This window comes from Winogradskya consettensis, assembly GCF_018332715.1.
GTDB classification, from domain to species: domain Bacteria; phylum Actinomycetota; class Actinomycetes; order Mycobacteriales; family Micromonosporaceae; genus Actinoplanes; species Actinoplanes consettensis.
Genome location: NZ_BOQP01000005.1, coordinates 1 through 101,518, shown reverse-complemented (window position 1 = coordinate 101,518; position 101,518 = coordinate 1). Strand labels below are relative to the sequence as shown.

At 71.0% G+C, this 101,518-nt stretch carries 92 protein-coding genes and 1 tRNA gene; 44 read left to right on the top strand and 49 right to left on the bottom strand.

Annotated elements, in window-relative coordinates:
• Positions 1 to 209: 209 nt before the first annotated feature.
• Complete coding sequence (locus Aco04nite_RS05675) at positions 210 to 545, bottom strand: PadR family transcriptional regulator (RefSeq protein ID WP_212996122.1); 336 nt, start codon at positions 543 to 545, stop codon at positions 210 to 212.
• A gap of 166 nt (positions 546 to 711) precedes the next feature.
• On the opposite strand from Aco04nite_RS05675, the gene Aco04nite_RS05670 reads away from it, so the two are divergent.
• Complete coding sequence (locus tag Aco04nite_RS05670; RefSeq protein ID WP_212996121.1) at positions 712 to 1,794, top strand: YihY/virulence factor BrkB family protein; 1,083 nt, start codon at positions 712 to 714, stop codon at positions 1,792 to 1,794.
• A 51-nt stretch (positions 1,795 to 1,845) separates the two neighbouring features.
• On the opposite strand, the gene Aco04nite_RS05665 is transcribed toward Aco04nite_RS05670, so the two are convergent.
• Positions 1,846 to 3,285, bottom strand: coding sequence for an MFS transporter (locus Aco04nite_RS05665; RefSeq protein WP_212996120.1), 1,440 nt, complete (start codon positions 3,283 to 3,285; stop codon positions 1,846 to 1,848).
• A gap of 63 nt (positions 3,286 to 3,348) precedes the next feature.
• On the opposite strand from Aco04nite_RS05665, the gene Aco04nite_RS05660 reads away from it, so the two are divergent.
• The 8 genes from Aco04nite_RS05660 to Aco04nite_RS05625 all read left to right on the top strand — a co-directional run bounded on the left by Aco04nite_RS05660 (position 3,349) and on the right by Aco04nite_RS05625 (position 13,174).
• Entirely contained in the window at positions 3,349 to 3,909 is a 561-nt protein-coding gene (locus Aco04nite_RS05660; protein ID WP_212996119.1) for a TetR/AcrR family transcriptional regulator, read from the top strand.
• A 131-nt stretch (positions 3,910 to 4,040) separates the two neighbouring features.
• Positions 4,041 to 5,219: an ROK family transcriptional regulator gene (locus Aco04nite_RS05655; RefSeq protein WP_212996118.1), complete on the top strand. Its 1,179-nt coding sequence runs from the start codon at positions 4,041 to 4,043 to the stop codon at positions 5,217 to 5,219.
• On the top strand, positions 5,216 to 6,739 hold the full coding sequence (locus tag Aco04nite_RS05650) for a sugar ABC transporter ATP-binding protein (RefSeq protein ID WP_212996117.1): 1,524 nt from the start codon (positions 5,216 to 5,218) through the stop codon (positions 6,737 to 6,739). The genes Aco04nite_RS05655 and Aco04nite_RS05650 overlap by 4 nt, the downstream gene beginning before the upstream one ends.
• Positions 6,740 to 6,875: 136 nt before the next feature.
• Positions 6,876 to 7,877 (top strand): ABC transporter permease, encoded by a 1,002-nt coding sequence (locus Aco04nite_RS05645; RefSeq protein WP_244875770.1) that lies wholly within the window; start codon positions 6,876 to 6,878, stop codon positions 7,875 to 7,877.
• Between the two features lie 78 nt (positions 7,878 to 7,955).
• A complete protein-coding gene (locus Aco04nite_RS05640) occupies positions 7,956 to 9,002 on the top strand; it encodes a substrate-binding domain-containing protein (protein WP_212996115.1) in 1,047 nt (348 codons plus the stop codon).
• Positions 9,003 to 9,037: 35 nt separating this feature from the next.
• Positions 9,038 to 10,195 (top strand): Gfo/Idh/MocA family protein, encoded by a 1,158-nt coding sequence (locus Aco04nite_RS05635; RefSeq protein ID WP_212996114.1) that lies wholly within the window; start codon positions 9,038 to 9,040, stop codon positions 10,193 to 10,195.
• Positions 10,196 to 10,930: 735 nt separating this feature from the next.
• Positions 10,931 to 12,001, top strand: coding sequence for a xylose isomerase (locus tag Aco04nite_RS05630; RefSeq protein WP_212996113.1), 1,071 nt, complete (start codon positions 10,931 to 10,933; stop codon positions 11,999 to 12,001).
• 165 nt (positions 12,002 to 12,166) lie between these two features.
• On the top strand, positions 12,167 to 13,174 hold the full coding sequence (locus tag Aco04nite_RS05625) for a sugar phosphate isomerase/epimerase family protein (RefSeq protein WP_212996112.1): 1,008 nt from the start codon (positions 12,167 to 12,169) through the stop codon (positions 13,172 to 13,174).
• Between the two features lie 61 nt (positions 13,175 to 13,235).
• Here the strand turns inward: Aco04nite_RS05625 and Aco04nite_RS05620 are convergent, their stop codons facing one another.
• A complete protein-coding gene (locus tag Aco04nite_RS05620) occupies positions 13,236 to 13,544 on the bottom strand; it encodes a hypothetical protein (RefSeq protein ID WP_203841324.1) in 309 nt (102 codons plus the stop codon).
• A gap of 209 nt (positions 13,545 to 13,753) precedes the next feature.
• Between Aco04nite_RS05620 and Aco04nite_RS05615 the strand changes: the two genes are divergently transcribed.
• A tRNA-Asn gene (locus Aco04nite_RS05615) sits at positions 13,754 to 13,826 on the top strand.
• Positions 13,827 to 14,077: 251 nt separating this feature from the next.
• Here the strand turns inward: Aco04nite_RS05615 and Aco04nite_RS05610 are convergent.
• The 3 genes from Aco04nite_RS05610 to Aco04nite_RS05600 all read right to left on the bottom strand — a co-directional run bounded on the left by Aco04nite_RS05610 (position 14,078) and on the right by Aco04nite_RS05600 (position 17,299).
• Positions 14,078 to 15,133 (bottom strand): lysylphosphatidylglycerol synthase transmembrane domain-containing protein, encoded by a 1,056-nt coding sequence (locus Aco04nite_RS05610; RefSeq protein ID WP_212996111.1) that lies wholly within the window; start codon positions 15,131 to 15,133, stop codon positions 14,078 to 14,080.
• A gap of 118 nt (positions 15,134 to 15,251) precedes the next feature.
• Positions 15,252 to 16,235: a dTDP-glucose 4,6-dehydratase gene (gene rfbB / locus Aco04nite_RS05605; protein ID WP_212996110.1), complete on the bottom strand. Its 984-nt coding sequence runs from the start codon at positions 16,233 to 16,235 to the stop codon at positions 15,252 to 15,254.
• On the bottom strand, positions 16,232 to 17,299 hold the full coding sequence (locus tag Aco04nite_RS05600; RefSeq protein WP_212996109.1) for a glucose-1-phosphate thymidylyltransferase: 1,068 nt from the start codon (positions 17,297 to 17,299) through the stop codon (positions 16,232 to 16,234). Before Aco04nite_RS05600 ends, rfbB begins: the two co-directional genes overlap by 4 nt.
• A gap of 181 nt (positions 17,300 to 17,480) precedes the next feature.
• On the opposite strand from Aco04nite_RS05600, the gene rfbH reads away from it, so the two are divergent.
• Complete coding sequence (gene rfbH / locus Aco04nite_RS05595) at positions 17,481 to 18,785, top strand: lipopolysaccharide biosynthesis protein RfbH (RefSeq protein WP_212996108.1); 1,305 nt, start codon at positions 17,481 to 17,483, stop codon at positions 18,783 to 18,785.
• A gap of 193 nt (positions 18,786 to 18,978) precedes the next feature.
• On the opposite strand, the gene Aco04nite_RS05590 is transcribed toward rfbH, so the two are convergent.
• The 3 genes from Aco04nite_RS05590 to Aco04nite_RS05580 form a co-directional block, all read right to left on the bottom strand.
• The gene (locus Aco04nite_RS05590) at positions 18,979 to 19,386 is read right to left on the bottom strand and encodes a hypothetical protein (RefSeq protein WP_212996107.1); all 408 of its coding nucleotides are present in this window, start codon (positions 19,384 to 19,386) and stop codon (positions 18,979 to 18,981) included.
• On the bottom strand, positions 19,383 to 20,216 hold the full coding sequence (locus Aco04nite_RS05585; RefSeq protein ID WP_212996106.1) for an IS5 family transposase: 834 nt from the start codon (positions 20,214 to 20,216) through the stop codon (positions 19,383 to 19,385). Before Aco04nite_RS05585 ends, Aco04nite_RS05590 begins: the two co-directional genes overlap by 4 nt.
• A gap of 435 nt (positions 20,217 to 20,651) precedes the next feature.
• The gene (locus tag Aco04nite_RS05580; protein ID WP_212996105.1) at positions 20,652 to 21,500 is read right to left on the bottom strand and encodes an NAD-dependent epimerase/dehydratase family protein; all 849 of its coding nucleotides are present in this window, start codon (positions 21,498 to 21,500) and stop codon (positions 20,652 to 20,654) included.
• Between the two features lie 120 nt (positions 21,501 to 21,620).
• Here Aco04nite_RS05580 and Aco04nite_RS05575 point away from each other — a divergent pair, with 120 nt between their 5' ends.
• The 10 genes from Aco04nite_RS05575 (at position 21,621) to Aco04nite_RS05530 (ending at position 27,531) form a co-directional block, all read left to right on the top strand.
• The gene (locus Aco04nite_RS05575; protein WP_203841317.1) at positions 21,621 to 21,941 is read left to right on the top strand and encodes a TcmI family type II polyketide cyclase; all 321 of its coding nucleotides are present in this window, start codon (positions 21,621 to 21,623) and stop codon (positions 21,939 to 21,941) included.
• 26 nt (positions 21,942 to 21,967) lie between these two features.
• Positions 21,968 to 22,387, top strand: a complete 420-nt coding sequence (locus Aco04nite_RS05570) for a cupin domain-containing protein (protein ID WP_212996104.1) — start codon at positions 21,968 to 21,970, stop codon at positions 22,385 to 22,387.
• A complete protein-coding gene (locus Aco04nite_RS05565) occupies positions 22,384 to 23,643 on the top strand; it encodes a beta-ketoacyl-[acyl-carrier-protein] synthase family protein (RefSeq protein ID WP_203841315.1) in 1,260 nt (419 codons plus the stop codon). The genes Aco04nite_RS05570 and Aco04nite_RS05565 overlap by 4 nt, the downstream gene beginning before the upstream one ends.
• Positions 23,640 to 24,839: a ketosynthase chain-length factor gene (locus Aco04nite_RS05560; protein ID WP_212996103.1), complete on the top strand. Its 1,200-nt coding sequence runs from the start codon at positions 23,640 to 23,642 to the stop codon at positions 24,837 to 24,839. The genes Aco04nite_RS05565 and Aco04nite_RS05560 overlap by 4 nt, the downstream gene beginning before the upstream one ends.
• 97 nt (positions 24,840 to 24,936) lie before the next feature.
• A complete protein-coding gene (locus Aco04nite_RS05555; RefSeq protein ID WP_212996102.1) occupies positions 24,937 to 25,194 on the top strand; it encodes a phosphopantetheine-binding protein in 258 nt (85 codons plus the stop codon).
• Complete coding sequence (locus tag Aco04nite_RS05550) at positions 25,194 to 25,682, top strand: SRPBCC family protein (RefSeq protein WP_203841312.1); 489 nt, start codon at positions 25,194 to 25,196, stop codon at positions 25,680 to 25,682. The genes Aco04nite_RS05555 and Aco04nite_RS05550 overlap by 1 nt, the downstream gene beginning before the upstream one ends.
• Positions 25,679 to 26,146 carry an anthrone oxygenase family protein gene (locus Aco04nite_RS05545; protein WP_212996101.1) on the top strand — a complete coding sequence of 156 codons (468 nt, stop codon included), beginning with the start codon at positions 25,679 to 25,681 and terminating at the stop codon, positions 26,144 to 26,146. Before Aco04nite_RS05550 ends, Aco04nite_RS05545 begins: the two co-directional genes overlap by 4 nt.
• 25 nt (positions 26,147 to 26,171) lie before the next feature.
• Positions 26,172 to 26,903, top strand: a complete 732-nt coding sequence (locus tag Aco04nite_RS05540; RefSeq protein WP_212996100.1) for an SDR family NAD(P)-dependent oxidoreductase — start codon at positions 26,172 to 26,174, stop codon at positions 26,901 to 26,903.
• Complete coding sequence (locus Aco04nite_RS05535; protein ID WP_212996099.1) at positions 26,903 to 27,214, top strand: antibiotic biosynthesis monooxygenase family protein; 312 nt, start codon at positions 26,903 to 26,905, stop codon at positions 27,212 to 27,214. The genes Aco04nite_RS05540 and Aco04nite_RS05535 overlap by 1 nt, the downstream gene beginning before the upstream one ends.
• Entirely contained in the window at positions 27,211 to 27,531 is a 321-nt protein-coding gene (locus Aco04nite_RS05530) for an antibiotic biosynthesis monooxygenase family protein (RefSeq protein ID WP_203841308.1), read from the top strand. The genes Aco04nite_RS05535 and Aco04nite_RS05530 overlap by 4 nt, the downstream gene beginning before the upstream one ends.
• A 67-nt stretch (positions 27,532 to 27,598) precedes the next feature.
• Here Aco04nite_RS05530 and Aco04nite_RS05525 read toward each other — a convergent pair whose 3' ends face one another.
• Genes Aco04nite_RS05525 through Aco04nite_RS05510 form a run of 4 tightly spaced genes read right to left on the bottom strand, consistent with a single transcriptional unit; the run spans position 27,599 to position 35,842 of the window.
• Positions 27,599 to 28,450 (bottom strand): alpha/beta fold hydrolase, encoded by an 852-nt coding sequence (locus tag Aco04nite_RS05525; protein WP_212996098.1) that lies wholly within the window; start codon positions 28,448 to 28,450, stop codon positions 27,599 to 27,601.
• Positions 28,450 to 29,628: an NAD(P)/FAD-dependent oxidoreductase gene (locus Aco04nite_RS05520; protein ID WP_212996097.1), complete on the bottom strand. Its 1,179-nt coding sequence runs from the start codon at positions 29,626 to 29,628 to the stop codon at positions 28,450 to 28,452. Before Aco04nite_RS05520 ends, Aco04nite_RS05525 begins: the two co-directional genes overlap by 1 nt.
• A gap of 20 nt (positions 29,629 to 29,648) precedes the next feature.
• A complete protein-coding gene (locus tag Aco04nite_RS05515; RefSeq protein ID WP_212996096.1) occupies positions 29,649 to 32,675 on the bottom strand; it encodes an AMP-binding protein in 3,027 nt (1,008 codons plus the stop codon).
• Positions 32,675 to 35,842, bottom strand: coding sequence for a non-ribosomal peptide synthetase (locus Aco04nite_RS05510; protein WP_212996095.1), 3,168 nt, complete (start codon positions 35,840 to 35,842; stop codon positions 32,675 to 32,677). Before Aco04nite_RS05510 ends, Aco04nite_RS05515 begins: the two co-directional genes overlap by 1 nt.
• 167 nt (positions 35,843 to 36,009) lie before the next feature.
• Between Aco04nite_RS05510 and Aco04nite_RS05505 the strand changes: the two genes are divergently transcribed.
• Together Aco04nite_RS05505 and Aco04nite_RS49515 are read left to right on the top strand one after the other, a co-directional pair.
• A complete protein-coding gene (locus tag Aco04nite_RS05505; RefSeq protein WP_239159433.1) occupies positions 36,010 to 37,161 on the top strand; it encodes a nucleotide disphospho-sugar-binding domain-containing protein in 1,152 nt (383 codons plus the stop codon).
• Between the two features lie 4 nt (positions 37,162 to 37,165).
• A complete protein-coding gene (locus Aco04nite_RS49515; protein WP_212996094.1) occupies positions 37,166 to 38,338 on the top strand; it encodes a glycosyltransferase in 1,173 nt (390 codons plus the stop codon).
• A 15-nt stretch (positions 38,339 to 38,353) separates the two neighbouring features.
• Here Aco04nite_RS49515 and Aco04nite_RS05495 read toward each other — a convergent pair whose 3' ends face one another.
• Positions 38,354 to 39,142, bottom strand: coding sequence for an alpha/beta fold hydrolase (locus Aco04nite_RS05495; RefSeq protein WP_212996093.1), 789 nt, complete (start codon positions 39,140 to 39,142; stop codon positions 38,354 to 38,356).
• A gap of 263 nt (positions 39,143 to 39,405) precedes the next feature.
• Between Aco04nite_RS05495 and Aco04nite_RS05490 the strand changes: the two genes are divergently transcribed.
• Complete coding sequence (locus Aco04nite_RS05490; protein WP_212996092.1) at positions 39,406 to 40,131, top strand: helix-turn-helix domain-containing protein; 726 nt, start codon at positions 39,406 to 39,408, stop codon at positions 40,129 to 40,131.
• Between the two features lie 763 nt (positions 40,132 to 40,894).
• Here the strand turns inward: Aco04nite_RS05490 and Aco04nite_RS05485 are convergent.
• From Aco04nite_RS05485 to Aco04nite_RS05460, 6 genes are read right to left on the bottom strand one after another with little or no spacing between them, the layout of a single operon-like run.
• Positions 40,895 to 41,701 (bottom strand): tyrosine-protein phosphatase, encoded by an 807-nt coding sequence (locus tag Aco04nite_RS05485; RefSeq protein WP_212996091.1) that lies wholly within the window; start codon positions 41,699 to 41,701, stop codon positions 40,895 to 40,897.
• A 20-nt stretch (positions 41,702 to 41,721) separates the two neighbouring features.
• On the bottom strand, positions 41,722 to 42,768 hold the full coding sequence (locus Aco04nite_RS05480) for a methyltransferase (RefSeq protein ID WP_212996090.1): 1,047 nt from the start codon (positions 42,766 to 42,768) through the stop codon (positions 41,722 to 41,724).
• On the bottom strand, positions 42,765 to 43,241 hold the full coding sequence (locus Aco04nite_RS05475; RefSeq protein ID WP_212996089.1) for an anthrone oxygenase family protein: 477 nt from the start codon (positions 43,239 to 43,241) through the stop codon (positions 42,765 to 42,767). The genes Aco04nite_RS05480 and Aco04nite_RS05475 overlap by 4 nt, the downstream gene beginning before the upstream one ends.
• A gap of 2 nt (positions 43,242 to 43,243) precedes the next feature.
• On the bottom strand, positions 43,244 to 44,239 hold the full coding sequence (locus tag Aco04nite_RS05470; RefSeq protein ID WP_212996088.1) for an NAD-dependent epimerase/dehydratase family protein: 996 nt from the start codon (positions 44,237 to 44,239) through the stop codon (positions 43,244 to 43,246).
• Entirely contained in the window at positions 44,236 to 45,219 is a 984-nt protein-coding gene (locus Aco04nite_RS05465) for a Gfo/Idh/MocA family protein (protein ID WP_212996087.1), read from the bottom strand. The genes Aco04nite_RS05470 and Aco04nite_RS05465 overlap by 4 nt, the downstream gene beginning before the upstream one ends.
• Positions 45,216 to 46,571, bottom strand: coding sequence for an NDP-hexose 2,3-dehydratase family protein (locus tag Aco04nite_RS05460; protein ID WP_212996086.1), 1,356 nt, complete (start codon positions 46,569 to 46,571; stop codon positions 45,216 to 45,218). The genes Aco04nite_RS05465 and Aco04nite_RS05460 overlap by 4 nt, the downstream gene beginning before the upstream one ends.
• 118 nt (positions 46,572 to 46,689) lie before the next feature.
• Here Aco04nite_RS05460 and Aco04nite_RS05455 point away from each other — a divergent pair, with 118 nt between their 5' ends.
• Entirely contained in the window at positions 46,690 to 47,337 is a 648-nt protein-coding gene (locus Aco04nite_RS05455; RefSeq protein WP_212996085.1) for a dTDP-4-dehydrorhamnose 3,5-epimerase family protein, read from the top strand.
• On the opposite strand, the gene Aco04nite_RS05450 is transcribed toward Aco04nite_RS05455, so the two are convergent.
• The 14 genes from Aco04nite_RS05450 to Aco04nite_RS05390 form a co-directional block, all read right to left on the bottom strand.
• Positions 47,298 to 50,930, bottom strand: a complete 3,633-nt coding sequence (locus tag Aco04nite_RS05450) for an ABC transporter ATP-binding protein (protein WP_212996084.1) — start codon at positions 50,928 to 50,930, stop codon at positions 47,298 to 47,300. The genes Aco04nite_RS05455 and Aco04nite_RS05450 overlap by 40 nt on opposite strands.
• Positions 50,927 to 51,634 (bottom strand): VC0807 family protein, encoded by a 708-nt coding sequence (locus Aco04nite_RS05445; protein ID WP_212996083.1) that lies wholly within the window; start codon positions 51,632 to 51,634, stop codon positions 50,927 to 50,929. The genes Aco04nite_RS05450 and Aco04nite_RS05445 overlap by 4 nt, the downstream gene beginning before the upstream one ends.
• Positions 51,635 to 51,767: 133 nt before the next feature.
• On the bottom strand, positions 51,768 to 52,487 hold the full coding sequence (locus tag Aco04nite_RS05440) for a VC0807 family protein (RefSeq protein WP_212996082.1): 720 nt from the start codon (positions 52,485 to 52,487) through the stop codon (positions 51,768 to 51,770).
• Positions 52,484 to 53,698: an FAD-dependent oxidoreductase gene (locus Aco04nite_RS05435; RefSeq protein ID WP_212996081.1), complete on the bottom strand. Its 1,215-nt coding sequence runs from the start codon at positions 53,696 to 53,698 to the stop codon at positions 52,484 to 52,486. Before Aco04nite_RS05435 ends, Aco04nite_RS05440 begins: the two co-directional genes overlap by 4 nt.
• Positions 53,695 to 54,186 carry a MarR family winged helix-turn-helix transcriptional regulator gene (locus Aco04nite_RS05430; protein ID WP_212996080.1) on the bottom strand — a complete coding sequence of 164 codons (492 nt, stop codon included), beginning with the start codon at positions 54,184 to 54,186 and terminating at the stop codon, positions 53,695 to 53,697. The genes Aco04nite_RS05435 and Aco04nite_RS05430 overlap by 4 nt, the downstream gene beginning before the upstream one ends.
• Complete coding sequence (locus Aco04nite_RS05425) at positions 54,183 to 55,151, bottom strand: amidohydrolase family protein (protein ID WP_212996079.1); 969 nt, start codon at positions 55,149 to 55,151, stop codon at positions 54,183 to 54,185. The genes Aco04nite_RS05430 and Aco04nite_RS05425 overlap by 4 nt, the downstream gene beginning before the upstream one ends.
• Positions 55,151 to 57,658 (bottom strand): PEP/pyruvate-binding domain-containing protein, encoded by a 2,508-nt coding sequence (locus Aco04nite_RS05420; RefSeq protein ID WP_212996078.1) that lies wholly within the window; start codon positions 57,656 to 57,658, stop codon positions 55,151 to 55,153. The genes Aco04nite_RS05425 and Aco04nite_RS05420 overlap by 1 nt, the downstream gene beginning before the upstream one ends.
• A gap of 35 nt (positions 57,659 to 57,693) precedes the next feature.
• The gene (locus Aco04nite_RS05415; RefSeq protein ID WP_212996077.1) at positions 57,694 to 57,957 is read right to left on the bottom strand and encodes a ferredoxin; all 264 of its coding nucleotides are present in this window, start codon (positions 57,955 to 57,957) and stop codon (positions 57,694 to 57,696) included.
• 5 nt (positions 57,958 to 57,962) lie between these two features.
• Positions 57,963 to 59,162, bottom strand: coding sequence for a cytochrome P450 (locus tag Aco04nite_RS05410; RefSeq protein WP_244875768.1), 1,200 nt, complete (start codon positions 59,160 to 59,162; stop codon positions 57,963 to 57,965).
• A gap of 21 nt (positions 59,163 to 59,183) precedes the next feature.
• Entirely contained in the window at positions 59,184 to 60,359 is a 1,176-nt protein-coding gene (locus Aco04nite_RS05405; RefSeq protein WP_212996076.1) for an aminotransferase class I/II-fold pyridoxal phosphate-dependent enzyme, read from the bottom strand.
• Positions 60,356 to 60,487 carry a hypothetical protein gene (locus tag Aco04nite_RS49510; RefSeq protein ID WP_280519310.1) on the bottom strand — a complete coding sequence of 44 codons (132 nt, stop codon included), beginning with the start codon at positions 60,485 to 60,487 and terminating at the stop codon, positions 60,356 to 60,358. The genes Aco04nite_RS05405 and Aco04nite_RS49510 overlap by 4 nt, the downstream gene beginning before the upstream one ends.
• Positions 60,484 to 61,467: a zinc-binding dehydrogenase gene (locus tag Aco04nite_RS05400; RefSeq protein ID WP_212996075.1), complete on the bottom strand. Its 984-nt coding sequence runs from the start codon at positions 61,465 to 61,467 to the stop codon at positions 60,484 to 60,486. Before Aco04nite_RS05400 ends, Aco04nite_RS49510 begins: the two co-directional genes overlap by 4 nt.
• Before the next feature lie 25 nt (positions 61,468 to 61,492).
• Positions 61,493 to 62,089: a malonic semialdehyde reductase gene (locus Aco04nite_RS05395; protein ID WP_212996074.1), complete on the bottom strand. Its 597-nt coding sequence runs from the start codon at positions 62,087 to 62,089 to the stop codon at positions 61,493 to 61,495.
• Positions 62,086 to 63,279 carry a nucleotide disphospho-sugar-binding domain-containing protein gene (locus Aco04nite_RS05390; protein ID WP_212996073.1) on the bottom strand — a complete coding sequence of 398 codons (1,194 nt, stop codon included), beginning with the start codon at positions 63,277 to 63,279 and terminating at the stop codon, positions 62,086 to 62,088. Before Aco04nite_RS05390 ends, Aco04nite_RS05395 begins: the two co-directional genes overlap by 4 nt.
• A 157-nt stretch (positions 63,280 to 63,436) precedes the next feature.
• Here Aco04nite_RS05390 and Aco04nite_RS05385 point away from each other — a divergent pair, with 157 nt between their 5' ends.
• Complete coding sequence (locus Aco04nite_RS05385) at positions 63,437 to 64,462, top strand: LLM class flavin-dependent oxidoreductase (protein WP_212996072.1); 1,026 nt, start codon at positions 63,437 to 63,439, stop codon at positions 64,460 to 64,462.
• A gap of 62 nt (positions 64,463 to 64,524) precedes the next feature.
• Here Aco04nite_RS05385 and Aco04nite_RS05380 read toward each other — a convergent pair whose 3' ends face one another.
• The 7 genes from Aco04nite_RS05380 to Aco04nite_RS05350 all read right to left on the bottom strand — a co-directional run bounded on the left by Aco04nite_RS05380 (position 64,525) and on the right by Aco04nite_RS05350 (position 74,367).
• Positions 64,525 to 64,989 carry a pyridoxamine 5'-phosphate oxidase family protein gene (locus Aco04nite_RS05380; protein WP_212996071.1) on the bottom strand — a complete coding sequence of 155 codons (465 nt, stop codon included), beginning with the start codon at positions 64,987 to 64,989 and terminating at the stop codon, positions 64,525 to 64,527.
• Complete coding sequence (locus tag Aco04nite_RS05375) at positions 64,986 to 66,179, bottom strand: nucleotide disphospho-sugar-binding domain-containing protein (protein WP_212996070.1); 1,194 nt, start codon at positions 66,177 to 66,179, stop codon at positions 64,986 to 64,988. Before Aco04nite_RS05375 ends, Aco04nite_RS05380 begins: the two co-directional genes overlap by 4 nt.
• Position 66,180: 1 nt before the next feature.
• Positions 66,181 to 67,374, bottom strand: coding sequence for a cytochrome P450 (locus Aco04nite_RS05370; RefSeq protein ID WP_212996069.1), 1,194 nt, complete (start codon positions 67,372 to 67,374; stop codon positions 66,181 to 66,183).
• A gap of 8 nt (positions 67,375 to 67,382) precedes the next feature.
• The gene (locus Aco04nite_RS05365) at positions 67,383 to 68,516 is read right to left on the bottom strand and encodes a cytochrome P450 (RefSeq protein WP_212996068.1); all 1,134 of its coding nucleotides are present in this window, start codon (positions 68,514 to 68,516) and stop codon (positions 67,383 to 67,385) included.
• A gap of 21 nt (positions 68,517 to 68,537) precedes the next feature.
• Positions 68,538 to 69,602, bottom strand: coding sequence for a methyltransferase (locus Aco04nite_RS05360; RefSeq protein WP_212996067.1), 1,065 nt, complete (start codon positions 69,600 to 69,602; stop codon positions 68,538 to 68,540).
• Between the two features lie 101 nt (positions 69,603 to 69,703).
• The gene (locus Aco04nite_RS05355) at positions 69,704 to 73,498 is read right to left on the bottom strand and encodes an SDR family NAD(P)-dependent oxidoreductase (RefSeq protein WP_212996066.1); all 3,795 of its coding nucleotides are present in this window, start codon (positions 73,496 to 73,498) and stop codon (positions 69,704 to 69,706) included.
• Positions 73,495 to 74,367, bottom strand: coding sequence for an arylamine N-acetyltransferase family protein (locus tag Aco04nite_RS05350; protein WP_212996065.1), 873 nt, complete (start codon positions 74,365 to 74,367; stop codon positions 73,495 to 73,497). Before Aco04nite_RS05350 ends, Aco04nite_RS05355 begins: the two co-directional genes overlap by 4 nt.
• Before the next feature lie 126 nt (positions 74,368 to 74,493).
• Here Aco04nite_RS05350 and Aco04nite_RS05345 point away from each other — a divergent pair, with 126 nt between their 5' ends.
• A complete protein-coding gene (locus Aco04nite_RS05345) occupies positions 74,494 to 74,742 on the top strand; it encodes a hypothetical protein (protein WP_212996064.1) in 249 nt (82 codons plus the stop codon).
• Between the two features lie 63 nt (positions 74,743 to 74,805).
• On the opposite strand, the gene Aco04nite_RS05340 is transcribed toward Aco04nite_RS05345, so the two are convergent.
• Together Aco04nite_RS05340 and Aco04nite_RS05335 are read right to left on the bottom strand one after the other, a co-directional pair.
• A complete protein-coding gene (locus Aco04nite_RS05340; RefSeq protein WP_212996063.1) occupies positions 74,806 to 75,618 on the bottom strand; it encodes an AfsR/SARP family transcriptional regulator in 813 nt (270 codons plus the stop codon).
• Positions 75,619 to 75,650: 32 nt separating this feature from the next.
• A complete protein-coding gene (locus Aco04nite_RS05335) occupies positions 75,651 to 75,989 on the bottom strand; it encodes a hydroxyisourate hydrolase (RefSeq protein ID WP_203835102.1) in 339 nt (112 codons plus the stop codon).
• Positions 75,990 to 76,273: 284 nt separating this feature from the next.
• On the opposite strand from Aco04nite_RS05335, the gene Aco04nite_RS05330 reads away from it, so the two are divergent.
• Positions 76,274 to 76,444, top strand: coding sequence for a hypothetical protein (locus Aco04nite_RS05330; RefSeq protein WP_212996062.1), 171 nt, complete (start codon positions 76,274 to 76,276; stop codon positions 76,442 to 76,444).
• A gap of 76 nt (positions 76,445 to 76,520) precedes the next feature.
• On the opposite strand, the gene Aco04nite_RS05325 is transcribed toward Aco04nite_RS05330, so the two are convergent.
• A complete protein-coding gene (locus tag Aco04nite_RS05325) occupies positions 76,521 to 79,619 on the bottom strand; it encodes an AfsR/SARP family transcriptional regulator (RefSeq protein ID WP_212996061.1) in 3,099 nt (1,032 codons plus the stop codon).
• Positions 79,620 to 79,920: 301 nt separating this feature from the next.
• Here Aco04nite_RS05325 and Aco04nite_RS05320 point away from each other — a divergent pair, with 301 nt between their 5' ends.
• Complete coding sequence (locus Aco04nite_RS05320) at positions 79,921 to 80,394, top strand: hypothetical protein (RefSeq protein WP_212996060.1); 474 nt, start codon at positions 79,921 to 79,923, stop codon at positions 80,392 to 80,394.
• A 94-nt stretch (positions 80,395 to 80,488) separates the two neighbouring features.
• Here Aco04nite_RS05320 and Aco04nite_RS05315 read toward each other — a convergent pair whose 3' ends face one another.
• Positions 80,489 to 80,812, bottom strand: coding sequence for a cupin domain-containing protein (locus tag Aco04nite_RS05315; RefSeq protein WP_212996059.1), 324 nt, complete (start codon positions 80,810 to 80,812; stop codon positions 80,489 to 80,491).
• Between the two features lie 369 nt (positions 80,813 to 81,181).
• Here Aco04nite_RS05315 and Aco04nite_RS05310 point away from each other — a divergent pair, with 369 nt between their 5' ends.
• The gene (locus tag Aco04nite_RS05310; protein ID WP_308161617.1) at positions 81,182 to 81,913 is read left to right on the top strand and encodes a LuxR C-terminal-related transcriptional regulator; all 732 of its coding nucleotides are present in this window, start codon (positions 81,182 to 81,184) and stop codon (positions 81,911 to 81,913) included.
• 59 nt (positions 81,914 to 81,972) lie between these two features.
• On the opposite strand, the gene Aco04nite_RS05305 is transcribed toward Aco04nite_RS05310, so the two are convergent.
• A complete protein-coding gene (locus tag Aco04nite_RS05305) occupies positions 81,973 to 83,325 on the bottom strand; it encodes an APC family permease (protein WP_212996057.1) in 1,353 nt (450 codons plus the stop codon).
• Positions 83,326 to 83,395: 70 nt separating this feature from the next.
• On the opposite strand from Aco04nite_RS05305, the gene Aco04nite_RS05300 reads away from it, so the two are divergent.
• A complete protein-coding gene (locus Aco04nite_RS05300) occupies positions 83,396 to 84,418 on the top strand; it encodes a GlxA family transcriptional regulator (RefSeq protein ID WP_212996056.1) in 1,023 nt (340 codons plus the stop codon).
• 10 nt (positions 84,419 to 84,428) lie between these two features.
• On the opposite strand, the gene Aco04nite_RS05295 is transcribed toward Aco04nite_RS05300, so the two are convergent.
• The 3 genes from Aco04nite_RS05295 to Aco04nite_RS05285 all read right to left on the bottom strand — a co-directional run bounded on the left by Aco04nite_RS05295 (position 84,429) and on the right by Aco04nite_RS05285 (position 86,940).
• Complete coding sequence (locus Aco04nite_RS05295; protein ID WP_212996055.1) at positions 84,429 to 85,775, bottom strand: dipeptidase; 1,347 nt, start codon at positions 85,773 to 85,775, stop codon at positions 84,429 to 84,431.
• Positions 85,762 to 86,229 (bottom strand): VOC family protein, encoded by a 468-nt coding sequence (locus tag Aco04nite_RS05290; RefSeq protein ID WP_244875767.1) that lies wholly within the window; start codon positions 86,227 to 86,229, stop codon positions 85,762 to 85,764. The genes Aco04nite_RS05295 and Aco04nite_RS05290 overlap by 14 nt, the downstream gene beginning before the upstream one ends.
• Positions 86,230 to 86,292: 63 nt before the next feature.
• Complete coding sequence (locus Aco04nite_RS05285; RefSeq protein WP_212996054.1) at positions 86,293 to 86,940, bottom strand: hypothetical protein; 648 nt, start codon at positions 86,938 to 86,940, stop codon at positions 86,293 to 86,295.
• 227 nt (positions 86,941 to 87,167) lie between these two features.
• Between Aco04nite_RS05285 and Aco04nite_RS05280 the strand changes: the two genes are divergently transcribed.
• Genes Aco04nite_RS05280 through Aco04nite_RS05220 form a run of 13 tightly spaced genes read left to right on the top strand, consistent with a single transcriptional unit; the run spans position 87,168 to position 100,734 of the window.
• Positions 87,168 to 88,199, top strand: a complete 1,032-nt coding sequence (locus Aco04nite_RS05280; RefSeq protein ID WP_212996053.1) for a 3-oxoacyl-[acyl-carrier-protein] synthase III C-terminal domain-containing protein — start codon at positions 87,168 to 87,170, stop codon at positions 88,197 to 88,199.
• On the top strand, positions 88,199 to 89,995 hold the full coding sequence (locus Aco04nite_RS05275; protein ID WP_212996052.1) for an HAD-IIIC family phosphatase: 1,797 nt from the start codon (positions 88,199 to 88,201) through the stop codon (positions 89,993 to 89,995). The genes Aco04nite_RS05280 and Aco04nite_RS05275 overlap by 1 nt, the downstream gene beginning before the upstream one ends.
• Positions 89,992 to 90,240, top strand: a complete 249-nt coding sequence (locus Aco04nite_RS05270) for an acyl carrier protein (protein ID WP_212996051.1) — start codon at positions 89,992 to 89,994, stop codon at positions 90,238 to 90,240. The genes Aco04nite_RS05275 and Aco04nite_RS05270 overlap by 4 nt, the downstream gene beginning before the upstream one ends.
• A 35-nt stretch (positions 90,241 to 90,275) precedes the next feature.
• The gene (locus Aco04nite_RS05265) at positions 90,276 to 91,550 is read left to right on the top strand and encodes a lysine N(6)-hydroxylase/L-ornithine N(5)-oxygenase family protein (protein ID WP_244875766.1); all 1,275 of its coding nucleotides are present in this window, start codon (positions 90,276 to 90,278) and stop codon (positions 91,548 to 91,550) included.
• Positions 91,551 to 91,567: 17 nt separating this feature from the next.
• Positions 91,568 to 91,936: a cupin domain-containing protein gene (locus tag Aco04nite_RS05260; RefSeq protein WP_212996049.1), complete on the top strand. Its 369-nt coding sequence runs from the start codon at positions 91,568 to 91,570 to the stop codon at positions 91,934 to 91,936.
• Positions 91,933 to 93,537, top strand: coding sequence for a class I tRNA ligase family protein (locus Aco04nite_RS05255; protein ID WP_212996048.1), 1,605 nt, complete (start codon positions 91,933 to 91,935; stop codon positions 93,535 to 93,537). Before Aco04nite_RS05260 ends, Aco04nite_RS05255 begins: the two co-directional genes overlap by 4 nt.
• Position 93,538: 1 nt before the next feature.
• Positions 93,539 to 94,783 carry an ATP-grasp domain-containing protein gene (locus Aco04nite_RS05250; RefSeq protein WP_212996047.1) on the top strand — a complete coding sequence of 415 codons (1,245 nt, stop codon included), beginning with the start codon at positions 93,539 to 93,541 and terminating at the stop codon, positions 94,781 to 94,783.
• Entirely contained in the window at positions 94,780 to 95,583 is an 804-nt protein-coding gene (ddaH, locus tag Aco04nite_RS05245; RefSeq protein WP_212996046.1) for a dimethylargininase, read from the top strand. The genes Aco04nite_RS05250 and ddaH overlap by 4 nt, the downstream gene beginning before the upstream one ends.
• Positions 95,580 to 95,912 (top strand): avidin-fold protein, encoded by a 333-nt coding sequence (locus Aco04nite_RS05240; RefSeq protein WP_212996045.1) that lies wholly within the window; start codon positions 95,580 to 95,582, stop codon positions 95,910 to 95,912. The genes ddaH and Aco04nite_RS05240 overlap by 4 nt, the downstream gene beginning before the upstream one ends.
• Positions 95,909 to 97,726: an ABC transporter substrate-binding protein gene (locus Aco04nite_RS05235; protein WP_212996044.1), complete on the top strand. Its 1,818-nt coding sequence runs from the start codon at positions 95,909 to 95,911 to the stop codon at positions 97,724 to 97,726. The genes Aco04nite_RS05240 and Aco04nite_RS05235 overlap by 4 nt, the downstream gene beginning before the upstream one ends.
• Positions 97,723 to 99,024 (top strand): cation:proton antiporter, encoded by a 1,302-nt coding sequence (locus tag Aco04nite_RS05230; protein WP_212996043.1) that lies wholly within the window; start codon positions 97,723 to 97,725, stop codon positions 99,022 to 99,024. The genes Aco04nite_RS05235 and Aco04nite_RS05230 overlap by 4 nt, the downstream gene beginning before the upstream one ends.
• A gap of 13 nt (positions 99,025 to 99,037) precedes the next feature.
• Positions 99,038 to 100,282 (top strand): ATP-grasp domain-containing protein, encoded by a 1,245-nt coding sequence (locus Aco04nite_RS05225; protein WP_212996042.1) that lies wholly within the window; start codon positions 99,038 to 99,040, stop codon positions 100,280 to 100,282.
• Positions 100,282 to 100,734, top strand: coding sequence for a hypothetical protein (locus tag Aco04nite_RS05220; protein ID WP_212996041.1), 453 nt, complete (start codon positions 100,282 to 100,284; stop codon positions 100,732 to 100,734). Before Aco04nite_RS05225 ends, Aco04nite_RS05220 begins: the two co-directional genes overlap by 1 nt.
• The last annotated feature ends 784 nt before the right edge of the window (positions 100,735 to 101,518 follow it).

Sequence of the window (101,518 nt, the reverse complement as noted above, 5' to 3'; positions counted from 1 at the left end):
GCCTACGGCCCGCTTGCAGGGGCTGAGGCCAGGGCTTGTGCGCGGGGGCTGAGCCTACGGCCCGCTTGCAGGGGCTGAGGCCAGGGCTTGTGCGCGGGGGCTGAGCCTACGGCCCGCTTGCAGGGGCTGAGGCCAGGGCTTGTGCGCGGGGACTGAGCCTGCGCCCGCGTGCGAGGGCTGAGCTCGCGGCTTGGGCTCCGGGGCTGAGCTCAAGCGCCGGTCAGGCCGAGGGTGAAGCCGGGGCGTTTGCCGAGCTGGGACTCGGCGGCGGCGGCGTTGCGGTGCAGGCGGGTGGCCTGTTCTTGCAGGGTGGTGGCGCCGGTTTCGCTGAGGCGGTAGTAGCGGCGGAGGCGGCCTTCGATGGCTTCTTCGCGGTCGACCTCGATCATGCCCTGCTCGGCGAGGCGGTCCAGGGCGCCGTAGAGCGTGCCGGGGCGGAGTTTCACGTCGCCGGCTGACAGGTCGGTGACGGATTGGATGACGCCGTAACCGTGCAGGGGCTGGGCTGCCAGGGCGGTGAGGATGAGGAAGGTCGGTTCTTGCATGGGGCCGATATTAAGTCCGGCACCATATAACGTCAACCGTAGTATGTGAGCCAAATGGCGGACCTGGGGTTAGAGCTCCTGCATGACGGGCATCACCTGCTCAGGCCAGCTGTAAGGGCCGGTGGTGACGAATCGACGTGCAGTGCCCCTGGAGGGATCCCCGACTATGAAGCTTCGGCACAAAGACGACAAAGATGGCGCGCATGCCGCCGGAGCGCGGGATGCCGACGGCGAGGGTACGGCTACGACGCGTACCGGTGAGGACAAGGATTACAACCTTGACGCCCCGGATCCGAAGGCCGGCCCGGACAGTCCTGCACAGCTGCACGGCAAGGGCATCCTGGCAGCGCTGAAGCGGACCTTCAAGCAGTTCTCCGAGGACAACATCTCGGACTGGGCCGCGGCGCTGACCTACTACGGCGTGCTGTCGATCTTCCCCGGCGCGCTGGTGCTGGTCTCCATCCTCGGGCTGCTGAGCAAGGACGGGAAAGAGACTGTCACCGAGACCCTGAACCAGGTGGCCCCGGATCAGATCAAGGACCTGGTCAACCAGGTGCTCGGGCAGGTGTCCGACTCGGGGACGGCGGGCTTCGCCGCGATCTTCGGTCTGGTGCTGGCGTTCTGGTCGGCGTCCGGTTACATCGCCGCGTTCATGCGGGCGTCGAATGCGATCTACGACGTGCCCGAGGGCCGGCCGATCTGGAAGACGCTCCCGATCCGGGTCGGCGTCACCGCGGTTGTCGGCGTCATGTTGATTCTTTCCGCGGTGATCGTGGTCTTCACCGGCAGCCTGGCCGAGGCCGTGGGTGACACGATCGGGCTCGGGTCGGCGGCCGTGACCACCTGGAACATCGCCAAGTGGCCGGTGCTGATCATCCTGGTCAGCCTGATGTTCGCGATTCTCTACTGGGCGTCGCCGAACGCCAAGACCGGTGGCTTCCGCTGGATCAGCCCGGGCGGGATCTTCGCCGTGCTGCTCTGGGTCGTGGCGTCCGGTGGGTTCGCGCTCTACCTGGCGTACTTCGCCAACTACAACAAAACGTACGGCACGCTCGGTGGTGTCATCGCGTTCCTGGTCTGGCTCTGGATCACGAACATGGCGATCATGCTGGGCGCCGAGCTCGACGCCGAGCTGGAGCGCGGCCGGGCGATCGCCGCCGGTCACGACCCTGACGACGAGCCGTTCCTGCAGCTGCGCGACGACCGCAAGCTCAAGAAGGGCAGCGAGCAGGGGTTGAGTACGAACTAGCAGCAGAACGAAAGCGGCGGGCGACCACACAGGTCGCCCGCCGCAACCATGTCAGACCTCGACGGGAGCCAGCTCCGGAAGAACCGCAGGCGTGGTCGCGGGAGGTGCGACCCGCTTGGCGGCGGGAACCAGCAGCGCCACCAGGAAGGCCGCGGCCCCGGCAGCCGCGAGCAGCAGGAACGCCATCGTGTAGCCACTCTCGGCGGGAAGTCCGGTGGCGGCGGCCGGGTGGCTGGTGATGACGGCGCTGACGATGGCGGTGCCGATGGACGCTCCGACCGTACGGATATTGGTGTTCATGCCGCTCGCCGTGCCGGTCTGGTGGGGCGGCACCGCCTGGACGATCAGGTTGATCAGCGAGGAGTAGACCAGGCCGAGCCCGATCCCGAAGACCGCACCGCCCACCGCGACCGCCCATTTCTCGTCGTGCCGCAGCGCGAACGCCAGGCAGGCGAGAGTGCCCAGGCCGGCGCCGATGAGCAGCTGCGCCTTGCTGCCGGCCCATCGCGAGAGCGGTCCGCTGAGCGAGCCGAAGACGGCCATCGCGACCAGCATCGGCAGCATGAGCAGCCCGGCCCCGGTGATGTCCTCGCCGAACCCGTAGCCGGTGGAGGCCGGCACCTGCATCAGCTGCGGCAGGAAGGCGAAGACGCCGAACATCGCGGCGCCGAAGAGCAGGGCGACCAGGTTGGTGGTCCAGACCGCGGGCAGTCGCATCATGCGCATGTCGATCAGGGGATTGGCCGACCGCAGCTCAGCGACGAACCATCCGGCGAAGAGCACAAGAGCGACAACAAACAGTCCGACGGTACGCCCGGAGCCCCATCCCCACGCGGTCGCTTTACTGAGTGGGAGCAGAAGAGCGACGAGCCACCCCGAGAGCAGCGCCGCGGACAGCCAGTTGACCTTGCCGGGGGTGCGCACGGGTGAGGCGGGGACGACGCGCCAGGCGAGCACCCCGACGAGGACGACCACGATCATCGGGATCCAGAACAGCCAGCGCCAGTCCAGCGCGCCGACGATCGGGCCGGCGAGCACGATGCCGAGGCCGCTGCCGCTGGCGATGACGGCGGCCAGTACGCCGACCGCGGAGGCGACCCGGGCGGGCGGGAACTCGTCGCGGATGATGCCGAACGAGACGGGGAAGACGGCGCCGCCGAGGCCCTGGACGATCCGGGCGACGATGAGCACGCCGATGTTCGGGGCGACCGCGGCGAGCAGGCAGCCGACGGCGATCGCGGCGAGGGCGACCAGCAGCGTGCGGTCCTTGCCGAGCATGTCGCTGATCCGGCCCATCAGCGGGGTCGCGACGGAGGCGGAGAGCAGCCACGCGGTGAGCACCCAGGTCACGGTCCCGGCGCTCGTGTGCAGATCCTGCTGGATCGTCGGCAGCACCGGCGTCACCAGCGACTGCATCAGTGAGAAGGCGGCCGCGGCGGCCGCGAGCACCGCAAACGTGATCCGCGGCGAGCTCTGATAAAGTCGAGGCATGCCTCCACCTTAGCGGAGGTATGCCTCCGGTTCGCAATGCCGGGAGATGTGAGGAGGGTTACCATGACCGAAGTGCCGGTGACCGTACGCCGCCCGCAGCGCGCCGACGCCCGCCGTAACTTCGACGCGCTCCTCGCCGCGGCCCGTGACGCGTTCGCCGAGGGTGGCACCGAGGCCTCGCTCGAGGACATCGCCAAGCGCGCCGGGGTCGGCATCGGCACCCTCTATCGCAACTTCCCGACGCGCAAGGACCTCTTCGAGAGCGTCTACGTCGAGGAGATCAACCAGCTCAGCAAGGTCGCCGCCGAGGTGACGGATCTGCCGCCGTGGGAGGCGCTGACCACCTGGCTGAAACGCTTCGTCGACTACGTGGGGACCAAGCGCGCCATCATCGAGGCGCTCAACCGCGAGTCCGACATGTTCAGGGCCTGCCGCGCCACGATGTACGAGGCCGGCGAACCGCTGCTGCTCCGTGCCCAGCAGGCCGGTGAGGTCCGCGCCGACGCCGCCTTCGACGACGTCCTGCGACTGGTCTCCGGCCTCACCTCGGCGGCGTTCGTCGACGTCGACCAGCGCGACCGGGTGCTGATGTTCGCATTGGACGGTCTGCGCACCAAGCGATAAACCACTTTTGACTGTGGTGACAAAAGTTTCCTGGGATCAACGAGAAGCTATGGACTACAGCGGCGGAAGGGCCCTAGTGTGACGGCTGTGACACCGCCTGGTTTCGGCGGTGTGAACGGCCGGAGGTGCCCGTGCACAATGTCGACGCCCCGCATCATCGCCTGCTGCGTCTGCTTCGCGACGAAGGCCCGATCTCGCGGGCGGAGCTCGGCGACCGTCTCGATCTGACCCGGCCGCGCCTGCTCGCCGAGGTCGAAAGGCTCGTCGCCGGGGGCTACATCGCGGAGGCCGGGATGGCCGCGTCCCGGGGTGGCCGCCGGTCCACACTGGTCGAGTTGCACCCGCGGCTGCGCTTCGCCGCCGTCGACCTGGGTGCGAGCTCCATCGATATCGAGGTCACCAACGGGCGCCTCGAGCCCGTGGCGGCGTACCGCGAGAGCACTGACATCCGGTCCGGGCCGAAAGCGATCCTGCACCGCGTCAGTGAGCTGCTGGAGAAGGCGCGCACCGACGGGGCGTACGACAAATTGGACGCCGTCGGGATCGGCGTGCCCGGCCCCGTCAGTTTCCGCGACGGCGTGCCGGTCTCCCCGCCCATCATGCCCGGCTGGGACCGCTATCCCGTGCGTGAGCTGCTCACCCGCGAGTTCGGCTGCCCGGCCGTGGTCGACAACGACGTCAACATCATGGCGATCGGCGAGCGGCACGGCGGGGTCGCGCACTCGGTCGACGACTTCCTGTTCATCAAGATAGGTACGGGCATCGGCTGCGGCATCCACCTCGCCGGCGACGTGTACCGGGGCGTGGACGGCTGCGCCGGCGACATCGGGCACATCCAGGTCGACTCGCACGGCCCGATGTGCTCGTGCGGCAACGCCGGCTGCCTGGAGGCACTGTTCAGCGGCGCCGCACTGGCCCGCGACGCGCTGGCCGCCGCCCGCGCCGGCGACTCCCCGGCACTGGCCGACCGGCTCGCCACCCGCAAGATCCTCACCGCCCGGGACGTGGCCGAGGGCGCCGCGGAGGGCGACGTCACCTGCATCCGGCTGATCCGCGACGGCGGCCGCCGGGTCGGCTCGGTGCTCGCCACACTGGTCAGCTTCTCGAACCCGTCGATGATCGTCATCGGGGGCGGGCTCGCCCAGCTCGGCCACATCCTGCTCGCCGAGATCCGCTCGGTCGTCTACCGGCGATCACTGCCGCTCGCGACCGGGAACCTCCCAGTGGTGCTCAGCGAGCTGGGCGCGCGGGCGGGCGTGACGGGCGCCGCCGTTCTCGCCAGCGACACGGCCTTCGAGCAGGCGTCATGACCTCCTCCCCGGCAGAGGTCGTGCTCAAGCTCGAAGGTGTCGTCAAGACGTTCCCCGGCGTCCGCGCTCTGGACGGCGTGGAGCTGGAGGTTCGCGAGGGCGAGGTGCATTGCCTGCTCGGCCAGAACGGCGCCGGCAAGTCCACGCTGATCAAGGTGCTCGCCGGTGTGCACCACGCGGACGAGGGCAGCATCTCGTGGCGGGGGCAGCCGTTCGCGCCGGCCTCGCCTCAGGCCGCGATGCGCGCCGGGATCGCCACGATCTACCAGGAGCTCGACCTCGTCGACGATCTGTCGGTTGCCGAGAACGCGTTCCTCGGCCACGAGCAGAGTCGAGCGGGGTTCCTGCGCCGGCGGACCACTTCCGCGCGTACCCGTGAAATCCTTGCCCGTCTCGGCCATGCCCACATCCCGCCGCGCCGGTTGGTGCGCTCGCTGCCCGCGGCGGGCAAGCAGATCGTGAGCATGGCACGGGCGTTGTCACACGACGCGCGGCTGATCGTCATGGACGAGCCGAGCGCCGTGCTCGCCCACGACGAGGTGGAGAACCTGTTCCGGATCATCCGGGAGCTGACGGCGCAGGGCATCGCGGTCATCTACATCTCGCACCGCCTGGAGGAGATCCGCGACATCGGCGACCGGGTCACGGTGCTCAAGGACGGCCGCACCACCGCGGCGAACCTGCCCGCCCGCGACACCCCGACCCGTGACCTGGTCAGCCGGATGACCGGCCGCACGATCGAATACGTGTTCCCGCCCCGGACCCGCAAGGCCGAGGGTGAGCCGCTGCTCGACGTTCAGGGCCTCACCCGCGAGGGCGAGTTCGCGGACGCGTCCCTGGCCGTCCGCGCCGGGGAGATCGTCGGCATCGCGGGACTGGTCGGATCGGGGCGTTCGGAACTGCTCGAGACCATCTTCGGCGCACGCAGGGCGGATGCCGGAACGGTCAGGCTCAACGGCAAGGCGATCCACAGCATCGGCGCGGCGGTCCGGCACGGCATGGGCATGGCGCCCGAGGAGCGCAAGAGCCAGGCGTTGCTGCTCGACGAGGCCATCTACCGCAACATGACCCTCTCTTCATTCTCCGGGTACGCCCGGAGCGGCTTCACCGACACCTCCAAGGAACGCGCCGCCGCCGCGAAAACCGCCGACCAGCTCGAACTGCGTCCCCGCGACGTGACCCGGCCGGTGCGCACCCTGTCCGGTGGCAACCAGCAGAAGGTCGTCGTCGGGCGCTGGCTGCTCGGCGGCACGAAACTGCTCCTGCTCGACGAGCCGACCCGCGGTGTCGACGTCGGCGCCCGCGCGGAGCTCTACCAGGTGATCCACGACCTCGCCGCCGGCGGGGTGGGCGTCCTGCTGGTCTCCAGCGAGGTTCCCGAGGTGCTCGGCCTGGCCGACCGGGTGCTGGTCATGCGCGAGGGCCACCTGATCCACGAAGCACCCGCCGACGAGATCGACGAAGCCACGGTTCTGGACCTCGTGATGGCGGGGTCCCTCCTGGAAGGAGACCCGGCATGACCGACTGCACCGAGCTGCACTCAGCGTTGGCGGCCCGCGGCCGCGACAGTGAGGGCCACGAGGGCATGCCTGAGGGAGGCTCAGCGTGACTGACCAAAGGACGAAGACCGACGTTCCGGCTGATGCTCCAGCGCCGGTGTCCCTGACGAAGACGAGCTGGTGGAAGAGTGACGGGGCGGAGCCCGTACGGCGGAATCTGGGGTTGATCGGGGTTCTGATCGTTCTGGTGATCATCGGGGCGGTGACCCGGCCGGAGCTCTACGGCGACGCGAGCTGGGTGACCAACAACGTCTGGACGATTCTGCAGCAGGCGTCCGCGATCGGCGTGGTGACCGTCGGGATGACGTTCGTGATCATCGGCGGCGGCATCGACCTGTCCGTCGGCGCGATCATCGCGGTGGCCGGGGTGTGGTCGACGACGCTGGCGACCCAGAGCTACGGCACCGCGGGCATGATCTTCACCGCGATCGTGGTGGGGGTCGTGGTCGGGCTCGTCAACGGCGTACTGATCTCCTACGGCAGGCTGGTGCCGTTCATCGCGACGCTGGCCATGATGGTCGCGGCGCGGGGCCTGGCCGCGCAGATCTCCGGCAAGCAGACGCAGGTCTCGGCCAACTCCACGATCAACGACATCGCGAGTACGAAGATCCTCGGCGTCCCGATGCTCGTCATCATGCTCGCCGTGGTCGTCGCCGGTGGCTGGGTGCTGCTGAACCGCACGACGTTCGGCCGGCGCACCGTGGCCGTCGGCGGCAACCCCGAGGCGGCCCGGCTCGCGGGCATCAACATCCGGCTGCACACCGTGCTGCTCTACGCGTTGTCCGGGCTGTGCTGCGGCATCGCGGCGATCATGCTCACCTCCCAGGCGACCAGCGCGCAGGCCGCCATGGCCAACCTCTACGAACTTGACGCGATCGCCGCGGCCATCATCGGCGGCACCCTGCTCAGCGGTGGACGCGGCACGATCATCGGCGCCCTCTTCGGGGTGCTCGTCTTCTCCACGATCACCAACCTGTTCGCCATCAACAACCTCTCCACCGAGGTGCAGAACATGGTCAAGGGCGCCATCATCGTCGCCGCCGTGCTCGTCCAGCAGTTCCGCTACCGCTCACTGTCGCAGCTCTTCTCGCGTACCTAGATCCGCTCTCCTGCATCCTTTCCCTTCGCACCGCTGGCGACCTTCGACGGCCGCCGGGTCAAACCTGGGAGAAAACCGATGAACGATCTGTCCCGTCGTCGCATCCTCTTCGGCAGCGCCGCCATCGGCGCCGGCGCCGTCCTCACCGCCTGCACCAGCAACAGCACGGGCGAGAACACCCAGATCAACACCAACAAGGACACCGAGGCGAACCCGAACGCCGCCCCGGGCGAGAAGGTCGTCATCGCGTTCTCCGCCCCCGCCGCCGACCACGGCTGGGTCGCCGCGATCACCAACAACGCCAAGGCGCAGGCCGCCGCGTACAGCGACGTGGAGTTCAAGAGCGTCGAAGCCGGCGCCGACGCGGCCGCCCAGCGCGCCGCCCTGTCCACCCTGATCTCGCAGAAGCCCAGCGTGATCGTGCTGCTCCCGCATGACGGCAAGGAGCTGAACGCGGTCGGCCTGGAGGCGATGCGGGCCGGCATCCCGGTGGTCAACCTGGACCGGGCGTTCCCCGACCGCGGCGCGTACCGGCTGCAGATCAAGGGTGACAACTTCGGCATGGGCCTGGCCGCCGGCACGTACATCGGTGAGCAGCTGAAGGCCAAGAACATCAGCAACCCGATCATCGGCGAGATCCCGGGCATCGATTCGCTCGAACTCACCCAGCAGCGCTCGGCCGGCTTCAAAGAAGCCCTTGGCGTGTACGGGTTCCGCGTCGCCAACCGCCGCCCGGCCGAGTTCACCGCCGACACGGGGCAGCGGGCGGCCACCGAGCTGCTGCAGGCCCTGCCGAAGATCGACGCCCTCTGGAACCACGACGACGACCAGGGCATCGGCGTGCTCGCCGCGGCCAACCAGAGCAACCGCAAGGAATTCCTGATGGTCGGCGGGGCCGGTTCGAAGGCGGCGATCGACGCGATCGTGGCCGACAACACCGTGCTCAAGGCGACGGTCACCTACAGCCCCTCGATGGCGTCCTCGGCGATCTCGCTCGCCCGGCTCATCGGCCAGAAGAAAGGCATGTCGGACCTCGTGGAGCTCGAGGTTCCCAAGGAGATCACCCTCGCCTCCGAGACGATCACCAAGGAGAACGCGGCACAGTACGCGAAGCTCGGCTTCTGAAGCTCACATTCGGCTCTCTGAACGGAGTTCACAAGATGGGGCAGCTGCGGGTCGGCATGGTCGGTCACGCGTTCATGGGTGCCGCGCATTCACAGGCGTGGCGCACCGTCAACCACGCGTTCGACCTGCCGCTGTCGGCGCGGATGTCGGTGGTGTGCGGCCGTGACGACCAGCGGGCGGCGGCTGCGGCCGCCAAGCTCGGCTGGGAGTCGCACGCCACCGACTGGCGCCAGGTCATCGCCCGCGACGACCTGGACCTGGTGGACATCTGCACACCCGGTGACACCCACGCGGAGATAGCCGTGGCGGCGCTGGCGGCGGGCAAACACGTCCTCTGCGAGAAGCCGCTCGCCAACTCGGTGGCCGAGGCCCGGGAGATGGCCGCGGCCGCCGCCGTGGCACAGACCCACGGGATCCAGGCGATGTGCGGGTTCAACTACCGCCGGGTCCCCGCGGTGGCCCTGATGAGACAGCTCGTCGCCACCGGGCGCATCGGCACGGTCCGCCACGTACGCGCGGTGTACCTGCAGGACTGGATCGTCGACCCGGAATTCCCCCTGGTCTGGCGGCTCCGCAAGGACGTCGCGGGCTCCGGGGCTCTGGGCGACATCGGCGCCCACATCGTCGACCTGACCCAGTTCGTCACGGGCAACCTCATCACCTCGGTCACGGCCCTGACCGAGACGTTCGTGCGCGAACGTCCGCTCCCCGCTCCTTCCCTGTCGGGCAACGGGCAGGTCACCGTCGACGACGCCGCTCTGTTCCTGGCCCGGCTCGACGGGGGAGCGGTGGCGACGTACGAGGCCACCCGGTTCGCCACCGGCCGCAAGAACGGTCTGCGGGTCGAGCTGAACGGGTCGCTCGGCTCGGTCGCGTTCGACTTCGAGCGGATGAACGAGCTCGAGTTCTACGACGCGACCCGGCCCACCAGCGAGCAGGGCTTCAACCGGATCCTGGTCACCGAGCCCGACCATCCCTACATGGCGGCGTGGTGGCCCGCCGGCCATCTGATCGGCTACGAACACTCCTTCACCCACGAGGTCCGCGACCTGATCGCCGCGATCGCCTCGAACAATGCCCCCGCACCGTCGTTCGCCGACGCACTCCAGGTCCAACTTGTCCTCGACGCGGTGGAACGCTCGGCCGCCACGTCCGCCTGGGTTGCGGTCGAGCCTGAACTCGCCCCCGTCTGACGCCCGTCCCCACCCAGCTTCTGTCATCCGTTCACGGTTCCTACCGCCCGCCGTGAGGTGGGCCGATTGACTTCTGCCGTCCGGCGCGAGGGCGGGTCCGGTTGCGCCCCGGCCCGTCGGAGCCGGGCGGCGGAAAGGCTGCCCGGCTCCGGGCCACCCGGGTTCCGAACCGGAGCCGGTCAGCCTGCTACCCACCCGGCCCGCCGTCGGTCCACCCGGCCCTCCGCCGCCTTTCCACCCCGGCCGAGGTGCCCTCTTCCTGCCGCTGCGAGCACGTTCGGGCACCCCGTGTTACCCCAGTGAGCGTTTGCTTCGTGCAGGTGCACGGCGTTCATTCGCACGTGCACGATTCCAGTGCGTGTCCGAGTGTGCAATTGGCGCACGGAGAACGCTCTCACCGTATCTGCGAACGGGGGGTCGTCTGTCCACTCTGGGCCAGGTCAACGGGGGTGGGAGCATCTAACTACATAAATGTAGTTTGGTCCTGTCGATCATGTTCGGGGAGGTCAGGACGTCGCACGGCCAGTGTGGCCGCTGATCCGGTAGGCAGCCGAGGCTCGTATCCGAGGGCAGCCAACCCACGGATGGAGGCGTCATGGTTACCCGTCGTTCCGCCACGACGGCAGCGGTGACCCGCGGCCAACTGGTCCATACTGGACGCAGCACGAACCGATGCACGTGCATATGCCTTGGCTGCATATGCCTCGGTGACGCCCCGCTCCAGGAGGGATTCTGATGCGTTTGCGCCACCATCGCGGCCGGGTGGTCCATGTGAGTCATGGCACCGATCTCCGGCCCGCGCGCGACCTTACGGACGTCGTCGCTCAGCTCGACGCGTACGCGGATGATGTCCGGTCTCAGCTCGACGCGGACATCCTCGGGGTGAGCCTGTGGCTGCCACCCACCCTCGCCGCCGCCCTCGCCATCGACGGGCGCGCCCGCACCCGGCTGCGTGCCGAACTCGACGCCCGCGGGCTCGAGGTCGTCACGTTGAGCGGGCTGCCCTACGCCGAGGGCGGCGACGAGGGTTCCGGCATTCCCGACTGGAGCAGCCCCGCGCGGCTCGAATACACCCTCGACCTGGCCCGCATCCTCGTCGACCTGCTGCCCGACGACGCCGTCCGGGGAGCGGTGACGACGATCGGCCTCGGGCTGCGAGCGGGGTGGGACACCGCCAAGGAGAAGGCCTGCTCGCGGGTGCTCGGGCGGCTGTCCGGCGGGCTGGCCGAGGTCGCCTGGCAGACCGGGCGCGCGGTCCGGGTCGGGTTCCAGCCCGCACCCGGTTACGTGCTCGACGGGTCGGCCTCCGTCGCCGCCGCGTTCTCCCGGCTCGACAAGGACCGGCTCGGCGTCAGCCTCGACCTGGCCAACGTGGCGTGCACGTGGGAGGACCCGGTCGCGTATCTCGACCGTCTGCACGGAGCCGGCGTCCAGGTCATCCGGGCCACGGTCGCTGCCGCCCTCCAGGCCGCTCATCCCGCCGCCGCGATCGAAGCCCTCCAGGGGTACGTCGACAGCGCGCACCCGCACGCCGTCACCACTCCCGATGACGGGTACGTCGACGACCTCGCCGCCGCTCTGCGCGACATCCCGGCGGGTCCGTGGCGCGTGCAGTGTCACGTACCGTTGGACAGTCAACCGCCCGCACCGCTGACGGCGACGACGGAGATCTGGCGCACGGCCATCGCGCACCTCATGTCCGGGGCACTGCCCGGCACCGAATATCTGGACATCGAGTCGCAGGGGGCCCTGGAGCTCGCAGAGCTCGGTCTCTCGCCCCCGATCGACCTCCGCCTCCCTTGCTGACACCCTGGGGTGCACCTAGAGTTTGACGTGGCACTGCCGGGACGGCGGGCCCGCCGGGAGGCGCAGACCCGGCACGGCCGCGACGTCCGTCCCCGGCATGCCATCGCCGGCACCTCGCACCGGCCCGGAACCCCTTCGTAGCCGTTTACGAACAGGGGAGATGACATGGCGCGACCCATCACGCTCTTCACCGGCCAGTGGGCCGACCTGCCGTTCGAGGAGGTCTGCCGGCTGGCGTCGCAGTGGGGCTACGACGGCCTGGAGATCGCCTGCTGGGGTGATCATTTCGAGGTCGACCGGGCGCTCGCCGAGGACGACTACGTCGACCGCAAACGCGAGGTGCTGGAGAAGCACAACCTCAAGGTCTACGCGATCTCCAACCACCTCGTCGGCCAGGCCGTCTGCGACCACCCCATCGACGAACGCCACCAGGACATCCTGCCGCCGGCCATCTGGGGCGACGGCGACCCGTCAGGGGTACGCCTCCGCGCGGCCGAACGCATGAAGGACACCGCCCGGGCCGCGGCCCGCCTCGGCGTCAACACCGTGGTCGGCTTCACCGGCTCCTCGATCTGGCACACCGTGGCGATGTTCCCGCCGGTCCCGCCGACGATGATCGAACGAGGCTACGAGGACTTCGCCGACCGTTGGAACCCCATCCTCGACGTCTTCGACGAGGTCGGCGTCCGCTTCGCCCACGAGGTCCACCCCAGCGAGATCGCCTACGACTACTGGACGACCCGCCGCACCCTCGACGCCATCGGCCACCGCCCGGCATTCGGCCTCAACTGGGACCCGTCCCACTTCGTCTGGCAGGACCTCGACCCGGTCAACTTCATCCTCGAATTCCACGACCGGATCTACCACGTCGACTGCAAGGACGCGAAGGTCCGCACCGGCGACGGCCGCCGCGGCCGCCTCGCCTCCCACCTGCCCTGGGCCGACCTGCGCCGAGGCTGGGACTTCGTCTCCACCGGCCACGGCGACGTCCCCTGGGAGGACTGCTTCCGCGCCCTGAACGCCATCGGCTACCAGGGCCCGCTCTCCATCGAATGGGAGGACGCGGGCATGGATCGCCTGGTCGGAGCCCCGGAAGCCCTCGCCTTCGTCCGCAACCTGGCCTTCGACGCACCCACGGCAGCCTTCGACGCGGCGTTCTCCACCCGCGCCTGAAAATGCCGGTGGCCCGGTCCCTGGGAGGGGCCGGGCCACGCAAGCGGCGAATACTTCTACCTCAGTAAGCGCTGCCCGTGCTGTTGTTGGCGCTGCTCGTCGTCAGGTTGGTCGTGGTGTCACCGGACGACGACGTGGTGCTGGCGGAGTGCAGCTTCTCACCGAGCTTGGACTGGTTGAGCTTGTCCTTACCCTCGGTGTACAGCTTGTTGGCCTGCGCCTGGGCAACGCCGGCGGCCTCCTGGACCGTCGGGTGCTCCCACACCTTTTTCGCGTTGGCCGAGATCTCCTCGTACTTCTCCCGGCCGGCACGGCTGCCCAGGACGAAGCCCGCAGCGAGACCCGTGATGAACATGAGCTTTCCGCGCATGGCGGCTCCTTCCGTTCGTGACGCGCGTGCGTCTGACCCCGACATACCCACCCTGCCACCCGATCATTCGCCCGGACCCGTATTCGTCCCGGAACCGACTCTTCCGGGAGTGTCGGGGACCCTCCCCAGCGAGCACCCCAGGAGTCATGTATTCTTTTTTCCGTCACCACGACAGCCCGCTCAGGCGGGAGGTTGGGGCGGCGGCACGATCCCCTGTAGCTCAATTGGCAGAGCAGCCGGCTGTTAACCGGCAGGTTATTGGTTCGAGTCCAATCGGGGGAGCTTTTCCGCAGGTCAGGGCCCACTTAGGTGGGCCCTTTCTCGTATCGGACCCCAGTTCGCCCGGCAACTGGTACTGCCGGGCGTAAGCGGACACACCTCGCGTTGAAGCCCGGCCGGTCGGCGCTCCGAGATGCAGGTGGCCAACGTCGTTCATCGTCTGTCGCGCGGAGAGATTGTGCCTCTTCGGCGCGTTCGATCGCTCGCGCCCCGGTGGCGTTGGTCAGGTCGGGTGGGCCTGGGGTGGGTGGCGCTCAGGTGGAGCGGGCGCGCAAGGTGGCCCAGGTGGCTGTGCCGAGGGGGAGTATCAGCCAGCAGGTGAGGGCTCGGTAGGTCAGGACTGCGGCGGTTGCGGCTGGGGGTGGGGCGCCCAGGGTGGTGAGGGTTACGACCAGGCCGGCTTCGATTACGCCGATGCCGCCCGCAGTGAACGGGATTTGGCGGGCCAGCTGGGCGCCGAGGAAGGCCGCGGCGATTGCTGGGAACGGCAGGTGCAGGCCTACTGCTCGCAGGCAGACCAGCAGGCACAGGAGGTCGGCGAGCCAGTTCAGGATTGCCAGGGTCAGGACGGTTAGCCAGCGGCGTGGGGGTACGGCCGCGGCCAGGGTGGCGGTTTGCCGGATCAGGCGCCGTAGTTTTCCGGCCAGGGTGGTGGGGCCTGCGGGCGGAGGCGGTGAGCAGGCGTCGGTGATGGATGCCTCGGGGCTGGAGTTCGTCGGTGGGGCCGGCTGGGTCCTTTTCAGGCGGCGGGCCAGGATGAGCAGTGCTGTGGCCGCGACCGCTGCGCCGGCCGCGATGGCCGGGCCGGCGTGGATGAGGGCGTCGCCGGTGTAGAGGAGGGCCAGGCCTGCCACCGATGTTATGCCGCACAGGGCGGTCACGGCCGCCGCGACCGCGGGGTTGGCTCCTCGTTCGCGAAACTGGCGGAAGCCGTAGGCTGCGGCGACCGCTGAGCCGCCGGGCAGGGCCATGGTCATTGCTGAGCGGGTGATGGTCATGGCGATGGCGCGGCGGAGCGGCATGGTCACCCCGAACGCGCTGAGCAGTCGTCGTTCCTGTTCTGCGAACGCGACCAGTGAGGTGCTGTGCAGGACCACCGCGACGATCAGCCAGAGGGGATCGGCTCCGCGCAGAGCGCTCCACGTCTCGGCGGCGCTCGGTAGGTGCCCGCGCAGGCTGATCAGGGCTGCGCCGGTCGCGACGGCCAGCATCGCCAGTGAGATCCAGAGTTTGCGCCCACCCCACGGGGAGCGCGGAGGCCGGGGCGGTGCCTCGTTGCGTCCCGGCATCAGCAGCTGCCCGTTCACCATGTGAATCCTCCCCGTCGGCGTCTTCGCGGACAGCATCACCGGTGATGGTTAAAGATCTCGTAAGCAGAGGCCCGGTGGTGATTATGCGACGTTCCGCATAATCGCCACCGGGTGGGCCCTACGGCCAGGCGAGGGCCGGAACGAGGACGGGGAGGGTGGGGCGCCACCAGGGTTCGTTGTCGGTGTACCAGCGGACCGTCGCGGCCAGGCCCTCCGCGAAGGGGACCCGGCAGATGAAGCCGAGTTCGTCCTGGAGTTTGCGGCCGTTGAGGGCGTACCGCAGGTCGTGGCCCTTGCGGTCCTCGACGTACGTGATCAGGGTGGGGTCGGCCTGGCAGAGGTCCAGGAGGGCGTCGGTGATCTGGCGGTTGGTGAGTTCGGTGCCGCCGCCGACGTTGTAGATCTCGCCGGGGCGGCCGTCGGTGAGGACCAGGGCCACGGCTCGGCAGTGGTCGTCGACGTGGATCCATTCGCGGATGTTGCGGCCGTCGCCGTAGAGGGGGACGGGGAGGCCGTTCAGCAGGCGGGTGATGAAGTGGGGGATGAGTTTTTCGGGGTGCTGGTAGGGGCCGTAGTTGTTGCTGCAGCGGGTGATGGAGACCGGGAGGCCGTGGGTCCGCCAATAAGCGCGGGCGATCAGGTCGCTGGCTGCTTTGGACGCGGCGTAGGGGGAGTTGGGGAGCAGGGGCCAGGTTTCCGTCCACGCGCCTTCGTTGATGGAGCCGTACACCTCGTCGGTGGAGACGTGGACGACCCGGGAGACTCCGGCGGCTACGCAGGCGTCCAGGAGGAGCTGGGTGCCGAGGACGTTGGTGGTGACGAAGGCCGCCGGGTCGGTGAGGGAACGGTCCACGTGGGATTCGGCGGCGAAGTGGACCACGGCGTCGTGGCCGGGGACCACTCGGCGCAGCAGGGCCGGGTCGGTGATGTCGCCGACCACGAGGTTCGCGCCGGCGGGGAGGTTCTCGGGGTTGCCGGCGTAGGTGAGTTTGTCGAGGACGGTGAGGTCGGCGCCGGCCAGGGCGGGGTAGCCGCCGGCCAGGACCGTACGCACGAAGTGGGAGCCGATGAAGCCGGCGCCACCGGTGACGAGCAGTTTCATGCCGCGATCTCCACTTCCGTGTCGTCGCCGAGGACCAGGCGGCGGCGGAGGCCGTCGGCGGGGGCGTTGCGGACGCGGGCGCCGCGGCCCAGGACCGAGCCGTAGATGCCGCGGACCTGGGTGACCGCGACGGAGTCCAGGACGATGGACTGCTCGACACCGGCGCCGCGGAGCTGGCAGTTGCGGCCGACCGTCGTGTACGGGCCCAGGCGGCTGTCGTCGATCACCGAGCCGGCGGCGATCATCACCGGGCCGACGATGCGGGAGCGGGTGACGCGGGCGCCGGGCTCGATGACGACCTCACCGATGAGCTCGCTGGCGGCGTCCACGAAACCGTCGACGCGGGTGGTGATGGCGCTGAGCAGCTCGCGATTGCAGTCGAGCACGTCCTCGATGCGGCCGGTGTCCTTCCAGTAGCCCTCGAAGCGGCCCGCGTTGACCGGGCGTCCCTCGGCGACCAGCAGGGCTATCGCGTCGGTGATCTCCAGCTCGCCGCGAGGACTCGGCGCGATCCGGCGTACGGCTGAATGGATCTCCGGGGTGAAGAAGTAGACCCCGATGACCGCGAGATCGCTGCGGGGGTGCAGGGGTTTCTCGACGAGAGCGGTGACCCGGCCGTCGGCGTCGACCTCGGCCACGCCGTACTCGCGGGGGTCGGTGACCTTGGTGACGGTCACCTGCGCGGCCGGGCGGGTGCGGTGGAACTCCTCGGCGAGGGAGCCGATGCCGCCGACCAGCATGTTGTCGCCCAGGTACATGACGAAGTCGTCGTTGCCGAGGAACGGCCGCGCGATCCGCACACAGTGGGCGAGCCCGCGGGGACGGTCCTGGCGCAGGTAGGTGAGGCGCAGCCCGTACGCCGAGCCGTCGCCGGCGCTGGCCTGGATCTCGTCGCCGCGGTCGCCCACGATGACGCCCACGTCGTGGACGCCGACGGCGGCCAGCGACTCCAGGCAGTGGGCCAGCACCGGTTTGTTGGCGATCGGGATCAGCTGCTTGGGCATCGAGTGACTGAACGGGCGCAGCCGGGATCCGGTGCCGCCGGCCAGGACCAACGCTTTCATGGCAACCCTCTTCGGTAGGGGAGAGGTGATCGCGGCGCGACCAGGACACCTTGGTACGCGCCGAGCGACGACGCCGGGTCGAGCACGGCTGGAGGAAGCCGGGGCGACCACGGCTTGAGCGCAGCTCGATGCGCTGTCCCTAGCGTCTGCGCGACCAGTATTCGAGCCGCCGGGAGTTTCCATGACGCAAAGCGCGAAGGCACTCATCCTCGAGCAGGTGGCGAAGTATCACCAGGAGGTGGCGCCGCGCACCGAGTTCGTCCCCGGCGTCACGCCCGTGTGGCCTTCGGGTGCCGTGCTCGACGAGTCCGATCGGGTCGCCCTCGTGGAGGCGGCCCTCGACATGCGGATCGCCGCCGGGGTGACCTCGCGGACGTTCGAACGCAAGCTGGCCCGCGCGGCGGGGCTGCGCAAGGCCCACATGACCAACTCCGGCTCGTCGGCGAACCTGCTGGCGTTGTCGGCGCTGACGTCACCGGTGCTGGGCGACCGGCGGCTGCGGCGCGGCGACGAGGTGATCACGGTAGCGGCCGGCTTCCCGACCACCGTCAACCCGATCATCCAGAACGGGCTGGTGCCGGTCTTCGTCGACGTGGAGCTCGGGACGTACAACACCACCGCCGACCGGGTCGCCGCGGCGATCGGGCCGCGCACCCGGGCGATCATGATCGCGCACGCGCTCGGGAACCCGTTCCCGGTCGCGGAGATCGCCGAGCTCGCCGACAAGCACGGACTGTTCCTCATCGAGGACAACTGCGACGCGCTGGGCGCGACCTACCAGGGCAAGCCGACGGGTACGTTCGGCGATCTGACCACCGTCAGCTTCTATCCCGCACACCACATCACCACGGGCGAGGGCGGTTGTGTGCTGACCGACAACCTCGTGCTGGCCCGCATCGTCGAGTCGATGCGCGACTGGGGCCGCGACTGCTGGTGCGAGCCGGGCGAGGACGACACCTGCCACAAGCGCTTCGGTTACCAGCTCGGCACGCTGCCGGCCGGCTACGACCACAAGTACACGTTCTCGCACGTCGGCTACAACCTGAAATCCGGCGACCTGCAGGCGGCCCTCGGCCTCTCCCAGCTCGTACGCCTGGACGAGTTCGGCGCCGCCCGCCGGCGCAACTGGGACCGCCTGCACGACCAACTCCAGGGCGTACCCGGACTGTTGCTGCCGCGGGCGACCCCGGGCAGCGAACCGAGCTGGTTCGGCTTCGTCCTCACGATCACCGACGACGCCCCGTTCACCCGCCAGGAACTCGTCAACTTCCTGCACACCCGGCACATCGGCACCCGCCTGCTGTTCGCCGGCAACCTCACCCGCCACCCCGCCTACCTGGACCAGGAGTTCCGGGTGTCGGGCGACCTCACCAACAGCGACATCATCGCCGAGCGCACGCTCTGGCTCGGCGTCTACCCCGGGCTGACAGTGGAGATGATGGACTACGTCGCGGCCAGCATCCGCGAGTTCGTCGCCGGTCGTTAGCGCGCGTCTTCGACTCGTCTCCAGTCAGGTGGCGTAGGCGACAAGGCCAGATGTTGCGCCGGGCACCGGGATGCGACAACTTCATGCGGTGTTGTTCGTCAAGTCCGGGCAATCGTGTCTGACCGCAAAACAGATGTTTTCCGGCCAGACGTGATTGGCCCATGCTTGACATCTGAGAGGGTGGTCTGCGCGGTTATGTCGGCTTTGAGGTGAGGGTGAATAGGCCGCGTTGTGTCTCGGTCAGGATGCCCCGGTTGACCATGCGTTTCAGCTTGGCGCGGATGCTCATGGTTTCTTCGGTGGCGATGCCGATGCCGAGCGCGTGGCAGACGTCCTTGGTGCGCATGGTGCTTCCATCGGGGTCGAATACGGAAAGAATTTGCTGGTAGGGCTCGCTGGTGATCCTTGGATTGGTGGCGGTCACCTCGTCGTGGGTGAGTTTCACCAGTGTTTGCCGGGTGGTCTGCAGGTCGGCTATTTCCGATTCGGCGGCGGCGAGTTCAGCGTTGAGTTCGGCGATCTGTTCCCGCAGGTCGTCACAGGCTTCGGTCGCGGCGGCGTGGCGGGTCGCTATCAAATCCAGGATCGTGGCGGTGTTCATGCCGGGTCTCGCCAGGATGGTGTGCTGGTGCCGGTCAGCCGCCGGACCAGATTAGCGGTCGAGGCCCAGAACGTATGCGACACCGACGATGCGGGATGGGTTTCATATTCGCGAGTCAGGCGTCGGTGCAGCATCAGTGTGCCGTGGGTCTGCTCGACCACCCACCGATGCCGGACCGGCACGAATCCTGCGCTGGTGTCGTTGCGGCGGACCACTTCGATGTCGACGCCCAGGACCGCGCCATGGATCGCGAACTCGTCCTTGAATCCGGCGTCGACCCACGCGCGGGTCACTGTCGGGGTGTATTCGACAACCTTGTCGAGCAGGCGGATCCCGATCACGTTGTCAGTTACCGAGGCTGCGGTCACGACCACCGCGATAATCAACCCGAGCGTGTCCACGGCCAGCCCGCGCTTACGACCGGGCACCTTCTTGCCGGCATCTTTGCCCGTAGTCCCGGCGGGGACGTGGTTCGCTGCGCGGATCGACTGGGTGTCCAGCACGATCGCTGTCGGGTCCTCAGCCCGGCCGGCCTTCTCTCTGGCCTGACAGCGAAGCAGGTCATGGATCGCCTGGTCGGTGTGATCGTCGCGCCACAGGGCGAAGTAGTAGTACGTCGCGGACTTCGGAGGCAGGTCATGCGGCAGATACCCCCACTGACAGCCGGTCCGGTTCTGATAGAAGATCGCGTTCACGATCTCCCTCAGCTCATAGCCGCCCTGATGACCCGACACCGACGGTCGCCTGGCCTTCCACGCATCCAGAAACGGGCCTATCAACGCCCACTGCGCATCGGTCACGTCGCTGGGATACGGCTTTCGATCGCCCATGACCAGCGCAACGCGACCGATGATCCGCCGGTCGCGACCCTCTCTCATCTTTCAGCACATCGAGTGATCACTATGTATTACGAACCGAACAAAAGACCCGAAGCGCACGCAACACATAGATCAACCCTAAGACCCTCGAACCACCCTCTGACGCCGCAGGATGTTGCGGCCTTGCGGGTTTGTGCGCAACTTCGTGGCTTGAGCCTTGCCACCTACTGCAGACGAACAGGTGTGATGTTGCGAGACGTTGGTCGAGGGGGGTTGGGACCACTCGATCTGAGGATCGTGGATCGGCCTGGTGAACAGATGAAGGCCTCCAACGATGCAGTGGGGTTGTCGAGACACCACTGAGCAGGCTGGAGGCCTCCAGGTCCACGAGAATGTCGCCATCGGCGGCCTGCCATCACTCGCCCGGTTCAACTATCTCGCCGGGCGTCACACCTGGGCCGAGTGCCAGACGTCGGCGACGGCGTCGTTGAGGTTGCGGCGGGGGTGCCAGCCGAGGCCCGTTGCCGCGGCCTCGATGCGGATCAGTTGCCGGTCGGTTCCGCCGCGTGCGGTGGTTGCGGCAGGGACGGTTCTGAGGTGTACGGGCGCAGCGCTGACCCGTACCAATGATTCCACCAGGCGGCGGGGGGCGACCGGTTCTCCGGAAGCGACGTTGTAGAGCCCGGTGCCCGGTGCTCCCAGGGCGGCGAGCACGGCGGCTGCCACGTCGCCGGCGTGCAGGAAGTCCCGCTCGCCCGGTGCGACCGGCACGGTGAACTCGCCGGGTGGCGCGTTTCGGAGGCGTTGGGCGAGGCCGCCGAGGAAACTGCGTGCCGGCAGGCCCGCGCCGATCGCGGTTCCCAGCCGCAGGACGGTGCCGCCGCCGTCCAGCACCGCGCGGGTGCCGGCGAGCTTCGAGATCCCGTACGGCGTCGCCGGTTGTTCCTGCGTGGATTCGTCGAGGATGCGCTGGTCACCGTACTCATAGATCGATCCGAGCTGGACCAGGCGCCGCCCGCCGGCAACGGCAGCGAGCCGCGCCGGCAGCTTCGCATTGACCGCGGTCAAAGCGGCCGGATCCAGGACGGCGCTCCAGAGCAGCCCCGCGCAGTTGACGATCGCGTCCGGGCGTGCGGACCGCAGCAACGCCCGCAGGTCCGCGGTCGAACAGGCGGCCAGATCGAGTGGAACCTCGGCGCTGCGGGACACCGGTACGACGTACCAGCCGGCCACGCGCAACGCGGCGCTCACGTGCCGCCCCAAGAAACCGGAACCACCCACCACCAGAGCTCTCATCCGCGCAGGATCACGGCCCCGGCTCGAATGTGAGCCGCGGAGGGCGCCGCGATCGCCGTTCCAGCGCGTCTCTACCGCCGGTCAGCACGATCGGCGTCAGCACCGGTAAAGGAGGAACCAATGGCGCACCGCAGCCTGATCGTCGCCCGGCTGGATCCACGCCACCAGGACCGGGTCGCCGAGCTCTTCGCCGAGTCCGACGCGGGTGAGCTTCCGCATCTGGTGGGCGTGACCCGGCGGACCCTCTACAGCTTCCACGACCTGTACTTCCATCTCGTCGAGGCCGACAACGACGTCCCGGCCAAGGTGGACGAGGTGCGCCGCGGCGAGCTGTTCCAGCACATCGACCGCGGCCTCGCCGAGTTCGTCAGCCCGTACCACCCGTCCTGGCGCGGGCCCCGCGACGCGATGGCCACCCCGTTCTACGAGTGGCGCCCGTGAGCGCCCCGACCTCCCTGGGAACCGTCATGACCAGCAAAGCTGTCCGTGCCCGCGACGTCACCCCGAACCGCCGGCGCGGCGGCGACCTACGGGTACTGCTCGGCCCGGCCACCGCCGGGGCGACCTCCGGCTTTCTCGGGACGGTACGCCTCGAGCCCGCCGAGTTCGTCGCCGAGCACCTGCACCCGTACTCCGAAGAATTTCTCTATGTCGTCAGCGGCACGGTGACCGTCCGCATCGAGGGTGAGCCGGTCGAGCTCGCCGCCGACGAGGGGGTTCTCGTGCCGATCGGGCAGCGCCACCGCGTCGAGAACAGCGGTGACGTCCCGGCGCACCTGGTGTTCCACTGCGCTCCGCTGGCCCCCGACCCGAAGCTGGGCCACGTCGACACCGAGGAGCTGCCGAACCCGGGCCTGCCGCACACGCCGGTCGGGGGTGGACGGTGAACCGCCGGGTGGTCCTGACCGGCATCGGCGTCGTCGCGCCCGGCGGGATCGGCACCAAGGCGTTCTGGAAGATGATCACCGATGGGCGTACGGCCACCCGCGCGATCAGCCTCTTCGACGCCACCGGTTTCCGCTCCCGGATCGCCGCCGAGTGCGACTTCGACCCCGCCGAGGCCGGGATCGCCGACGCCGGACGGCTCGACCGCGTCGCCCAGTTCGCCGTGGCCGCCGCCGCGGAGGCCCTCGCGGACAGCGGTCTCGACACCACCGCGCTCGACCCCGCGCGGATCGCCAGCGTCGTCGGCAGTGCCGTGGGCTGCACGACCCGCCTCGAGGACAACTACCGGCTGGTCAGCGCGGACGGCCGGGACTGGCTCGTCGACCCGGCCCGGGCGGCGCCGTTCCTCTACGACTACCTGGTCCCCAGCAGCCTCGCCCGTGAGGTCGCGTGGCTGACGGGCGCCGAGGGTCCCGCGGCGGTCATCTCCACCGGCTGCACGTCCGGGCTCGACGCGGTCGCGCACGCGGCGCGGCTGATCGCGGAGGGCAGCGCCGACGTCGTGGTCGGGGGCGCCGCGGAGGCACCCATCTCGCCGATCAGCGTCGCCTGTTTCGACGCCATCAAGGCCACCTCGGCCAACAACGACGACCCGGAGCACGCGTCCCGGCCGTTCGACGACCGCCGCGACGGGTTCGTCCTGGGCGAGGGCTCGGCGTTCTTCGTCCTGGAGGAGGCCGGTGCCGCCGAGCGCCGCGGTGCCCACGTCTATGCGGAGTTCGGGGGGTACGCCGGGCGCGGCAACGCGTTCCACATGACCGGTCTGCGCCCCGACGGGCGGGAGATGTCCGAGGCCATCGACGTGGCACTGCGTCGCGCCGGGCTGGCCGCCGAGGATGTCGATTACGTCAACGCGCACGGCTCCGGGACGCGGCAGAACGACCGCCACGAGACGGCTGCCGTCAAGCGGAGCCTGGGCGCGCACGCGTACCGCGTACCCATGAGCTCCATCAAGTCCATGGTGGGTCATTCCCTGGGCGCCATCGGGGCGATCGAGCTCGCCGCCTGCGCCCTCGCCCTGGAGCACCAGGTGGTGCCACCCACCGCGAACCTCGACGTCGCCGATCCGCAGTGCGATCTCGACTACGTGCCGCACACCGCCCGTGACCAGCGACTCGACGCCGTGCTGAGCGTCGGGAGCGGCTTCGGCGGGTTCCAGAGCGCCGTCCTGCTCACCCGTCCGGGGGTGACCCGATGACCGCCACGATCACCGGCCTCGGCATCGTCGCGCCCAACGGCGTCGGCGCGGACGTCTACTGGCCCGCGACCCTCACCGGGCGTTCCGGGCTGAGCCGGCTGCCCGAGGGCCACGCCGTCCGCGTCGGCGGCGTCGTCAGCGGCGAGCGGGCGGCCGGCGTACCGGGCCGCATCGCCGTGCAGACCGACCGATGGACGCAGCTGGCGTTGCGCGGCAGTGCCCTCGCCCTCGCCGACGCGGGCCTGGACCCGGCCGAGCTCGGCCCGTTCGACCTCGGGGTGGTCACCGCCGCGTCCTCGGGCGGCAACGAGTTCGGCCAGCGGGAGATCCAGAAACTGTGGGCGCAGGGGCCGGACCACGTCGGGGCGTACCAGTCGATCGCGTGGTTCTACGCGGCCACCACCGGGCAGGTCTCGATCCAGCACCAGGCCAAGGGGCCGTGCGGCGTGCTCGTCTCCGAACAGGCCGCCGGGCTCGACGCGCTCGGCCAGGCCCGCCGGGTCCTGCGTGACGACACCCCCGTGGTGATCTCCGGTGGGACCGAGGCGCCGCTGTCGCCGTACGCCCTGCTGTGTCAGGCCGGGAACGGCGCGATCAGCGAGGGGACCGACCCGGGCACCGCCTACCTGCCGTTCGACCGGCGGGCCGCCGGATACGTCCCCGGTGAGGGTGGCGCCATGATCGTTCTGGAGGACGCCGGGCACGCCCGCGGTCGTGGCGCCCGCCGCTATGCCGATCTGGCCGGGTACGCCGCGAGCTTCGACCCGCCGCCGGGTTCGTCGCGGCCGCCGGCGCTGACCGCGGCCATCCGCGGTGCCCTGCGCGACGCCGGGCTCGGCCCCGCCGACATCGACGTCGTGTTCGCCGACGGCGCCGGAACCCGCGACGCGGACCGCGCCGAGGCGGAGGCCATCGCCGCGGTGTTCGGCGCGGGCGAGGTGCCGGTCACCGTCCCCAAGACCCTCACCGGACGGCTCTACGCCGGGGGTGCGTCGCTCGACGTGGCCACCGCCGCCCTGGCCATCCATCACGACCTCATCCCGCCCACGGCCGGCGTCACCGACGTCAGCCCCGACTGCCCCATCGACCTCGTCCGCGACCTGCCGCGCTTCGGCTCCGTCCAGTGCGCGCTCGTCATCGCCCGCGGCGCCGGCGGCTTCAACGCCGCCGTCGTCCTGACCGCCCCCGCCGGTTGAAGAACCCCGCTCCGGACGGCCGCCCCGGCGGTCGGACCACCCCGCTCCGGACGGCCGCCCCGGCGCCCGGACCACCCCGCTCCGAAGGGAACCGACCATGTCCACGCACACCATCGGCGAGCTGACCGACCTCATCCGCGAGACGATCGGCGACGACGACTCCATCGACCTGGACCGCGACATCCGCGACATCCCCCTGGTCGACATCGGCGTCGACTCGCTCGCCAAGCTGGAGCTGGCGGCCGCGCTGCGGCACCGCTACGGCGTCGTCACGCCCGACGAGGTCCTCGACACGCTCGACACCCCCGGTGACATCCTGACCTGGGTCAACCGCACGCTCGTGGCGGTGGCGTGATGCCCGGGCACACCGACAACAGCATCGTCATCGACGCCTCGCTCACCCGCATCTGGCACATGACCAACGACGTGACGTCCTGGCCGCGGCTGTTCGGGGAGTACGCCGACGCCGAGATCCTGCGCACCGACGGTGACACCGTGCTGTTCCGGCTCACCAAGCACCCCGACGAGAACGGCAAGACCTGGAGCTGGGTGTCCGAGCGCACCCCGGACCGCAGCACGTGGACGGTCAGCGCGCGCCGCGTCGAGCCGGGCCCGTTCGAATACATGAATATTCGCTGGAGTTACGAGCAGGTCGACGGTGGCGTGCGGATGCGATGGGTGCAGGACTTCGCGATGAAGCCCACCGCGCCCGTCGACGACGCGACGATGACCGAGCGGATCAACGCGAACACCGTGCACGAGATGGCCCGGATCAAGCGGATCATCGAGAGCGCCCGCTCCGCCACCGCCCGGCTCGGGCGTCCCGTGCGGAGCCCGGCATGAGGGTGCCGGCCCTGGCCGCACTGCCCGCGCTGACCAACGGCGTCGCCGCGGGCATCATGCTCGCGACGGTGATCGGCGTGGTCCCGCTCATGGTGGTCTCGAGCTACCCGCAGTACGTGCGGATGGTCCAGTTCATGTGGCCGCGCTACGACCCGGCGATGCCGATCCTGAACGGGCTCAGCCTGCTGCTGGACGTGACCCTCGCGATCACCGGGCCGCCCGCGGCCCGCGGCTGGTACCTGACCGCCGCGGTGCTGCTCGGCACCGTCATGGCCATCTCCATCACGCGCAACGTGCCGGTCAACAAGTTCGTCAGCCGGCTCGACCCGGACGACGAACCGGCCGACTGGGCCACGGTCGACCCGCGCCGCCGGTGGCAGCGCTGGAACCTCACCCGCACGGTCGCCGCGCTGTCGGCGTTCGCCGTCAACATTCTCGCGGCCGTCGCCGCGCTCGCCTCCTGACCCGTACGACGAAAGGCAGTCACCCATGAGCATCTCCCTGGCAGGAAAGAAAGCGCTGGTCACCGGTGGCACGCGCGGCATCGGCCGCGGCATCGTGCTGGCCCTGGCGGCGGCCGGCGCGGACGTCGTCACGTGTTACCGCAGCGAGGGCGAGCACGTCGAATCACTCGCCCGCGAACTCAAGGAACTCCCCGGCGAGCACCACCTGGTCCGTGCCGACGTCAGCGTCCCGGCCGACATCGACCGGCTGATCGAGGAGTGCCAGGTCCGACTCGGTGGCCTGGACATCGTCGTCAACAACGCCGGGGTGATCAGCCACGTCCCGTTCGACAAGCTCGAGGCCGGGGAGTGGGCGCGGGTACTCGACACCAACCTCACCGCGGCGTACCTGGTCATCCAGAAGTCACTACCGCTGTTCGGCGACTCCGCGTCCGTGATCAACGTCGGGTCGCGGGTCGCCACCGTCGGCATCCCGCTACGCGCGCACTACACCGCCGCCAAGGCCGGGCTCGCGGGGCTCACCCGCTCGCTGTGCAAGGAGCTCGGCCCGCGCGGGATCCGGATCAACGTCGTCGCGCCCGGTGTCATCGCCACCGAGGCCGAGCTCACCCCCGAGATCCTCGCGAAGTACGAGTCGATGACGGCGCTGCGGCGCCTCGGCCGCACCGACGAGATCGCCGGCGCGGTGCTGTTCCTCGCCAGCGACCTGTCCGGATACATCACCGGCGAGACCATCAATGTGGACGGAGGAATCTGATGACGTTCCGAGTACTGCTGCGCATGGAGGTGCACCCCGGCGCCGGCGACGGCTTCGAGAAGGCGTGGCACGAGGGCGCCGGTGTGATCACCGGTCAGCGCGCCAACCTGGGCCAGTGGCTGTGCCGCGGCGAGGACGAGCCCGGCATCTATCACATCATCAGCGACTGGACCGACGAGAAGTCGTTTCGTGACTACGAGCAGAGCCCCGAACACCTCGTCCACCGCCGCACCCTGCACCCGTTCCGGTTGCGGGGCAGCATGGCGACGGCGACGGTGCTCGCTGACCTGCCGGGTGCGGCGGCCTCGTGACCACCCGGGTACGCGTCCTGCTCTACGCGACCGCCCCGGCGGACTCACCCGACGCGGTCGCCAGGGTCTACCACCAGATCAGCGAGGCGCTGCTGGGCACGCCCGGCCTGCTGCGCAACGAGCTGCTCAGCGGCGTCGACAAGCCCGATTCCTTCGTCGTGCTGTCCGAATGGGAGAGCGAGGAGGCGTTCTTCGAGTGGGAACGCGGCGCCGACCACCGGCAGGTCACCGCGCCGTTGCGGCCCTACCAGGACGCGGGCTGGCGAGACGCGTTCGGTGTGTACCGGGTGGCGGGTGACTACACCGCCGTCGGCTGACGCCAGGCTCACACAGAAGCGCCGCGGGTCCGGAAGGATCCGCGGCGCTTCTGCTTGTGCGTGAAGGTCAGGCCGCTTGCCACCGGGCCGGCACCGGGAAGGCTTCCCGCAGGAACCCGGTGGTCAGGTCGCCGATCGCACCGGCGGCGCGGACCAGCGCATCGCCGTGCGCCACCCCCGGCACCTCGGCGTAGCGGGCACTGCGGATCTCCTCCGCGGCGGCCCGGACCGCGTGCGGCGGGAACAGGATGTCGTGTTCGAACGCCACCAGCAGGGCCGGTGCGGTGATCGCCGCCCACGCTGCCCGCTGCTGGTCCGACCCGGCCCAGCCGGCCGCCGCCGCGCCCTGGTCGACCGGGCCGCGGCCGTCGCCGGTGCGCAGCCGCAGGTGGGCCAGCATGGTCGCCGCCATCGGCTCGTCGGCCAGCAGGGCGTACGCCGGGACTGTCGTCATCAACTCCACCAGCGCCGACACGTCAGGCCCGTACGGCCCGTGCGCCGACTCCTCCTGATGCGCGGCCAGCACCGCGCGCTGGAACGTCGTCGGCGTGCCGGAACTGGCCAGCAGCACGGCGGCCCGTACACCCGGCCGGGTCGCGGCCACCCGCTCGGCGATCATCCCGCCGAGCGACAACCCGCACACCGCCACCGACTGCCAGCCGAGCCGGTCGAGCAGCGCACCGGCATCGTCGGCGAGCTGCGGCACGGTGTACGGCCCGGGCGGCGCCACGGTGTCACCGCTGCCCCGGTTGTCCAGGGTCAGCACCCGGTATCCGGCGTCGACGAGCCGGGGCACCAGCGTCACGTGCCAGAAGCGCCGGCTCATCGCCCGCCCGCAGAACAGGGCGACGCGTGGCCCGTCCGGCCGCCCGTGCAGGTCGTACCGGATCTGAACGGTCCCGAGATCGGCGACGGCCATCAGAGCCTCGCCAGCAGTTCCGGGCCGATCAGGTCCTCGGCGGGCAGGGCCCCGGCCACCACGGCGAAGTAGCGGTCGGTGAGGTCCTGGTCCCCCTCGATGGCCCGCAGCAGCGCGACCCGGTCGTTCTGCACCGTCAGCTTCGCGGTGAGCAGCGTCGCCTGATATCCGGGATCGAGCAGCACATCACGTTCCTCTCCGTACGCCTGGAGCGCCGCCGCCGTCCGTGACCGGTCCGGCAGCACCCCTCGCAGGTGCTCCGCCAGCAGCGCCGCCTGCGCGAACGCGTCGGTGATCCCGCGTGCCGTGATCGAGTCCTTGTGATGCCCGGCATCGCCGACGAGGGCCCAGCCCGGGCCGCCCGCCTGCCGCAGGAAATTGAGCTGGTCGCCCTTGGCGCGCAGCCGTTCCACCTGGGTCGCGCCGGCCAGTCGCCCGGCGAGATCGGGCGCGGTGCCGGCGATGTTCTTCAGGTACGACCGTTGCGCGTCCTTGCGGACCGCGTCGAACTCGTGATGCGGGAAGTACGCGGCGACCAGGGTGAGATCGTCGTTCGTGCGCACCGTCCCGACCCAGCGGTTCGGGGCCTCGTAGAGCTCGAAGTCGGCGGGCAGGTCCTGCCAGTAGGTGTAGTAGATGCAGGTCAGGGAGGGTCGTTCGGCGTACGAGCGGGCACCGGCGAGCCGGGCCACCGTGGAGCGCATCCCGTCCGCGCCGATGACCAGCGCACACCGTTCGACGTGCTCCCGGCCGCCCGCGGTGTAGCGGACCCCGCTCACCCAGCCGTCGTCGTCGAGCAGGCCGGTCACGGTCGCACCCATCCGTACGGTCACCCCGGCCTGCGCCGCGGCTTCCGTGAGAATGCCGTCCAGAACCTGCCGGCGCGGACCGTAGGCGGCGTTGTCACCGGACGGCACGGCGGCCTGCCCGGTGAGCCGGATCCCGGCCACCTCGTAGACCGTGCGGCGCATCGCCGGCGCCCCGGACGCGACGACCGCGTCGAGCACGCCCCACTCCCGCAGCCGCTGCACTCCCGGCTGATGCAGGTAGTGGGTGGAGACCGTGTCGGTGGCGACCGCGGCCCGTTCCAGCAACAGCACCCGGTATCCCTGCCGGGCCAGCAACATGGCGGTCGGCGCGCCCGCACAGCGGGCGCCGACCACAATCGCGTCGTACATGAGATGCCTCCTCGAAAAGATCAGACGGCGACGGGTACGGCCACCTCGGCGAGTTCCTCCAGCCACAGCGCGCCGAGCCGGCTGCCCCGCGCGTCGTCGAGCACGTCGGTGCGGAACCAGATCCGGGCACCCAGTCCCCGGTCGAGCCACAGCTCCAGGGTCAGTTCGAACGCGGAATGGTGATGACGGGGGACCGCCGATTCGCAGCGGGCACCATCGATGACCAGGTCCGGTGCCTCGTAGTTCTGCACGACGAAACCGGCCTGGCAGAAGGGATTGCGGTCACGGGTACGCGGTGCGCTCTCCCGGAGCAGCCGCTCGATCGGCATGTACTGGAAGCGCAACGCGGTGGCGAGCTGCTCGGCCGCCCGGCGCAGATCCGTCGCCGGGCCGGCACCGGGAACAGCTGTGAACCGTGCCGCGACCCCGGACGTGAAGCAGCCGATGACGTCCTCGGCGGCCGCTGTGGTCCGGCCGGCGACGGGGATCCCGATCGCGAAGTCGTCCGCCCCGGTGAACCGGCGCAACGCGCGCACCCACGCGGCCAGCAGCGCGGCCTGCACCGACCCGCCGGCCGCCGTGGCCGCCTGCTCGGCGGCCTCGCGCAAGCCGTCCGGCACGGGCACCCATACCTCGCCGACCTCCCCGGTCGCGGTGTCCGGGACCTTGCCCAGGGGCAGGTCGGGGACGCCGTCGAGCTCCCGGGTCCACGCCCGCAGGCGGTCGCGGTCGGCCGGTGACTCGCTCAGGTCCTGGGCCAGCCACGCTGCCTGGTAGTCGATCGGGGTACGGCCGGCGAGGCGGCCGGCGTACGCGTCGGAGAGTTCCCGGCAGAAGATCGCGCCGGACCAGCCGTCGAACGCGGTGTGGTGCACCGAGAACGTCAGCAGATGCGTCTCCGGGCCGGTTCGTAGTAACAGACCCCGGATCGGGAGGTCCACGTCGAGCCGGAACGGGCGCTCCAGGAAGTCCTGAGCGCGGCTCTGTGCCTCGTCCGGCGCGCAGTCCTGCACGGTGAGCAGGTCCGGCACGTCCGCGGGGGCGGTGATGACCGGGCGGATCCCCCGGTCGCCCTCGCGCAGGAGCCGGGTTCGCAGAGCCGAGTGCCGGCCGATGACCGTACGCAGCGCCGTGGCGAGCAGGTCCGCGTCGAGCGGCCCGTCGATGCGGTGCTGAACCGGGGTCAGGCCGTCGCCGTTGCCGGGGCTGCGCACCTCGAGGTACCAGAACCGCCACTGCGGCACCGGCAGACCGGCCTGCCACCGCGACTCCGACCGGGTCGTCCGGCGTGGCCCCGGACCGGCCGTGACCAGCGTGGCCATGTCCCGGGGCGTCGGGTGGTGGAAGATCCGCGCCGGGTCGACCTTGACCCCCGCGAGCGCGCCGAGCCGGTGCGCGACCCGGATCGCGGTGATCGACGACGCGCCGGCGTCGAAGATGTTCGTGTCCCAGCCGACCGGCACGTCGAGCAGCTCACGCACGATGTCGAGCACCTCGCCGGTCTCGCCGTCGTCCGCTGCCTGCGCCGCCGGGGAGTGAGCCGCCTGCGGTGCCGGGGTGGCTGCTTGCGGTGCCGGGGTGGTTGCCGCGGTGGCGATGCGGGCGAGCTCAGGCAGGTCGGCCTTGCCGTTCGGGGTGACCGGCAGGCTGGGCAGGCACACGACGAGGTCGGGAACGTAGCCGGAGGGGAGGAGTTCGGCGACCGCGGTGCGCACGGACGCGCCGTCCAGCGTGGAGACGACGCAGGCCACCATCCGTTGCACGGAGGTCAGACCGGTGCCGTAGGGCAGAGGGAGCACCGCGGTGGCCCCGACGCCGGGCAGCCGTTGGAGTGCCGCTTCGACTTCGGCGGGCTCTACGCGTACCCCACGGAGCTTGAACTGGCGGTCGCGTCGCCCCGCGATGCGCAGCAGACCGTCGGTGCCGATCGAACCCAGATCCCCTGTCAGATAGACGCGGGTGGGACCGCCGAGATCCACGGTGGGGAACTTCGCGCGCGTGGCCTCCGGATCGCCCAGGTATTCCAGGGCCAGGCCGTCGCCGGAGATCGCGATCTCGCCGCGCACCCCGGCCGGGACCGGACGCAGCTCGTCGTCGAGGACGTGCACGGCCGTGGCCAGCACGGGACGGCCGATCGGCACGTCACCGTCGTCGTCAAAACCGGCGAGGGGGAACGAAGTGGTGAAGATCGCCGATTCCACCGGACCGTACGCGTTGTGCACAGCGACCCCGGCCACCTCGTCACGGCACCGGCGCAGATGCGCGGGGGAGACCCGCTCGCCCCCGGTGATGACGGTGCGCGCCCCGGCGAACGCCTGCACGTCGGCGTCGACGATCGCGCTGAACAGCGTGGACGTCAGGAACATCGTGTCCGCGCCCCGCGCCACCGCCTCGCGCACATCGTCCGGGCCCGGATACCGCCCCCGGTGGATCACCGTGACGCCGCCGCGGGTCAGCGGTGCCCACACCTCCATCGCGAACGCGTCCCACGGGCTCGGCGCGGCCTGCAGCATGCCGTGACCCGCGCCGACGTCCAGGAGCGGGTCGAACGCCACCCGCAGGATCGCCCGGTGCCCGGTGAGCACCCCCTTGGGCACGCCGGTGCTGCCCGACGTGAAGAAGACGCAGCAGGCATTGCCTCTACCGGCGAACGGGACGGGGGGTGAGCCTTGCAATGCCTTCACCGGGATCCGCGTCACCTGCGAGGGGCGGGCCGGGTCACCGACACAGAGGCGGGCACCCGTCAGCGCCGCGATGTCCGCGTAGCGCGCGTCGGGCCAGTCGGCGTCCACGATGCTGTAGACCGCGCCGCACCTCAGGACGGCCAGGATGACCTCGATCAGCTCGGCGCCGCGGGGCAGGTCGACGAGGACGATGTCGTCCGGGCGTACCCCCCGCTCGTGCAGGCCGGCGGCGATCCGCTCGGCGGAGGCCACCAACTCGGCGTACGTCAGCGACTCCGAGCCGTCCCGCACAGCCTGCGCCTGCGGGGTCAACTGTGCCCAATGCCGCACCCAGTCATCGATGCGCCGTTCGTTGTAGGTCATCACTGCACCTCCGCCAGTCGTTGCAGTTCACGCATGTCGACCTTGCTGTTCGGGGTGAGCGGGAACGCGTCGACGAACGCCCAGCGGGCCGGGACCGCGTACGGTGCCAGCGTCTCCGCGCAGAACCGCTTGAGCTCCGCGGCGGCGTCGGCGAGCGGCTCGGCCAGCACCACACCGGCCAGCACCCGGCGGGACGCGTCGTCGCCGTCGGTCGTGCCCACGACGACATCGGCGATCGCCGGGTGCGCCGCGATCCGCTCGCGGATCTCCCCGAGCTCGATGCGGAACCCGCGCACCTTCACCTGGCCGTCGCGGCGCCCGAGGAACCGCAGCCGGCCATGGGTGTCCCAGCGGGCCAGGTCACCGGAGTGGTAGAGCCGCGGGCCGGTGCCGGTGCCGTCGACGTCGAGATTTCCGAACGCCGCCTTGGTCCGCACCGGGTCGTCGAGGTAGTCGATGGCGACGCCGGGGCCGAGGCAGCAGATCTCGCCGACCCCGCCGGGCGGCACGAGACCACCCGCCGCGTCGAGCAGCACGATGCCGGTCCCGTCGATCGGGCCGCCGATCGGGAGCTGCTCCTCGACCTCCGCCGGGTCGGTCATCGCATACTGCGTGGCGATGACCGTGCCCTCGGTCGGCCCGTACGCGTTCGCCAGCACCAGGCCCGGGAAGCGGGTGAGGATGTCACGGACCGGCTCGGCCGGCACCACGTCCCCGCCGACCAGCAGGATGCGCATCGTCGCGAACGCCTCCGGCCGGTATCCGGCGACCGCCCGGAACAGGGCAGTGATCAGCAGCGCCGTGGTGATCTCGTGGTTCTGCAGGAAGTCGGCCAGCCGGCCCGGCTCGGGCAGCACGTCCGGGAACGCCTCGATCGACGCGCCGTTCACCAGCGCCGGGAAGATCTCCCACACCGAGGCGTCGAACGACAACGGCGCGACCCGCAGCATCCGGTCACCCGGGCGGATCGGGAAGTGCACCGAGCGGTCCGAGAGCCGGGCCACCCCGCGATGCGCGATCCGCACGGCCTTCGGCAGACCCGTCGACCCCGAGGTGAAGACGAGATACGCGACCCGGCCCGGATCGTTGCCCGCCGGTGGTCGCACGTCCACCGGTTCGGTCCCGGCGACCGCGAGGCCGTCGACGGGTTCCAGCACCGGGCAGCCGACCGCCAGGTCCGCGAGCCGCTCCCGGCGGTCGGGGGTGGCCAGCAGCACCACCGGTCTGCTCACCGCGAGCATGTGGGTCAGCCGGGCGGGTGGGTTGGCGACATCCAGTCCCACGTACGCCGCCCCGAGCCGGAGAATGCCCATCAGCGCGACGGTCTCCGCGATGGACCGCGGCACCGCCACCGCCACCACGTCACCCTCGCCGACCCCGTGCTCGGCCAGCGCCACCGCCTGGTGGGCCGCCGCGGTCATCAGGTCGCGATAGGTGATGGACCGGCCGTCGTCCTCGCGTACGGCGACGTGATCCGGGTACGTCTGCGCCGTCCGCGAGATGAGCTGCCACAGGTCGTCGGGGCGCTCGACGTCCGGCCCGTTGCGGACCGCCTCGAGGATCGCCCGCTGCTCGCGGGACATGCCGCGCACGGTTCCCAGCCGGGCGTCGGGGTTCATGGCCAGGTCCGCGAGGGTCGCCTCGTACGCGGTGGCCAGGCCCAGCGCGTCCTGCGTGGTCAGCGCCGACGTCGCGTACTCCAGGACCAGCTTCGGCATGTCGCCCCAGTGCTGGACGAACAGCGACGCGTCGGAGGCGGCCCAGCCGGCGTACGACTCGTGCACCGTCGCGGTCAGCTCACCCGCGGTCATGTCGGCGGGCAGGATCTGGTCGTGCGCCGAGAACCCGATCTGCGCCAGCGGCATCCGGCGCCCGTCGACGACCGCGTCCAGCGAGCGGGCCAGCTCGCCGATCGGCACGTCCGCGAACTCCACCGACTCCACCAGCGACTGCGCGGTGGCCTGCAGGTATTCGCGCACGGGCCGGTCGTCGCGCACGTCGCAGCGGATCGGCACGAGAGCCGCGCACGGTGCGATCAGGTTCATCAGCCGGGCATCGGTACGCCTGCTCGTCGCCGTACCGATCAGGAACCGGGACTGCCCGGTCCGCCGCGCGATGACCAGCTGCCAGGCCGCGAGCAGCACCGCCGTACGCGACACCCCCGCGATCCGCGCCAGCGCCTCCGCGCCCTCCTTGGCCGCCGAACCCAGCCCGAACCGCAGCCGATCGCCGCGGAAGTCGAAATGATCGGGGCGCACCGCGTCGCTCGGCAGTTCCACCACCGTCGGGTAACCCCGCAACTGCTCCACGCGCCGGGTGGCGAGCTTGGCCAGCCGGCCCGATGCGAGGCCCTCCGCCCGGCGGATCGCCAGCAGCTCCGGTGTCGCCGCCGGTGCGGACGGCACCGCGGGCCCCCCGGCCAGCTCGCCGTAGACGTCGAGCAGCTCGCGGGTCAGCAGCCCGATCGACCAGCCGTCGGCCAGCGCGTGATGGAACACGAACGTCAGCAGGTGATGGTTCGGCGCGAACCGGGTCAGCAGGAACATCATCGGTGGCCGGCCCAGCGCGGCGGTGAAGTGCCTGCTCCCGCGGTCCAGCGCGCCGTTCACCACCTCCGCGGGGCTGGTGTCGGCCGGTGTCGGCGCGTGCTGACGGATCACGCCGGGCAGCCACTCGGGCAGCACCCGCCGGCTCCAGCCGTCACCCTCCTGCCGGAACGCCGTCCGCAGCGACTCGTGCCGGGCGATGAGCAGATGCACGGCCTCGGTGAGGGTCTGCACGTGCAGCGGGCCGGTGAGCTCCAGCCCGAAGACCTGGTTCTGCGATCCGTTGCCCATCAGCGCCTCGGCGTGCAGGAAACCCTGCTGCTCCGGCACGGGTTCGAGTTTCCACCGTGGATCGGGGTCCAGCTGCGGCGCGACCTGCTGTTCCGTCGCCTCCGGCACGGTGGCGAGCGTGTCGGCCAGCGGCTCGAAGCCCAGCAGGCCGAGGATGTCGACCGGGCGGCCCAGCTCGGTCTCGCAGCGTACGGCGGCTTTCATCGCATCGAGAGAACTGCCACCGAGTTCGGTGAATGACGCCGTCGCTGCCCGCCGGACCACGTCCTCGACCGGGCGGGACAGCACCGCCGACATGATCTCCACAAGCGGTGTGATGTCTGTGCCCACATGTCCTCCGACCATCGTTGCGCGAGCCCGGAGGCGATTCCGGGTCCGGGCGCAGCGTGCCGCCCGGCGATCGAGCCCTGCTCGACCACCGGCGGCTCGACCCGCACCCGAGCACGGCACGTCACCCTGGCCGGCGACCATGACGCGAGGATGGAGCCGCCGTGCGGATGATGTTCGTGACCTGGGCCTGGCCGACCCATTTCTTCCCCCTGGCCCAGCTCGCCTGGGCGGCGCGCGCGGAGGGCCACGAGGTTGTCGTCGCCGCCCCGCCGGAACTGAGCCCGACGATCACCGCGGCCGGGCTGCCCGCCGCCGCGGTCGGTGCGGGGCTCGACATCCGGCCGCTCGCCGGGCGCTTCTTCGCGTCCCTGGCCGCCCGGGACAGCCCGCTCGAATGGTCGGAGATGCGGGCGTGGGGGACGGGGAACCTGGCCACCTATCGCAAGATCGCCGCGGCGATGCTCGACGACACGGTGGCGTACGCCCGCGCGTACCGGCCCGATGTCGTGGTGCACGACCCGACCAGCTTCGCCGGGCCCATCGCCGCGGCGGACACGGGGGCGCTGCCCGTACGCCACATCTGGGGCGCCGATTACACGATCCGGACCCGGGAGTTCGAGGCCGCCGCCCTGGAACCACTCTGCGAACGCCTCGGCCTGCCCGGCGTCGACTCGGTGGGCGCGGTCACCGTCGACCCGTGCCCGCCGGGGATGCAGGTACCCGCCCCGGTGCGGCGCCTGCCGGTACGGTTCGCCCCCTACAACGGCGCGGCCGAGGTGCCGCGATGGCTGATCGGGCTCGCCGGGCGGCCACGCGTGTGCGTGCTCGGCAGCACGGCCGTCGCGTACTTCACCGACCGCCACGTCAGCCCGCTGCCCGTGGTCACCCGAGCCCTGGCCGGCACCGGCGTCGAGATCCTCGCCATCGGCGCCGACCGAGACCGCGGCGACCTCGGCCCGGGTGCGTCCCAGGTTCGCCACGTGCCCGCCACCGCGTTGCACCTGGTCCTGCCGCACTGCGACCTGCTCGTGCACCAGGGCGGCGGGGGAGCGATGATGACAGCCCTCGCCGCCGGGATCCCGCAGGTGACACTGCCGCTGTTCACCGATCACGTCTTCAACTCACGCAGGCTCGCCGCGGCCGGCGCCGGCCGGTGGATCTTCGCGAACAGCGCGGACGTGGATGGCGTACGCCGTGAGCTGCTCGACGTGCTGCACACGCCCGGCTATCGCACGGCCGCCCGCGCGCTGGGTGCCGAGATGGCCGCCCAGCCGCCCGCGTCCGATGTGGTCGCCCACCTCGCCGAAATGAGTGTCTGAGACCATGCGCATTCTCTTCACCACCCACCCGGCCAGCGGCCACCTGCGCCCGCTGGTCCCGATCGCGCACGCGGCTCTGCGGCAGGGCCATGAGGTCGCGGTGGCCGCGCCTGCGGTTCTGGCCGCCGAGATCGCGGGTTACGGCCTCACCCCTTTGACGGCCGGGTACGACTGGCGCTACGAGGTCTACGACATGATCCCGCCGGGGTACGCGGATTCAGGGCTGATCGAAGCTGCTTCGGCTTTCACCGCACTGGGCCGCCCCCTGACGGAGGCATTCGCCGGACACGTGGCGCGCGGCACCGCCCGCGACCTGCTGGCCACCGACTTCAAGCCCGACGTCATCGTCCGGGAGCTCGACGAACTCGGCGGCTACCTGGCGGCCGAGGCCTTGGGCATCCCGCACGTGTCGATCGCGTCGTTCGGCGGCCTCGACGGCGTACGCCCCGAAGTGCTCGGTCCCATCCTCGACGCCGGCCGCCAAGAACTGGGCCTGTCGCCCGACCCGCGAGGCGACCGCCTCTACGGCCATCTACACGCGAACTTCCTGCCTGCGCAGTACAGCGCCGCCGAAATGATCCTCCCGAACACCCGCTGCTACCGCCACCCCAACGCCGAGCAGCGCGACGGCCGCCTCGACGCGGCCCTCGCCGACCTGGACCTGAGCCGCCCGTTCGTCTTCGCCGGCTTCGGCACGGTCGTCTACAACCTGCCGGGCTCCGACACCCTCGTCGACGCGACGATCACGGCTCTCGGCGACGTCGACTGCACGGCGGTGCTCGCGGTGGGCTCGAACGGGCGGGTCGACCGGGGCCTGCCGATCCCGCCGAACGTCCACCTGGTCACGTTCGTCGAGCAGGCCCTGATCCTGGAGGCCTGCGACGCGTTCATCACCCATGGCGGCCTCAACAGCATGAAGGAAGCGATGCGCCTGGGCGTCCCGATGCTCTCTGTTCCCGCCCTCGGCGACCACCGTCACAACGCGACCCAGGCGGAGGCGCTCGGCATCTCCCGCACGGTCGCCCTCCGCGACGCCGACGCACCTACGCTGGCCGCCGGCCTCACCGACGTACTCACCAACCCGGGCTACCGCACCGCGGCCCGCCGCCTCCAACGCCACATCCACGCCCAGCCCCCGGTCGACGTCCTCATCGACGACATCGCGGCGCTGGTCTGACCTGCTCCGTTCCCTCTAAACCGCTGCCACTTCCCGGACCGCCGCGGCGACGGCCTCGTGATCCTTGCGCAGGATCATGCTGTGGTTGCTGGGGACCTTGGCGCTGATCCGGATGTGCGGGTTGCGGGCCACGACCTTGTCCAGACTCGCGCGGATCACCTCCTGCTCGTCGCCCTTGCTGCCGAGCGACGTGCCGGTGGCGAGGACGTAGCGGGTGGGGACGGTGATGCTGTCCATGACCGGGCCGAGCTCGCGTTCCAGGGAGATCTTCCCGAGCTCGATGTTGCTGGTGGCCTGCTGTTCGGCGCTCAGGCGCGGGACCAGGCCGGTCGGGCGCAGCAGCGGCATGAACCAGGCCATCCGCTTGAACATCTTCCGGATCCGTTCCTCCATGGCGTCGTCGAGCCAGTCGTGCGGCATCGCGCCGTCGACCAGGACCGCGCCGATCGCCCGGTCCGGGTTGCGGGCGGCCCAGTGCGCCCCGAGGAACGCGCCGTAGGACCATCCGACGACCAGCGCCCGGTCCACCCCGCGAGCGGCGAGGACGGCGTCGATGTCGCGGATGCCGGCCTCGAACGAGTAGTCGGCCGACGTCTTCGACTTCCGGCCGCGGGCACGCTCGTCGAAGGTTATGTGCCGCCGGCCGGAGCCGAGATCGGCGATGACTCTCTTCCAGTAGCCCTGGGTCGCGAACTGCCCGTTCAGGTAGACGATCGGGGTGCCGGTGCCGCCGGTGTCGGTGCAGGCGAGCGCGGTGTCGTCGATCGGGATCATGCCGGTCCACGGGGTGACGGTGCTGGTCATGTCGTGCTCCTGTTCGAGAGGCGAGCATTGCGAGGGCCGAGCGCTCCGGGGGAGCGGATGTTTCTGATATGAGAAACGCTACGTTGCTTTCCATCTAGCGGCAACAAGTTAATTGCAAATGTTCAAGAGTCTCGCTGCTCAGAGCCGTTACACCGTTGCAACCGTTTAGAAGTTAACGCAATGACGGGGCGGCTAGCCTTTGCAATGACCAGGAGTGAACGCTATGGTGGGCTGGGTTGTGACCGACTATCGAGGAGACCGTGATGCCGGGAGGCAGACTCACCCAGCAGGAGCGTCAGCAGATCGCGCTGGGCCTGGCCGATGACCTGCCCTACGCCGAGATCGCCCGGCGCCTCGACCGGCCGACCTCCACGGTCACCCGTGAGGTGATGCGCAACGGCGGCCCCACCGGCTACCGCGCCGACCTGGCACACCGGGCCACCGAGCGCCGCGCGCACCGCAGTCGTGCGGCAGCCGGCGGCCCCACATCGGGCGGCGGCCCGCAGGGGCGCGACACCGGCGCCGTCACCGACTATGCGGAGACGCTCACGACCGTGCTCATGGCCTCGGGCCTGTCCCGCATGGGTGCCCGCGTCCTGACCTGCCTCTTCATCACCGAGAGCGGCAGCCTCACCGCATCCGAGCTGGCCCTGCGGATGCAGGTCAGTCCGGCGTCGGTCTCCAAAGCGGTCGCCTTCCTGACAAGTCAGAGCCTGGTCCGCCGGGAGCGCGACGAGCGCCGCCGCGACCGCTACATCGTCGACGACGAGCTCTTCTACCAGGCAACCATCGCCAGCGCCCGAGCCAACGACCAACTCGTCGCCGTCGCCCGCCAGGGCGCCGCCGTCCTCGGCCCGGACACGAATGCGGCGGCCCGCCTCGAGAACGTCGCCCGCTTCCTGGACTTCATCAGCGAAAGCATCACCCGCGCCGCCGACCAGGCCCGAGCTGTCCTCCGCTCCGCCCCGGATCCCTCAGATGCGCCCTAGGGCGCATCTGAGGGATCACGACGGCCTGCGTCGGGTCCAGCTTCCGTCTCGCGGCGCGCGATGAAGGGGTGAATACAACACCGGTATTCACCCCTTCATCCCCCTTGCGACACGAAACCTGGACCTCGCCGCAGACTCGCCGTGATCCCTCAGATGCGCCCTAGCGTCCTGAGTCTTGATCCGTTTGCAGTAGGTGGAGAGGGCTGCAGGATCTGGCTACGGGGCACGAAGTTGCGCCGAAGTCTGCTGTGCCGCAATCTTCTGCGCGTCAGGTGTCAAGCGTGAGCCAATCACGTCTGGCCATGAAACCTACGTTCTTCGCGTCAGACGTGATTGGCCGGCTTTGAGGAGCAACACCGCAGAAAGTTGTCGCATCCCGGTGTCCAGCGCAACATTCAGCCACGCGGCATGGACGGCGACAACTCGGTCGCGGCCAGTGGCGGTGGTGGCGGGGTCCGCGATTGTTCGGCCATGACACCGACCAGCCGGGCGACGTCATTGGCAGCTAGGTGGTCAGGATGACCCGTGACAATGTCCGCGGCCGGCCAGGATGTGACTCGCCGGCTCGGGATACTCACGGCCGCAACGCCGCGAGGCGCAATTTCGTGCCTCGCGCTCGTGAGGGCGATGCCGCCGGAGAGGGTTCCCGCCGACCCTCGTAACCGGCCGGAGCGACTCGGACAGAGCCGGACCGACGTGGAGACACGAGCCGCACGGCGAAGGCCGCCGTCCCTCGGATCGGGGGCGGCGGCCTTCGTGGTTGTCAGGACAGGAGGCTCGACTTGAGGGCGGTGATGTCGCCCGCGTCCAGGCCGAGGCCGATCTGGACGAAGGTGGCCCAGTCGCCGTAGATCTCGTCGACCTTGGCGAACGCGGCGTCGAGGTATTCGGTGAAGAGGTACTGGCCGCCGAGCGTCTGGTTGCTCAGCAGGAATTCCGAGTTCACCTGTGCGCGGGGCACGCCCAGGACGGTCATGAGGACCGCGGCCGTCCAGCCGCTGCGGGCGGAGCCTGAGTCGCAGCCGAAGAGCAGGGGCTGGCCGCCGGGGATGGCCAGCATGCGCAGGACCGAGCCGACCGAGATCACGGCCGACGAGAACGACACGTACGACTGGAACTCCGCGATCACCGAGGCCGTGACCTGGCCGGCGACGGGCGGGCCGTACGGGTTGTCCTCCGTGTCGTTGCCGACCGGGGCGAGCCAGGGCTTGACCGTGCCCACCTTGCCCTTGCCGAACAGGTAGCGTTCGGCGTCGTTGCGCAGGTCGAACGCCCATTTCACGCCCAGCGCGGCGAGCTGGCGGGTGCCGGTGGTGGTCAGCCCGGCCAGCGTGCCCGAGCGGAAGACCTTGCCGCTGCGTACGCACTTGCCGTCCGCGGTGACATAGCCGCCCAGGTCGCGGCTGTTGCTGGCGCCGTCCAGCGTGATCGCCGTCCCGGGGGTGCGCTTGGAGCCCCCGGCCGACGGAGCGGCTGAGGCGGGGGAGACGCGCAGGGCGGGCACAGCCGCCAGGCCGAGACCGGCGGCGCCGGTGGCGAGCAGGCGGCGGCGGTTCAGGGTGAGGGTCATGGGAGTCCGATCTATGTGGATCATCGGGGTTTGTGGCCGATGACGAGGGTGTCGGTGGAGCCGAGGCCGTGGACCTCGGTGGTGGTGCAGCCGGCCGCGGTCAGCCAGGCCTGGCAGTGCGACGCGGGGTATTCGGAGCCGCCCTCGGTGACCAGCAGCATGTTCAGGCTGACCAGGGTCCGGGGGAGGTCGGCGGGGGTTTCGGGGAGCATCGCGTCGTAGATCAGCAGGGCACCGCCGGGGGCGACCGCGGCCCAGGCCCGGGCGACCAGGGCGGCGCGCTCCTCGGGGGACCAGTTGTGCAGGACGTGGCCGAGCATCACGACGTTCGCGGTGGGCAGGTCGTCGTGGAAGAAGTCACCGGCGTGGAACGTGGCCCGTTCGGCGACGCCGAGCGCCGTGGTGTGTTCCTGGAACGGCTCCGCCATCGGCGGCAGGTCGAAGACCGCACCCCGAAGCTCCGGGTACGCGCCGAGCAGGCGTCCCACCAGGTTGCCGCGGCAGCCACCCACGTCGAGCACGGAGGCATACGCGGACCAGGGGAACGCCCGGATCAGGTGCGGCGCGACCAGGCCGCTGGCCGAGTCCATCATGGTGAGGTACGCGCTGCGCTGCGCTGGATCCGCGAGCATCCGCAGGAACGCGTCCGGTCCGGCGCCCGCGGTCTGGGGCTGTCCCGTCCGTAGTGCGGCACCGAGCTGACCCCACGCGGGATACAGCATCCGGGACGCGCGGCGCAGGAAGCCACCGATGTAGCGGGGAGTGCCGGGCACCAGCGTCTCGGTGGCTACGTCCGTCAGCGTGTAGACGTCGCCGGTCAGCTCGATCAGCCCGAGCAGCACCAGGCCGTCGAGGAAATCGCCCGTGCCGCGCCCGTCGAGCCCGAGCCGCTCGGTGATCTGCTCCTGCGTGGAGGGACCGTGGCTGCCGAGGTCGGCGAAGAGGCCGAGTTCGTCGGCGGTGAGCAGCAGCTGCGCGTGACAGAACGCGTTGGCCAGGCGCTTGACGTCGGTGGGGGTGCGCAGCGCGGCCGCGGCGACCGGGGCGGGTGCGGGGGCAATCGTCATGACAGGCTTCCTTCGAGCGCGGGGTGGATGAGGGACAGCGCGGCGAGGGCGTGAGCCGTCAGCGCGGTGAGGGCGAACGAGGTCCGCAGCAGGTGCCAGCGCCGCCACGCGGACCGGGGGTCGGCCCAGCCGTCCGGCAGCGGCCCGGCGGGGAGTGACCGCACCCGCCGGTTGATGGGTACGTTGCCGAGCTGGGAGGTGGCGGCGACGCCGGCCTGCAGCACCACGGCGGCGAGCAGCAGGACCCGGGCCGGGCCGCCGACGGCCGGAGCGACGATGAGGTCGCCCGCGCTGGTCGCGATGACGATGAACGGCATGACCCGGTCGAAGCCGGCGCCGACGACCCGGTGGATCCGCACGTACTCGCCGGCCGGGACCGCCGCGAACGCCGGGACCACGCCCACGGCGACGCCGAACAGCGTCCCGGCCAGCAGGCCCGATCCGATCAGTGCGGCCGCGAACAGGAAAGACATGGTCACCTCCGGTAGGTCGAGATCGACTGTGCGGCACCGGCATCCACGCGGGATCGATCGCCGATCGAGTGCCGAACGTCGATCTCCGCCTGCCACAGGTCGGTGACCGCACGGTCGATCGGGCGGCGGGCCTGCCAGCCCAGCAGCCGGGTGGCGGTTGCCGGGTCGACGGCCAGCCAGTCAGCGACGGCGCCGGGGGAGGAGGGTGCGTCGGTGCGTTCGTCGACCCGGGCCGGGACGCCGCTGGCGGCGATCAGCCCGTCGACCAGCTCGCGCACGCCGATCGCGGAGCCGCTGCCGATGTTGATGAGCTGCCCGGGCTCGCCGTGGACCGCGGCGGCGACCACGGCGTCACCGAGGTCGCGGACGTCGAGGTAGTCACGCTGGGCATGCAGTGGGGCCAGGACGATCCGCGCTGTGGTTCCGTCACGCCGGGCGGTGCTCAGCGCGTGGGCGACCTTGCCGAGCAGGCTGGCGGCGTCGACGCCGGGGCCGACCGAGTTCGTCACGCGCAGCACCAGCGCGGGAACCTCGGCCGCCTTCTGAACGGCGCGTGTCGCGTGCAGTTTGGCCGCGCCGTACGGGGTTGCCGCGTCCACCGGTGAGCGTTCGTGGAGCAGCGCCCGGCCGGAGACCGGGGCGTACTCCATGACGCTGCCGAGGTGGATCAGCCGGGGCTGCGAGCCGAGCAGGGGCCACGCCGCGAGGAGCCGCTCGGTGGTGCCGGCCAGCGCGTCGTGCAACGCGGTGCCGCTCAGCCCCCAGTAGGCACCGGCGGCGTTGATGACGACGTCCGGCTCGGTGCTCCGCAGCGCCGCCGCCACGGTTGCCGGTGGGGCGGAAAGGTCGAGGTTGGCGTACGCGAAGCCTGATCTGTGGGGGTGTCGGGCCGCGACCGTGACGTGCCAGCCGGCAGCAGCGAACGCGGTGGCGATGTGGCGTCCGGCGAAGCCGGTGCCGCCGAGGACCGTGACCCGGCGATGAGGGAAAGATGTCACCGAGAGCTCCCTGAGGTGATGGTCGCGAAGGACCGGATGTCGTCGACCGCGGTGGCCTGCAGCAGCGAGCCCGGGCCCGGCTCGGATCCGGTGCGGACCCGGGTCACGAAGGTGCTCAGGCACCGGGCGAACTGGTCGTCGGGCGGCAGATCGAGGGCGTGGCCGGGGGTGTCGTCGTTCTGCAGCCAGACCTGCGGCGCCAGCTCGGGCGGCGTGGTGAAGGCGCGTTGCACGCGGATCGAGCCGCGGGTGCCCGTCAGCTCGTAGTGGCAGGAGTAATCGCCGTCCATGCCGAAGACCAGCCGCGCCTCGGTGCCGTCCGGGCCGCACAGCCGGGCCGTGCCACCGAGGTCGACGGCGCGAACCGGGTCGTGGCGCAGCGTCGCGGCGTCCACCCGCAGCCCGGGGCCGAGATGCAGCAACGCCGCCCGGATCGGATAGACGCCCTGGTCCAGCAGCGATCCACCGCCGAGCGCCGCCTGGTAGCGGATGTCGCCGTCCGGTCGTGGCGGCACGCAGAACGACGCCTGCACGCTGCGCAGCTCGCCGATGCGGCCCGCGAGCACGAGCCGGGCCACCGCCGTGTGCTGGGAGTGGAACGGGAAGGTCATGTTCTCCGCGAGGACGAGGCCCCGGGCGGTTGCCAGCCGCAGCAGCCGCTCGGCGGTCGCCCGGTCGGTGGCCAGCGGCTTCTCCGCGAGCACGTGTTTCCCGGCCGCGAGGCAGCGCTCGATCCACGGCCCGTGCAGCCCGGCCGGCAACGGCAGATACACCGCGTCGACGTCCGGGTCGTCGAGCAGCGCGGCGTACGAGCCGTACGCGCGGGCGCCGTACTGACCGGCGAGCCACGCGGCCCGGTCCGGTGCCCGGCTGGCCACCGCGACGAGGACGGCGTCATCGGGGATCGTGCGCAGCGCGGGCAGCGTCCGGCGTACGGCGATGTCGGCCGCCCCGAGCACCCCGATCCGCAGCGGGATCATCGGACGGCACCCAGCCCGGCCAGCAGACTGCGCGCCTGCACGTTGACGTAGTACGGGTGCTGCAGGAGCGCTCGCAGCTGCCCGGGTGTGACCCACCGGAAGCCGGGTGGCTCGTCGAGCGGGAAACCGCTGCCCACCTCGATCACCTGGTAGCGGTTGGTCGCGTGGTGGAACCGGCCGCCCTCCTCGGACTGCACGCTGTCGTAGCGCAGCGCCGGCCCGGTCGCGGCCAGCACCTCGTCGAGGAAGCGCGGCCGGAGCCGGTCCGGGGCCCCCGCGAAGTTTGCCGGCAGTGCCTGGAACGTCGGCGCGAGCTCGGCGACGTCGCGTACCCCGGCCTCGATCTTGGCCTGCACGAGCAGGTGCGGCACCCCGCCGATCGGCCGGGTCAGGAACGCCGCGATGCCCTGCCCGACCGGCGCGATCAGCGGCTGTGTCCAGTGCCCCACCTCGCGGTTGCCGGCCGCCGCCTCGATCGCGACGACCTCGAAGAACCGGCCCTCGTCGTGCCGGATGGCGTCGGCGCTGCGGTGCCAGCCGGTGATCCCGCGCAGCGGGACGAGCCGCTGCTGCAGGTCGGCGCGGGCCTTGACGTCGGTGAGCCAGCGCAGCAGCTCGCCGCCGGAGTGCCGCGCCGGGCCCTCGTCCCCGGCGGGCTCGGGCACGCAGGACAGCACCGAGCGGGCGTCCATGTTGATCACGTTGTCGGCCCGGAGCAGGCGGCGGACCTGCGCGAGGGTCAGCCAGCAGAAGTCGGGGTGCTCGGGGACGTCCTCGGTCACCTCGACGATCATGTTGCGGTTGCGTTTGTGCAGGAACCAGGAGCCCTGCTCGGACTGCAGCACGTCGACGAGCACCCGGCTGCGGCCCGGCTGGGTGAAGTAGTCGAGGTGGGTGATCGGCCGGCCGCGGTGCACGCCCACGTAGTTGCTGCGGGTGGCCTGCACGGTGGGGGACAGCTGGACCAGGCCCACGTTGCCCGGTTCCATCTTCGCCTGCATCAGCAGGTGCAGGACCCCGTCGAACTCCTTGACCGCCAGGCCCAGGATGCCGATCTCGCTCTGCTGGATGATCGGCTGCATCCAGGCGTGCGGGGTGCCGGTGCGTACGCTCAGGCCCTCGACGGTGAAGAACCGGCCGGTCTCGTGGACGAGGTTGCCGGTGCCGGGATCCTCGTGCCAGCCGCGCAGTCCGGCGAGCGGGATCCGCTCGACGGCGAAGCGGGACGCGTGGCGCCGCCCGGCGAACCATCCGTCGAACTCGTCGTCGCTCAGCAGAGCTCCGGTCGCTCTCGCCGACGCGGCGAACCGGTCGGCGAGAGCGGGACGGGTGAGCACCGTCGGTCGTGCCATGAAAGCCTCCTCCGGCTCGGCGCGGGTCGCCGTGCCAGGGTCGGGTGCCACCGTCGAGGGCTGGTGGAGCGCCGGGGCTCGACCGGCTCTCCAACCGCGGCACCTACCGTCGCGCGGCATGGCAGATCGCAGGTACACCAGCCGTAGCCTGGACATCCACGAGCTCGACATCCCCGACGTCTTCGTGCTGACCTCACGCGTCTTCGCCGACGACCGCGGGGAGTTCGTCGAGTCCTACCGCGAGGACGCGCTGAGCGAGGTCCTCGGCCGCCCGTTCCGCATCGCGCAGACCAACCACTCGGTGTCGCACGCCGATGTCGTCCGGGGCGTGCACAGCGCCCGGGTCCCGCCCGGCCAGGCGAAGATCGTCAGCTGTCTGCGCGGGGAGATCCTCGACGTCTCCGTCGACCTGCGGGTGGGCTCACCGACATTCGGCCGGCACCTGGCCGTACGGCTGCGCGCCGGCGAACCACGCGCCGTGCTGCTCGGCGAGGGCATCGGGCACGCGTTCCTCGCCCTGCGCGACGACACGCTGGTGCAGTACCAGTGCTCCACGGGCTACGTGGCGGGGGACGTCATCGCGGTCGACCCGCTCGATCCCGACCTGGCACTGCCGTTCGCCGGCCGGACGGACCTGATCATGTCGCGGGTCGACGCCGGGGCGCCGTCGCTGACCGAGTCCGTCCGGCGCGGATTGTTACCGTTCTACGAGGACTGCCGGGCCCTTCAGGCCGGGACGGTCGCGGCGGCGACGAGCCGGCTGTAGGGACCGCCCGCGGTGCGCAGCTCGGCCGGCGGGCCGAGCTCCACCAGGCGGCCCGCGCTGAGCACCGCCACCCGGTCGGCGTCCTCCGCGACCGCCAGCCGGTGCGCGATCACCACGGTGGTCCGGCGCCCGGCCATCCGCCGCATCGCGTCGTGCACCGCCGCCTCCGCGGCCGCGTCCAGGTTGGACGTGGCCTCGTCGAGCAGCAGCACCACCGGGTCGACCAGTTCGGCGCGGGCCAGGCAGAGCAGTTGGCGCTGCCCGGCGGACAGGGACGCGCCACGCTCGTCGAGCACGTGCCGGTAGCCCCCGTCTAGCCCGGCGATCATCTCGTGCGCGCCGGAGCGACGGGCGGCCCGTTCGACCTCGGCGTCGGTCGCGTCCGGGCGGGCGTACGCGATGTTGTCGCGCACCGATCCCGAGAACAGGTACGGCTCCTGCGGCACATACCCCAGCCGCGCCCGGTAACCGCGCTCGTCGATGTCCCGCAGATCCACCCCGTCGACCAGCACCGCGCCGCTGACCGGGTCGTGGAACCGGACGATCAGCTTCGCCAGCGTCGACTTGCCCGAGCCGGACTCGCCGATCACGGCCAGCGTCTCCCCGGCGGCGATGCGCAGATCGATGCCGCGCAACGCCTCCCGGCCGTCCGGGTAGGTGAACCCGACACCGCGCAGCTCGATCTCTCCACGAAGAACCGCGGGGCGCACCGGATCGGTGGCCGGGCGCACGCTTGCCTGCTCGTCCATCAGCTCCTGCACCCGGCGCATCGAGACCCGCGCCTGCTGCCACGAGTCGAACAGCGTCGACATCTGCTGCACCGGGGTGAAGAACAGGTTGATGTAGAGCATGAACGCGACGAGCGCGCCGACCTGCAGGTGACCGCGGCCGATCAGCCACGCCCCCGCCCCGAGCACGAACACCGCGGCGACGTCGGCGAGCAGCTCGACGAACGGGAAGTACAGCGAGGCCAGGCGCTGGGCGGCCATCCGGGCGTCGACGTAGGCCCGGGTCGTCTCCTCGAACCGGCCGCGGCGGCGGTCCTGCTGGCCGAAGACCTGGGTCTCGCGGACGCCGGCCAGGCTCTCGCGCAGGTCCGCGTTCATCGTGGCGACCTGTTCGCGGGCGTCCGCGTACGGTTTGCTGCTCAACCGCTGGAAGATTGCCGTCACCAGCACGAACGGCACCAGCACCACCGAGGTGAGCAGGGTCAGCGCGGGGCTCATCCAGAGCATCGCGGCCAGCACGCCGGCGAACGTGAACACCGCGACGACGGCCTGCGCCAGCCCGGACGAGAAGACGCCGGTCAGCGACTCGACGTCGGTCACCACGCGGGTCATGATGCTGCCGCTGCGGTGCCGCTCGTAGAAGTCCAGCGACAGCCGTTTCAGGTGCACCCAGACCCGCAGGCGCAAAGCGATCACGATGCGCTGCCCGAGCCGGCCCGAAACCAGGGTCATCGCGCGTACGGCGAACAGGTCCGCGACGGCCACCAGCGCCATCACCGCCACCACGATCACCAGCACCCGCCCCGACCCGCTGCGTACGCCGCCGTCGATGCCGTGCTCGTAGAGATAGGGACCGGCCACCGTGGTCGCCGCGCCGAGGACGAACAGCGGCACGCTCACCGCCAGCGCCGTGCGGTACGGCGCCAGGAACCGGCGCAGCGAGAAACGTGACTCGTCCTCGGCCGCCGCCCGGTCGATCGACGGGTCCTCGTCGGCCGGTGGCAGGGTCGCCAGCTTGGCCATCATCTCGGCCGCGGCGGGGCTCACCGCTCGTGGCCGGGGCGTACCCCAGGCACTGTCCTGCTCTTCCAGCGCATCCTCGGCCTGGTCCGCCTCCGCCGACGCCAGCAGCTCGGCGTAACGGGGGCAGCGGGCGATCAGCTCGTCGTGCGTACCGTCGTCGATGATCCGCCCGTCGTCGAGCACGGCGATCCGGTCGGCCAGGGCGAGCGTCGCCCGCCGGTGCGAGATCAGCAGAGTGGTACGCCCGAGCGTGGCGGCCCGCAGCCCCGCGACGATACCGGCCTCCACGTGCGCGTCAACCGCACTGGTCACGTCGTCGAGCACCAGCACCGGCGCACCCGTGACCAGCGCCCGCGCGATCGCGATCCGTTGCCGCTGCCCGCCGGAGAACCGCGAGCCGCGCTCGCCGGTCTCCGAGTCGTAGCCCTCGGGCAGCGCCGCGATCAGGTCGTGGACGCCTGCGGTGCGGGCGGCGGCCACGATCTCGTCGAACGGCGCGTCCGGGCGCCCGTAGGCGATGTTCTCCCGCACGGAACCGGCGAACAGGAACGACTCCTCGAAGACGATCGCGACCTGCCGGCGCAGCGAGGAGAGGGTCACGTCGCGGACGTCCTGCCCGTCGATGCGTACGGTCCCGCCCTGCGCCTCCCGCAGCCTCGGCAGCAACAGCGCCGCGGTCGACTTGCCGGAGCCGGACGCCCCGACCAGGGCAACCGTCTCGCCCGGCGCGATCGTCAGGCTGAACCCGTCGAGGACCGGCTCGGCGTGCGGATATCCCGCCCGGACCCCGTCGAACGTGACCACGCCGGCGGTGACCCGCAGCTCGCGGGCGTCCGGGGCGTCGGCGATCAACGGCACCGAGTCGAGCACCTCGAAGATCCGCGTCGCCGCCGCGCCGGCCCGCTGCGCCGTGCCGATCAGCCCGGCAACGATCCGGGCCGGGGCCACCAGCATCATCAGATAGCTGGCGAACGCGAGGAACGTGCCGACCGAGATGCGGTGCTCGAGGGCGAGCCAGCCGCCCAGGGCCAGCACGGCGACCTGGCCGAAGCGCGGGATCGACCCGAACAGCGACTCGTACTTCGCGCTGAGCCGGGTGAGCCGCATGCGCGCGCCGTACAGTTCGCGCGAGTTCTGCACCATCCGTTCCTGCTCGCGGTCCTGCTGCCCGAACGCCTTGACGACCCGGATGCCGCTCACGGTCTCATCGACGGTCTGGGCGAGCTCACCCTCGCGCTGCTGCACGTCCCAGGAGGCGGGCTGCACGACCGCGCGCATCCGGGCGGCCACCCACGTGAGCACGGGCACCATGACCAGCGTGACCGTGGCGAGCAGCGGCGACAGCACGAGCATGGCGATCAGCGCGACCACCGTGAAGATCAGGGCACCGATCACCTGCGGCACGTTGGCGAGCACCCGGACGAGCACCCCGGCGTCGGAGTTGACCCGGGAGACGAGCTGGCCGGTGGGCAGCCCGTCGCGGGTCGATTCGTCGAGGTGCTGCAGCCGGGTGTGCACCTGGTTGCGGACCTCGTACTGCAGCTCCGCGACGGCGCGGGCCTGCCGGTAGAGACAGATCCGCTTGGTGACGAAGACGCCGATGCCGAGCAGCAGGTAGACGACCAGCCCCGGCCAGATCGGTGCGCTGTGCGTGAGGATGGCATGGTCCACGACCCACTGCTGCGCGAGCGGGGTCGCGGCGGAGAAGACCGCACCGGCGGTGATGAAGGCCGTCGCGACCAGCAGGCCGCCGATCTGCCCGCCGACCAGCTCCAGGTTGCGCCGGACCGCGGCCTTGTACCGGCCGTCGGGCCGGCCCGGGTCGTGCCGGAACCATGTCACAGGGTGCTCCGCGCGATGGCTGCCTGCCGGTGAACGGCTGCCATCAGGGGCCGCCCGAGTCGCCGGGTGAGCAGGATCAGGATGACGAGCCCGCCGAGCGTAGGCACCTGACCTGCGAAGACGCCGACGGTGAGCGGCACGTGGTAGACGATGACCACCCGCAGGACGGCGCTGATCAGGAAGCCGATACCCCAGATGAGGTTGAGCAGCTTGAGCCGCGCCACGAACTCGGGTTCGTGCTCCCACGCCGTGCGCCAGGACGCCGCCAGCTCCGGGTCACCCTTGGTGATGAACGGGCCGGCGACGTCGAAGACCAGCGGGCGGCCGACGAAGTTCGTGATGATCCCCCAGGTGCCGCCCAGCGCGGGGATGAGCGCCGACTTGGCCAGGATCAGCCGCGGGTCGCCGGTGATGAGCACCAGCACGATGGTGGCGGCCATGATGAGGAGCATCAGGACGGAGAACGCACTGATCCGGCGCTCACGCACAGCCAGGTAGAGCACCCGCAGCCCGGCGGCGAAGGCACCGGCGGTCAGCGCGATGACCGGCGACACCCCCAGGACCAGGTGGAGCAGGACAAAGCTGATCATCGGTGCGGCCATGTCGAGGGCCATCGGCAGGATCGCGGCGAGCTGCCGGCGGCGCCCGGGCGGTGGTGTGGTCCGGGTCTTCGCTGCGGGTACGGGTCCGGCTTGGACAGCCATCGTGGACTCCTTCTCAGAACGAGGGCAGCAGCCATCGCACGACGCCGGTGCGGGCGCGTCGCGGGGTGCTTCGGATACGGCTGCGCCCGCCGTCCGGGGGTCGGGGGCGGGCGCAGCCTTTGGGGGAGTGAGGTCAGGCGGTGGGTGCCGGTGCGGGGTTGCCGTTGGTGCGGCGTGAACCCTGCTCCAGCCGCTCCTGGAAGCCGTCGACGATCTTGCTGATCGCGGGGACCTGGGAGCGGAAGAACGCGAGCACGGCGACGATCACGATGATGCCGGGCAGCTGCGAGACGACGAACGACTCGTCCAGCTTCGCCGGGGACCAGTGGTAGACGATCACGATGCGCAGGACGGCCTCGATCAGCAGGCCGGCACCGAACACCGCGGTCATGAGCCGCTCCCGCACCCGGAACGGCCGGGACTCGTCCCAGGCCTGCGCGTAGGCCTTGGTGCGCACCGGGTCGCCGTCGGTGGCGATCGGGGTCACCGCCGTGTAGATGATCGGCTTGCCGGCCACGCAGGTGAACAGGAAGTACAGCCCGGTGAGGGTGGTGTAGAAGGCCGGTTTGATGGCGACCAGCCGCGGGTCGTCGGTGATGAACAGCAGCCCGACCGACAGGACGATCTCCAGCAGCACCAGGATGCCGATGAAGTCGAGTTTGCGCCGGCGGATCGTGTTCACCAGCGCGTAGACGCCGGTGCCGACACCGGCGAGGGTCAGTGCCCAGAAGTCGCTGCTGCCGAGCTTCTTGAGGATGAAGTAGAGGATGACCGGGACGATCACGTCCAGCAGGGTCGGCAGCAGGGCGCGGAGCCGGCCACCGCGGGCGGGAGTCTGGTTGGCGGCGTTCATGCGGGGCTGCCTTTCTGGGCGAGTTCGGCGGTCTGGAAGATCGTGGCCGCTCCGGAGAGCGAGTCGCGAACCGCCTGGTATCCGTATTGACGCATGTCCGACTCGAAGCTCGTTATAGCCGCGAGCAGGTCGCCGCGGCCGCTTTCGACCCGGCCGATGCGGGAAGCGAGCAGGGCGGCGTCGCGCAGCGCGGTGTTGGCGCCCGTCCCACCGACCGGGGTGGTGGCGTGGATGGCGTCGCCGAGCACCGTGACCCGGCCCGCCGTCCAGTCGCCCGAGGGCAGGGTCGAGCGGATCGACAACGCGAACGTGTCGGCCACGATCGACTCGGCGACGAGCCGCCGCACGACGGGGTGCCAGTCGGCCACGAGCCGGCCGGCGATGCTGTGCAGCCGCTCGGCCGGGGCCGTGAACAGCTCTTCCTCGGGTACGGGGTAGGACGCGACCGGGGCCACGAGCGTCCATTTCACGTACGCGGGGACCGGGTGCAGCTTCGCGTACGGCGCGAGCTCCGCCGCGGCCTGCTCGGGCGAGCGGACCGGCTCGAAGACCCCGAGCGCCAGCGTGGTGCGCTCCGGCCCGAGCACCGGCCGCGACCCGCCGATCAGCTCCGCGGGCATCCACTCGCGCACCGCGTCGGTGAGCGGGAGGTGGCCGTAGATCGCGCGCAGCCCGGTGTCGAGGACCTCGGTGTGCGGCAGCAGCTGACCGCGGACCACGGAGTTGATGCCGTCGGCGGCGACGAGCACGTCACCGGTGGCTTCGCTGCCGTCGGCGAACCGCACACTCACGTGGTCGTCGTGCTCGGTGTACCCGGTGACGGTCTGCCCGAAGTGGACGACGCCGTCCAGCCCGGCTAGCAGGATCTCCCGCAGGGTGCGGCGGTTGACCACGATGGCCGCCCGCGCCGGGTCGAGCGGTGCCGCGGGACGCCAGGAGCCGAGCGGGTTCAGCTGGTGGTCGTACGACGTGCCGCGCGGCATGTACATCTGGTTGGCCGTGGCGTGGGCGAGGTCGTTGAGCTCGCTGGGCAGGCATTCGGCCAGCGCAGTGCGCCCGTGCTCGTCGATGCGCAGCCGGTAGCCCTGGTGGCGGGACTCCGTGGAGGAGTCGCGCTCGTAGACGGCGACGCTGATCCCGCGCCGGCGCAGGCCCTGGGCCAGGCAGAGCCCGCCGACCCCGGCACCCGCGATGATCACATGGAGCGTCATTTCTCCTCCGGTGCTGCCGCCTGGCGCTGCCAGGTGCGGCCCGCCGCGGGCTTCTGCTGCCCGTCACGGGACTCCTTGATGGACGCCGCGAGCCGGTTGAGCAGGGTGCCCAGCTGCACGGTGTCCTCGGCGCTCCAGCCGGTCAGGAAGCCGGCGAAGCGGTCGTGCGACTTGCGGACGAGCCGGTTGAGCTCCTCCTTGCCGGCGGGGGTCAGCGCGACCCGGAAGGAGCGCCGGTCGTTCCGGTCGTTGTGCAGCTCCACCTGGCCGGTGTCGGCCAGCGCGTGGATCTGCCGGGTGACCGCCGAGAGCGACATCTGCATCTCGGTGGCCAGGTCGGACGGCCGCACGTCAGCGGCCTCGTCGATGAGCTGCAGGATCGTGAGCCGGCTGCCCTCGCCCTGGCGTTCGCGGGCGCGGGAGAGCTCGCGACCCAGGGCGAGCAGGCCGCCGGTGAGCACTTCGATGTCCTGGGCGTCCGGGTTCATGCCGACAGCCTAAAACTACTTGCGTCACGCAAGCAAGCTTTTTCGGAGGTGTCGCCGAACCGGGGGAAGAGCCCGAGCGCGTTACCCCGGTCCACCAGGTCCCGCGCACCGTCCGCGAGCTGCGGCCACGGCTCGTTCAGCGCCGCGACCACCTCGCGGACGGCGGTCTCCGGGGCGGCACACCAGTCGGTTCCGAACACCACCCGCTCCGGGCCGACGGTGCTCAGCAGGCTCGGCAGCCCGGAGGCACCGGTCAGCGCCGTGTCGTAGTAGAAGCGGTCCAGCGACCGCTTCACCAGGCCCGGCTCCACCCCGAAGAACGCCGGCGCGAGAAGATCGGCTCGGGTCGCGGCGTACGGCAGGAACCCACCCCCGTGCGACAGGACGAACCGGATGTCCGGGTAGCGATCCAGCGCCCCGGACAGGATCAGGCTCAGCGCGCCGCGGGTGGTGTCGAGCAGGAAGTCGGCCAGCACGTACGGCACCTGCGCCGCAGCCGGGCCCGGCAACGCCATCGGGTGCACCAGCACCACGGCGGCCCGCCGGTCCAACTCCTCGAAGAGCGGCTCGTAGAGCGGATCGCCCAGGTACGACTCTCCCGAGTGCGGCACGAGCAGCACGCCGTCCGCCCCGAGCACGTCGAAGCTGTGCCGGACCTCCTCCAGCGCCAGATCCACGTACGGCATCGGCAGCGCGGACAGCAACCCGAACCGCGCCGGCTGCTCGGCGACGTACTCCGCGACCGCCACGTTCACCGCCCGGTGGAAGACCCCGGCCCGGCGCGCGTCGGAGAAGAAGTCACCCGGCACGGCGTTGGAGATGACCGCCACGTCGATGTCGTGCTCCGCCATGACCCGGTCCGTCTCCGCGGCCGACCACGGGATCGTGAACGGCGCCCCGAGCTCGCGCATCAGCCGCGAGATCTCCGGCAGGATGGCGTGGTGGTGCACGTCGATGCGGCCCATCACAGCTCCCCGGCGAGGGTCACCAGACCCGTGGCACCGTCCACGGTGATCACCTGCCCGTCGCGGAACGTGCTGGTCGCGGAGCCGGTGGCGAGGACCGCCGGGACGCCGTACTCGCGGGAGATGATCGCCGGGTGCGACAGGATGCTGCCGTTGTCGGTGACCAGCGCGCCGACGCTCGGGAACAGCACCGCCCACTGGGCCGTGGTCTCCGGGCAGACGAGCACGTCACCACGGCGCAGCTTGCCGAATTCCGTGACGTCGCGGATCACCCGCGCCGGCCCGGTGTAGCGGCCCGCCGAGGCCGCTAGTCCGCGCAGGGTGCCGGCCGGCGACTCGCCGCCCGGCCCGCCCGCCCACAGGCTCATCGACCACTGGGCCAGCTGGGCGACGTACTCCGCACCCGCTGACGGCGTGGGCAGGTCCGGTCCCATCTCCATCGGCTTCGGCGGCGGCCCGTAGAACGCGGGGCCCGGGTGCGCCGTCGCCCAGGTGTGCCGGCCGCGGCCGGTGCGGACCTCGTCCCGCAGATCCGCATCCTCCTTGCTCCTGCCTGGGTTTTCCGCCGCGGGGAAGCCCTTGTCGAGGGCTCCGAGCGCGGTCTCCAGGTCCAGGTGCAGCACGTCGTGGGCGTGGTCGGTGAGGCCCGCGGCGGTGAGCCGGCCACCGAGCTCCAGCAGCGAATACCGCAGCAGGGCCCACAGCGACACCGCGTAGTAGACCTTCTCGTCGCGCACCGGCGCACCCAGGTCACTGCCGGCCAGCGCCACCTCGAACCGGCGCCGCGCCTCCGGGCCGGCCGCTGCCAGGGCGGGCTCCGCCTCGGCGAGGGTCGCGTCCAGCCGGGCCCGCAGTGCCGCGCGCTCCCGGTCCACGTCGAAGGGCTCGTCGAGCTGCGCCCGGATCAGGTTCAGCAGGACCGCCGGCTGCTCGGCCAGGGTGGGCTCGGTCAGATCGAAGCCGATCGTACGGTGGCAGTACGCCTCCCGATAGTCGAGCAGCGCCTGCGCGAACTCCGGATCGGCCTTGCGCAGCTGCTCGGCGGCATCGGGGTCACCCTCCTCGAGGATGGCCCGCACCGCCGGGCGCCCGGCCGCGAGCCGGGCCAGCTCACCGAGGCCGATCGCGATCCGCATGTGGTCACCCACCAGCCCGCCGCGGAGCTGGAGCGTCTGCGCGGCATTCCAGCCGAGCACGTCCTGCGCGGCGACACCCAGCTCACCGAGCAGCACCACGGCGGCACCGGTCAGCCGGAAGTACACGTCGTGGACCTCGACGAAAAAGCCGGTCATGTCCCGGATGTGCGTCAGCAGCGTCGCGTCGTCGACCTCCACCGGGTCGATCTCACGCAGCGCGGCGAGCCGGGTGGCGAACGCCGGCTTCCACTCGGTGTTCCAGCGCTCGACGAGTTTGCGGGGCTCGCCGTCGCGGATCTGCACCGCGATGTCCTCGATCCGGGCGAGCTGCGTGGCCGGGTCGACGGGCGGCATCGTCATGTAGACCCAGCCGCCGATCGAGCTTGCCTTCGGGGTCGCGCCGGTCGTGAAGCGGAACACGTGCCGGGCGGCGTCGCTGAAGACCGGCAGGAACAGCGAGGTCTGCAGCCGCGTCCACGGCCGGACGGCGTTGCGGTCACGGGTGGAGAACTGGGCCGGCTCCTCGATCTCGATCGGGATCTGCTCGCGCACCACGCTGCTCAGGGTCGTGATCGGGCGGGCCTGCAGAAGGAACAGTTCGCCGTTGGCGTACGCCCATTCGATGTCCTGGGGTTTTCCGTAATGCTCGGCGGTCCGCAGTGCCAGCTCGGCCACTTCGAGGGCCTGCACAGTGTCGATCGCGGGCGCGGCACCCGGCGCGGACGCCGCGGTGAGCTCGGCCCTGCCGTCGCGGACCAGCCACTCGTCGGCGGTCTGCTCACCGGCCATCAGTCGTTCCCCGAGCCCGGCGACCGCGCTGATCAGCACCTCGTCGCTGTCCCCGGTGACCGGGTTGCAGCTGAACGCGACCCCGGCCGCGTCGGCGGCGACCATGCGCTGCACGAGCACGCCGACCTCGGCCGAGACGTGACCGTCACCGCGGTAGACCGCGACGCGCTCGGAGAAGCCGGAGGCCCAGCACGTGCGGACCGCGTCGAGCACCCCGTCGAGGCCGCGGACGTTGAGCACCGACTCGTACTGGCCGGCGAACGACTGGCCGGCGAGGTCCTCGGCGACGCCGGACGAGCGTACGGCCACCGGGTCGTCACCGAGCCGGGCGAGCGCCGCGCCGACCTCCGCGACGAAGGTCTCGGGCAGCGCCATCGCCATGATGTGCGCCTGCACCCGCTCGGGTTCCCCGGACCCCGGGGGCGCGGCGGCGAGGCAGGCATCGAGGGCGTCGGTGGTGACCGAGAAACCGTCGGGCACCACGGACCCGGCGGCGACGAGATCGGCCAGGACGGCGGACTTGCGGCCGACCCGGGCGGAGTCGTCGAGCCGGGTCTCCGACAGAGGAAGGATGTAATTCACGGTGCTGTCCCCTTCGCGCAAGGTGAGCATCAGGCCTACTGACAGTGGACATGGGAGTCGGAAGTCGGATGATGGCCGGGTCCACTCGAAGCGGACTCGAAGCCGGCCGTGGGTTCCTCGATGGTGATGGCCCGCACCGGGCAGATGTCGGCTGCGGTGCGTGCCCCGGCCTGCAAACTCGCGGGCGGGTGCGGCGTGAGCAGCAGCACGACGCCCTCGTCGTCGTCCTGATCGAACAGTTCGGGCTCGACCCGGCTGCACTGGGCCGCCCCGACACACCGGCCGGTGTCCACCGACACCCGCATCACCAGGTCACCGGAAGCTCGTGGACGCCGAACAGGTTCGCGTCCCGCTTGAAGCGCAGCTCGCCGAACGGCACCGCGAGCCGCAGCCCCGGGAAGTCCCGGATCAGCGAGGTGAAGACGATCTCCAGCTCGAGCCGGGCGAGGTTCGCGCCGATGCACTGGTGCGGGCCGTAGCCGAACGCGAGGTGATGGCGTTCGGTGCGGTGGATGTCGAACTCGTCGGGACGCTCGAACGCCGCCGGGTCCCGGTTCGCCGAGGCGCCCAGCGGGATCACGCCCTCGCCGGCCCGGATCACCACGCCCTCGCCCAGGTCGATGTCCGCCACCGCGGTCCGGCAGGTCGCCAGCTCCGCGATGGACAGATAGCGCAGCATCTCGTCGACCGCCGCGGGCATCAGCGACGGATCGGCGCGCAGCTCCGCGAGCTGTTCCGGGTGCTGCAGCAGGGTCAGCGTACCCAGCGCGATCATGTTCGCCGTCGTCTCGTAACCGGCGAACAGCAGCAGCAGCGCCATCACCACCAGCTCGTGCACCGACATCGCCCCCGTGGCCACCTGCTCGGCAGCGATCCGGCCGAGCATGTCGTCGCCGGGCTCGGCGCACTTCGCGCTCACCAGCGCCCGCACGAACGCCAGCAGCTCGTCGAAGAGCTCACGCGGCGGATTCTCGGTCATCAGCCCGCCCGTGAGAGCGGCGAACCGCGTGTAGTCCTCGTCCGGCACGCCGAGCAGCTGCGCGATCGCCAGCGTCGGCACCGGCAGTGCCAGCGCCGTGACGAGGTCGGCGGGGCGCGGGCCGGCCGCGAGCTCCGCCAGCCGCTGCGTCACGTTCTCCTCGATCGCCGGACGCAGCGCCTTGATCCGGCGGGCGGTGAAGCCCGGGATGAACATTCGCCGGTGCGGGCCGTGCTCGGGCGGGTCCATGCCGACGAACACCCGTACCTTGCTCAGATAGCGTGAGTCCTCGGTCAGGAACGGGTAGCCGGGCCGGGTCCGGTCGGAGCTGATCCGCGGATCGACCAGCAGCCGCCGGACGTCGTCGTAGCGGGGGACGACCCACGCGATCGTGGTGTCCGGCAGCCGGACCCGGAACGCGGGACCGTCCTCCCGCATCGGTCCGTACTGCGGCGGCGGGTCGAACGGGCATCCCCTGCGCATCGGGAAGTCCGGCACCGGTGGGGCGGTGGCTTCGATGGTCACGTCCGGATACTCCCTGCGTCGTCAGGCCGCGTGGGCCGGTGTGGTCGCCTGGCGGGCGGCGACGCGGATGATGCCAGCGATCGTGGCGGCGTCGGCCGCGGACACCGCGATCCCGGTGGGCAACGCCAGCACCTGCGACGCGAGCCGCTCGGTATGCGGCAACCGGGTGCCGTCGGCGTACGGCAGCATCTGATGACACCCGGGGGAGAAGTACGCCCGCCCGAGCACGTTCTCGCTCGCCAGGATCGCCAGCAGCGTGTCCCGGTCGAACCCGGCCCGCCGCTCGTCGACAGCGACGATCATGTACTGGTAGTTGTTACGTTCACGCTCGTCGAATTCGAGCAGGGTGATCCCCGGCAGCCCGGCGAGCCCGGCCCGGTACGCGTGGTAGTTCTCCCGGTTGTGCGCGATGAACCGGTCCATGCTGTCCAGCGACGTCAGCCCCATCGCCGCGGCAGCCTCGTTCAGTTTCGCGTTCAGCCCGACCAGCTCGACGCGCTCCGCCTCCGCGATGCCGAAGTTGCGCATCCGGCGGGCCCGCTCGGCCAGCTCCGGATCGTCGGTGACCAGCGCACCGCCCTCGAAACTGTTCACGAACTTCGTGGAGTGGAAGCTGAACACCTCGCCGTCTCCGCCGCCCCCGATCGGGCGGCCGCCGGAGGTGCAGGCGAACGCGTGCGCGGCGTCGAAGAACAGCCGGAGCCTGTGGTCGGCGGCCAGTTCCTCCAGCTCCCGCACCGGCGCCGGGCGGCCCCACACGTGCACGGCGAGGATGGCGCCGGTGCGCGGGCCGATCAGCGAGCGTGCGTGCTCCGGGTCGAGCGCGCCGGTCACCGGGTCCACGTCGCAGAACACCGGCGTCAACCCGAGCCACGCCACCGCGTGCGCCGTCGCGGCGAACGTCAGCGACGGCACGATCACCTCGCCGGTGACCCCGGAGGCCCGCAGCGCGAGCTGCAGACCGGCGGTCGCGTTGCAGGTGGCGACGCAGAACCGGGTGCCGGCGACCGCGGCGACCCGCTGCTCGAACTCCTCGGCCAGCGGCCCGCCGTTGGACAGCCAGCCGCGGTCCAGGGCCGCGTTCAGCCGGGCGAACAGCGCCGCCCGGTCGCCGATGTTGGGCCGGCCGACGCTGCGTGGCGTACTGAACGCCGGCGCGCCGCCGAATGCCGCGAGCTCCGCGGGGACGTGTTTCACGAGACCACCGCCAGCGGGTCGAAGCGTTGCGGTCCACGATCCGGGGCCGTGCCGACGATGATGGGCGCCGCCCGCCGAGCCCGGCTCGAAGCGAGGTCCAGGCCCTTGACCACCAGGTTCGCGGTCACGCGGTGAACACGATCTTGCCGGTGACCTCGCCGCCGAGCATCGCCGCGAAACCCTCCGGCGCGCGCGTCAGCGGCAGCTCCCGGTCGATCAGCGGCCGCAGCCCGGTCCGGTCCAGAAAGGCCAGCAGGTCGCCCAGGTCCTGGGTGGTTCCCATGGCGCAGCCCACGAGTTGCAGCTCGCGGAACACCAGCTGGTGCAGCGCGTGCTGCACGGCCCGCACATCCGTGGCACCCGAGCGGTACCCGGCGCAGACCACCACACCGCCGGGGCGCAGCAGCGTGAGCGACCGGGACCAGCTCGCCTCGTCGACGCCGCCGTCCACGACGACGTCGACCTCCCGGGGCAGCGCCGTGTCGTCGGTGAAGACCTCGTGCGCGCCGAGCCGGCGTACGGAATCCTCCTGGCCCTGCGGGGCGAGCGCCCAGACCCGTGCCCCCGCCGCGGCGGCGAGCTGCATCATCGCGGTGGCGATGCTGCCCACGCGCTCCCGGCCCTGCACCAGCACCGTCTGACCCGGCCGCAGCCCGGCCCGGACGAACAGCGCCCGGTAGGCGGTCAGCCACGCCGTCGGAAGACACGCGGCCTCGGCGAACGTCAGCGACGGGGGCTTGGTCACGACGTTGCGCGCCGGCACCAGCACCTGCTCGGCGAAGCTGCCCGGATAGCGTTCACTGAGGACCGTACGCCCCGGGTCCAGGGTCTCCGGGCCGACCCAGCCGGGCTCGTTGACCAGGCCGTGCACCACCACCTCGGTGCCGTCGCCGAGCACCCCGGCCCCGTCGCAGCCCAGCACCATCGGGTACTGCTCGGGACGCATGCCGATGCCCCGCAACGTCGAGATGTCGTGCATGTTCAGGGTGGCGGCCCGCACGGTCACCGCCGTCCACCCGGGCGGCGCCGGTGCCTGCGGCCGGTCACCCAACCGCAGCGCGCTCAGCGGGTCCACCGGCCGGGGCTCGGCCGCGTACACAGCGAACATCGGGTCCTGCCTTTCGCAACGGTCGTCAGAAACTGCGGGACACCCGGTCATGGGCGAGGCGTGGGAGCCGGGCGTACGTCTTGGGCAGCGGCCGGCCCACGTTCAGCACCAGCAGCGACTCCCAGCGCCCGTCGGGGAAGAAGTCCGCGTTCAGCGCCGCGGTGTCGTAGCCGGACATCGGCCCGGCGGCGAGCCCGGCCGCGCGTACCCCCACGATCAGGTAGCCGATCTGCAGCCAGGCATTGGTGAGCGCGGTCTCCCGTCGCTCGTCGCGGGTCAGCCCGTCCATGTAGTCGAACAGTGGCTGCGCGCCCGGGTACAACGCGGGCAGCTCCCGGTGGAAATCCAGATCCGCCGCGAGCACCAGGCTGAGCGGTGCGCCCGCGGCGCGGTCCCGGTTCTGCCCGTGCAGATGCCGGGCGAGCCGGGCGCGGGCCTCGGGGGAGCGCACGGCCACCATCCGCAGCGGCTGCTCGTTGAACGCCGTCGGCCCGTCGCGCACCAGCTCCCAGATCGCCGCCAGCTGCTCGTCGGACACCGGTTCATCGGTGAAACGGCTCGCCGACCGGGCCTCGCGGAACAGCAGGTCGGCCGTGCCGGGCCCGATGTGCAGCAGGGTCATCGCCCGGCACCCACGGACTCGGCGGCGAGTTCCTGCAGGCGTGCGGTGACCTGCGACAGGCTCGGGGCGGTCAGGATGTCGTGCTGCTGCTCGCGCGCGGAATCGGCGTACTTCGCGTCGTCGAGCACGGTGAGGACCGCGGACCGTACGCTCTCCGCGGTAGCCGTCGCCCCCTCGAGCATGACCCCGCCGCCGCTTCGCTCGACCTGCCAGCCGTGGAACATCTCGTCCGGCATCTGCGGCACGACGACCTGCGGCACGCCGTTGACCAGCGCCGTCATCGTGCCCCCGGCGCCACCCTGCTGGACCAGCGCGGAACAGGTCCGCAGCAACGGGTGCAGCGGCACCCGGCCCAGGAACCGCACGTTGCCGGGCAGCGTGCCGAACAGCTCCCGCTGACTCTCGACCACCGCGACGACCACCTCGGCGTCGACGTCGGCCAGCGCCTCGACGACCAGCGGCGCCTGCATCAGGTGGTCATAGCCCAGCAGTGCCCGCGACGTTCCCCAGCTGACCGCGATCCGCCGGCGCGGCGGCTCGCCGAGCACCCACGCCGGCACCTCGGCGGGCCCGTTGTACGGCACATACCGGATCCGCTGGCGCACGCGCCCGTCGTCGACCTGCAACCGGGCGGGCGCCGGATCGAGGGTGATGTCCCCGTTGACGCCGAGCCGCTCGAGCCCGAACCGCGCCGCGAGCTCACCGGTCAGCGCGTCCTCCATGTCGGCGATCGGCGCGGTGAAGTCCACACTCCACAGATGCCGGACCGCGGGGATCCCGAGCAGCCGCGCGATCAGCGGCCCGACGAACGCGGCCGGCTCGAACACCACGAGATCCGGTTTCCACCAGCGCGCGAACGCCACGGCATCGTCGGCCTGCGCCGCCGCGGACTCCACGGCTACCCGGAACCCCATCAACCGCCGCCGCTGAGTGCGATCGGCGTCGTCCGCCGGCCGCTGGGGGGCGGTCGGCCGCCAGTTACGCGCCTTCAGCTGCTCGCGCAGGGCCGCATAAGAATCAAAATCAGGCCCGGCACCGTACGCGGGGAGCCCCGCCCCGACCGCGTTGGGCACCATCCCCGGATTGCTGACCACCGTCACCTCGTGCCCGGCGGCGCGCATCGCCCAGGCCAGCGGCACCATCGGGTTCAGGTGCCCGTTCATGTCCCAGGTCGCGAACAAGACCCGCATGCTGCCTCCCGGCTGTCCTTCGCGCTCGACACTTCACGCGCAGCCAGGCTGCCTGCCCTTGCTCGCACGCCGATCGAAGGCCGCACGCCTCCATCCCCGCTCGACGGCGGGCCGCGACCATCGCCGCGTAGGTTTCCGACGATCCGCGGGAGTGCTCGTGCGACTTGCTGTCTTTCTCCAACCGTCCGGAGCGGTCGAGGTGGCCCGCGAGGCCGAACGACTCGGCTGCGCCATGGCCCTGGCACCCGAGGGCTTCCGCGCCGACGCCCCCTCCGTCCTCGGCGCCGTGGCCGCCGCCACCACCACGATCGGCCTCGGCTCCGGCGTCATGCAGATCCCCGGCCGCGCCCCGGTCCTGACGGCGCTGACCGCCGCCACCCTCGACGGCCTCGCCGGCGGCCGCTTCCACCTGGGCCTGGGCGTGTCCAACCCGGACGTCTCCCGGGGCTGGTACGGCGTCGACTTCGACCATCCCCTGGACCGCACCCGCGAATACGTCGAGGTGGTGCGTCTGGCGCTCAGCGGAGCACCCGTACGCCACCCCGGCCGCCACTACCCCCTGCCCCCGCCGGGCACCGACGAGGCCGCCCACCTGCGCGCCGCCGCCACCCGCCCCGACCTGCCGATCTATCTCGCCGGGGTGGGCCCGCGCAGCCTGCGCCTGACCGGCGAGATCGCCGACGGCTGGATCGGCGTCTTCCTGTCCCCGGACCGCGTCCGCGAATCCCTGGACCGGGTGGCCGAGGGCCGCGCCCAGGCCGGCAAGACCCTCGACGGCTTCCAGGTCCTGCCCTCGATCGCGATCGGCACCGGCCCCGACCCGGAAACCGCGGCCCTCCCCCTGCGTGACTACTTCGCCAACTTCATCGGCATGGGCGACCGCCGCCGCAGCATCTACTTCCGCCTCGCCGAACAACTGGGCTTCGCCCGCGCCGCCGCCGAGATCAACGACCACTGCCACCACGGCGACCGCCCGGCCGCCGCCCGCGCGGTGCCCATGGAGCTCATGGACCAGGTAGCCCTGATCGGCGACGAGAACCGCATCGCCCCCCGCCTGGCGGCCTACGCCCGCGCCGGCGTGACCACCCTCGGCCTGACGTTGCTTGCCCCCACCGTGGAGGGCCAACTGGAAGCCCTGCGCGTGGCCGCCCGAGCCCTCGAGCAGATCAAGCAACCAGCCTGAACCACGGCGAAAGCCGCGACGGTCGCAACCGTCGCGGCTTCGCTGTGTCGCCGTTGTACGAATCAGTCGAGCCAGTGCCCGTCCTCGCGGACGACGCGGCCGGGGATCTCGTGGACGCCGCGCCACGCCTGGACGCTGTCTGCCGGGAGTCGCAGTGCCACCACGCCCGGGACCCGCTCGGGGCTCAGGGGCAGGCGGCGGAAGATGAGCGGGTTGAGGTTCTCGGCGGGTTCGATGTGGACCACGCCGTCGATGAGGACCACGTCGGCGCCTGTGCCGATGGCGGCGCGGGCGTGCGGTTCGGTGCGCAGATTGCGTACGGTGCGGGAGTTCGGCTTTGTCGTCATGAGCAGTGACTTGCCGTCCCAGAAGTACGACAGCGGGATCAGGTGCGGGCCCTCGGGGCCGGAGGTCGCCAGCCACAGGTGGCGTTCGTGGGTGAGCTTGCGCAGCACGTCCTCGCGGCGCTGGACGGTCGGGCGCGGCGGGGTCGACGGCATGGGTGGCTTGTTGAGCACATCGGTCATCGGTTGCTCCCGGTGGTGAGGGCGTGGAGGTCGGCGACGGTCTCGGCCGGTGCCGGCACTGATCGGATCTCTTCGCGCAGGCCGGCGGCGGCGCGGGCATAGGCGGGCTCGCCGGTGAGCGCACCGACCCGCTCGCGGACGGCGTTCCCGGAGAAGTCCGCCGCGGCCAGCACCGTGCCCGCGCCGGTGGCGGCGAGCCGGGCGGCCTGGAATTTCTGGTCCACGAGCTGCGGCAGGACGAGTTGCGGCACTCCGAGCGCGGCCGCGGTCAGCGTGCTGCCGAAGCCGCCCTGGTGGATCACCGCGGCGCAGCTGGGCAGCACCTGGTGCAGCGCGAGGGACGAGACGACGCGGGTGTTGCCCGGGACCGGGCCGAGCCGTTCGCGGTCGGCGGGGGTGAGCGTCACGACGACCTCGGTGTCCGTGCCGGCCAGCGCGTCCAGCACCGCCGGCGGCGCGAACGGCGCGCCGAGCGAGCTGCTCGTCGCACCCCAGGTCAGGCAGATCCGGTTCGGGCCGGGCCGGTCACGCAGCCAGGACGGGGTGTCGGCCCGGCCGTTGTACGGCACGTAGCGCTGCACGGTCCGGGTGACCCGCGCCGGGATCTGCATGCTCGGCGGGCAGATGTCCACGGTGTGTGTGCCGAGCGGGTCGACCGGGTCGATGCCGAGCCGTTCGGACAGCGGTGCGATCAGCGCCGGGACGACCTCGTGCGCCTGGTAGGTCAGGTCGACGCCGTGCAGGTGCCGCACCGCAGGAACGCCGAGCAGCCCGGCGACCAGCGGGCCCGCGTAGGTGGTCGGCTCGAACAGCACCAGGTCGGGCCGGAACGCGCGGGCCACGTCGACCAGGTCGTCGAGCATCGCCGCGGACCGGGCCGCGAAGACGCTGAACACCTTGCTGACCCGCACCCACTCGTCCGGCGTCCACACCTTCGCGCTCTGGCCCGGTGGGGGCGGCGGGGGCACATCGGCGTGCGTCAGGTCGCGCATCTGCCGCCGGCGCAACGCCTCATGGTCCAGGTCGGGTCCGGCGGCCACGAAGGGTACGCCGGAGTCGCGCACCACCGTGGCCAGCGCCGGCTGGCTCGCGACGAGCACCTCGTGACCGGCCGCCCGCAGCGCCCACAGCGTGGGCACCAGGGGCAGATAGTGCGACGGCCACGCCCACGCCGTCACCAGGACCCGCACGTCACCACTCCACCGGGATGCTGATGAAGCCCTCGAGCAGCGCGCCCGGCTGACGCTGCAGCTTGTCGGCGGGCACGTGCAGTTTCAGGCCGGGAAAGCGGCGCAGCAGGCTCTCGGTGGCGATCTGCAGCTGGAGACGGGCGAGGGCGGCGCCGACGCAGAAGTGCGCGCCGAGGCTGAAGGTCAGGTGCGCGTTCTGCGTACGCGTGATGTCGAAGAGCTCGGGGTGCTCGAACACCGTCTCGTCCTGGTTGGCGGAGTCGACGGCGGGGATCACGCTGCTGCCCGCCGGGATCGTCCACCCGTCCATGTCGATGTCCTCGGTGACGTAGCGGAGCATCGACACCGACGACCCGACGAGCTTCCAACGAAGAGTCTCCTCGACGGCCTGCGGGACGAGGCTGTAGTCGGCGCGCAACGCGGCGAGCTGCTCGGGGTGCGAGAGCAGCAGAGCGACGCCACCGCCGAGCTGGGTCGCGGTGGTCTCGTAGCCGACGAGCAGCAGCAGCCGGCACCACCAGTGCAGTTCGTATTCGGCGAGCGCGCCGTCGTCCTCATCGCGTACCCGGATCATCGCGCTGATCAGGTCGTCACCGGGAGCCGACCGCTTGCTCTCCACGAGCCGCGCGATGTAGGCGTTCATCTCCTTCATGCTGCGGCCGATGTCCTCCTTGCTGAACCGGCTCACCGACAGGAACGCCTCGGTCCAGCCGCGCAGCTGGTCGTGGTCGGCGTCGGGCACGCCCAGCAGCTTGCAGATCACCTGGATCGGCAGGGGGAACGCCAGTGCCTCGTTGAGGTCGACCGGCCGGCCCCCGCCGGTGGCCTCCATCTTGTCGAGCAGTTCATCGACCAGACCCTGAACGTACGGCCGGAGCCGCTCGACCCGCGCCGCGCTGAACGCCTTCATCACCAGGCGCCGCACCCGGGTGTGCTCCGGCGGGTCCGGGTTGATCCGCGGGTCCTGGAACATCCGGTTCTCCTTGGAGATCCGGGCCGCGCCGGGCCGGCCGATGTTGCGGCTGAGCCGGTCGTCGGTGAGCAGCCGGCGCACGTCGGCGTACCGGGTGACCATCAGCGCGGTGTCGCCGCTGGGCAGCGTCACCGGGCACACCGGCTCGCGCCGCAGGTCACCCAGCTCCGCCGGGACCTCGAGCGCCGACGGGCGCTCGAACGGGTACGGCCTGGCGTCCATGAGATCTCCTAGAGGAAGAGCGGTACGGCGGTGAAGGCGGGGAAGAAGATGTCCTCGGTGCGCTGCAGTTCCTGCGTGGGCACGGCGAGCCGCAGCTCCGGGAAGCGCTGGGCGAGCCGCCCGATCGCCTCCTGCAACTGGACGCGGGCCAGCGGTGCGCCCAGGCAGAAGTGCTGACCGGTGCTGAACGTGAGCTGCGGGCGCCGCGGAGCCCGGTCCACGTCGAACTTCGCCGGGCAGCCGAACGCCGAGGGATCGAAGTTCGCGGCGTCCAGCGCCGGGATGACGCTGGTGCCGGCCGGGACGGGGCAGCCACCGACCTCGATGTCCTCCGTGACGACCCGCAGCATCGACAGCGACGAGCCGACGACCTGGCAGCGCAGCAGCTCCTCGACCGCGGCCGGGACCAGCTCGGGACTCGTACGCAGCCGCGCGAACTCGGCGGGGTTGTGCAGCAGCAGCACCACGGAGCCGGACAGCTGGTTGGCGGTGGTCTCGTAACCCGCGAGCAGCAGCAGCGTGCACCACCAGACGAGCTCCTCGGTGCTGAGCCGCCCGTCCTCGGCGTCGTGCACGGCGATGAGATCGCTGATCAGGTCGTCACCCGGCTCGGCCCGGCGCCGTTCGATCAGCTCCCGCATGTAGCCCCACGGCGGCGAGCTGGTGTCCCCGAAGTGCTCGCGCTCCTCGGCGGGCACCCCGAGCAGCTCGCAGATGACCCGGATGGTCAGCGGGAAACTGAACGTGGCGTTGATGTCGACCGGCTGCGGCGCGCGGGCCACGTCGTCGAGCAGCTCCTCGACGATCTCGGCGATCCGCGGCCGCAGGGTCTCCACCCGCTTGGCGGTGAACGTCTTGCCGATCAGCCGCCGCACCCGGGTGTGCTCCGCGCCGTGCATCGCGACCGGGGTCTGCTGGAAGATCTTCTGCTTGTTCTCGGTCATCCGGGCCGCGCCCTTGCGGCCGCGGTTCTTGCTGACGCGGTGATCGGCCAGCACCGCGCGGACGTCGTCGTAGCGGGTGATCAGCAGGGCGGTGTCACCACTGGGCAGCCGGACCGGGACCAGTGGCTCCTCGTGCAGTCCCGCCCACTCGGCGGGCTGGTCCACCGGGGACGGCCACCGGAAAGGGTATTCGTGCATGGTGTTGTCTCCCACGGGGATTCAGAGCGGGCGGGCTTCGACGACGCTGTGCGGGGGGTGAGTGCGGGTCACGTCGACCAGCTCGAAGCCGGCCTGGGAGAGCAATTCCGCCCACTGGGCCCGGTTGCGCTCCTTGCCGCCGAGGCTGACACCCATCGCGATGTCCATGGCCTTGGCGAAGTGCCACTCGTTGAGGTCCGCGACGACCGACTCGACGAGCAGGACGCGGGCCTGCGTGTTGTCGCCGATCGCCGTCCGGATGCTCTTCAGGATCCGCACGGAGTCCTCGTCGCTCCAGTCGTGCAGGATCGCCTTCATCACGTACGCGTCCGGCCCGCTCGGCACCGCTTCGAAGAAGTCACCGACGACGCACTCGACGCGGTCCGCGACCCCCTGCTCGGCCAGCACCGGTGCGGCCCCGGCCACCGCGGACGCGGTGTCGAACAGCGTGCCGCGGATGCCCGGCTGCTCGGTGAGGATGGCGGCGAGCAGCCTGCCCTGGCCGCCGCCGATGTCGGCGACGTGCTGGAAGCGGCTGAAGTCGAAGTCCTTGGCGACCTGGTCGGCGCGGTTGCTCACGCCGGTCATCGCCTTGTGGAACACCTCGGCGTACTCGCCGCCGTGCGCGGTCTCCATGTAGTCGAACCAGCCCTGGCCACCGCGCAGGGCAGGTCCGGTCGGCTGGCCCGTGCGCAGCGTGTCGATCGCCGTGCCGAAGCAGTTCCAGACGCTCTCCTCGCCGTAGAGGTAGGCGAGGTGCCGCACGGAACCGGGCGCGTCGCTGCGCAGCAGGTCCGCGGTCGGGGTGAGACCGAACCGGCCGTCGGCCTGCTCGGCGAAGACACCGGCGCCGGCCGCGCAGCGCAGGAAACGGTAGAGCATCCCCGGGTCGGTGTCGGTCGCGGCGGCCAGGTCGGCCACCTCGCGGGGGCCCTCGGCGAGCAGGTCGGCGACGCCGACGCGGGCGAGCACGCAGACCACGGCGGAGACCATCTTCCCGGCGAGCAGGTTCAGCAGTTCCTGCTGCGGGGTGGGTGACACGGCGGCGAGCGTGGCGGGGCTGAGAACGATGGCGGGCGCGGTCATGGTGGTTCCTCTCGTCGGGCGAGACGTCGGGTGAGGCGTAGGGCGAGGCATCGGGTGAGGCGTTCTGGTCGTCATGGTGGTGGGCTGCGATCGAAGCGCGGTCAAACCCGGGCCGCGGCCGGATCGGCGGCGAGCAGATGGGTCGTCAGCGCGTCGATCGTGGGGTGCTCGAAGAGCGCGGACCGGTCGATCGGCCGGTGCAGCTCCTCCTCCAGCCGGGCGTGCAGCTGCAGCATCGCGATCGACCCGATGCCGAGCTCGTAGAACGGCCGTCCGGCGTCGGCGCGGGTGCCGGTCACGGCGTGCAGCACCGTCCCGATCCGCTCGGCGAGCAGCGTGTGCCCGGGGTCGGCCGGCTCCGGGGCGGTGTCACTGAGCACGATCAGCGACTCGGCTGCCAGGTCCTCGACGGTGTCGACGAGCGCGGCCACCGACGGGATCGCCGGGTTCCAGCCCAGGTGGTAGGTCCCGGGCGGGTTGCGCAGCGCGAGCCGGGTCAGCAGCGCCCCGGTCCGGCCGTCGACCGTGAGCGCCCCGCGCCGGTGCACGGCCGCACGGTACGGGTTGTCGCGGTTGAGCCCGATCCCGTCCCACAGTCCCCAGGCGAGGCTGCGGGCCCGGACCCCCTGCGCGCACAGATGCTCCACCAGCGCGTCCGCGAAGCTGTTGCCGGCGCCGTAGGCCGCGGTCCCGGCCAGGTGCAGGCTTCCGAGCAGTGAGGAGAAGACGACGAGTTCCGCACCGGCCCGCCCGGACAGCAGCCGGACCAGGTGCAGGGTGCCGCTGATCTTCGCGACGTCGCCGTCCGCCCAGTCCCGGGGGTGTTCCTCGGCGAGGGTGCGGGTCGCGTACTCGTCGGCGAAGTGCAGGATGCCGTCGAGCGGGGCCTGCCAGCGGGTTTCCGCGCGATGGACGACCCGGTGCAGCGCATCGGCGTCGCGCACGTCGGCGCGGTCGTAGCGCACGTCGCGGCCCGCGGCGGTGAGCTCGTCCAGGAACGCGCGCAGCAACGGGTCGGTGCCGGGGTCACGGCGCCCGACGAGCTGCAGGCTGAGGTCGTACCGCCCGGCGAGCTCCGCGAGCAGCACCGCACCGATCCCGCCCGTGCCACCGGCGATCAGATAACGACCCCCGCGGCGCAGGGCGTCCCGTCCCGGCGCAGGCTCCCGGACAGGTTCCAGCGCCTGCACGTACGGCTGCCCGCCACGCCACGCGACCTGGCCCCCGCGACCCGCCGCGTCGCCGAGCGCCCTGCGCAGGGTGGCAGCGTCGGCATCGGGCGGATCGCCGGGCAGGTCGATGTGCCGCGCCGGGGCGTCGACCTCCTCGGCTGCGCGCACCCCGGTCAGCGTCGCGGTCAGCGCGGCCGGATAGGTGACCGGCTCGGTGCCGTCGACCCGGCGCAGCCGCCGGCTGACCGTGACCAGCTCGGGCTCGCCGCCGAACGTCTGCAGCGCGCTGAGCAGGTGCGCTCCGCAGCGCGCGAGGTCCGTCCGCACCTGCGGGATCTCCGGCCACAACCGGCTGTCGCCCAGATAGCTCCACAGATAGAGCAGCCGCTGGGGGAGCAGACCGGCTGCGGTCAGGCCGGCGTGCAGGCGGCGCCAATGCGCGGGCTGGGCCGGGTCGATCGTCCACTCACGGTCGTTCTGCTCGTACGCCGTCCCGGCACGCACCACGACCGCCCCGGGCTCACCGTCCCGCCAGGCATCGCCCAGCCCCTGATCGTCGGCGAACACCAGCGTCCGTACCGGCCCACCGGGCAGGGCAGCCGATCGGGTCACCCGCCACACCGGCCGGTACGCGCACGCCGGCACGGTCAGCTCGTCCTGCTCGGCGTACCGGTCGAACTCGCCCGCCACGGTCCGCGCCACCAGCGCGGTCCGCTGGATCTTTCCACTGGTCGTCCGCGGGAAGTCCGCCTCCGCGAGCGGGACGACATAGGCGGCGCTGAGCCGCAGCCGCGTACCCACCGCTCGCCGGATCCGGCCGCCTGCCTCAGCCGTGCCGGCGTCCTCCGGCACGTAGAAGACGGCGAGCCGTTCGCTGCCGGTCCGTGGATCGGGGACACCGCAGGCGGCCACCAGCCCGGACCGGACCCCGTCGAGCGTCCCGCACAGGTCCTCGACCTCGTGGCAGTAGTACTTCTCGCCGTTGATGACGATGAGCTCCTTGGACCGCCCGGTGATCGTCACCTCGCCGTCCAGCAGGAACGCCTGGTCACCGGTGTCGAACCAGCCGTCCGGGGTGAACGCCTCGGCGTTCGCGGCGGGATTGCCCAGATACCCGGGGGTGACGCGCGCGCCACGCACCTGGAACCGCCCGATCCGGCCCTCCGGCAGCGTGCGGTGCTCGTCGTCGGTGATCCGCACGCGATAGCCCGGGGTCGGTCCGCCCATGGCGAGGAACTCGATGCAGTCCCCGGCGGGTACGTCCGGCCCGGCCTGGCGCAGGGGCCCGCCGAGGCTGGACTTGAGGATCCGGCGGTGGCTGTGCTCGGTGGCGAGGAATTTCGCGGTGGCCGCGGTGGCCGTCTCCGCCATGCCCCACATGTGCACCAGGGTCTGCGCGCCGATCCCGGAATCCCCGGTCCGGGCGAGGAATTCGCGGATCACCGGGGGTGTGCACTGCTCCCCGGCGTTGAGCATGGTCCGCACGTGCGCCAGGTCCCAGCGCCGCCCGGGTGCGGCCCGCAACGCGTCGGCGACCAGCCGGTATCCGAAGTTGGCCGCCCACGTGTGCGCGACCCGGTGCCGTTCGAGCAGGTCCAGCCAGCGCAGCGGGGACTCGGCGATCCACGGTGTCGCCGCGTGCAGGCTGTCGCAGCCCAGCACGGCGTCGCGCAGCAGGAACATGACCACCGGCGCGACGTGGTCGAACGGCAGCCAGTTCAGGCTCGCCTCGCCGGGCCGGATCAGGTCCACCTGACGGCTGGACAGGGCGTTGCCGACGATCGCGCGATGCGTGACCTGGATGATCTTCGGCGTGCCCGTGCTGCCGGACGACAGCGCGCACATCGCCACGTCCGCAGGCTCCGGAATGTGCAGCCCGTCCGCCGGTTCGTGCCCGGACAGCTGGGAGACGACCGCCGTGGTGAGGCCCGGCTCGTCGTAGAGCTCGGCCGCCCCGGTCAGCGCACCGCCGATGACGAGCGGCCGGTCGAGTGCCCGCCAGGCACCGATCAGCTTGTCCAGCACCGGACTGCGCGTCGCGGAGCCGCCCGGGTCGGCGACCGTCACGAAGCGGATCCCGCCGAGCAGGCATGCCCACACGGCGACCACGTAGTCGGTGAGATCGGCATTGACCAGTACGGCGTACGAGCCCTCGCCCAGCCCGCGCGCCCGCAGCCCGGTCAGGACCCGGCGCCCCCGGTCGAGCAGCTCGGGATAGGTCACGAACGTCTCACCCCGGGCCTGCACGGTACGCACTCCGAGCTCCGGGAAACGCTCCGCCGCCCGCACGATCGCCTCGGTAACGGTCGCGGGATCGCCGGGCAGGACCACGAGCGACGGACCCTGCGCGTACGCGGGAACGCCGCTGTCCCCGGCATCCGCCACCTCGGCGACGCCGACCGGCACCGGCGCGTCCGCGTCACTGAGCCGCAGCGGGGGCACTGTCCGCTCGACCGGTCGCAGGCCGACGCCGGCGGGCAGCGTCCCGACGTCCACGAGCGGCACCTGCGCCAGCGCGCCGAGGTCCGCGTACGGAATCCGGCGCACCACACAGATCATCGCGTCCGGAGCCACCCCGCTCGCCTTCTCCCGGGCCTCGGCGGGCGAGCCGGGCTCGGCGGGAACCACATAGGCCACCGTCCGGCCGTCCCGGCGCAGCACCGCCGCGTCCGCGATCTCCGGCCGGGCGATCAGGGCACGCCGCACCGCGTCCAGCGCGCTCATCGCACGGCCTCCGCATGCTGCGGCCGGATCGCCGTCGCGAAGTCCCGGGCGTGCCAGGCCAGCCGCACCCGTTCCCACAGCGCCGTCCGGTCCACAGGATCCAGATCGGGCATCCGTACGCCGAACACGCCGGCGAGCGCGGAGTACCACTGCTGCTCGGAGGTGATCGTGACGGACGTACGCCCGTCGACGGTGACATGGCTGAGCTGGCAGCCGATCAGCTCGTCGTAGCCGTGCGCGTGGTGGCGTTTCACCCAGCCGTACTCGAAGAAGATCGCCATGTGGGTGCCGGCCTGCTCCTGGTAGGGCAGCGCGAACTCTTCCGGAGAACCGGGCCGCTCGGTGAAGTCCAGACCGCGGCACGATTCCCGCCGGTCGTAGTCGAGACGCCAGCCGCCGGGCGTACGCCGCAGGCCGTAGCGGAAGCCGTTCTGCTCGTACTCGCCCTCGACGAGCGGCAGCGGCCGGTGGAATCCCTCACCGGAGCCGGCGTCGAGCAGCCAGCGCCCCTGCGGGTTGGTGGCCGTCGGCAGGTGCCGCACCAGGATGACGTTGTGCGTGCCGTTCGCGCCCTGGGGCAGCGGCGCGAACCGGCTCTGCACCCCGGCCGGGTGCAGGCTGACGTCGTAGCCGAGCGCCTCCAGCAGCAGCGCCAGCGCGCCGTTGAGGTGGTAGCAGACGCCGCCGCGCCCGGTGCCGATGATGCGGCGTACCGCGTCCGCCGGATCGACCCCCGGTAGCTGGTCGAGGGTCTCGAACGGGATCTGTTCCACATGGGCCGCGTGCAGGGCGGCGAGGTTTTCCGCGGTGGGGGGCAGTGCGGGCAGACCCAGCCGGTCCAGGTACGCCGCGACATCGATCGGAGTCATGGCGCGACGCTAGGGACGGGTGCTGGAACCCGGGCCGAGCCGCCGTCGAGGGTGTCTTTCGACCACTCTTCGAACGGAGGTGCGCACGCTCGGCACAGGTTCGACGTTCACCAGGAAAGGACCACCATGTACCTGCTTCCCACCCAGGAGCCGGAACGCTCCCGCTTCGCCGACGCCTCCGCCGAGGTGGGCCGCGCTCTCCTGATCGGCCTCGCTGCCACCGGTGCCGCGTGGGCACCCGGCGCCATGATGCCGCCCGTCGCCCCGCTGACCCGTTCACCGAGGACGCGGCCCGCCCCGGTTCCCGAGCCGGTTGCCGCCGGGCCCCGCCAGCCGTCGCTGCTGCGTCTGCTGTTCGGCCGTCTCGCCGGCTGAACTGCTTGTGCGAAGGGGCTCCCGCCTGATCCGGCGGGAGCCCCTTCGCGTAATGCCTGCCGTTCAGCCCGCGAGCGGGAGCGCTCGCAGCTCGGACACCGGCGGCATCTCGTCCATCAGCACGTCCTGCTGCAGCCGCCGCAGCTCCGCGGACGGCTCCAGCCCGAGCTCCTCGTCGAGGATCTTGCGGACCGACTGGTACGCCATCAGCGCCTCGCCGCGCCGGCCACTGCGGTGCAGCGCCTCGATCAGCCGGGCGTGGAGCCATTCGTTCAGCGGGTACGCCGAGACGAGCGTGCGCAGCTCCGGAAGAAGCTGCCGGTGCAGCCCGAGGAAGATGTCGGCCTGGATCCGCAGCTCGAGGGCCCGGATGCGACCCTCCTCGAGATGCGCGGCGTGACCCTCCAGCAACCGCCCCGCCGGGACGTCCGCCAGCGCCGGCCCCCGCCACAACCCGAGCGCCGTCCGCAGCCGCTCGGCGGCGGCCCCGGCGTGCCCGGCCTCCAGCAGGTGCCGGCCCTCATCGCTGAGCTTCTGGAACCGGACCGCGTCGATGCGGTCCTCGTCGACGCGCAGGATGTAGCCGGGGGCGGTCGTGACGACCAGGTCATCGGCGTCCTCGACGATGCCGGCCGCGGTCAGCCGCTGGCGCAGGTGGTAGATGTAGGTCTGCGCGGTGGTCACCGAGCTGCGCGGCGGCTCGGCACCCCACAGCTCCTCGATGATCGAGTCGGTCTCGACCAGATAGTTGGCGCGGGCCAGCAACAGGGCCAGCACCGTACGGACCTTGGGTGCGGTAGGACGGCACACGTTTCCCCCGTGGACCGCCGCCAACGAGCCGAGCATGGTGAACTGCAGCGTCGATTCGGTGATCATTTCTGTTCCTTCCTCCGGGACCGCGATCCCGTTCATGCCTTGCCGCCGAAGTACATCGAATAGGAGTGCGGGGTCATCAGGACCTGGATCCGGCATTCGTGCGGCCGGTCCCGGATCCGGAAGACGATTCCGATCTCCGGATATCCGGCGCTCACACCGAGACCGGAGAAGTACGGGTCGCTCTCGAAGACGACCCGGTACGGTCCCCGGCCCAGTGTTCCGGCCGAGAAGTCGCCGATGCTCCCCTCCGCATCGGTCTCCGCCACCGCGATGGTGGCCCACCGGCCGTCCACGGGCTGTTCGAGCCGGGCCCGGACACCGACGGCGGGCCGGCCGTAGACACCGTCCAGGGCTTGCACCGAAAGGCTCATGTCTGTCACCTGTCTTCCGCCGGGCCGCCCTCGTGAGGAGTTCCGGCATCGGTCCGCCGCCGGTGGATCCGGCTGATACCCATGCTGTGGCAGGCCGCTATCGCGCGGGCTTCGCCGCGCTATTCCCCACGGTTATCGGCGATGCCGCAGCGAATAGGAATGGCGATACCGGAAACGGTCGTCGCGCGATAACCCGTCGATGGCCGGGCTTGGCAACGTTTGCCTCAGCCCCGGCGGAACATTCGCAGCCAGGGCGTAATCGTCACTGAGAACGGGGATTCGCCATGCGCATTCACACCTTCACCCGGTCGCTCAAGGTCCGCGTCGTCATCCTGGTCGCGGTGGTCGCCCTGCCGCTGGCCGCAACCGGTCTGCAGAGCGTCACGGCGTCCTCCGCGGCCGGCCCGACCGCGACGATCGGGATGCACACCGACGGTGACATGCCCTGGGACTGAATCCCCGCACACGGAAAAACCCCGGGCCATGAGCCCGGGGTTTCCCATTTTTGCGCGACCGTTTCAGTGGCGCCCGCTATTTCAAGGGCGTCGGCGCCAGTAGATCGCCCAGGTCGCCGGTCGCGGCATAGGCGTCGCTGAGCATCGGCAGCACCCGCACCTCGAAATGCTTCGCCCCGATCGCCCGGAACAACCCGAGCGCGCGGTGCAGGTGCACCACCGCCTGCCGGGGCTCCTCGACGGCCAGCGCGAGCTCGCCCTGCGCCATCGCCACCCGGCCCTCCACCAGCCGGTCCCCGGTCTCGCAGGCCAGGCGCATCGCCTCACGCAGGTCGTCCGCGGCCTCGCCCGGCCGCCCGGCCCGCACCCGCGACACCCCCAGCCCGTGCAGGATGTACGCCTCCCCGGTCGGGTCACCGAACTCGCGGACCGCCCTGAGTGCCTGGGCGAGCACCTCGACCGCCTCGGCCGGCCGCCCGGCGTGCCGGTGCACCTCGCCGAGCCGGTGCAGCACCTGGGCCTCGGTGCGCCGGTTGCCGATCTGCCGGCTCAGGTCCAGAGCCTCCGTGAGCAGTTCGATCGCCGGCTCGTACTCCTGGTGCTCGATCCGGACGTGGGCGATGGACTGCAGCACGTACGCGATCGACACGAGGTCGTTGTTGCGCCGGTGCGTCAGCAATGCCCGGCTGTAGCGGTCGTCGGCCTGCGCATAACGGCCGCCGACCCACTCGACATACCCGAGGTGCTGGTTGACCATGGCCGCGCCCACCTCGTCGCCGACCCGCTCGAAGATCTCGGCGGCCGCGGTGAGGTTCACCCGGGCGTCCTCGGTGCGCCGCTCGATGACGTGGAGCGACCCGGTGGAGTACAGCATCGCGGCCTGTCCCCGCTCGTCACCCGCCTCCCGGGCGGCGGCCAGCGCGATCTGGTGCGTCTCGCGCCAGTCGCTCAGGTAGTTGCGGGACTCGAACAGCGGCACGGCGGTCAGCGCCAGGCTCCAGCAGTGCTCGACGAGACCCGCCTGGGCCGCCTGCCGGACCGCCGCCACGATCGCCGGGCGTTCCCGCTCGAACCACGTCAGCGGCGCCTCGACGATCTGGCGCATGTGCCGCTCCGGCAGCGGATAGACCCGGTCCGACACCTGCATCTGCAGGTAATCGCCACCGTGCACACCGCGTCGTGCTTCCCGCGAGATGAACAGCAACGCACCCATGACCCGTTCGAGCGCGGCCTCCCGCTCGGTGGTGGCGTCCTCGGCGACCAGCCGCTCCCGCGCGAAGACCCGGATCAGGTCGTGGAAGCGATAGTGCGCGTGGACACCGCGGCCCGAGCTGGTGGTCTCGATGAGCTGCGCGTCGGCCAGATCGTCGAGCAGGTCCTGGGCGCCGGAGAACGGCTGGTCGAGCAGCGCCGCCGCCACCCAGGCCGGGAAGTGCGGGAAGTTGAGGATCGTCAGCAGCCGGAACAGCCGCCTGGCGTCCTCCTCCAGGTGGTCGTAGGTCAGCGAGATGCTGGCCCGGATGCCGAGCCCGCTGTGCTTGAGCTCGTCGAGCCGGCGGGCCTCGTTCTCCAGCCGTTCGACCAGGTGGTCGACGCTCCAGTGGGGACGGGCGGCCAGCCGGGCCCCCGCGATGCGCAGCGCGAGCGGCAGATGCCCGCAGAGCCCGGCCAGCTCGGCGGTGGCCCGCGGCTCCGCGTCGATGCGCTCGGCCCCCGCGATCCGGGCCAGCAGCTCCATCGAGTGCTGCTCGTCGAAGACGTCCACGTCGACGTGGACGGCACCGGGCAGACCACCGAGCCGGCCCCGGCTGCTGACCAGGACCGCCGAGCGGGACGTGCCCGGCAGCAGGGGCCGGATCTGGCCCTCGTCACCCGCGTTGTCGAGCACGACCAGCATCCGGCGGTCGGACAGCATCGTGCGGTACAGCTCGGCGCGCTCGTCGAGGCTCTCCGGCAGGGCGGCGCCGGGAACGCCCAGGGCGCGCAGGAACCGTTCGAGCACCTGCTGGGCGCTGACCTGGTCGATGTGCCGGCCATGCAGGTCGGCGTAGAGCTGCCCGTCCGGATAACGGCCGGTGAGCCGGTGCGCGGCGTGCACCGCGAGCGTGGTCTTGCCGATGCCGGGCTTGCCGGCGATCACCACGACCGGCACCGCGAAGCCCGCAACGGTGCCGGTGGGCACCGTGAAGTGCTGCTCGATGGCCCCGATCTGGCGTTCCCGGCCGGTGAAGTCGGCGATGTCGGTGGGCAGCAGCCGTGGCCCCGGCGTCGCGGCCCGCTCAGCCGCGCGCGGGCTGTGCATGTCGATGACCTCGACGGCCACCGGCACGGCGGGCACCGGAAGCTCTTCCTCCTGCACCGGGCCCGGTGCGGGAGACGGCGCCGGGGCCGGCTGCGACAGCGCCGGCGCCGGGGCCGTCTTCGGGGGGATCAGACCGGGGTCCGAGGTGAGGATGGCCCGCTCGAGCCCCTGCAGGTGCTCGTTCGGCTCCAGGCCCAGCTCGTCGATCATCCGCAGCCGCGCCGACCGGTACGTGGCGAGCGCCTCGCTCTGCCGCCCGGCTCGGTAGAGCGCCAGCATGAACTGCCCGCGCAGCTGTTCCCGCAACGGATACTCGGTCACCAGGCCACCGAGCTCGTCGACGATCTCGTTGTGCCGGCCGAGCTTGAGCTCGAGGTCGATGCACTCCTCGTGCGCGGTGATCCGGCGATCGGCGAGCCGCTCCGCCGCGGAGCGCACCACCTGACTGTCGACGCCGTCGAGCGCGGGACCCCGCCAGAGACTCAGCGCCGACCGGTACTGCCCGACCGCCTCCTCGATCCGCCTGTTGTCGCGGGACTGCCGGGCCTGGATCAGGCTGTGTTCCCAGCGGTGCAGGTCGAGACTGCCCTCGGGGATCTGCAGCGAGTAGCCCTGCGAGCGGGTCAGGATGGCGTCGGGCATCCCGTGGCCAGTGAAGAAGCGCCGCAGTGCGGAGATGCAGATCTGCACCTGGACCCGGGAGGTCGAGGGTGGATCCTCGCCGTAGAGCGCCTCGATGAGCCGGGGGGTCCGGACGACCCGGTTCGCCTCCAGCAGCATCGTGCCGAGGACAACCTGCTGACGCAGGCCGCCGAGATCGAGGATGTCGTCACCGAGAACGACCTCCAGAGCGCCGAGAATGAGGAACAGCACCTAACACACCTCGTCCCACGGCGCCCGTGATCCACTGGTCAACCGGTACTTCCCAGTTTTTCGACAATCCGCAGCTCGTTGGTAGCCCACAGCTCTTCGGTAACCCACAGTAATGATCCCCCGCATCGTTCGAGGCTATGCAACGCCGGTCGATGTCTGCCACCCGTCTGCGGGGTACCTGGTCATTCCAACGGTTCGCATACTTTGCCCGATACGGTGCTTGCGCCAAGGATGCATTCTGCTCTACGGACAGTGGCTTTCGTCCCGGATTCGAGCCGCCCCCGCCAGCCTGGTCGCCACCATGGCTACCGAAGGGAACCCGATGTCCACCTCGGATCCGCTCCAGCAGCTCTTCCCCCTGCACGGACCCTACGACCCGGTGCGCACCACCGACGCCGCCCACCTGATCGACGAGCTGGTCCGCTACCTCGCCTACGCCACGCGGCACGAGCCGGCGATGCCCGGCCCGAACGAAGCATACGAGCTCGCCGGCGCGCTCAAGCTGGCCGCGGGCAAGCTTCCCCAGGCGCTGCGCCAGATGTCGGCCCGGATCGCCACCGACCCCGCCTGCCCGGAGTCCACGCTGGTCATCGACACCCTGCGCGACGCGAGCGCGGCGGCCGGCACCCTCGCCCGTGCACTGTCCGACGTGCAGTCAACCCTGCGTGACCTGGCCCTGCGAGATCTGGCCCAGGGTGATCTGGCCCCGGGTACCGCCGGACCCGATGCGACCGTCGTCGGCTTTCCCGCCCCGGCCCGCCGCCTCGCCGCCTGACTCCACGGCAGAAGGGGCCGAGCTCCACAGCAGAAGGGGCCGAGGCCGGTCGTCCGCACGGGCGACCGCGACCTCGGCTGTTCTCATTCCGCTCTCATTGCGCCGCGGGGGTGGCGCGGGTGTATTCGGCGGGGCCGAAGATGACGAGCGCTGTCAGGTTTTCCGTTACCCCGGTGAAGCGGTGTTCTTCGCCGGCCGGGACGAAGATGACGGTGCCGGGGCTTACGTCGACGGTGGCCGACGGGGTGGTCAGGCGGCCCCGTCCGGCGGTGATCACGTAGATCTCGTCCTCGGTGTGCGGGGTCTGCGGGTCGGTGGCGCCCGCCGGGATCGCGTAGGTCCCGATGCTGAGATCCGCGCTGCGGAAGTGCTCCGCCCAGCCCGGCTGGAAGGCCCCGGCCTCCTCGATGATCTTCATGGTTTCCTTTTCGCAGGTGACGCCCGCCAGATGTAAGTCAGGCGTTGACGCATTCGAACATCAGTTCTAATACAGTGGTGAGCTGTTGAGTCGGCTACGCGATTCTAGTCGCCACCGGGGGGCGCGTTCTGCGCATCATGTTGATATTGGTAAATGCCTTGCGTCATCACCGACTGTGTACACGGGGCCCGATGTCTCGCTTGTTGGAAGTTCGGGGGGCTTGCGTCTCATCATGCGGACGGCTGTGTGTCCTATTGGTCCACTATGGATTACCTGCGCCCCGGGTGAGGTCGGTGCGCACTGAGAGTGATCAATTATTTCCACTACGTGTCTGTGGCACGGGGGTAGCAGCATTACGCAGGGACGGGCGTGCTGGGGGGCTGCCCCCGTTCGCGGACGTTCACCTTGCCCCTTTCGGCATCGCCTAGGAGGCAGTACGTGGCATTACGAGTGCTTATTTGCGACGAAAGGGCTCTGGTCAGCGACGGTCTGCGCTCTCTGCTCTCGGCTGAGCAGGACATCGAGATCGTGGGGACCACTTCGCTGGCCAGTCAGGGGCTCTCGCTTGCCGAGTCGCAGAAGCCTCACGTCGTGGTGACCGGGCTCCGGTTGCGCGGTATGCAGGGTAGCGAGTTCATCCGGCGGCTGCGGGGCAGCAGGGAGGAGGCCAGTCCACCGGTCGTCGTCTACGCGGTCGGCGAGCTGGACGAGGTGATGGCCGATGTCATCCGGGCCGGCGCCAACGGGCTGCTCTCCGACCAGTCCGGGCGCAGCGAGCTCGTCATGACGATCCGTGCGGTGGCGGCGGGGCAGGCGATGCTCGGCCCGGACGCCGCGCGCCGCATGCTCACGTGGTTCCGCCGGACCAACGCGCCGGTCAAGGACGCTCTTCCGATGGCGCGGAGCCTCACGGTGCGCGAGCGGGAGGTGCTCATCCTGACCGCGCAGGGGTTGTCCGTCGAGGACATCGCCGTGAAGTTGTTCATCAGCGCGGCCACCGTGCGTACCCATCTCTATCGGTTGCGGGGCAAGTTGCAGCTCCGGGACCGGGCTCAACTGGTCTCCTTCGCCTATGAGGCCGGAATGATGACCGCGGCCTGACGGGACGGGCCGGCGCCGCAACCAACGGGGGAGGCTGCGGCGCCGGAGATTGGTGAAGGTCAGGCCTTGGTGCTGGCGGGATGGTCGGGGGAGCCCTCCGCGACGATGGCGGACTCGCCGGGTGCCTCGTCGGTGGCGGCCGGGGTGGCGGACCGGTTGAGGCGCAGGTAGAGCAGTGCGCAGCCGGTGATGATGAGGGGCCAGATCAGGTAGATGCCGGTCATGGCGAGCAGGACCAGCACCGCGGCCATGGCCGCGAAGGCCGCGGCCCGGCCGGCGCTCCGCTTGGGGAGCAGGCGCAGGGCGGCGGCGATGCCGAAGGCGTAGACGGTCACGAACGAGCCGGTGGTGAGCAGGACCAGGGGCTTGGCGCCGAAGCCGGTGGCGACGACGACTCCCAGGGACACGAAGGACATCAGGGCGTTGACCGCGAGGCTGCGGCGCGGCACCTGACCGGCCTGGCTGCCCCGGGCGAGCCAGGACGGCAGCGCACCGTCGCGGCCCAGGGCGGCACCGAGCTTGGCGGCTCCGGCGTAGTAGGCGTTCATCGCGCCGAAGGTCAGCAGCAGGGCGGCGATCGCGGCCAGGATGCGGGCGTTGCCGCCGAGACCGACCGCCATGAGCTCGCCCAGGGGTGCGTCGGCCTCGGCGGCGCGGGGCCCGAGAACGGCGACGATCGCGAACGCGACAGCGAGGTAGAGGATGCCGATGATCAGGATGGCGGCGGTGGTGGCCCGTGGCACGTCGCGGGCGGGGCGCTTGAACTCGCCGGTCAGGTGGGTGATGGTCTCCCAGCCGACGAAGCTCCAGACGAGCAGTGCTGCCGCGCCGGGGACAGCGCCCCAGCCGTGCGGCGCGAACGGGTGCAGGTTGGCGGTGTCGGCGTCGGGCAGGGCCACCAGGACCGCGACGACGAGAAACGTGACCAGCAGGGCGGCCGCCGCGAGCTGGATCTTGCCGGCGAGCTGGACACCGGCCGCGTTGGTGGCGGTGACCACGCACATGAGCAGGAAGGCGGCGATGGCTGTCGTGGTGAAGCCGCCGCCGAGGGCCGCGGAGACGTACGCGCCGCCGAAGAGGGCAGCGGCGGCGGCGCCCGGTGGCACGGCGAGGTAGAAGCACCAGCCGACGACCGCGGCTGCTTTGTGACCGAAGGCCAGCCGGGCGTACGTCGAGACGCCGCCCGCGTCGGGGTGCCGGGCGCCGAGCGCCGCGAACGTCGCTGCCAGCGGTGCGGAGATGATCACGAGCAGCAGCCAGGCGATCAGCGAGGCGGGTCCGGCTGCCTCGGCGGCGAGCGCGGGCAGGGCGATCACACCGGTACCGAGCACGGCACCGACGTACAGTGCGGTCCCCTGCAAAGCGCTCAGCCGGCCGCCCTGGTGGGTCGGGGTGGCAGAAGTGTCCGTCATGGATTCACGATCGCCCGTTTGGCGGATTTAGAACAGCGGCAGAAACGTCGGGATGCGATAGATTCCTGCCATGGCCCCTCACGTGATCGCGGTTGCGCTGACCGACGGACTGCCGATCTTCGAGCTGTCCGTGCCGGTGGAGGTCTTCGGCAGCGACCGCAGTGACATCGTCTCCCCGTGGTACGAGCTGCGCCTGTGCGCCGAGGGCCCGGATCCGGTGCGCACGGCCGGCGGGCTGGCGGTCGCCCCGCAGTACGGCCTCGACGCGCTCGCGCAGGCCGACACGGTGCTCGTCCCGGCGTGCACCCGCGCCAACCAGGTCGATCCGCCGCCCGCGCTGGTGGCGGCGGTCCGGGCGGCCCACGCCGCGGGCAAGCGCATCGTGTCGATCTGCACGGGGGCGTATGTGCTGGCCGCCGCCGGGGTGCTGGACGGGCGGCGGGCCACCACCCACTGGCTCAACGCCCACGACCTGGCATATCGCTATCCAGCGGTCCAGGTCGACTCGCGGGTGCTCTATGTGGACGAGGGCAGCGTGCTGACCTCGGCGGGCACGGCGGCCGCCATCGACCTGTGCCTGCACCTGGTGCGCCGTGACCACGGCGCGGCGGTGGCCAACGAGATCGCGCGCCGCATGGTGGTGCCGCCGCATCGCGAGGGCGGTCAGGCGCAGTTCGTGCAGCCCGCGGTGCACGGCGACGAGCGCGGTGACCTGGGCGTGGTGCTCGCCTGGGCACGCGAGCGGCTGGACCGGCCGCTGGTCGTCGCGGACCTCGCCGACCAGGCGCATCTGAGCCCGCGCACGTTCGCCCGCCGCTTCCGGGACGAGGTCGGGGTGACGCCGCTGCAGTGGATCCTCGAGCAGCGGGTGCGGCTCGCACAGGAGCTGCTGGAGATGACCGACGACTCGGTCGAGCAGATCGCCCGGCGGGCCGGGTTCGGCACGAGCGCGAGCCTGCGCCAGCACTTCGGCCGGATCATCAGCGTCTCGCCGCAGTCCTACCGCCACGTCTTCCGCTACCGCTCCCGCGCCGCCGGGGCACGCCAAAGTGGCGGCGAGGAAGCCCTCGTCGCCACCATTGGCCGAAAATGATCAGCCGGGCTCAGCCGATGAGGCCGAGGTTCTGCAGGAGCAGGGCCTCGGCGGCGCAGACCCGCGCGAATTCCCCGAGATGCAGGCTCTCATCCGGCCCGTGCGCGCCGGTCAGCGGATCCTCGACGCCGGTGACCAGCAGCGACGCGGCGGGGAAGAGCTCCTGGAAGATCGCGACGGTCGGGATGGAGCCGCCGACCCCCACGTCCACCGGGTCGACGCCGTCCCACGCCTGCCGGAACGCAGCCCGCGCGGCGTCATAGGCGGGCCCGGTCGCGTCGATGTCGCAGGGTGCGCCGCTCGCCTCGTACTCCGTGGTCACCTCCGCGCCCCAGGGGGCGTGCGCGAGCAGGTGGGCGGCCACGGCACGGTAGGCGCGTTCGGGGTCGTCGCCGGGCGCCACCCGTACGCTCACCTTGGCCCGGGCCGAAGCCACCAGCGCATTCGCGGCACCGGTCGTGGCGGGGGCGTCGATGCCGAGCACACTGATCGCGGGCCGCGTCCACAGCCGGTCCACGAGCGGCCCGGTGCCGATCAGCTCGCCGCCGTCGACCAGCCCGGCCTCGGCCCGGATCCGGGCAGCGGGCAGATCCGGCGACGTGGCCTCGCGTGCCACGAGACCGCTGACCGCGACGTCACCCGCGTCGTCGTGCAGCGAGGCGAGCAGCCGGGACAGGGCGATGAGCGCGTCCGGCACCGCCCCGCCGAACGTGCCCGAGTGCGTGGCCTGGCGAAGGGTGCGTACCTCCACGAGGAAGTTGACGATGCCGCGCAGCGACGTGGTCAGCGCCGGTACGCCGATGTCGAAGTTGCTCGAGTCCGCGATCACCACCACGTCCGCGGCTAGCTCGTCGCGATGGCGTTCGAGCAGCGCCGGCAGCGACTGCGAGCCGCTCTCCTCCTCGCCCTCGACGAAGACGCACACGCCGACGGGCAGGTCGTCGCCGAACGCGCGCAGGGCGGCCACGTGCGCCATCAGCCCGGCCTTGTCGTCGGCGGCACCGCGGGCGTAGAGGCGGCCGTCGCGTTCCTCGGCCACGAACGGGTCGCTCGACCAGTCGTCGCGTTCTCCCGGCGGTTGCACGTCGTGGTGGGCGTAGAGCAGCACGGTCGGGGCGCCGGGCGGTCCCGCGCGGTGGGCGATGACCGCGGGTGCGCCGCCCGCGGAGACGACGCGGGCCTTGAGCCCGCAGCCGGCGAGCAGTTCGGCCACCGCCTCGGCCGAGCGCTGCAGGTGGACGGGGTCGAAGCCGGGGAAGGCGATGCCGGGGATGGTGACCAGGCGTTCCAGGTCGGCGCGGACCCCGGGGAGTTCCCGGGTGACGGCGGCGAGCAGCTCGGTTTCAGTGCGGGACATCGGCGGCGCCTGCTTTCCGGTGGTGGGCGGTGGCGTACTGGACCAGCTCGACCAGGAGGCCGGCGGGTTTGCGCAGATAGAGAAAGGCGACGGTCATCCCGTCGCGGGCACCGGCCACGGGCTGGTCGTCGAGCGCCACGAACCCGCCGGCGCGCAGCACGGCCAGGTCGGCGGCCAGGTCGTCGACCTCAAAAGCCAGGTGGTAGAGGCCGGGCCCGCGGGATTTCAGGTACTTCCCGACGGCGGATTCCCCGGCGGCGGGGGAGACCACTTCCACGCAGGCGCCGGGGGACTGCCAGAAATCGCAATTCACGCCGTACGCGGCGGCGGGCCCCGAGTCGGTGGGGTTCATCCCGAGCAGCGTCAGGAACGGGGCGAGACCGCCGGGGTCGTCGGTGGCGAGTCCGATGTGGTCGATGCCGAGGATCACGGGCACTCCCTGGGCGTGCGTCATCGCCGGACCACCGGTGCGGCGGTCCGTGGGCGGAGGGAAAAGGTCAGGTGCCCCGGGTGAAGGTCAGATGCCCCGGGTGAAGGTCAGGTAGCAGTAGTCGTCGAGCATCTTGGCCAGGGACCGGCCGGGCTGACCGAGATGCCCGGCGAGCTCGGCCTCGTCCATGCCGGCCTCGGTCAGCAGGGCCAGGGACCAGTCACGGCCGAGGCGCTGGTGTGCCGCGTAGGAAGCCGCGTCGCGCCGCCCGTGCAGGCGTTTCGCGATCGCCTCGTCCCACGGCATCAGTGCCTGCGGGCGTAGTGCGTACAGCATCTTGGTCGCGGCGGTGGAGCCGATGCCGCGTCGCCGCGGGCCCGCCGACACGCTGACCAGCGCCAGCTCCTGGTAGCACTCGCCGAGGGCGGGGAAGTCCGCGTCATCGAGGCCGGTGATGGACACCCCGGGTGCGGGCAGTGCGTGCTGCCACTGCTTCCACCACTGCTCGACGCCGCTGTCGAACAGGTTCTCCTCGCCGGGCCGGGGGTAGCGGATGCGGCAGCCCCAGGCGTTGAGCCACACGTGCAACGCCTCCCGGTGCGCCGCCACCGACGGGTCGATCGCGGGCGCGGTGCGGGCCGTGAGCGCTGCCCATCCCGCATCAGGGACGCCCGGACCGGCGAACTCCGCGACCGCTTTCCGCAGCGCGTCCAAGGTGATCTGCGACGAATGCATGAGGTCCGAGTCTAGGGACGCGACGCGGCGCAGTCGATGCCGCACGGGTCAGCCAAATGATGATTTCCGGGCGCCCGGAAATCGATTACCGGTCGTACGGCGAATTCGATGACGGCTGCTGCGAACGACGCTGACATGACCGCAGATCCGTTGTCCATCAACGGAAAACCCCGTTAGAAACGCTCTCGGCACCGAAAAACGCCAATGGTTTAAGTCGAGGAGCTTCGATGGCAGAACGGCCGACGACATTCGGCATCACCGGATTCGGATACGCGTTCGGTGACGACAAGGACGTACGTCTCAGTGCCGCCGACTACGTGTCCGATCCGGAGCGCATCATTCGCTGGGGGTTCGACACCTTCCACCGCGCACCGGACGGCGTCACCGCGGTAGGACTCGCCGCCCGCGCCGCCGCCGACGCACTGGCGACCACCGGGGTGGCGGCGAGCGAGCTCGACCTGGTCGTCCTCGCGGCCTCGGAGGTTCCCGAGTACCCGAACTGGGACGCGAGCGCCGCCCTGGCCCGCGAGCTGGGCATCACCAAGGTGCAGACCCTGCTGCTCACCGAGGGGTGCGCCTCGGGTGTCACGGGTCTCGGGCTGGTCGCGGGGCTGATGGCCGTGCAGCCGGAGCTCGACCGGGTGCTGTTCGTCGCGGTCAACCGGGTCAGCGAGTTCCACCGCAACCGGATGACCGTGAACAACGCGGTGCACAGCGACGGCGCGGTCGCCACGGTGCTGCGCCGCGATCACCCGACGCTGCGGTGGCTGGCGACCGAGCAGTTCACCGATCCGGAGCTGAGTGACTGGTTCCGGACCGACTACGGCGGCAGCGTCGCCCCGGTCGCCCCGCAGGGGTGGTCGAGCAGGACGGCCGACCCCGGGCACGTACGGGTGCAGGCCCACTTCGCCAAGAACCCGGCCCGGCTGCGCGCGTTCGGCGAGCTGCTGAACTCCCGCCTGCTCGACGTCATCGACGGTGCGTGCAAGCGGGCCGGCCTGGACCGCAGCGACGTCGCGCACGTCATCTACATCAACGACAGCCCGGAGGCGATCGAGGAACTGGTGCAGCCGCTCGGGTTGCCGGTCGAGCGGACGAACGCGGCGATCTCGCCCCTGCACAGCCACATGGGGGCGGCGGACCAGCTGACCTCGCTCGGCGAGCAGCTGACCCGCGGCGAGCTGCACGAGGGTGACGTCGTCGCGCTGACCGGGACGTCGATCGGCATGCGCTGGTACTGCACGCTGGTGCGGGTCTGATGGCCGCCGGGAACGTACCGAGCCGGCAGACGCTGCTGGAGTCGACCGATCCCGTGCTGTTGCGCAAGGCCGGCAAACAGCTGCGGAAGCTTCCCGCCGACCCCGATCTGCGCCAGGTGACCGTGGCGGTGCTCGCGACGAGCACGGTCGGGCCGTACCGGGACCTGCTCACGTCGGCACTGGTCGGCGCGGGGATGTGGCCGGCGATCGACCCGGGCGAGTACGGCACGTTCGAGATCACGCTGGCCTCGGGCCGGTTCACGACGGGCGCCGACCCCGACCTGGTGTCGCTGCTGATGGACGAGTCGTTCTTCCTGCCCGCCGACTGGTCACCCACCGACGTCCCGGCCCTGGCCGCGCATGTCGAGGGGCGCCTGCACGAGCTGGGCGAGCTGGTCGCGGCGGCCCTCGCCGGCACGGCCGCGACCGTGGTGCTGCACACCGTGCCGCTGCCCGCCCAGGTACGCGACGGGCTGGTCAGCCTCCGGGACCGGGCCGCGGTCGCCCAGCTGTGGACGCGGCTCAACGCGGGGCTGCTCGACCTGGCCCGCGAACATCCGCAGGTGGTGACCGCCGATCTGGTCGGACTGCTCGCCGACGCGCCGTTCGCCGCCCGCGACGAACGGCTGCACCGCTACGCGGACCTGCCCTACACCGACGGCGCCCTGCTGCTGCTTGCCGGGGAGGTACGCCGCGCCGCCCAGGCCCGCGCCGGGCTGTCCCGCAAGGTGCTGGCCCTCGACCTCGACAACACGCTGTGGGGCGGAGTGCTCGGCGAGGCCGGGGCGGAGGGCATCGAGCTCGGCGGGCTCTACCCGGGTAACGCGTACAAGCAGTTGCAGCTCAGCGTCCGGCGGCTGCGCGAGCAGGGGGTCATCCTCGTGCTCGCCAGCAAGAACGACGCGGCGCTGGTCGACGAGGTGCTCGCCGGGCATCCGGAGATGGTGCTCGGGGCGGACGCGTTCGCCGTACGCGCGGTGAACTGGAAGGCCAAGGCGGAGAACCTGCGCGCCGCGGCCGAGTCGCTCGGGTTGTCCACGGAGTCGATGGTCTTCCTGGACGACTCGCCGTTCGAGCGCGGCCACGTCACCGCGGAGCTGCCCGGGACCGTGGTGCTCGACGCGAGCGGCGACCCCGCCCACCTGGTGCGCACGCTGCTGCGTACCGGATGGTTCGACGTCCTTGATCTCACGAAGACCGACCTGCAACGGCCGCAGCTGTACCGGGCGCGGGCGTTGCGCAGCGATTTCTCCACCGGCTTCGGATCCTCACAGGACTATCTGACGGCGCTCGGGCTGCGGCTGACCCCGGCACCCGTCACCGGATACACGGTGGCGCGGGCCGCGCAGCTCGCGGCGCGTACCAATCAGTTCAACCTGACCGGCGAGCGCTTCGACCAGGCCACCACCACGGCCATGAGTACGTCGGCCGACCACCTCGTGGCGACGTTCGAGGTCAGCGACCGCTTCGGCGACGAGGGTGTCGTCGGCGCCGCCTGGGTGCACCGCGACGGCGACCGGTGGCGGGTGCTGAACCTGGTGCTCAGCTGCCGGGTGCTGGGCCGCGGCATCGACCTGGCCATCGCCGGCTGGCTCGCCCGGCAGGCCCGCGCCGCCGGTGCCACCCGCCTCGAGGCCAGCTATGTGGCCTCGAAGAAGAACGGGGTCGCGGCCGGTTTCTGGACCACGGCGGGGTTCGCCGCAGGTGCGGAGCCCGGCTCGTTCGTGCTCGATCTGACCACCGAGCCGGGCGACCTGCCCGGCTGGATCACCCTTCGCGAACGGAGCGATGCATGACCACCCCCGCAGCGACAACCGGCACCACCGTCGCCGAGATCCTCGCCGGCGTGCTCGACGAGCCGGCCGCGGCCCTGCGTGAGCAGCCGATCCTGGCCGCCCACGACTGGGACAGCCTCACCTCGCTGGAGGCCCTCGCACAGCTCGAAGCCCGGTTCCACGTGAGCCTCGACCTCACCGCGTTCAACGCCGCACGCACGGTCGATGACATGACAGCGCTCGTGACCGCGGCGACGCCGGCATGAGGACCACCACCGCAACGACCCCACGGGAGAGCGACGTGCATCAAGAAGTCGAGACACTGGCCATCGGGGCCGGGCCCGCGAACCTCGCGATGGCCATCGCCCTGGAGGAGCTGGCGCCCAAGGAGTTCGCCGGCGAGACCCTCATCGCGGAGCAGCACGACGACGTCGTCTGGCAGCGCGGGATGCTGCTGCCCTGGTCGCAGAGCCAGGTGTCGTTCCTCAAGGACCTGGTGACGCTCCGCAACCCACGCAGCCGGTTCTCGTTCGTCAACTTCCTGCACGCGACCGGGCGGCTGGACGAGTTCATCAACCTCGGCAGCTTCACGCCGTACCGGCTGGAGATCTCCGCCTACCTCGCCTGGGTCTCGCGGTCCCTGGAGCACGTACGCCTCGAGTACGGCCTGCGCTGCACCTCCGTCGAGCCCGTGCCCGACGACTCCGGTGTCGTCACCCACTGGCTGGCGCACTTCGCCGACGGCCGCAACATCCTGTGCCGCAACCTCGTGCTCGGCGCCGGTCGCGACGCGCACATCCCGGCGGAGTTCGCGGCTCTGCCCCGGGAACGGGTGCTGCACAGCACGGAGTTCGCCACCCGCGTCGAGTCCCTCGACCCGCAGGCCGTCCGCCGTGTGACGGTCATCGGAGGTGCCCAGAGCGCGGCGGAGATGCTCGTCGCCGCGCACGAACGCTTCCCCCGGGCGCAGTGCACGATGGTCATGCGGTCGATCGGGCTGAACTCGTACGAGAGCAGCAAGTTCACCAACGAGCTGTACTACCCGTCGTTCATCGACGAGTTCCACGCCGCCCGCCCCGAGGCCCGCGAGCAGCTGCTGCGCGAGATGCACCGGACCAACTACGCGGGTCTCGCACCGGGCACCCTCGACGCGCTCTACCGCGAGATGTACCTGAGCCGGCTCACCGGTTCGCAGCGGCTGCGCATGGTGACGATGACCGAGATCGCGGACGCCCGGATGGACGGCGACGAGGTCGTCCTCAGCCTGGTCGACCGCAAGAACGGGGAACGCAGCGAGCTGCGCAGCGACGTCGTGCTGCTCGGCACCGGCTTCGTCCGCGGGATGCCCCGGGTGGTCAACGACCTCGCCGCCGCGCTCGGCATCGGCGACGTCACGGTCGACCGCAACTACCGGATGAACGTCCCGCCCGAGGTGACCGCCGGCTGCTACCTGCAGGGCGTCAACGAGGCCACCCACGGCATCGCGGACTCGCTGCTGAGCGTCCTCGCCGCCCGATCCGAGGAAATCGTCACTGACCTGCTCGAACACCGCGCCGCCGCACTCGCGGCCCGCTGAGACACACGGAGGCAGACATGGAGATCCGCAAACTCGACCGCGACGCCCTCAAGCCCGACAACGGCCTTCGGGCCCAGCGGCTCATGCCGTGGGAAGTGCTCAACGCCCCCTTCGAGGGCTCCTGGTGCGTCGTCTCGCCGGGCGCCGTCTCCGGTGCGCACGGCCACCACGAGTACGAGATCTGGGTCGCGATGACCGGTGCCGCCACGATCATCACGGACCAGGGGCGTACGCCGTTCGTAGCCGGCGACATCGTGCACTTCGAGCCGGAGTTCCGTCACCAGGTCGTGAACGAGAGCGACGCCGACTTCCAGATGTACTCGGTCTGGTGGGACGCCGAGCTGGCCAAGAACTTCGCCGACCGGCACGCGGCGGTCAAGGAATGACGCAGCGCCCCGCGATCATCGTCGCGGCCACCCCCACGTCCAACGGCGACCTGCACCTCGGGCACATGGCCGGCCCGTACCTGTCGGGTGACGTCTACGCCCGCTACCTGGCCGCGACCGGTCGCGACGTCGTCTACACCACGATCACCGATGACAGCCAGACGTACGTCTCGACCACCGCGCAGCGCCAGGGCCTGTCCCCGGAGGCGCTGCGGGCCACCTCGACCGACGCGATCGCCGCGTCCATGCGGGCACTCGGCATCGGCATCGACGGGATGCCCCCGATCGGCGCGAGCTACCGCGAGACCGTGCTGACGTTCGTCGAGCGCCTGCACCGCAACGGCAGCCTGCGACTGCGCAAGGTACGCATGCCGGTGGCCCGCGCGACGGGCCAGGTGCTGTTCGACGGTTTCCTCGGCGGCACCTGCCCGGCCTGTCTCGCGGGCAGCTCCGGCGGGGTCTGCGAGGGCTGCGGGCACCCGAACCACTTCGACCAGCTCCTCGACGCGGCGCCGGCCCTCGACCCGGGCGCGGAGTTCGAATACCGCGAGTACGAGGTGCTCGTCCTGCCGCTGGAGGAGTACAGGGAGCGGCTCCGCGCGTACTACGACGAACGCCGTGACCTGTGGCGCCCGCACGCCCGGCAGCTGATTCAGGAGCTGCTCGCCGGCCCGTTGCCGGACGTCCCGGTGACCGTGCCGGGCGACTGGGGCCTGCCCGCGCCGTTCGCCGAGACCCCGGGTCAGCGCATCTACCCGTGGATCGAGGCCATGCCCGCGGTGATGTACGCCAGCGCCTGGGTCGTCGCCCAACGCGAACCGGCCCAGCGCGGCCCGGCCCCGGCCGAGACCGACGACCTCTGGCGGCGTGACCGCGACGCGGAGATCGTCTACTTCCACGGCTACGACAACGTCTACTACTGGGGCCTCGTCGACCTGGCCCTGCTCATGGCCCACGACGACCGGTACGCGCTACCCGCCACGAACGTCTGCAACGAGTTCTACGAGCTCGACGGGCAGAAGTTCTCGACGAGCCGCAACCATCTGGTGTGGACCCGGGACCTGCTGGACGGCGTGCCGCGTGACGTCGCCCGCTTCTACCTGGCCCTGACCGCACCGGAGTTCCAGCGCTCCACGTTCACCCGCCCGGCACTGCGCACCACCACCGGCGCGCGGCTGATCCGGCCGTGGAACGAGCTGGCCGCCCAGCTGGCCGTACTCACCGGCAAGGTCGTCGACACCGAGCTGCCGACCACGGAGAACGGCCGGTTGCGCGCCAAGGTGCTCACGAAACGGTTCGCCGGCTGCTACGAGCTGGCGACGTTCTCCATGGGCCGGGCGGCCGCGATGGTCGCGGACCAGCTCGACCGGCTGCGGGCCGCGTCGGGTGACCTGAAGGACGACCCGGTGGCCCTGGGCGACCTGTTGCTCGAGGTCCGGGCCCTGCTCGCCGGTGCGGCACCGCTGCTCGTCGACGTGGCGGCCCGGGCCGAGGGCCAGGGGGTGGAGCTGCGGCTCGACGACAGCGAGCCGCCGGAGTCGATCACCGTGTTCACGCTGCCCGCGCTGACGGGCGACCACGACGGCACCGGGAGGAGCTGACATGAAACTGCTCGCGATGGAGACCCTGCAGTACCTGCAGTACTACATCTCGCGTTACCGGCAGGTCGAGGAGCTCGGTGTCGAGCTGTTCGTGCTCAACGGCCAGGGCACCGACGACTTCTGGCCCGCCGAGCGTTACCGGGTGGCCGGTTCGCAGCAGATCGACGACATCATCGCCGTCGCCAAGGAGTGGCACGCCACGGAGCACTTCGACGGCGTGATCACGTTCTCCGAGTCCGCGGTCATCACCGTGGCGGCCGTCGCCGACGCGCTCGGGCTGCCCGGCATCCCGGTGCAGGCGGCCGTGCAGAGCCGTAACAAGCTGCTCATGCGTCAGGCCCACGAACGGGCCGGCGCGCCGATTCCCGGGTTCCGCTACGCCGAGGACGAGAAGCAGGCGCTGGCCGCCGCCGAGGAGTTCGGCTATCCGGTCATCCTCAAGCCGACGATGGGCGCGGGCAGCAACTTCGTCTTCCGCATCGACGACGCCGAGCAGCTGGGCCGGCGCTTCCAGCAGGCGAGCGAGGGCATCGCGAAGATGTTCTGGGCCACCTCGGAGCCGACCGGCCTGGACCTCGGCCCGCAGGGGCTGCTCGTCGAGTCGTTCCTCGAGGGCAAGGAATACCTGATCGAGGCGCTCGCCTGGGACGACGAGGTCTATCTCGGCTCGGTCGTGGACCGGATCACCGCCGAGGGAGCGACGTTCGACGACGACGTGCACCACGCGCCGACAACGCTGGACGACGTGACGCTGGAGAAGGTGCACCGCGCTGTCCGGGCCGGTGCGCACGCCCAGGGTCTGCGGCGCAGCGTCATGCACGCCGAGGTGCGGTTCCACGACGGGGAGCCGTACCTGCTGGAGATCGCCGCCCGGGTGGGTGGCGGTGGCCTGGACATGATCGCCCGCATCTCCGCGGATTACGACCCGATCCACGCGGTGGTCGATGTCGCCCGCGGGCAGCACCCCCAGGTCCGTCACTACCAGCCGACGGGTACGCACATCGCGGCGATGTGCCTGATCAGCGATGCCGGAGTCGTCGAGCACGTCGACGTACCGGCCGAGGTCAGCGACTCGGAGCGGGTGTTCCTCCTCAAGATCACCGCCAGGCCGGGTGACCTGATCCGCCGCCCGCCCGACGGCAACACGATCCTCGGGTTCCTCGGCACGACCGGGGACTCGATGGACGAAGCAGTCGACACGATGAACGACTTCGCGTCCCGGATCACCGTGAGGTTCGCCCGATGACCGCCCGTACCCGGCGCTTCCTGCTCTGCCCGCCGACCTATTTCGACGTCACCTACTCGATCAACCCGTGGATGGAACCGGCCAAGCCCACCGACGGCGCGCTGGCCCTCGCCCAGTGGGAACGGCTGCGCAGCCTGCTGATCGGCCTCGGTCACACCGTCGAGCTGATCGATCCGCTGCCCGGCCTGCCCGACATGGTGTTCGCCGCGAACGGCGCCACCGTGGTCGGCGGCCGCGTGTACAGCGCGCGGTTCCGCCATGCGCAACGAGCCGCCGAGGGGCCCGCGTACGCGGAATGGTTCCGCACGCACGGCTTCCCGGTGCACGACGCGGACCACGTCAACGAGGGGGAGGGCGACCTGCTCGCCGCCGGTGACCGGATCCTCGCCGGCACCGGGTTCCGCACCGACGCCCGCGCCCACGAGGAGGCGGCCCGGGTCCTGGACCGCCAGGTGATCGGCCTGCACCTCGTCGACCCGCGGTTCTACCACCTCGACACCGCGCTGGCCGTGCTCGACGACGACCAGATCATGTACTACCCCGCGGCGTTCTCCGCGCGCAGCCAGGACGTGCTGCGCCGGCTCTACCCGGACGCCGTGCTGGCCGACGAGCAGGACGCGGAGGTGTTCGGGCTCAACGCCGTGTCCGACGGCCGCAACGTGCTGCTCGCCCCGCAGGCCGTCCACCTCGCACGGGAGCTGTCCGCGCGGGGCTTCGTACCCATCGGCATCGACCTTTCCGAGTTGCTCAAGGCGGGCGGCAGCGCCAAGTGCTGCGTCCTGGAGGTGCGCGAGTCATGACCACCATCGACTACGACGGGCGGCGGTTCCGGCCCGCGGAGGACGACGCGAAGAACCGGGTCGCGTACTACCGCCAGGAGGGTGACCTGCTCTGGGGTCACTTCCTCGGCGGGCACGCGCGGCGCGGCGCGCTGACCGGGACGTGCGCGGTGGACGGCACGCTGCGGTTCGCCTACAGCATGGTCCTCGACGACGGCGAGATCGTCTCCGGCAGTTGCCGGAGCACCCCGCACCTGCTCCCCGACGGCCGGGTCCGGCTGCACGAGACGTGGGAGCGCTACGGGACCAACGCCGGCAGCGGCGAATCCTGGCTGGAGGAGATCCGATGACGACCGCCCACAAGCCCGCGGTCAGCACCGCGCCGACGAGTCCCCGCAAGGGCGGGACGGTCACGTGGGCGTGCGCCCCGGGCTTCCCGCCGGCGGTGATCTTCCCGTTCACCCCGGCCGAGCGGATGGGCACCCGCAACATCCTCGAATTCCAGATGCTGATGTACCGGCCGCTGTTCTACTTCGGCAGCCGGGGCACGCCCGAGGTCGACTACGACCAGAGCATCGGCGAGGCACCGCAGTGGAGCGAGGACGGCCGCACGGTCACGATCCGGGTCAAGCCGTGGAAGTGGTCGAACGGCGAGAGCCTGTGCGCCGACAACGTCCTTTTCTGGGTCAACCTCATGAAGATCAAGGGAGACAGGTACGGCGAGTACGTCCCGGGATACTTCCCCGACAACCTCGTCGACTACGGCAAGACGGCCGAGGACACCGTCTACTTCACGTTCGACAAGGTGTACTCGCGCAAGTGGGTGCTGATGAACCAGCTCAGCACGATCACGCCGATGCCGCACGCGTGGGACCGCACCGACGCCGGGCCGGCCAACGCGTCGGGGGACGTGGCCGACGTACCCGCGGTCTACGACTTCCTGATGTCCGCCCAGGGCAACATCATCTCGGAGACCAACGAGCACCGGACGAAGTGGGCGGACAGCCCGATCTGGAGCATCGTCAGCGGGCCGTGGCGGTTGAAGAGCTACACGCTCGAAGGCGTCGTCACGTTCGTGCCCAACGAGGCGTACTCCGGGCCCGACAAGCCGCACCTCGACGAGTTCCGCCAGGTGCCGACGTTCTCCGACGACGAGCAGTACGAGATGTTGCGCAAAGGGCCCACCGCCGACAAGGGCATCCAGGTCGGGTATCTGCCGCTGAGCTTCACGACCGAGGCGACCGACGATCCGACCAGCGGCGCCGCGAACCCGCTCGCGCCCGACTACCGGATGGTGCCGCAGGTCGCGTACTGCATCCGTTACTTCTGCCTGAACTACAACAACCCGACGGTCGCCGGGAAGATCTTCGCCCAGCCGTACTTCCGGCGGGCACTGCAGAGCTGCCTCGATCAGGACTCGGCGGTCCGCGACATCTATCACGGGTACGCGTACCGGCAGAACGGTCCTGTCCCGATGCTGCCCGTCACCGACCTCGTCTCGCCGAGGCAACGCGAAGGCGCGTGGCCCTTGCCGTTCGATCCGGCCCGCGCCAAGCAGTTCCTCGACGACAACGGCTGGGACACCTCGGTCTTCCCGGCGATCTGCGTGAACCCGGGCACCGGCCCCGGCCAGGCGGGCGCGGGCATCCCCGCCGGCACCCCGATGAGCGTGCTCCTGCGCTACGTCGAGGGCCGCCCGGCGCTGACCCGGCTGATGACGGCGTTCCGGCGCGACGCGGCGCTGGCCGGCATCGACGTCCGGCTCGAGGAGGTCTACGGCTCGGTCCTCGTCGCCGAGGACGCGCCGTGCGAGCCCGGCCCGGACAGCCCCTGCCTGTGGGAGATGTGCTGCTGGAACGGGGGGTGGGCCTACCACCACCCGAGCGGCGAGATCCTGTTCGGTACGGGCGCCGGCGGCAACTTCGGCCACTGGAGCGACGCCCGCGCCGACGAGCTCATCGAGCGCACGGTCACCTCCGACGACCTCGACGTGCTCTACGAATACCAGGACTACATCGCCGAGCAGGTCCCGGTGATCTTCACGCCGAACTTCCCGATCCGGCTCTTCGAGGTCGACGAGCGGCTGCGCGGTTTCGAGGTCAACCCGTTCGGCATGATCAACCCGGAGAAGTGGTACTACGCTGGGGATGGCGACGCGGCATGAACCTGTCGGCCTCGTACACCCCGCTCGCCGCCCATCAACTGCTGCTCTTCCTGCTGCAGGTGGGGCTGCTGCTCGGGATCGCGCTGGTGCTCGGCCGGCTCGCGCTGCGCCTCGGGATGCCGGCGCTGGTCGGCGAGCTGACCGCGGGCGTGCTGCTCGGACCGTCCCTGCTCGGCAATCTCGCGCCATCGGTGTCGCACCTGCTGATGCTCCAGGACAGCGAGCAGCGGCATCTCGTCGACGCCGTCGGGCAGATCGGCGTACTCCTGCTCGTCGGCGTCACCGGCTCGCAGCTCGACCTGTCACTGCTGCGCCGCCGCCCCGGCACCGCGCTCTGGGTCAGCGGCAGCGGCCTGCTCGTCCCGCTCGCCGGCGGCCTGGCCCTCGGTGCCCTGCTGCCCGGTTCGGCGCTGGCCGATCCGGGGCAGCGCCCGGTCTTCGCGCTGTTCCTCGGCGTCGCGATGGCGGTCAGCGCGATCCCGGTCATCGCCAAGACACTGCTGGAGATGCGACTGCTGCACCGCGACATCGGCCAGCTCATCATCGGCGCCGCGGTGCTCGACGACATCGTCGGCTGGCTCCTGCTGTCCGTCGCGTCCGCGATGGCGACCACCGGCTGGCACGGCCCCGACCTCGCGCTGTCCGTCGGGCTGCTCGTCGCGCTGATCGGCCTGTCGCTGACCCTGGGCCGGGCGTTGCTGCGCCCCGCGCTGCGCTACCTCGATCGGCGCGACGAGCCCGGCCTCGACACCGCGTTCTGCGTCGTCGTGGTCGTCCTGCTCGCGGCACTCACCCACGCTCTGAAGATGGAACCGGTGGTCGGCGCATTCTTGGGCGGGATGCTGCTCGGCTCGACGGGAATGCTCAACCATCGCCGGCTCGTGCCGCTGCGTACGGTCGTCCTGGCCGTTCTCGCACCCCTGTTCTTCGCCACCGTGGGTCTCCAGATGAACCTGACCCTGCTCGCCGAGCCGGGTGTGCTGCTGGTGGCGCTCGTGGTCCTCGCGGTGGCGATCGGCGGCAAGTTCGTCGGTGCCTACGTCGGCGCCCGCATCGCCCGCCTCAGCCACTGGGAGGGCCTGGCGGTCGGCGCCGGCCTGAACGCCCGCGGGGTCATCGAGATCATCGTGGCCACCGTCGGGCTGCGGCTCGGCGTCCTCACCCCCGCCATGTTCACCGTCATCGTGCTGGTCGCCCTCGTGACCTCGCTGATGGCCCCGGTCCTGCTGCGCCGCACGGTCCGGCACATCCCGGTCACCACCGACGACCGCGTCCGCGAACAGACCCTCGCGGTCTGAGAAAGGTACCCTGATGACGGACACCGACTCACGTCCACGGCTGCTGCTGGTCGCCAGCGGTTGGCAACCCTTCCGCGAATACCTGCTCGCCTCGATCGCCGGCAACTTCCGCGTCCACCTGTTCCACACCGTCGAGCCGGCCTGGGAAAAGCAGTACCTCACCGGCTGGACGGTCCTGCCCAGCACCATCGACGGCCCGGCCATGGCTCGCGCCGCCCTGCCCCTGCAAGCTGACTCCCCCTTTGCCGGGGTGCTGTGCTGGGACGAGGGCCGCATCCATGCCACGTCGTTCATCGCCCAGGCACTCGGCCTGCCCAACGGCGACCCGGACGTGCTCTGGCGCCTGCGAGACAAGGCCCAGACCCGTGCGGCGCTGACCGGCACCGGTGTCGCCCAACCCCGCTCGGTGGCGGTCCGCGACCTAGCCGGCGCACTCGCCGCCGCGGAATCCGTCGGCTACCCGGCGGTCCTCAAACCCCGCGGCCTCGGCGCCAGCCTCGGCGTCGTCCGCGTCGACAACGCCGCCGAACTACGGTCTCAGTTCGCCTTCACCCGCGACACCACCGCACCCGACCCCGTCCACTACAGCACCGACGACCCGGTCCTGGTCGAGCAATGTGTGACGGGCGAGGAGATCAGCGTCGACGCGGTCATCCAGGCCGGCGTCGTCACCCCACTCTTCATCGGGCGCAAGGTCGTCGGATTCCCACCGTACGCCGAAGAAGTCGGCCATTTCGTCGACGCCCACGACCCTCTCCTCAGCGACGAGCGTTTCTCTTCTGTTCTGCAGGAAGCCCACACCGCACTCGGCTTCCGCGACGGCTGGACCCACACCGAGTTCATGCTCACCGCGGACGGCCCCTCCCTGATCGAGGTCAACGGCCGCCTGGGCGGCGACCTGATCCCATACCTGGGCCTCCTGTCCACCGGCATCGACCCGGGCAGAATCGCCGCCCAAGCCGCGTGCGGCCTCCCCCTGGAGCTCGGCTCGGACCGCCATCAGGTCGCCGGCGTCCGCTTCTTCTACGTCGACGAGGAGGACACAACCCTGGGCGCGATCGGCTTCCAGGAGGCAGCCCTACCCCCGTCGATCACCCGCGCGGCTCCCATCGCGGCCGTCGGCGCGGTGGTCTCGCCGCCACCGAAGGGCACGGTCTGGGGCAGAATCGCGTACGCCGTGGCAACCGGCCCCACCCGCGCCTCCTGCGAGACGGCACTGGATTGTGCAGGCGATGCCCTGGAATACAAGCTGGCCTGATGGAACACGACTTCGACTTCCTCCACGGCAACTGGCACGTCCACAACAGACGCCTCCGTGAACGCCTCGCCGCCTGCGAGGACTGGGACGAATTCCCCTCCACCGCCCTGATCACCCCCCTCTTCGGCGGCGCCGCCAACATCGACGAGATCACCTTCGGCCCGGGCGAAGCCTCAGGTCTCACCCTGCGACTCTGGGACCCCGCCGCGTCCCATTGGTCGCTGCACTGGACGACCAGCGACACCGGCCGCCTCTTCCCAGCCATCACGGGCACGTTCACGGACGGCGTCGGCACGTTCTACGGCGACGACACGGAGGGCGGGACGCCGGTCCGGGTGCGCTTCATCTGGTCCGGCATCACGGTGGAGACGGCCCGCTGGGAACAGGCCTTCTCCACCGACGACGGCGCCACCTGGGAGACCAACTGGGTGATGGAACTGACCCGCGCCTGACGTCACGCCGGCCAGGCTCCGCTCTGCTGCAAGACGCCCGGCTGGGGCTTCCCTGCCGGGCGCCTTTGCTTGCGTAGGTGCCCTTCGTGGGACGGATTCCGGCCTTGGCTTTTGGCGTCGTTACGGATGGTCACGTCGCTCGGAAGGTATATCTGATGTGCTCAGACATGATTGGGTCACGGTTGACAGCCGATGTCGCCAGAAGTTGCGCTACCTGAGGCCTTGACGCAATTTCTGGCGAACTTCACACCCTTACAAACCGCCTACCGCTGATACCCACGACGGAGGTGACGCGGCGTCACCAAGTCGGTTCGACCTCTGTGGACAAATCCGCGGCCCCACACGACGCCTTCGCTCTCCTCGGCCCAGCCCGCTTCTGCTTCCCGCCGGACGGGCTCTTGCATCTGAGCGCGGGAGCTCGGTCCGGGGCCAGGCATAAACGATTCTGTCACCTTGGGTATCCGCCACGGCGCACCTCGGTGAGCGCTGCCCGGCCCCGGTCTCGTCCGATGCCGCGAGGGCGGGGTGACGGAGAGCTGGTGGTGTGCGACCCGGCGTCCCGGCCTTCGGCGTCCCCTCCGCCGCCGGCTACCCGCTACCCGCCACCGGCTACCCGCCGCCGACTACCGGCTACCCGCCCACCCGCCGTCGGCTACCCGCCCACCCGCCGTCGGCTACCCGCCCACCCGCCGTCGGCTACCGGCCACCCGCCGTCGGCTACCGGCCCGCCGCCGGCTACCGGCCGCTTAGGTTGTGCACAATTTAGTTGTGCACAACTAAATTG

Coding starts and splice junctions, on each gene's coding strand:
- Aco04nite_RS05360 (WP_212996067.1), bottom strand. CDS start 69,602: ATGACCGCGCCCGCCATCGTTCTCAGCCCCGCCACGCTCGCCGCCGTG.
- Aco04nite_RS05480 (WP_212996090.1), bottom strand. CDS start 42,768: ATGACGATTGCCCCCGCACCCGCCCCGGTCGCCGCGGCCGCGCTGCGC.
- Aco04nite_RS05640 (WP_212996115.1), top strand. CDS start 7,956: ATGAACGATCTGTCCCGTCGTCGCATCCTCTTCGGCAGCGCCGCCATC.
- Aco04nite_RS05350 (WP_212996065.1), bottom strand. CDS start 74,367: ATGACTCCGATCGATGTCGCGGCGTACCTGGACCGGCTGGGTCTGCCC.
- Aco04nite_RS05240 (WP_212996045.1), top strand. CDS start 95,580: ATGACCACCATCGACTACGACGGGCGGCGGTTCCGGCCCGCGGAGGAC.
- Aco04nite_RS05665 (WP_212996120.1), bottom strand. CDS start 3,285: ATGCCTCGACTTTATCAGAGCTCGCCGCGGATCACGTTTGCGGTGCTC.
- Aco04nite_RS05505 (WP_239159433.1), top strand. CDS start 36,010: ATGATGTTCGTGACCTGGGCCTGGCCGACCCATTTCTTCCCCCTGGCC.
- Aco04nite_RS05580 (WP_212996105.1), bottom strand. CDS start 21,500: ATGAGAGCTCTGGTGGTGGGTGGTTCCGGTTTCTTGGGGCGGCACGTG.
- Aco04nite_RS05435 (WP_212996081.1), bottom strand. CDS start 53,698: ATGACGCTCCATGTGATCATCGCGGGTGCCGGGGTCGGCGGGCTCTGC.
- Aco04nite_RS05335 (WP_203835102.1), bottom strand. CDS start 75,989: ATGAGCCTTTCGGTGCAAGCCCTGGACGGTGTCTACGGCCGGCCCGCC.
- Aco04nite_RS05445 (WP_212996083.1), bottom strand. CDS start 51,634: ATGGCTGTCCAAGCCGGACCCGTACCCGCAGCGAAGACCCGGACCACA.
- rfbH (WP_212996108.1), top strand. CDS start 17,481: ATGACGCAAAGCGCGAAGGCACTCATCCTCGAGCAGGTGGCGAAGTAT.
- Aco04nite_RS05570 (WP_212996104.1), top strand. CDS start 21,968: ATGACCAGCAAAGCTGTCCGTGCCCGCGACGTCACCCCGAACCGCCGG.
- Aco04nite_RS05305 (WP_212996057.1), bottom strand. CDS start 83,325: ATGACGGACACTTCTGCCACCCCGACCCACCAGGGCGGCCGGCTGAGC.
- Aco04nite_RS05220 (WP_212996041.1), top strand. CDS start 100,282: ATGGAACACGACTTCGACTTCCTCCACGGCAACTGGCACGTCCACAAC.
- Aco04nite_RS05250 (WP_212996047.1), top strand. CDS start 93,539: ATGAAACTGCTCGCGATGGAGACCCTGCAGTACCTGCAGTACTACATC.
- Aco04nite_RS05550 (WP_203841312.1), top strand. CDS start 25,194: ATGCCCGGGCACACCGACAACAGCATCGTCATCGACGCCTCGCTCACC.
- Aco04nite_RS05345 (WP_212996064.1), top strand. CDS start 74,494: ATGTACCTGCTTCCCACCCAGGAGCCGGAACGCTCCCGCTTCGCCGAC.
- Aco04nite_RS05440 (WP_212996082.1), bottom strand. CDS start 52,487: ATGAACGCCGCCAACCAGACTCCCGCCCGCGGTGGCCGGCTCCGCGCC.
- Aco04nite_RS05290 (WP_244875767.1), bottom strand. CDS start 86,229: ATGACGCACGCCCAGGGAGTGCCCGTGATCCTCGGCATCGACCACATC.
- Aco04nite_RS05675 (WP_212996122.1), bottom strand. CDS start 545: ATGCAAGAACCGACCTTCCTCATCCTCACCGCCCTGGCAGCCCAGCCC.
- Aco04nite_RS05485 (WP_212996091.1), bottom strand. CDS start 41,701: ATGACCCTCACCCTGAACCGCCGCCGCCTGCTCGCCACCGGCGCCGCC.
- Aco04nite_RS05610 (WP_212996111.1), bottom strand. CDS start 15,133: ATGGTGAACGGGCAGCTGCTGATGCCGGGACGCAACGAGGCACCGCCC.
- Aco04nite_RS05365 (WP_212996068.1), bottom strand. CDS start 68,516: ATGCACGAATACCCTTTCCGGTGGCCGTCCCCGGTGGACCAGCCCGCC.
- Aco04nite_RS05330 (WP_212996062.1), top strand. CDS start 76,274: ATGCGCATTCACACCTTCACCCGGTCGCTCAAGGTCCGCGTCGTCATC.
- rfbB (WP_212996110.1), bottom strand. CDS start 16,235: ATGAAACTGCTCGTCACCGGTGGCGCCGGCTTCATCGGCTCCCACTTC.
- Aco04nite_RS05630 (WP_212996113.1), top strand. CDS start 10,931: ATGCGTTTGCGCCACCATCGCGGCCGGGTGGTCCATGTGAGTCATGGC.
- Aco04nite_RS05300 (WP_212996056.1), top strand. CDS start 83,396: ATGGCCCCTCACGTGATCGCGGTTGCGCTGACCGACGGACTGCCGATC.
- Aco04nite_RS05280 (WP_212996053.1), top strand. CDS start 87,168: ATGGCAGAACGGCCGACGACATTCGGCATCACCGGATTCGGATACGCG.
- Aco04nite_RS05635 (WP_212996114.1), top strand. CDS start 9,038: ATGGGGCAGCTGCGGGTCGGCATGGTCGGTCACGCGTTCATGGGTGCC.
- Aco04nite_RS05315 (WP_212996059.1), bottom strand. CDS start 80,812: ATGAAGATCATCGAGGAGGCCGGGGCCTTCCAGCCGGGCTGGGCGGAG.
- Aco04nite_RS05620 (WP_203841324.1), bottom strand. CDS start 13,544: ATGCGCGGAAAGCTCATGTTCATCACGGGTCTCGCTGCGGGCTTCGTC.
- Aco04nite_RS05430 (WP_212996080.1), bottom strand. CDS start 54,186: ATGAACCCGGACGCCCAGGACATCGAAGTGCTCACCGGCGGCCTGCTC.
- Aco04nite_RS05340 (WP_212996063.1), bottom strand. CDS start 75,618: ATGATCACCGAATCGACGCTGCAGTTCACCATGCTCGGCTCGTTGGCG.
- Aco04nite_RS05355 (WP_212996066.1), bottom strand. CDS start 73,498: ATGAGCGCGCTGGACGCGGTGCGGCGTGCCCTGATCGCCCGGCCGGAG.
- Aco04nite_RS05670 (WP_212996121.1), top strand. CDS start 712: ATGAAGCTTCGGCACAAAGACGACAAAGATGGCGCGCATGCCGCCGGA.
- Aco04nite_RS05235 (WP_212996044.1), top strand. CDS start 95,909: ATGACGACCGCCCACAAGCCCGCGGTCAGCACCGCGCCGACGAGTCCC.
- Aco04nite_RS05455 (WP_212996085.1), top strand. CDS start 46,690: ATGGCAGATCGCAGGTACACCAGCCGTAGCCTGGACATCCACGAGCTC.
- Aco04nite_RS05660 (WP_212996119.1), top strand. CDS start 3,349: ATGACCGAAGTGCCGGTGACCGTACGCCGCCCGCAGCGCGCCGACGCC.
- Aco04nite_RS05555 (WP_212996102.1), top strand. CDS start 24,937: ATGTCCACGCACACCATCGGCGAGCTGACCGACCTCATCCGCGAGACG.
- Aco04nite_RS05370 (WP_212996069.1), bottom strand. CDS start 67,374: ATGGACGCCAGGCCGTACCCGTTCGAGCGCCCGTCGGCGCTCGAGGTC.
- Aco04nite_RS05320 (WP_212996060.1), top strand. CDS start 79,921: ATGGCTACCGAAGGGAACCCGATGTCCACCTCGGATCCGCTCCAGCAG.
- Aco04nite_RS05285 (WP_212996054.1), bottom strand. CDS start 86,940: ATGCATTCGTCGCAGATCACCTTGGACGCGCTGCGGAAAGCGGTCGCG.
- Aco04nite_RS05560 (WP_212996103.1), top strand. CDS start 23,640: ATGACCGCCACGATCACCGGCCTCGGCATCGTCGCGCCCAACGGCGTC.
- Aco04nite_RS05545 (WP_212996101.1), top strand. CDS start 25,679: ATGAGGGTGCCGGCCCTGGCCGCACTGCCCGCGCTGACCAACGGCGTC.
- Aco04nite_RS05260 (WP_212996049.1), top strand. CDS start 91,568: ATGGAGATCCGCAAACTCGACCGCGACGCCCTCAAGCCCGACAACGGC.
- Aco04nite_RS05495 (WP_212996093.1), bottom strand. CDS start 39,142: ATGACCAGCACCGTCACCCCGTGGACCGGCATGATCCCGATCGACGAC.
- Aco04nite_RS05540 (WP_212996100.1), top strand. CDS start 26,172: ATGAGCATCTCCCTGGCAGGAAAGAAAGCGCTGGTCACCGGTGGCACG.
- Aco04nite_RS05625 (WP_212996112.1), top strand. CDS start 12,167: ATGGCGCGACCCATCACGCTCTTCACCGGCCAGTGGGCCGACCTGCCG.
- Aco04nite_RS05490 (WP_212996092.1), top strand. CDS start 39,406: ATGCCGGGAGGCAGACTCACCCAGCAGGAGCGTCAGCAGATCGCGCTG.
- Aco04nite_RS05225 (WP_212996042.1), top strand. CDS start 99,038: ATGACGGACACCGACTCACGTCCACGGCTGCTGCTGGTCGCCAGCGGT.
- Aco04nite_RS05275 (WP_212996052.1), top strand. CDS start 88,199: ATGGCCGCCGGGAACGTACCGAGCCGGCAGACGCTGCTGGAGTCGACC.
- Aco04nite_RS05400 (WP_212996075.1), bottom strand. CDS start 61,467: ATGTTCGCTGTGTACGCGGCCGAGCCCCGGCCGGTGGACCCGCTGAGC.
- Aco04nite_RS05575 (WP_203841317.1), top strand. CDS start 21,621: ATGGCGCACCGCAGCCTGATCGTCGCCCGGCTGGATCCACGCCACCAG.
- Aco04nite_RS05395 (WP_212996074.1), bottom strand. CDS start 62,089: ATGACCCTGCTGCACATCGGGCCCGGCACGGCCGACCTGCTGTTCCGC.
- Aco04nite_RS05460 (WP_212996086.1), bottom strand. CDS start 46,571: ATGGCACGACCGACGGTGCTCACCCGTCCCGCTCTCGCCGACCGGTTC.
- Aco04nite_RS05585 (WP_212996106.1), bottom strand. CDS start 20,216: ATGGGCGATCGAAAGCCGTATCCCAGCGACGTGACCGATGCGCAGTGG.
- Aco04nite_RS05590 (WP_212996107.1), bottom strand. CDS start 19,386: ATGAACACCGCCACGATCCTGGATTTGATAGCGACCCGCCACGCCGCC.
- Aco04nite_RS49515 (WP_212996094.1), top strand. CDS start 37,166: ATGCGCATTCTCTTCACCACCCACCCGGCCAGCGGCCACCTGCGCCCG.
- Aco04nite_RS05515 (WP_212996096.1), bottom strand. CDS start 32,675: ATGACCTACAACGAACGGCGCATCGATGACTGGGTGCGGCATTGGGCA.
- Aco04nite_RS05650 (WP_212996117.1), top strand. CDS start 5,216: ATGACCTCCTCCCCGGCAGAGGTCGTGCTCAAGCTCGAAGGTGTCGTC.
- Aco04nite_RS05230 (WP_212996043.1), top strand. CDS start 97,723: ATGAACCTGTCGGCCTCGTACACCCCGCTCGCCGCCCATCAACTGCTG.
- Aco04nite_RS05255 (WP_212996048.1), top strand. CDS start 91,933: ATGACGCAGCGCCCCGCGATCATCGTCGCGGCCACCCCCACGTCCAAC.
- Aco04nite_RS05520 (WP_212996097.1), bottom strand. CDS start 29,628: ATGTACGACGCGATTGTGGTCGGCGCCCGCTGTGCGGGCGCGCCGACC.
- Aco04nite_RS05535 (WP_212996099.1), top strand. CDS start 26,903: ATGACGTTCCGAGTACTGCTGCGCATGGAGGTGCACCCCGGCGCCGGC.
- Aco04nite_RS05475 (WP_212996089.1), bottom strand. CDS start 43,241: ATGTCTTTCCTGTTCGCGGCCGCACTGATCGGATCGGGCCTGCTGGCC.
- ddaH (WP_212996046.1), top strand. CDS start 94,780: ATGACCGCCCGTACCCGGCGCTTCCTGCTCTGCCCGCCGACCTATTTC.
- Aco04nite_RS05525 (WP_212996098.1), bottom strand. CDS start 28,450: ATGGCCGTCGCCGATCTCGGGACCGTTCAGATCCGGTACGACCTGCAC.
- Aco04nite_RS05295 (WP_212996055.1), bottom strand. CDS start 85,775: ATGTCCCGCACTGAAACCGAGCTGCTCGCCGCCGTCACCCGGGAACTC.
- Aco04nite_RS05600 (WP_212996109.1), bottom strand. CDS start 17,299: ATGAAAGCGTTGGTCCTGGCCGGCGGCACCGGATCCCGGCTGCGCCCG.
- Aco04nite_RS05390 (WP_212996073.1), bottom strand. CDS start 63,279: ATGCGGGTCTTGTTCGCGACCTGGGACATGAACGGGCACCTGAACCCG.
- Aco04nite_RS05425 (WP_212996079.1), bottom strand. CDS start 55,151: ATGGGCCGCATCGACGTGCACCACCACGCCATCCTGCCGGAGATCTCG.
- Aco04nite_RS05465 (WP_212996087.1), bottom strand. CDS start 45,219: ATGATCCCGCTGCGGATCGGGGTGCTCGGGGCGGCCGACATCGCCGTA.
- Aco04nite_RS05380 (WP_212996071.1), bottom strand. CDS start 64,989: ATGACCGATGTGCTCAACAAGCCACCCATGCCGTCGACCCCGCCGCGC.
- Aco04nite_RS05270 (WP_212996051.1), top strand. CDS start 89,992: ATGACCACCCCCGCAGCGACAACCGGCACCACCGTCGCCGAGATCCTC.